Source organism: Candidatus Thermokryptus mobilis (assembly GCF_900070205.1).
Classification (GTDB): domain Bacteria; phylum Bacteroidota; class Ignavibacteria; order Kryptoniales; family Kryptoniaceae; genus Kryptonium; species Kryptonium mobile.
This window is the reverse complement of the sequence record NZ_FAOO01000008.1, coordinates 21,982-126,056: the sequence shown is the minus strand read 5'-3', so window position 1 is coordinate 126,056 and position 104,075 is coordinate 21,982. Positions and strand designations below refer to the sequence as shown.

Annotated in this window: 91 protein-coding genes and 2 tRNA genes; 40 read left to right on the top strand and 53 right to left on the bottom strand. The window is 38.7% G+C overall.

Annotated elements, in window-relative coordinates; all coding sequences use genetic code 11:
- The 25 genes from FKZ43_RS06760 to FKZ43_RS06640 all read right to left on the bottom strand — a co-directional run.
- Window positions 1-1,107, bottom strand: a 1,107-nt coding sequence (locus tag FKZ43_RS06760) for a GumC family protein (RefSeq protein ID WP_140945116.1), incomplete at its 3' end; no start/stop codon positions are given.
- Between the two features lie 77 nt (window positions 1,108-1,184).
- Window positions 1,185-2,657: a DUF4159 domain-containing protein gene (locus FKZ43_RS06755; protein WP_140945115.1), complete on the bottom strand. Its 1,473-nt coding sequence runs from the start codon at window positions 2,655-2,657 to the stop codon at window positions 1,185-1,187.
- 12 nt (window positions 2,658-2,669) lie between these two features.
- A complete protein-coding gene (locus FKZ43_RS06750; protein ID WP_140945114.1) occupies window positions 2,670-3,509 on the bottom strand; it encodes a hypothetical protein in 840 nt (279 codons plus the stop codon).
- Window positions 3,510-3,537: 28 nt separating this feature from the next.
- Complete coding sequence (locus FKZ43_RS06745) at window positions 3,538-4,794, bottom strand: DUF4159 domain-containing protein (RefSeq protein WP_140945113.1); 1,257 nt, start codon at window positions 4,792-4,794, stop codon at window positions 3,538-3,540.
- Window positions 4,791-5,213 (bottom strand): ExbD/TolR family protein, encoded by a 423-nt coding sequence (locus tag FKZ43_RS06740; protein WP_140945112.1) that lies wholly within the window; start codon window positions 5,211-5,213, stop codon window positions 4,791-4,793. Before FKZ43_RS06740 ends, FKZ43_RS06745 begins: the two co-directional genes overlap by 4 nt.
- Window positions 5,214-5,221: 8 nt before the next feature.
- Window positions 5,222-6,085, bottom strand: coding sequence for a MotA/TolQ/ExbB proton channel family protein (locus tag FKZ43_RS06735; protein WP_140945111.1), 864 nt, complete (start codon window positions 6,083-6,085; stop codon window positions 5,222-5,224).
- A 19-nt stretch (window positions 6,086-6,104) separates the two neighbouring features.
- Complete coding sequence (locus tag FKZ43_RS06730; RefSeq protein WP_140945110.1) at window positions 6,105-9,260, bottom strand: tetratricopeptide repeat protein; 3,156 nt, start codon at window positions 9,258-9,260, stop codon at window positions 6,105-6,107.
- 19 nt (window positions 9,261-9,279) lie between these two features.
- Window positions 9,280-12,231 (bottom strand): hypothetical protein, encoded by a 2,952-nt coding sequence (locus FKZ43_RS06725; RefSeq protein WP_140945109.1) that lies wholly within the window; start codon window positions 12,229-12,231, stop codon window positions 9,280-9,282.
- Window positions 12,232-12,257: 26 nt separating this feature from the next.
- Window positions 12,258-13,172: a PorV/PorQ family protein gene (locus tag FKZ43_RS06720; RefSeq protein WP_140945108.1), complete on the bottom strand. Its 915-nt coding sequence runs from the start codon at window positions 13,170-13,172 to the stop codon at window positions 12,258-12,260.
- Window positions 13,173-13,196: 24 nt separating this feature from the next.
- Window positions 13,197-14,825 (bottom strand): discoidin domain-containing protein, encoded by a 1,629-nt coding sequence (locus FKZ43_RS06715; protein ID WP_140945107.1) that lies wholly within the window; start codon window positions 14,823-14,825, stop codon window positions 13,197-13,199.
- Window positions 14,826-14,954: 129 nt separating this feature from the next.
- On the bottom strand, window positions 14,955-15,650 hold the full coding sequence (trmB, locus tag FKZ43_RS06710; protein WP_140945106.1) for a tRNA (guanosine(46)-N7)-methyltransferase TrmB: 696 nt from the start codon (window positions 15,648-15,650) through the stop codon (window positions 14,955-14,957).
- An 11-nt stretch (window positions 15,651-15,661) separates the two neighbouring features.
- The gene (locus FKZ43_RS06705; RefSeq protein ID WP_320415052.1) at window positions 15,662-16,090 is read right to left on the bottom strand and encodes a DUF2231 domain-containing protein; all 429 of its coding nucleotides are present in this window, start codon (window positions 16,088-16,090) and stop codon (window positions 15,662-15,664) included.
- A 19-nt stretch (window positions 16,091-16,109) separates the two neighbouring features.
- Complete coding sequence (locus FKZ43_RS06700) at window positions 16,110-16,454, bottom strand: histidine triad nucleotide-binding protein (RefSeq protein WP_140945104.1); 345 nt, start codon at window positions 16,452-16,454, stop codon at window positions 16,110-16,112.
- A gap of 19 nt (window positions 16,455-16,473) precedes the next feature.
- A complete protein-coding gene (locus FKZ43_RS06695; protein ID WP_140945103.1) occupies window positions 16,474-17,352 on the bottom strand; it encodes a cell division protein FtsX in 879 nt (292 codons plus the stop codon).
- Complete coding sequence (gene pheA / locus FKZ43_RS06690) at window positions 17,349-18,179, bottom strand: prephenate dehydratase (protein WP_140945102.1); 831 nt, start codon at window positions 18,177-18,179, stop codon at window positions 17,349-17,351. Before pheA ends, FKZ43_RS06695 begins: the two co-directional genes overlap by 4 nt.
- Window positions 18,180-18,191: 12 nt before the next feature.
- Window positions 18,192-18,689, bottom strand: coding sequence for a hypothetical protein (locus FKZ43_RS06685; protein WP_140945101.1), 498 nt, complete (start codon window positions 18,687-18,689; stop codon window positions 18,192-18,194).
- A gap of 2 nt (window positions 18,690-18,691) precedes the next feature.
- Window positions 18,692-19,273, bottom strand: a complete 582-nt coding sequence (locus FKZ43_RS06680; protein ID WP_140945100.1) for a hypothetical protein — start codon at window positions 19,271-19,273, stop codon at window positions 18,692-18,694.
- A gap of 10 nt (window positions 19,274-19,283) precedes the next feature.
- The gene (gene nuoF, locus FKZ43_RS06675; protein ID WP_140945099.1) at window positions 19,284-20,549 is read right to left on the bottom strand and encodes an NADH-quinone oxidoreductase subunit NuoF; all 1,266 of its coding nucleotides are present in this window, start codon (window positions 20,547-20,549) and stop codon (window positions 19,284-19,286) included.
- Entirely contained in the window at window positions 20,549-21,025 is a 477-nt protein-coding gene (gene nuoE, locus FKZ43_RS06670) for an NADH-quinone oxidoreductase subunit NuoE (RefSeq protein ID WP_140945098.1), read from the bottom strand. Before nuoE ends, nuoF begins: the two co-directional genes overlap by 1 nt.
- A gap of 36 nt (window positions 21,026-21,061) precedes the next feature.
- Entirely contained in the window at window positions 21,062-22,300 is a 1,239-nt protein-coding gene (nuoD, locus tag FKZ43_RS06665; RefSeq protein ID WP_140945097.1) for an NADH dehydrogenase (quinone) subunit D, read from the bottom strand.
- Window positions 22,297-22,803, bottom strand: coding sequence for an NADH-quinone oxidoreductase subunit C (locus tag FKZ43_RS06660; protein ID WP_140945096.1), 507 nt, complete (start codon window positions 22,801-22,803; stop codon window positions 22,297-22,299). The genes nuoD and FKZ43_RS06660 overlap by 4 nt, the downstream gene beginning before the upstream one ends.
- Before the next feature lie 17 nt (window positions 22,804-22,820).
- Window positions 22,821-23,318 (bottom strand): NADH-quinone oxidoreductase subunit B, encoded by a 498-nt coding sequence (locus FKZ43_RS06655; RefSeq protein ID WP_140945095.1) that lies wholly within the window; start codon window positions 23,316-23,318, stop codon window positions 22,821-22,823.
- Window positions 23,309-23,665: an NADH-quinone oxidoreductase subunit A gene (locus FKZ43_RS06650; protein ID WP_140945094.1), complete on the bottom strand. Its 357-nt coding sequence runs from the start codon at window positions 23,663-23,665 to the stop codon at window positions 23,309-23,311. Before FKZ43_RS06650 ends, FKZ43_RS06655 begins: the two co-directional genes overlap by 10 nt.
- Window positions 23,666-23,764: 99 nt before the next feature.
- The gene (locus tag FKZ43_RS06645; protein WP_140945093.1) at window positions 23,765-25,795 is read right to left on the bottom strand and encodes an OPT family oligopeptide transporter; all 2,031 of its coding nucleotides are present in this window, start codon (window positions 25,793-25,795) and stop codon (window positions 23,765-23,767) included.
- Between the two features lie 40 nt (window positions 25,796-25,835).
- Window positions 25,836-27,398, bottom strand: a complete 1,563-nt coding sequence (locus tag FKZ43_RS06640) for a mucoidy inhibitor MuiA family protein (protein ID WP_181180293.1) — start codon at window positions 27,396-27,398, stop codon at window positions 25,836-25,838.
- 241 nt (window positions 27,399-27,639) lie between these two features.
- Here FKZ43_RS06640 and FKZ43_RS06635 point away from each other — a divergent pair, with 241 nt between their 5' ends.
- The 12 genes from FKZ43_RS06635 to porZ all read left to right on the top strand — a co-directional run bounded on the left by FKZ43_RS06635 (window position 27,640) and on the right by porZ (window position 42,863).
- Window positions 27,640-29,628 carry a cellulose biosynthesis cyclic di-GMP-binding regulatory protein BcsB gene (locus FKZ43_RS06635; protein ID WP_140945091.1) on the top strand — a complete coding sequence of 663 codons (1,989 nt, stop codon included), beginning with the start codon at window positions 27,640-27,642 and terminating at the stop codon, window positions 29,626-29,628.
- Complete coding sequence (locus FKZ43_RS06630) at window positions 29,628-31,490, top strand: glycosyltransferase family 2 protein (RefSeq protein ID WP_140945090.1); 1,863 nt, start codon at window positions 29,628-29,630, stop codon at window positions 31,488-31,490. The genes FKZ43_RS06635 and FKZ43_RS06630 overlap by 1 nt, the downstream gene beginning before the upstream one ends.
- Window positions 31,487-33,061: a hypothetical protein gene (locus FKZ43_RS06625; RefSeq protein WP_140945089.1), complete on the top strand. Its 1,575-nt coding sequence runs from the start codon at window positions 31,487-31,489 to the stop codon at window positions 33,059-33,061. Before FKZ43_RS06630 ends, FKZ43_RS06625 begins: the two co-directional genes overlap by 4 nt.
- Window positions 33,058-34,107 (top strand): HlyD family secretion protein, encoded by a 1,050-nt coding sequence (locus FKZ43_RS06620; protein WP_140945088.1) that lies wholly within the window; start codon window positions 33,058-33,060, stop codon window positions 34,105-34,107. Before FKZ43_RS06625 ends, FKZ43_RS06620 begins: the two co-directional genes overlap by 4 nt.
- On the top strand, window positions 34,094-34,288 hold the full coding sequence (locus FKZ43_RS06615) for a VTC domain-containing protein (RefSeq protein ID WP_140945087.1): 195 nt from the start codon (window positions 34,094-34,096) through the stop codon (window positions 34,286-34,288). The genes FKZ43_RS06620 and FKZ43_RS06615 overlap by 14 nt, the downstream gene beginning before the upstream one ends.
- Complete coding sequence (locus FKZ43_RS06610) at window positions 34,285-36,735, top strand: CotH kinase family protein (RefSeq protein WP_140945086.1); 2,451 nt, start codon at window positions 34,285-34,287, stop codon at window positions 36,733-36,735. Before FKZ43_RS06615 ends, FKZ43_RS06610 begins: the two co-directional genes overlap by 4 nt.
- Window positions 36,732-37,835, top strand: a complete 1,104-nt coding sequence (locus FKZ43_RS06605) for a hypothetical protein (RefSeq protein ID WP_140945085.1) — start codon at window positions 36,732-36,734, stop codon at window positions 37,833-37,835. Before FKZ43_RS06610 ends, FKZ43_RS06605 begins: the two co-directional genes overlap by 4 nt.
- Complete coding sequence (locus FKZ43_RS06600) at window positions 37,825-38,646, top strand: hypothetical protein (RefSeq protein WP_140945083.1); 822 nt, start codon at window positions 37,825-37,827, stop codon at window positions 38,644-38,646. The genes FKZ43_RS06605 and FKZ43_RS06600 overlap by 11 nt, the downstream gene beginning before the upstream one ends.
- 64 nt (window positions 38,647-38,710) lie before the next feature.
- On the top strand, window positions 38,711-39,394 hold the full coding sequence (locus tag FKZ43_RS06595; protein ID WP_140945081.1) for a Crp/Fnr family transcriptional regulator: 684 nt from the start codon (window positions 38,711-38,713) through the stop codon (window positions 39,392-39,394).
- Complete coding sequence (locus FKZ43_RS06590; protein WP_235894707.1) at window positions 39,391-40,212, top strand: PHP domain-containing protein; 822 nt, start codon at window positions 39,391-39,393, stop codon at window positions 40,210-40,212. The genes FKZ43_RS06595 and FKZ43_RS06590 overlap by 4 nt, the downstream gene beginning before the upstream one ends.
- Before the next feature lie 13 nt (window positions 40,213-40,225).
- A complete protein-coding gene (gene ribH, locus FKZ43_RS06585; RefSeq protein WP_140945080.1) occupies window positions 40,226-40,693 on the top strand; it encodes a 6,7-dimethyl-8-ribityllumazine synthase in 468 nt (155 codons plus the stop codon).
- A 4-nt stretch (window positions 40,694-40,697) separates the two neighbouring features.
- On the top strand, window positions 40,698-42,863 hold the full coding sequence (gene porZ / locus FKZ43_RS06580; RefSeq protein WP_140945078.1) for a type IX secretion system anionic LPS delivery protein PorZ: 2,166 nt from the start codon (window positions 40,698-40,700) through the stop codon (window positions 42,861-42,863).
- 1 nt (window position 42,864) lies between these two features.
- Here porZ and rho read toward each other — a convergent pair whose 3' ends face one another.
- The 5 genes from rho to FKZ43_RS06555 are packed head-to-tail and all read right to left on the bottom strand — an operon-like array spanning window position 42,865 to window position 48,955.
- Window positions 42,865-44,157 (bottom strand): transcription termination factor Rho, encoded by a 1,293-nt coding sequence (gene rho / locus FKZ43_RS06575; RefSeq protein WP_140945122.1) that lies wholly within the window; start codon window positions 44,155-44,157, stop codon window positions 42,865-42,867.
- Between the two features lie 32 nt (window positions 44,158-44,189).
- Window positions 44,190-45,503, bottom strand: coding sequence for a bifunctional folylpolyglutamate synthase/dihydrofolate synthase (locus FKZ43_RS06570; protein ID WP_140945077.1), 1,314 nt, complete (start codon window positions 45,501-45,503; stop codon window positions 44,190-44,192).
- Between the two features lie 23 nt (window positions 45,504-45,526).
- Window positions 45,527-46,459, bottom strand: coding sequence for a dihydroorotate dehydrogenase (locus tag FKZ43_RS06565; RefSeq protein WP_140945121.1), 933 nt, complete (start codon window positions 46,457-46,459; stop codon window positions 45,527-45,529).
- Window positions 46,459-47,220, bottom strand: coding sequence for a dihydroorotate dehydrogenase electron transfer subunit (locus tag FKZ43_RS06560; RefSeq protein ID WP_140945076.1), 762 nt, complete (start codon window positions 47,218-47,220; stop codon window positions 46,459-46,461). The genes FKZ43_RS06565 and FKZ43_RS06560 overlap by 1 nt, the downstream gene beginning before the upstream one ends.
- A complete protein-coding gene (locus FKZ43_RS06555) occupies window positions 47,210-48,955 on the bottom strand; it encodes a tetratricopeptide repeat protein (RefSeq protein WP_181180292.1) in 1,746 nt (581 codons plus the stop codon). The genes FKZ43_RS06560 and FKZ43_RS06555 overlap by 11 nt, the downstream gene beginning before the upstream one ends.
- A gap of 214 nt (window positions 48,956-49,169) precedes the next feature.
- Between FKZ43_RS06555 and gap the strand changes: the two genes are divergently transcribed.
- From gap to FKZ43_RS06485, 14 genes are all read left to right on the top strand, one after another.
- Entirely contained in the window at window positions 49,170-50,183 is a 1,014-nt protein-coding gene (gene gap, locus FKZ43_RS06550; RefSeq protein ID WP_140945074.1) for a type I glyceraldehyde-3-phosphate dehydrogenase, read from the top strand.
- 58 nt (window positions 50,184-50,241) lie between these two features.
- Window positions 50,242-50,973, top strand: a complete 732-nt coding sequence (locus FKZ43_RS06545; protein WP_140945073.1) for a hypothetical protein — start codon at window positions 50,242-50,244, stop codon at window positions 50,971-50,973.
- Between the two features lie 4 nt (window positions 50,974-50,977).
- A complete protein-coding gene (locus FKZ43_RS06540) occupies window positions 50,978-52,168 on the top strand; it encodes a phosphoglycerate kinase (protein WP_140945072.1) in 1,191 nt (396 codons plus the stop codon).
- 114 nt (window positions 52,169-52,282) lie between these two features.
- Window positions 52,283-53,119 (top strand): rhomboid family protein, encoded by an 837-nt coding sequence (locus FKZ43_RS06535; protein ID WP_140945071.1) that lies wholly within the window; start codon window positions 52,283-52,285, stop codon window positions 53,117-53,119.
- Window positions 53,120-53,142: 23 nt separating this feature from the next.
- Complete coding sequence (ispG, locus tag FKZ43_RS06530) at window positions 53,143-54,207, top strand: flavodoxin-dependent (E)-4-hydroxy-3-methylbut-2-enyl-diphosphate synthase (RefSeq protein WP_140945120.1); 1,065 nt, start codon at window positions 53,143-53,145, stop codon at window positions 54,205-54,207.
- Window positions 54,208-54,232: 25 nt separating this feature from the next.
- Window positions 54,233-56,200 carry a 2-oxoacid:acceptor oxidoreductase family protein gene (locus FKZ43_RS06525; protein ID WP_140945070.1) on the top strand — a complete coding sequence of 656 codons (1,968 nt, stop codon included), beginning with the start codon at window positions 54,233-54,235 and terminating at the stop codon, window positions 56,198-56,200.
- 19 nt (window positions 56,201-56,219) lie between these two features.
- Window positions 56,220-57,815 carry a thiamine pyrophosphate-dependent enzyme gene (locus FKZ43_RS06520; protein ID WP_140945069.1) on the top strand — a complete coding sequence of 532 codons (1,596 nt, stop codon included), beginning with the start codon at window positions 56,220-56,222 and terminating at the stop codon, window positions 57,813-57,815.
- 72 nt (window positions 57,816-57,887) lie between these two features.
- Window positions 57,888-59,609 (top strand): sensor domain-containing diguanylate cyclase, encoded by a 1,722-nt coding sequence (locus tag FKZ43_RS06515; RefSeq protein ID WP_140945068.1) that lies wholly within the window; start codon window positions 57,888-57,890, stop codon window positions 59,607-59,609.
- A gap of 23 nt (window positions 59,610-59,632) precedes the next feature.
- Window positions 59,633-59,836 carry a hypothetical protein gene (locus FKZ43_RS06510; RefSeq protein ID WP_140945067.1) on the top strand — a complete coding sequence of 68 codons (204 nt, stop codon included), beginning with the start codon at window positions 59,633-59,635 and terminating at the stop codon, window positions 59,834-59,836.
- Between the two features lie 61 nt (window positions 59,837-59,897).
- The gene (locus FKZ43_RS06505) at window positions 59,898-60,170 is read left to right on the top strand and encodes a EutN/CcmL family microcompartment protein (protein WP_140945066.1); all 273 of its coding nucleotides are present in this window, start codon (window positions 59,898-59,900) and stop codon (window positions 60,168-60,170) included.
- Window positions 60,171-60,190: 20 nt separating this feature from the next.
- Complete coding sequence (locus tag FKZ43_RS06500; protein WP_140945065.1) at window positions 60,191-60,457, top strand: EutN/CcmL family microcompartment protein; 267 nt, start codon at window positions 60,191-60,193, stop codon at window positions 60,455-60,457.
- 37 nt (window positions 60,458-60,494) lie between these two features.
- A complete protein-coding gene (locus FKZ43_RS06495) occupies window positions 60,495-61,352 on the top strand; it encodes a sigma-70 family RNA polymerase sigma factor (RefSeq protein WP_140945064.1) in 858 nt (285 codons plus the stop codon).
- Window positions 61,353-61,404: 52 nt separating this feature from the next.
- Window positions 61,405-61,890 (top strand): C40 family peptidase, encoded by a 486-nt coding sequence (locus FKZ43_RS06490; RefSeq protein ID WP_140945063.1) that lies wholly within the window; start codon window positions 61,405-61,407, stop codon window positions 61,888-61,890.
- Window positions 61,877-62,680 (top strand): ABC transporter ATP-binding protein, encoded by an 804-nt coding sequence (locus FKZ43_RS06485; protein ID WP_140945062.1) that lies wholly within the window; start codon window positions 61,877-61,879, stop codon window positions 62,678-62,680. The genes FKZ43_RS06490 and FKZ43_RS06485 overlap by 14 nt, the downstream gene beginning before the upstream one ends.
- Before the next feature lie 2 nt (window positions 62,681-62,682).
- Here FKZ43_RS06485 and FKZ43_RS06480 read toward each other — a convergent pair whose 3' ends face one another.
- The 9 genes from FKZ43_RS06480 to acnA all read right to left on the bottom strand — a co-directional run bounded on the left by FKZ43_RS06480 (window position 62,683) and on the right by acnA (window position 74,532).
- Window positions 62,683-63,465 carry a biotin--[acetyl-CoA-carboxylase] ligase gene (locus FKZ43_RS06480; protein ID WP_140945061.1) on the bottom strand — a complete coding sequence of 261 codons (783 nt, stop codon included), beginning with the start codon at window positions 63,463-63,465 and terminating at the stop codon, window positions 62,683-62,685.
- Between the two features lie 11 nt (window positions 63,466-63,476).
- Complete coding sequence (locus FKZ43_RS06475) at window positions 63,477-65,645, bottom strand: CHASE2 domain-containing protein (protein ID WP_140945060.1); 2,169 nt, start codon at window positions 65,643-65,645, stop codon at window positions 63,477-63,479.
- Window positions 65,646-65,710: 65 nt separating this feature from the next.
- Window positions 65,711-68,266 carry a tetratricopeptide repeat protein gene (locus tag FKZ43_RS06470; RefSeq protein ID WP_140945059.1) on the bottom strand — a complete coding sequence of 852 codons (2,556 nt, stop codon included), beginning with the start codon at window positions 68,264-68,266 and terminating at the stop codon, window positions 65,711-65,713.
- Window positions 68,267-68,396: 130 nt separating this feature from the next.
- Window positions 68,397-68,795, bottom strand: a complete 399-nt coding sequence (locus tag FKZ43_RS06465) for a Fur family transcriptional regulator (RefSeq protein ID WP_140945058.1) — start codon at window positions 68,793-68,795, stop codon at window positions 68,397-68,399.
- 22 nt (window positions 68,796-68,817) lie between these two features.
- Entirely contained in the window at window positions 68,818-69,408 is a 591-nt protein-coding gene (locus FKZ43_RS06460) for a DUF3501 family protein (RefSeq protein WP_140945057.1), read from the bottom strand.
- Between the two features lie 70 nt (window positions 69,409-69,478).
- On the bottom strand, window positions 69,479-69,952 hold the full coding sequence (locus tag FKZ43_RS06455) for a Dps family protein (protein ID WP_140945056.1): 474 nt from the start codon (window positions 69,950-69,952) through the stop codon (window positions 69,479-69,481).
- Between the two features lie 23 nt (window positions 69,953-69,975).
- Window positions 69,976-71,250, bottom strand: a complete 1,275-nt coding sequence (locus tag FKZ43_RS06450; protein ID WP_140945055.1) for an anaerobic glycerol-3-phosphate dehydrogenase subunit C — start codon at window positions 71,248-71,250, stop codon at window positions 69,976-69,978.
- A 68-nt stretch (window positions 71,251-71,318) separates the two neighbouring features.
- Window positions 71,319-71,759 (bottom strand): rubrerythrin family protein, encoded by a 441-nt coding sequence (locus tag FKZ43_RS06445; RefSeq protein ID WP_140945054.1) that lies wholly within the window; start codon window positions 71,757-71,759, stop codon window positions 71,319-71,321.
- Window positions 71,760-71,862: 103 nt separating this feature from the next.
- Window positions 71,863-74,532 (bottom strand): aconitate hydratase AcnA, encoded by a 2,670-nt coding sequence (acnA, locus tag FKZ43_RS06440; RefSeq protein ID WP_140945053.1) that lies wholly within the window; start codon window positions 74,530-74,532, stop codon window positions 71,863-71,865.
- 135 nt (window positions 74,533-74,667) lie between these two features.
- Between acnA and FKZ43_RS06435 the strand changes: the two genes are divergently transcribed.
- On the top strand, window positions 74,668-76,227 hold the full coding sequence (locus FKZ43_RS06435; RefSeq protein ID WP_140945052.1) for a M20/M25/M40 family metallo-hydrolase: 1,560 nt from the start codon (window positions 74,668-74,670) through the stop codon (window positions 76,225-76,227).
- Between the two features lie 20 nt (window positions 76,228-76,247).
- Window positions 76,248-77,087, top strand: a complete 840-nt coding sequence (locus tag FKZ43_RS06430; RefSeq protein WP_140945051.1) for a hypothetical protein — start codon at window positions 76,248-76,250, stop codon at window positions 77,085-77,087.
- On the opposite strand, the gene FKZ43_RS06425 is transcribed toward FKZ43_RS06430, so the two are convergent.
- Together FKZ43_RS06425 and FKZ43_RS06420 are read right to left on the bottom strand one after the other, a co-directional pair.
- Window positions 77,070-77,843: a glycerophosphodiester phosphodiesterase gene (locus FKZ43_RS06425; RefSeq protein WP_140945050.1), complete on the bottom strand. Its 774-nt coding sequence runs from the start codon at window positions 77,841-77,843 to the stop codon at window positions 77,070-77,072. The genes FKZ43_RS06430 and FKZ43_RS06425 overlap by 18 nt on opposite strands.
- Window positions 77,840-79,015: a class I SAM-dependent rRNA methyltransferase gene (locus tag FKZ43_RS06420; protein ID WP_140945049.1), complete on the bottom strand. Its 1,176-nt coding sequence runs from the start codon at window positions 79,013-79,015 to the stop codon at window positions 77,840-77,842. The genes FKZ43_RS06425 and FKZ43_RS06420 overlap by 4 nt, the downstream gene beginning before the upstream one ends.
- Window positions 79,016-79,061: 46 nt before the next feature.
- Here FKZ43_RS06420 and FKZ43_RS06415 point away from each other — a divergent pair.
- Window positions 79,062-79,135, top strand: a tRNA-Pro gene (locus FKZ43_RS06415).
- A gap of 7 nt (window positions 79,136-79,142) precedes the next feature.
- On the opposite strand, the gene FKZ43_RS06410 is transcribed toward FKZ43_RS06415, so the two are convergent.
- Entirely contained in the window at window positions 79,143-79,556 is a 414-nt protein-coding gene (locus FKZ43_RS06410; RefSeq protein ID WP_140945048.1) for a DoxX family protein, read from the bottom strand.
- 121 nt (window positions 79,557-79,677) lie between these two features.
- Here FKZ43_RS06410 and FKZ43_RS06405 point away from each other — a divergent pair, with 121 nt between their 5' ends.
- From FKZ43_RS06405 to FKZ43_RS06370, 8 genes are all read left to right on the top strand, one after another.
- Window positions 79,678-80,628, top strand: coding sequence for a tetratricopeptide repeat protein (locus FKZ43_RS06405; RefSeq protein WP_140945047.1), 951 nt, complete (start codon window positions 79,678-79,680; stop codon window positions 80,626-80,628).
- Window positions 80,625-81,209 carry a hypothetical protein gene (locus tag FKZ43_RS06400; RefSeq protein ID WP_140945046.1) on the top strand — a complete coding sequence of 195 codons (585 nt, stop codon included), beginning with the start codon at window positions 80,625-80,627 and terminating at the stop codon, window positions 81,207-81,209. The genes FKZ43_RS06405 and FKZ43_RS06400 overlap by 4 nt, the downstream gene beginning before the upstream one ends.
- Before the next feature lie 82 nt (window positions 81,210-81,291).
- On the top strand, window positions 81,292-82,851 hold the full coding sequence (gene gpmI, locus FKZ43_RS06395) for a 2,3-bisphosphoglycerate-independent phosphoglycerate mutase (protein ID WP_140945045.1): 1,560 nt from the start codon (window positions 81,292-81,294) through the stop codon (window positions 82,849-82,851).
- A 36-nt stretch (window positions 82,852-82,887) separates the two neighbouring features.
- The gene (locus FKZ43_RS06390; RefSeq protein WP_140945044.1) at window positions 82,888-83,109 is read left to right on the top strand and encodes a hypothetical protein; all 222 of its coding nucleotides are present in this window, start codon (window positions 82,888-82,890) and stop codon (window positions 83,107-83,109) included.
- Between the two features lie 76 nt (window positions 83,110-83,185).
- The gene (gene aroA, locus FKZ43_RS06385) at window positions 83,186-84,469 is read left to right on the top strand and encodes a 3-phosphoshikimate 1-carboxyvinyltransferase (RefSeq protein ID WP_140945043.1); all 1,284 of its coding nucleotides are present in this window, start codon (window positions 83,186-83,188) and stop codon (window positions 84,467-84,469) included.
- Between the two features lie 43 nt (window positions 84,470-84,512).
- Window positions 84,513-85,622, top strand: a complete 1,110-nt coding sequence (locus tag FKZ43_RS06380) for an ABC transporter ATP-binding protein (RefSeq protein WP_140945042.1) — start codon at window positions 84,513-84,515, stop codon at window positions 85,620-85,622.
- Window position 85,623: 1 nt separating this feature from the next.
- A complete protein-coding gene (locus FKZ43_RS06375; protein WP_140945041.1) occupies window positions 85,624-86,139 on the top strand; it encodes a hypothetical protein in 516 nt (171 codons plus the stop codon).
- A 54-nt stretch (window positions 86,140-86,193) separates the two neighbouring features.
- Window positions 86,194-86,523 carry a metal-sulfur cluster assembly factor gene (locus tag FKZ43_RS06370; RefSeq protein ID WP_140945040.1) on the top strand — a complete coding sequence of 110 codons (330 nt, stop codon included), beginning with the start codon at window positions 86,194-86,196 and terminating at the stop codon, window positions 86,521-86,523.
- Between the two features lie 6 nt (window positions 86,524-86,529).
- On the opposite strand, the gene FKZ43_RS06365 is transcribed toward FKZ43_RS06370, so the two are convergent.
- Window positions 86,530-86,603, bottom strand: a tRNA-Arg gene (locus FKZ43_RS06365).
- Between the two features lie 110 nt (window positions 86,604-86,713).
- Between FKZ43_RS06365 and FKZ43_RS06360 the strand changes: the two genes are divergently transcribed.
- Genes FKZ43_RS06360 through FKZ43_RS06350 form a run of 3 tightly spaced genes read left to right on the top strand, consistent with a single transcriptional unit; the run spans window position 86,714 to window position 90,059 of the window.
- Window positions 86,714-89,179, top strand: a complete 2,466-nt coding sequence (locus FKZ43_RS06360; RefSeq protein WP_140945039.1) for a heavy metal translocating P-type ATPase — start codon at window positions 86,714-86,716, stop codon at window positions 89,177-89,179.
- A 7-nt stretch (window positions 89,180-89,186) separates the two neighbouring features.
- Entirely contained in the window at window positions 89,187-89,393 is a 207-nt protein-coding gene (locus FKZ43_RS06355) for a heavy-metal-associated domain-containing protein (RefSeq protein WP_140945038.1), read from the top strand.
- Window positions 89,394-89,414: 21 nt separating this feature from the next.
- On the top strand, window positions 89,415-90,059 hold the full coding sequence (locus FKZ43_RS06350; RefSeq protein WP_140945037.1) for an MgtC/SapB family protein: 645 nt from the start codon (window positions 89,415-89,417) through the stop codon (window positions 90,057-90,059).
- On the opposite strand, the gene FKZ43_RS06345 is transcribed toward FKZ43_RS06350, so the two are convergent.
- The 10 genes from FKZ43_RS06345 to FKZ43_RS06300 form a co-directional block, all read right to left on the bottom strand.
- Window positions 90,052-91,050 carry a glycosylasparaginase gene (locus tag FKZ43_RS06345; protein WP_140945036.1) on the bottom strand — a complete coding sequence of 333 codons (999 nt, stop codon included), beginning with the start codon at window positions 91,048-91,050 and terminating at the stop codon, window positions 90,052-90,054. The two genes, FKZ43_RS06350 and FKZ43_RS06345, sit on opposite strands and share 8 nt — an antisense overlap.
- Before the next feature lie 26 nt (window positions 91,051-91,076).
- Complete coding sequence (locus tag FKZ43_RS06340; RefSeq protein WP_140945035.1) at window positions 91,077-91,805, bottom strand: endonuclease III domain-containing protein; 729 nt, start codon at window positions 91,803-91,805, stop codon at window positions 91,077-91,079.
- Complete coding sequence (gene lolB1, locus FKZ43_RS06335) at window positions 91,789-92,481, bottom strand: lipoprotein insertase outer membrane protein LolB1 (protein ID WP_140945034.1); 693 nt, start codon at window positions 92,479-92,481, stop codon at window positions 91,789-91,791. Before lolB1 ends, FKZ43_RS06340 begins: the two co-directional genes overlap by 17 nt.
- Window positions 92,468-94,192, bottom strand: a complete 1,725-nt coding sequence (locus FKZ43_RS06330; RefSeq protein WP_140945033.1) for a tetratricopeptide repeat protein — start codon at window positions 94,190-94,192, stop codon at window positions 92,468-92,470. Before FKZ43_RS06330 ends, lolB1 begins: the two co-directional genes overlap by 14 nt.
- A gap of 30 nt (window positions 94,193-94,222) precedes the next feature.
- Window positions 94,223-94,993 (bottom strand): SAM hydrolase/SAM-dependent halogenase family protein, encoded by a 771-nt coding sequence (locus FKZ43_RS06325; protein WP_140945032.1) that lies wholly within the window; start codon window positions 94,991-94,993, stop codon window positions 94,223-94,225.
- Window positions 94,994-95,078: 85 nt separating this feature from the next.
- On the bottom strand, window positions 95,079-98,252 hold the full coding sequence (locus FKZ43_RS06320) for a TonB-dependent receptor (RefSeq protein ID WP_140945031.1): 3,174 nt from the start codon (window positions 98,250-98,252) through the stop codon (window positions 95,079-95,081).
- A gap of 112 nt (window positions 98,253-98,364) precedes the next feature.
- On the bottom strand, window positions 98,365-99,882 hold the full coding sequence (locus FKZ43_RS06315) for an NADH-quinone oxidoreductase subunit N (RefSeq protein WP_140945030.1): 1,518 nt from the start codon (window positions 99,880-99,882) through the stop codon (window positions 98,365-98,367).
- A 24-nt stretch (window positions 99,883-99,906) separates the two neighbouring features.
- Window positions 99,907-101,511: a complex I subunit 4 family protein gene (locus FKZ43_RS06310; RefSeq protein WP_235894706.1), complete on the bottom strand. Its 1,605-nt coding sequence runs from the start codon at window positions 101,509-101,511 to the stop codon at window positions 99,907-99,909.
- Window positions 101,512-101,544: 33 nt separating this feature from the next.
- Entirely contained in the window at window positions 101,545-103,638 is a 2,094-nt protein-coding gene (nuoL, locus tag FKZ43_RS06305; protein ID WP_140945029.1) for an NADH-quinone oxidoreductase subunit L, read from the bottom strand.
- An 18-nt stretch (window positions 103,639-103,656) separates the two neighbouring features.
- A complete protein-coding gene (locus FKZ43_RS06300) occupies window positions 103,657-103,995 on the bottom strand; it encodes a nucleotidyltransferase domain-containing protein (RefSeq protein WP_219916510.1) in 339 nt (112 codons plus the stop codon).
- Between the last annotated feature and the right edge of the window lie 80 nt (window positions 103,996-104,075).

Genomic DNA, 104,075 nt, shown 5'->3' with positions numbered 1-104,075 from the left:
TGCTGAAGCGAAAACCGAGACAACGATCAATGTCCTAAATGGTCTTGCTTTTTTCTCCGGCGGAACTGCGCGATCAAGAACCTGAACCACAGGGACATCCCTTTGCTCCTCTATCTTCGCCTGCTCATAAAGTGGAAGGATGAACTCAAGAAGCTTGCTCTGAATCTCATAGTCCCGATACAATCTAAGGTATTGAAGACCAAGTTCTGGCACATCCTTGAACGGAACAAACAAACTCATCTCATCTTTTATCTTATCGTTTCCCTCCTTCATCTGATTGAGACGTTTTCTCATCTCTTCAATTTGAATTTTTGCAAGCTTCACCTCCGGCGCATCCTCGCCGAGTTGTCGGCGTAAAATCCCAAGCTTTACCTCCTCGGCTATTATCTGAGCCTCAAGCTCAGCTGCAGCTGTAACAGCTGCCTTCGTTTGCTCGGGCAAGTAATAAATTCCATACTTCTGCTGAAACTTCTTTAAAGTATCCTCTGCCGACTTTAAATCCGCAAGATTCTGAAGATACCTGCGCTCAATCAAAAGCCTTCTGTTCCTCGCCTCTTCAGTGTTAAGCCTTATGTTTATCTCATTTAAAACCTCAACGAAATAATTCGCCATATCAGCTGCTCGCTTTTTATCTTCATCATAAACATTTATCACGAGAACCCCATTTTCATCAATTTCAAAATCCGTATTACCCCGAAGCTTCTTTATCGCCTTCTCCATTGAGGAATCTTTTATATCATAAACCTTGATAAGGTTAAACCTTTCAACAACTTTTTCCATTGCGGTTCTGCTGTTAAGTATAGCTAGATAAGTAAAAAGTGGCGGTTGATTCCCACCAAGCCCCCTTAAAAACGGTGCAAATTCACGAATTGATTGAGTTATGACCCCACCAAGCCCACCAAAAATATCGCTCCTTTGCGGAGCTATCACAGTTGCAGTTGCCTTATACTGGACAGGAAGAAGAAGTGCAACGATAACAGCAACAAATGTCAAAACGAAAACATTTATAAGTATAAACTTGCGCCACTTGTAAATCACATAGAAATAATCCCACACCCCAACTTCAACCGGCTTTCCATCGGTCCTCTCAACTGGGTTCTCACTCATTTGAAAAAGATTTCTTTTTTTAGAAAAGCGAACATAATTTTTAAAAAAATAACAAATTAAACCGATAAATCAAAGCATCACTTCATCGCAACTTGCCGAGAGGACAAAGCATAAAGCAAAATGTTGGAAAAGAGTTGAAGTTGAGCTGTATTATCAATGCTGGGGTTGTCAAACTTACTTAAAATTCTCATATAACCTTTGCTTGAAAATACAACAACAAGACGCCTCTGCCAAAATAATCCTTCAAGAAATGTATATTTCTCCTCCCTTTCAAACTCTTTCACTTCAACTATATCATCAGCCCCAAGCGGCAGTTCCTTTATCTTAGCCCATATTGAATAAATTGGATGCGTTTGAAAAATTTTTTCAATGTAACTATCTTCAAGCCGTGACTTAATCTTATCAAGTAGGTCTCTTGCGCCCATGTTAAATTGACTTGACCTTGAATGGCTTAAGTCATCAATTAAAATTATCCCACCGTTTTTTATACAAGCCACAAAGTTATCAATTGCAATCGGAGAAAATTGAGGTTTAACAACACCACCGCCTATAATAACAAGGTCAGCGTCTGCAATTGACTTTGATTCCGGTTTGCCAGTTTCAATTGAAATTTTCAAGCCCTCTTTTTTATTTAAAAATTCAGCCAAATTTTTCAAACCCGCTTCAATTATATCTTCACCATCGCCACCATATCTAACCTGGAAAATTTTTATCTCTTTCTCCTTTAAACTTTTAAAATCAACTCTACTCTCAGCCAAGGCTATCACTTTTGTAGTATCTTTAGGAGTGCGTATAACTGGCACACGTTTAAAGTAAAAATTTATATCAATGAAATCACTTGGGACATTGTTTTCATCATAGCCGACGATGAAATCCTTTAAAATCACTTTAACTCTTTTCACCCCCTCAGATAAAGGGTCAAAAACGATTAATCCCTCACGGCTATCTCCCTTGTAAAGAGGTCGCCCGTAAGTTAACATCGTTCTCCTTGCTATCCCCATCCTCGCCTCAAAGACCTCGTCATCAATCCCAGATGAACCCTTTCTCGCACGATAATACTCCTCCAAACTATGAAACTTGCTCGTCTTAGCATCAAGCCCGTAAGCGATAAACCTGTCCCCTCTATCACTTAACAAAATCGCATTTTCAGGATCAAAGTTAATTTTTGGGGCAGTGTAATTATAAATTGAAACCTTAAAAACAGTGAAACGATTTGGGGTATAACCAAGCTCCGGGTCAACCCAATCACCGTAAGTATATGGATTCGTTGAATAAATTCCCCCCTTTGACTCTTCTGGAAACTCAAAATTATTGAGTTGATAATCGCTCATATACTTTATCTCAACCTTGAAAGAACCCCTATTGTAAACTATCGTCATTGAATCCTTACCTATTTGATAACTTGTGTCACCGATTGACACAATCATATCTAAATCCGGGACAATTTCGTATTCAACCTTTTCGGGAGGGAATAGAAGAAAACGATAAACGCTATCACAACCGCTCAAGGTGAAAAAAGCAATTGCAACGAGAAAAAATTTTTTCAGCATTTTCAAACAGATTTAATTTTCGTTTACAAATTCAAATTTAAAATCAATTGCCTTGACCTTCGCATTTTCCTGATAGATTGAAACTTCTGGGATCACAAGGAGTAACCACCTAACCTTCTCAGTCGGCTTTTTAAACACAATCAAACCTCGTCTTATAACCCCAGGATAGATTTTCTCATCCCTAAGCAAAATATCCCGCAATAGCTTTTTGTTAAGTTCAATTCTTCTTTGGCTCGTCAAAAGATGTCCAGCCCAAAAGGGATCATAAATCGTATACGGGGTTATATATCTCATCGGATAAGGCACTGTCTCAGCCTGAATTATATCGTCAATTTCAAGTGACCTATATTGATTCCTTTTATCGTCAAGTAAAACAGCCGATGATGGCTTTATCTCAATTTTATCGGAGCGCAAATTTTCAATCACGACATCAAAGACAATGTAAGGTATCTTTCCGAAGTCATCTTCAAATGGACTTGGAACATTTCTAGGGGCTATTGGATTACCAAAGGCGTCATAGTAATTTCCATACTCTTGGAGGTGGATATATTCGTTATATGCCGAAAGTATTTCAGCGTTGTCATCTTGAGCGTAATTTATGTATTCATCCTTTAAAATTTTCTCAAAGTCCTTTTTGTCATAAGATTTCCCAGCGCTTATTCTTCTTATTTCCGCTGGGGTAAGGATTTTAACACCAATTTTGATGCTATCCTTCAAGACAACCGCAAGTGTTTCTTTGACAGTTAAAGTTTGCACCTTTGGAGTTGGGCTTTCCTCATGATATTCACTTAAAAAATAGGCACATCCCGAAAGGAGAAAGAAAATTAAGGGGAGAAAAAATTTAAATCGCATTCTTTAACACCTCCAAAACTTAAAAATTTTATTGTTGCATTACAACTTTTTCTTTATTTTTCGCAACTATACCACCGGGTTGATTCATCGCAAATATCAATATATTCAACCCAAGCTGTAATTGTCTTGCGTTGTCAAGTGGCGGTGTTGCATACGGCCAATCACCCCACGCCTGGGTATAACCCTTATTTGATAAGACAACCGCAAGACGTCCACCAAGCCAAATCCCTTCAAGATAGTTATAAACCTCCCGCGCAGGTCTTCTTGAATCAACCCTTGCGAGGTCATCACCAGCTGGCGGACCATCAAAGTCCTTCCAAATGTGATAGATGGGATGATTGTTCGGTATCCTCTCCCAGACAGCATCATAGCCAAGGGCATCTTGAATTAATTGCTTAACAGACCTCGTGAAAGGACCATAAGCTGATGCAAGACCATCGTCAATGAAAAGAAACCCACCCGAGCGTAGATATTTTGCGAGATTTTCAACTTCGTTTTTCGTATAAATGACCTCTCCATCATAGCCCATCATTATTAGAATTGGGACATCCATTATATTTTTTGAGTCAAGACGAATTGAACCCATAAGATTAAGTTGAAGATTTGGAAGAACTTCCATTGCATACCTTTGAAGATTTTGCAATGCAGCCGGTCTGTAATTCCACATCGGTTCACCGTTTGGAGCCGATTTACTGCTTCTATACTCAACTTGATAAACATTTAAAAAGCCACGCCAATCCTCTTTACTTCTTCCACGCTCAAGCCAACCTTCAAATCTGTCCATAAAATTTGTATAGCTGATTAATTCCTCCTGCAAACTTTTCACACTCTTGCTGGCATACCGCGTGTTAATCACATCATAACTTAAGCTCGGTCCAGTTAACATCGCCGGTGGTGAATAAGTCCTTTCAACATATTCACCAGGTCTTGCAAGCGAAGCAAGAGATGTGCCACTGTGGGTCACCGCTGTTGTCATTGAACGTGCTGCAAACCTAGGTTTTTGTGGTGTTGTAAACCTTTGGAGAACTCGTTCAACCACAGTCGGCATCTTCCTAAACTCAATGCTCTTGGTCAAACGAGGCGGTCTTTGAATAAATTTTACCGTTGTCGGTGGTCTTTTGACCTCCTTCTTCTCGGGAAGCTTTATATTCATAACCACTGGCAAGCTGTGAACCAAAAAAGCTATTAAAAGAAATTTCAACAAAGATTTCCTATTGTCATATATAAAGCGAGCGATCTTGTCGCTTAAATCAACGCCAGGTATTTTATAGTTTCTTCCGTTCATTTCACTTGAACTTCCTCTTCCTCTTTTTCAGTTGCTATAGCAAGCTGGTCAATCCCACAAAGCTTTGCTATATCCATAACCTTGACCACGACCCCGTGGAGCGTTTTCTTATCCGCCTTTATTATCAAAACCTTGCTACCAAAAATTTCCTTATCTTTGAGCATCTCCTCCTGCAAATTATCAAATGTCACACGCCTTCCATTTAAATCCATCTCACCACTTGAGGAAATAACTATCGTGAGGTCTTTCTCTGGAGGAGCATCAGAAGAAGCAGCGCTCGGCAAATCAACCTTCAAACCGCTTTGAACAGCAAAAACAGTTGTCACCATAAAAAATATCAAGAGTTGAAAAACGCAATCAATCATAGGTGTCAAGTTGATGTCAACCGAATAATCGCCATTTCCTTTTTTCTTCCTCATGGCTCGCTTCACTCTTTTTTCTCTTTAAAATATCCCCGAACTTCTTCTTCAATTGCCTTTGCCTCTTCATCTGAGATGTCAAGTTCAATTCTTTTCCTTCTCAAATATTCAAGTTCCTCTTCACTCAAGTTCCCGTTCCTGTAAACTGATCTCAAAATTGATTTATACGTTTCAATTCTGCCGTGTTCACGAAGGAGAGTGTTTATAAAATGATTTTCAAATGGTGCAAGCCGACTTGTGATTTTTTCCGCTCTTCTCTTCAAGAAACTATACCCAAGAACCGATGGGATTGCAACCGTTAAACCAGCAGCTGTTGTCAGAAGCGCCACCGATATTCCGTGCGCCACAACCGCCGGGTCCCCACGCCCTCCCTTAGCAAGCTCATCAAAAGACATTATCATCCCAACAATGGTCCCGAAAAGACCAAGCAAAGTAGCTACATTAGCAATCGTGCTTACAATCGGCAAAAACTCCTCAAGATATTCAGATGTCGAATCAACCGCTGTGTCAATTAGCTCCTGACGCATATCATTAATTGAACGATTTTCTTGAAGAAGGAATTCATATCTTTTTAAAACCGAAAGAAAAACAAACGAAAGAATAGAACTTCTCTCCTCAAAATACTTAACAAGCGATTCAAGATTTTTGTTTTCTTTCAAAATCCCCTCAATCTTCTCAAGCTCGCTCGCTATCTTTTTATCCCCAGGGACACGCAGATACCTGTAAATCCTCTCTATGATTATCCCCATTGAAATCACCGAAAATATGAAGAGTGGAACCATTATGTAAGGTCCACCCTTGATTATAATGTCAACAAGCCAGTTGTCCCAAAGCCATGACCACCACGACTTTTGCTCAATTAAAGCAATCATAATCCAAACCAAATTTATTTTAAAAATTAAAATTGCTCTTTATCCATTCAAGATGTTCCTTTGCGAAAATAACAGCCGAACGAGCATTGTCATCGTTTGAATTCGCGTAATCGCGAATTATCTCCTCATACATCTTAGCTGCTCTTCGCCAATCACCAAGCTGCTCATAAGAGGCTGCGATATTGACACGACAACCAACAACTATATCCGAGTCGGGATACTTCTGCCATATCTTCGTCAACTCCTCAATCGCCTTTCTATAATCCTTGTTGTCAAAGTATTTCATCGCCTCTTGATACTCAGCATAAATGTTTATAAGTTTCAAGTCCTTTATAAGTTGCTTTGCTTCTTCAACCTTTCCATGGTTTGGATACATTGAAATGAATTCCTCATACGCTTGCTGCGCTTTTTGATAATCCTTTGAATTATAGTAATAGTCACCGATTGTGAAAAGAGCTATTGGTGCATGCTCACTTTTCGGATAACGCTTCACAACCTGTTTAAAAATTTCAACCATTTGCTCGGGTTTTTGAAGCTCGTAATAACACCAACCCTCACTATAAAGAGCAAGCGGGGCAAGTTCACTTGAAGGGAAAATTCTATAAACATTTCTATACTCACGGATCGCATCTTCATACTTGCCCATGTTGTAAAACGACTCACCAATGTTAAAATATGCCTCGGGTGTTAATTCATCTCGCGGAAACTCACGGACAAAACGTCTGAAAAGATTTATCGCCTTTTCCCAATAACCGAGCCAAAAGTTTGAATAAGCCAAGAAGAATAAAGCATTTTTATAATTTTCCGCCCTCGGATAAATTTTGGTAAACTTGTCAAAAATTTCAATTGCATAATCATATTCCCCATTATCATAGTAAACTGCTCCAACCGAGTAAAAGACATCTTGTATAAATTTTGAGTTTGGGAATTTTTCACCAGCTTTTGATAAAACGCTAACTGCTTTCTCAAACTCACCAAGTTGGCGATGCGAATTCGCAAGCACGTAAATAGCCCTTGATATAGTGACCTCATCTGCGACATCACTTTGAAAGACATCACTTGCAAATTTAACGGCATTTTTATAGTCCTTTGCCTCAAAATATGCCTCAGCAAGAAGAGCAATATATTTAACCTTCTCAATCGGCTCCGGCGCCTCGCCGACCAACTTTGAGACAAGATTTATGCCCTTCTCAATTTGACCCGACTTAACATAAGATATAGCAAGCTTCTCATTCACTTGTGGTAAGAGCGAAGTTAAATCCAGACCAAACCTTTTACTCGCCAAGCAAAGCTCAAAGTCCCTTATCGCTTCCTGATACTTTTCCATCTGATAATAAAGTGAACCCCTCGCATAAACCGACTGAAGTTTCAAAAGTTCATTCGCCCTCATATCATCAATTATCAAACTTAACTCTTCAATCGCCTCCTTAAATTTCCCTTGTCCGATATAAATATCCGCAAGCGAAAAATGAACTTCCGGGACAAAATAAATGCTGTCCTTTAAACCCTCAGCCGTCTTTAAAATATCCTTTATAAATCTTTCGCCCTCGGCAAATTTGCCTTGAATACTGAACGACTTTGAAACTTTGATAAACGCTGGCAGGTAAAACCCTGAACCAGGTGAAATGTTTTGAAAAACATTCAACAAACTATCATATTTTTGCGAATCAAAATAAACAAGCAAGATGTAATAATAAACCTCATTCTTGTCCAGTCCCTGTGGGTTTTCAGAAAGAATTTGATTTAATTGCGATAACGCATCATCATATTTTTTCATCTCATAATAAGTCCGACCAAGTTGAACACGAGCAGGGGCATATTGAGGTGTATTTTTATACTTTGAAGCTATCTCATTAAAAGCATCCTCAGCTTTTAAATACTCACCGAGCGCAAGATGAGAAATCCCCTTAAAGAAAAGCATATCAGGTATATAACTTGAACCAGGAAACTTCACAAGAAACGAATCACATTCAGCAACTGTCTCTTTATATTTCTTTGCATTGTAAAGACAAATCACCTTTGAATAAATCGCATCCTCAACTGGGAAATCAATCAAAAACGCCACCTCGCTATACGCCTTGATGTAAAAATCATATTCATCAGCTGCCTTGTCGTATTTGAGCGAGTCCTGATATGTTTTAGCGATCAAATATTGCATCTTTGCCTGAATTTGCTTGTTCTCAAAATTTCTATCAATTGCCTCCTTATAAATGGCTATTCCCTCACTCAACCCTTTCTTTTCAAGTGCATATTGAGCCATTTTGATATAAGCCGTCTCAATCAAACTTGGCAAGAGTGAATAGTTAGCTATAACATTTCTATAAGACCTCATCGCTTCATCATACTTATCCATCTGCTTATAACAATCAGCAATCCTCAAACTTGCCTTTGCAACTATTTCAAGTTGCGTTTCCTCCCCCTCCCTGCCCGTCATCGCTTCAAAAACCTTTCTCTCCCTAACAACCTTTAGCTCAATTTTCTCAAACTCCTCCTTCTTAAATCTCTCCGGTTTGAATCTCTCAACTACGCTCTTGAACCATTCAACCGCCTCATCATATTCCCCCATCTCAAAATAGTTCTGACCAACTTGATACATTGAATGTGGAATAAGTTCATTACCTTGAAACTTTTCAATCAATGTTTTGAAATAAAAATTTGAGCTATCAAGCAACTTCAATTCTCTAAAAGCCCAACCAATGGTGTAATATGCTTTTGGAACTCGCTCGTCATTTGGAAATTTTTCTATAAGTTTTTTAGCAACAGCTATCGCTTCCTCAAATTTCCCCTCTTCATATCTTAGATCAGCAATTTGATAATATGCCAAACCAGAAAGCCACGGGGAATCAGCGCGCTGTTCTGCTACAATTTTAAAGTTATCAACAGCTTCATCATTTCTTTTCAATTTCCTCAAAGCGTTCGCTTTCTGAAAATAAGCTGCGGTTTTAACGCTCACAATTAAATCCCCATTGAAAAGAGCCACCTTAACACTGTCCTCATCCAAAAGCTTGCTCTCTGTGTTTATGATGTAATCATACTGTTTTATCGCCTTCTTATAATCACCAGATGCGTAAAAATTTTGCCCCGAGATGAACGCCTTTTGAAGCTCCAAAGGCGTTGGGACAAAATTAGCAATTATTGAAGCTGTCAATGTCACAATTATGATTATCTTCCACATCTTGCTTCACCTCCGAAAATTAGAAACCAGCTATAACTGTGAAAAAGATAGCCGATTCATCTCTGCTAAATTTCTCTTCGCCTGGTTTTACAAATTTTCGCTTCGTGAATTTATAACCGAAATCAACAACAATTGAATAACCTTTATACGAACTTTGATTCGTAAGCGAAAACGCTATCGTCCCTCTGTTTTCACTCCCAGTTCCATCTTTCAAATTCCTTATCCTGTAAGCTAACGCATCGGGAAGCCCGATTATCGTCAATCCCTGAAGCCCAAAATTGAAAACCGTTCTATCTGTTAATTTATATCCAATCCTGAAAATAGGAATCGTCTCCTGTGTGTGCTGGTTTATGATCGTAATTCTACGCAAACCGCCTCCAATATCAACATAACCAAGCTTTGTTTCCTTGACCGTTCTGACCTTGAATTGAGGCTTCACCTCAAGACGACCCCCGAGAAACTTCATCGTATAATCAATTTTGTGAACAAGCCCAAGGAGAGTAATGCGACCTTCAAGCTGATCACCCGTATATTTTGCCTCTGGCAAAAGCGCTTTGGTTGCATCCCCAAGGGGATATTGAAAGTTTAGCTCAAAACGAACCTTGTTTTCTATGTTTAAATTTGGAATTTGCGTATACCTTGTCTCAAAGTAAAGATTATGAACAAAGCTATTGCGATAATTTAACGGGTCTTCCGTAAAAACGGGAAATGGGCTCGTTATAGTGATCACACCTTTATACCTGTAAACCGGATTTCCAATATCATCCCTGACTCTCTTCATAACATAATACAAAAGTAAAGAACCAAGCCGAGGGTTAAAAGTTGTGTAAAATGTCCTCAAATAAACCACATTGTTAATGCCACCTCTTGCAAGTGCGTTCTCTTTTATCAAACCAACTTGCACTGACCAATTCCTCGTCAAATTTATTTTTGTAAATGCATGGTATCCATTTATATCTGGCTCGTATGGATAATCTGGATAAATATCATTTTCCTGCTCGTCAATGACACCATTATTATTCCAATCATCACCATAGTCAAAAACAGGCGGATCACTATAATAAGTCAAAAAGTCCTCCTGAAAATCGGGAATCCCATTCGCATTTTGATCATCGTCGGGAATCCCATCGTTGTTCCTGTCCTTGCCCGGGAATATCCCGGCATCAGGTCTTCTTATAATGCTTGTTAATCCGATCAATTCATTTGCATTTTGTCTATAACCGAGCAAAAATGGGTCTGGTGTTGGATTTAAAATGTCTGAGTTTTCAAAGGTTGGGTTCGGCGTCGCATTGTAGAAATAAAACCCATCTTCCCATCTGTCCCTGTCATCATTATCATCAACGAGCGAAAAGTAAGCACCACCTGGAATAAAAGCTCTATCACTTGAGACATCATACGCAGTAACTCCATAAACATCTGGCGCAAGATAAGCATAACCTGAACCCGTCCACTGCATATAATAGCTATTTTCAAGCGAATAAACATTTAAAGCAGTCGTATAAACCGGCTCAATTTTATATCTTTCAAATCCAAATGTCAAGCGCCCAACCTTCTTTGACGCTTTTATGTAAAAAGCATTCCCTGTTTGAGTAAACCAGGGACCTCTTCCGACTGGATACTTTGACCATTCCAAACTTTGAGCGAATTCGCCCTCAATGCTAAACCCCTTCCAATTAAATTTAAAATTCAAACTATAAACGCTCATACCCGTCGTGAGAGCATAATTAAACCTCACAACTTGCTTGTTTGAAGCATCTTTTACGTTCCCCTCAGCTCTTTTTATCAACCTGAAAAATGTAGGTGTTCCGACAGCGATTGAATCAGCATGTGAGATTAACCTCACGCTCTGACTCCAATCATCAAGGCGATTCACAAAATCATGAGCTGCTTCTATCTTAAAATCATTTGCAACTATAATTTCAAACTCAACCGACTCAACCCCGAAAGGTATAATGTATGCGTAAGTTATATTCCCATCGCTTGGAATTTGCTCTGGATAAACAGGCAAAGCTGATAAAAGCGACCTCAATTTATAACCAGGACCTCCCTGTATAGGTGTGTAAGCGGTATAACTTAATGTATCAGCACCAGCAACCCAAATAGTCCTGTCTATGCTAAAATTCCTTAAAACATAAAACTGAAGCGGAGCTCCAAGAACGGTTTCTTGAGGATTTGGCACCTTACCGTTTATATTTTTCGTTGAAACCCTCTTCCCATTTATTTTTACAACTGGCTCAGCATAAATAATTGGACCAGAACCATCGCGAGGCGAATCATCGCTTATACGGACGAAAATTATCCTCGGTGCTCCATTTGCTGGAACACCTTTAAACGGAACGTCGCGAGCGTTAACATCCATCCTACGGGTGTGTTGATTGACATATGTCATCCCAACAGTTAAAACATCACCTATATCCGTCTCAAAGTGACCACCGAAAAGATACTGAGCCCAATTTCTTGTCCTCTGAACACCATCAATTAAAAGTGGCGCGTCAAACCTGAAACGAACCGGGTCACTCACCCTTGAAGCTATAAATGTCCCACGATATTTAGTCGTCGCCCCGTCCCATCTTATCCCGTTAAACCTTGCCTTGTCAAAGGTAAGAGATGTGAACTTCGTCCTTATAGCATCACCTATCATTAAGCGAGTTTGAAAATCACTGTAATTATCGCTCGCTATTACAAGATTTTGAAAATACTGATAATAAAATCTTGATTTCGTCAAACTGCTAAAACCACCAAGCTCTTGCCCGATAAACTGCCTTTGATTTTCAAGCAACTCAAAAATTAAACTCCCATCAATCAAAAAGTTCCCAAAATTATCATAAAATCTCTTTCGCAGGAATGATATGCTGTAATTTTCGTAGTTTCTGCCCGAATAATTCAAATAACTTTCTTTATCCCTGGCTATGAACTGTGAAAACGCATCCTCAAACGAAATCACCAAAATAAGAATTATTAACTTTCTCACTGACATTTTCCCACAGTTATGATTTTTTAGAAATTAAATTCAATGCTGAACTTATGGCTTGCACCTGCATCTGGAATTTCAAACTGATACACATAAGCATAATCAATACTGAATTTCCAATACCTTAGCCCAATCCCCGGATTTAAACTTCCCTGGGATGTGCCTTTAACATCAAAACCACCAGAGCTTCGCAACAGCAATTCAAACTTTTTATCAAAGAAGTTAGAGGTAAACGCAAGAATTTCAAGACCTGCTTCAACTTTAAAGTTGTTTTCCGATCTTGAGAAACCAAGACCCACAAGATAGTTGTAATTTCTTGAAACATAAACGATAGCTCCTGCAAACTCAATCGGCAGTTTCGCATCATCCGATTTATTTACAGATATGCTCGGTCGGGTAATATTCTTCACGGAGAAACCAAATCTTATATCTGAACCCTTGATGAAGTCACTTAAATTTAAAATCACCCCCGCATCAAATGTGAAACCGAAATATGAATAACCTGACTCCCCTGGAGGTGCCGAGGCGGACCACCTCAAGAACTTAACATCCCCACCCCAATAAAAAGATTTTAAAATTTTCCCAGAGAAGGAAAGAACAAACTGATTTTCACTCCATAAACCCGCTTTGAAATATGTAATCCCAGCTCCAAAATCAAAAAAGGAAAACACCGGGATAACAGAGCTCAAAGTCACATATTGAAGATTTTCTCCCTCAACAAACGGATATAACCTTGAATAAGTTGATGCAAAGCCAAAACCTCTCAATTGAGCAATCCCAGCTGGGTTGTAAAAAATCGCGTATGGGTTATCCGCAACAGCAATGTAAGGAATCCCAAGCGAGACAGCTCTTGCCCCATGTCCTAGGTCTTTGAAAGCGCCCGAAAAAGATAAGTTCAAACTCAAAATTCCTAAAAAAGCCACAAAGATAAATCTTCTCATTGAGATACCTAAACAAATTATTTTTCAATAAACCACAGTTACTGTCTTGAAAATTGATTCAACTTTATCGGAACCAATCGCAACCCTCAGAAGATAAACACCAGGTCTTACAACTCTGCCAGATTCATCTCTACCGTCCCAAAAGAAAGAGCTTGAAGATATGTAAGCGAACGCTTTACTTGGACCATCAAATATCGTCTTGATAAGTTTGCCGGTCAAGTCAAAGACTTGAATTTTCAAATTCCTTTCAACATTTAAATTAGCAAGGAAAAAACTTATTTGCACTTTGTCATTTAATCCATCTCCATTTGGCGAAAATGGATTTGGGCTAACTTGCAAATCAACGATCAATCTCTCTGGAACATCGCTTGTCAAAACCGTCTTAACATCTGTAAATTGTGGGTTATCTGGTGTGAGCTTGCTTATGAAAATAGCTTGAAATTGATTTACATCAAGATAAAGCGTCAAACTTAACTTGACGATAACCCTTGCGCTTGTCTTAATAGTTTGTGGGAAAGCTATCTTAACATTATAACCGGTGGTAACAACTGAATAAGCCACAGAACTGCCATTTACTTGAACTGCTTCAACACTTGCTGGCGACGGAGTAAACATCAAAAGCGTATCAACACCAAGGGAGTTATCATCAATTTGAATGTCAAAAATTAGTGAGATCTCCGAACGCTTGAGAATCTGTACAACTTTTGGTTCAATATCAACAGAGATATTTCTTGCGACGGGCTTTTTATCGTAAAAAATTAAGAGATTCTTCAAAACTGGCGTTTCAGTCGTTGAAGTTGATAAATTCGCTTTAAACTGTATATATCGCTTTGGTTCCGAAACATTCAAAACAGATGGCTTTTCAATTTCCTCCGACCATTGTCCCCAAGAGTCATCCACCTTTGCTGAAGAACCAGTTCTAAACTGAAACTTCACTGAAGTTCCCTCAGGCAAATCCGCTTCCCAGGATGCCCAACCCCAGTTAACATCCTGACCAACATCAATAACCTGAGACACATAACTTCCGGAAGGCAAATAACCAACACCATAAACCTCTATCTCAGAGATGACCGTTGAACTAAATCTATCAATGGCATCAAAACTTACCTTGACATATCTTGCAAGTATTGGGTCAAATATATCAATTGTTTTCACATCTTGATTATCCACCTTTTGGACAATTCTTGTCAATTGCAGTGAATCCATCCCAACATAAATCGTATAAGCCCTTGGTCTCAATGACATGTTCCCTCCAAATGTCACAATGGCAACCTTGTTTATCCTACGCATAGCCATTAGGTCAATCATAATATAACTTCCATCTCCCCCGGGTTTTATCTGACAAAATGTCCGCGGGTCTCCATCAATTACTTTCATCGGATTTCCTGTTGTTGTATCAAGTGTCCCGGTTGAAGTCAAAGGCGCCCCTGTTCCATAATAAGTTATCGTTGCTCTTCTACCCTTAGCGAGGTTTTCAAGTTCGCTTGTCTTTAAAATGACATAACCATTTGAATTCTCAACACTAACCCCGTTGCTTAGCGTGCTGTCATAAACAAACCTGAAATTTGAAACAACTACTGAGTCCCTTAAAGATTGTGAAACCAACAAGGGCGGAAATATGAGGGAGAGGAAAACGATCAACAAAGCTCTCATAAATTTTTCGGCGTAGATGTTTTTTATTCTTCAGGTTCTAATTTACCGAAATTCATCTTATTAAGTCAAGGAATTCAAAGGGATTACCTCAAAATTTCAAAAAATTTTACCCCACACTGGCGAAGGGATTTATTTTATGTTGCGCAGGACTTTCTCAAGCCCCTTTGAATAAACCAAAAACCAAAGGTTTTCCTCCGTCAAATATTCGTTTATATCAAAAACACACGGATGATAAATTTTCCTGAACTTCATGTAATAAATTTCCTTCCCCTGACTTCTCCACTTCTGCTCATACTTTGTCGGATAAGTTCCCGGGTTTTCAAGTATAAATCCCTCTGGATATTCGCTTATGAACGAGCCAGAATCAAGCATTGACTCAACGACAAAATCCCTAAATTCGGGGTGATCGGTAGCAATTGAAACAACACCTCCATCTTTAAGTCGCTTCGCAAGAAGACGGTTAAAACAAACCTTAAGCATCCTCCTTTTCTTGTGCCTTTTCTTAAACCAAGGGTCTGGGAAATTGAAATAAATTTGATCAAAAGTCCTATCGGGAAACAAAATCAGAAGCAAAAGTTTTGCATCGCCGACGAACAATCTCACATTTTCAAGCCCTGCTTTTATAATTTTCTTCTCCGCTTTCCTTGCGAAAAAATTCACAAGTTCAATTCCGACAAAATTTTTCTCCTTATGATCGCTTGCAACCTGCACCAAAAAAAGCCCGTTCCCAAAACCAATTTCAAGTTCAACTTCTGAATCCCTCCCGAAAATTGAATTTAAATCCAAAGGATAATCACTTCCGCGCCAATCAATAATAAAACCCATTTTCAACCCGTTCAACTTTGTTTTAACACTACGCCAAATTTGAAAACAAGTTCAGCGCCCGAGTAAGCTGTTTTGAAGATAAAAAATAAACCGACAAGATAAAGGAAAAACAAAACAAAAACCAAAAACGATGAGGTTTTCTGACTCCTCAAAAAAACATAAAGCTTCAGCATAAATACAATCCCGAAGACAAACAAAGAATAAGTCGCGCTTTCTTGATGCTCTGTCAAGACCTTAAACCCTTCATCTGAAAGTTTCAACCTTTGCGATTCAATGTTTCCCGACTGAACTGCAAAAATTGAAGACAGGACGACAATTGAAATAAAAAGTAAAGTGGTATTTTTAAACTTCCCTTTTGTGAGAAAATCAAGGACTTCAAAGATAAATGCAATTACCGAAATAGCAATGGGAAAATGGACCAGCATCGGGTGCAGGTTCATACGCTGAGCAATTTTGTTATCAACCGGGTGGCCACATCATTATCCTTCCGCCCAGCAAGTGAAGATGGACATGGTAAATGCTTTGACCCGATTCACGGTTGCAGTTAAAAACAAGCCTAAAGCCACGATTATGAATGTTAAACTTCTTCGCGATCTCATTCGCAACAAGAATTAAACGACCTACAAGTTCGGCATCCTCTGGCTTCAAATCAAGAAGCGTTGGATAATGCTTCCTCGGGACAACAAGGATGTGAATAGGAGCTTGCGGGTTTATATCGTGAAAAGCAACCAACTCATCGTCCTCATAAACGAAATCAGCCGGCATCTTGCCCGAAATTATCTCACAGAAAATACACTCCTTCATTTTCAACTCGCCTTTGTTTTTACGAAATTATCTTATCGGTTATGAATTTTCTCGCCGAAATCCAACTACCAATAAAACCAAGAAGACAACCGAAAAATATCAAGATAGGATAAAATAAATTAGGCATTGAAACATTACTTAACACATCGTCAGGTAAATTTGGGATTAAAATCTCAACTATCAAATATATCACACCAGCTGAAAAAAGCGCCCCTATAAAGCCCTGTAATAAACCCTGGATTAGAAAAGGCGAAACAATAAAGCCACGCGTCGCCCCGACAAGTTGCATCGTCTTTATAAGTTTTCTCTTGGCATAGATTGTCAATCTTATCGTATTTATGACGAGAAGAACGGAGATTAAACTCAGCAAAAAACCACTAACCAAGAAAGTCCTTGAGAATAATTCAAATCTTCGCTCAAGCACACCAAGCAAAGCCCTTCTATACCTTATGTCTTCAATTTCATCTATTCGCTTTAACTTCGTAATCACTTCTTTAACACCGCGCAAGTTTCTGTATTTTTCTTTCAACTTAATCTTGAAAGACGCTGGAAGCGGATTAAAATCAAGGATATTGAATATGTTTTCTCCGAACTCCCTTTCAAAAATTTTCACCGCCTCTTCCTTTGAAACATAATAAACATCTTCAACCTCCTGAAACGATGAAATAACCCTTTTAAGCGAGTCAACCTCCGAATTTGAAAGTCCATCCTTTAAAAATGCCTCAACCTCAATTTTCTCCTTAATTGACATGATGAGTTTATTGACATTATACCCAATCATTGCGAAAAGACCAAGAGCAAGCAATGTGACAAAAATTACGAAAATAGATGCAAAGGAGGACAACTTTGATTTCCTAAAACCCGAAATCGCCTCACCAAATATATACCTAAACCTCATCCTACTTCCCTCCCCTTTTCATATGTGCCGAGAAATTTGTAGTAATCCGTCAATCTTTTCAACTCCCTTATCGCATCGGAACAAACTTCGTCTTCAATGCTTCCTTCAAAATCAAGATAAAACATATAACGCCACGGTTGCCCTATTATCGGTCTTGACTCAATTTTCAAGAGATTTATATCCCTTTGTGCAAATACACCAAGCGCTCTATAAAGTGCGCCCGGTATATTTTTCGTGGTGAATATAATTGATGTCTTCGGATTTTCCCTGGCGATAATTTTTTTCCTTGACAAAATTAAGAACCTGGTGAAATTTTTCTCGTGATTTTCAATTCCAGCTTTTAAAATTTTCAAACCGTAAAATTTCCTCGCCTGTTTTCCAGCAATTGCAGCCCCATCCATAATTTTCTTCTCTTTTATCATCTTCGCAGAGCCAGCTGTGTCATATGTCGGGATAATTTCAACCTCGCTCAAGCTTTTCAAAAATTTTTCACACTGTGCAAGTGCCTGTGGATGGGAATAAATCTTTTTAACATCCTTTAAATTCACGCCATAATTTGCAAGCAGATAATGTCTTATCCTCAACTTGACCTCACCGACTATGAAAACATTATACTTTTGGAGAAGGTCGTAATTTTGATGTATGCTTCCGTAAAGGGAGTTCTCAATCGGGATCACACCGAAATCAACGACACCTTTCTTAACACTTTTAAAAACATCTTCAAATGTGTTAAACGCAACTGGTTCCATCCTTTCATCAAAGAATGCAAGCCCTGCTTGTTCACTAAAGGCACCTCTTTCTCCCTGAAATGCCACTTTAAACTTCACCTTAAATCCCCATCAATAATTTGACTCATCACGCCAAAAAACTATCAACCAAGGTTGACTCGGGCTACTTCTTTGTAATATGAAATTGGCTCTCCCATCAATTCTAATTATGTCCGCAGGATTGAAAGTTATAGTGAGATTGAAACCACGCACCACATTTCTATAGACCGAGTCGCCCATATCAACCACGATGTTGTTCCATATCAAGTCAAGATTTTGCGCATTTCTAAAAAGTCCATAAGTAGCTCTCATCTCGTCAATTTTACCCCACGAAACATCCTGACCCTTATCATAATCTCTATAAACGAAGACAAAATTTTCATCAAGCAATCTGCTATAAACGGCGGTATCTTTAAAAGTATAAGCATATCTAAAGTTTTGAAAAACACCTTCAATTGTCCTCTGATCACCGAGCAATTCTGAACCTTCTGCGCTTGTGTCAAGACCAGGGGCAAAAGGATTAACACAAGAGACGAAAATAAACAAAGGCAAAAAGATAAAAAAGCGCATTCTCAATAGCTAAACTTTGCTTTTAAATCGCTCCAACTAAATTCACTTTGAGTTTTAACATCAATCCACCTGTAAATTGACCAGTTGCCGTTTCTATCGGGCGCAAGATAAAATTGAAGTTCGCCTTTTGCGCTCTGAGGTATGTCCTTAACACTGTGTTGAAAACTTACAAGATATTTAGCATAATAAATCGCTGAATCAACGCCCAAACTTTGGAAATTACCCGACAAAATTAATTCAGAGATTCCACCTGCTGGCACATTCGCCTTGATATTATTGAAATAATTCCGCTCGCTTGCTAAATCCCAACCCCTGAAAATTTCAGGATATTGAACTTGAGCTTCCTGCGTCGGGACAAATACAAATCTTCTGCTTGAAAAGTTAGAATCAACAAAACAACGGATATAGTTTTCAGTATTTCTATCAAAAATAGCGTTACGCAAATTTTCAAGAACTATATCAGCAGTTACTGGTTGTCTCCAATTTGAACGCTCGGAAACCTCCGTTGGAAGTTCTGGCTCGCGAACTTTAAATAGTCCGCAGGAAACGAAAAAAAGATGGAAAAAACTCAAAATTTTTAACACCTTCACCAATTCACTTTTCAACCAAGACGGTTGACTTGAATTTTATATACCTTTCAAAGTCCTCTCTAAACCTTTGGACGCCAAATTTTATCGGCCAAGCTGCAGCATCCCCAAGGGCACAAATCGTATTACCTTCAATGTTATTTGCAACGCTCACAAGAAGATCAAGGTCCTCAGGCCTGCCCTCACCTTTTACAATTCTATCAAGTATCTTAAACATCCATCCAGTCCCCTCCCTACAAGGTGTACATTGTCCGCAGGATTCATGCCAATAAAATTTCGCAATCCTCCACAAAACTTTAACCATATCGGTATCCTCATCCATAACCACAACACCACCAGTTCCAATCATTGAACCAGCATTTCTCAGACCATCAAAATCCATCGTCACCCCTTCAATTTGATCGCCTCTCAAGGCTGGGGTTGACGAGCCACCTGGGATAACCGCTTTAATTTTTTTATTATCCCTGACTCCACCCGCATACTTATAAATCAAATCCGTTAAGAGAACCCCAGTTGGGAGTTCATAAATTCCGGGTTTATTCACATGACCGCTTACGCCAAAAAGTATCGTCCCTGGGTGCTTTGGGGCACCGATTTTTGAATACCATTCACCACCTTTCTCAATTATGACAGGGACATTTGCAAGCGTTTCAACATTGTTTATCGTCGTCGGATAACCCCACAAACCATATTGAGCCGGGAACGGTGGCTTAACCCTTGGATACCCCCTCTTTCCTTCTATTGACTCCATCAAAGCGGATTCCTCACCACAAATATATGCACCAGCCCCACGATGAATGTAAATGTCAACATTGAAACCAGAACCAAGTATATTTTCCCCTATATAACCCCTCTCATACGCCTCGTCAATCGCCGTCTGAAGAATTCGCATCCACTTAACATATTCACCGCGAATATAAACATAGATGGTTTGTGCACCTATTGCATAGGCTGCGATAAGAGCTCCCTCAATCAATTGATGCGGATTCTTTTCAATTATCGCTCTATCTTTAAAAGTTCCTGGTTCACCCTCATCAGCATTTACAATCAGATATTTCGGGCGAGAATCCTTAGGCATAAAACTCCATTTCATACCTGTCGGGAAAGCTGCTCCGCCTCTCCCCCTTAAACCTGACTTCTTAACCTCCTCTGTAACCTCATCCGGCTTCATACCGAGAGCTTTCCTCAAAGCGGAATACCCACCATTTGCTTCATATACCTCAATTTTATGAAGATTAGGTATATCCTTTAAAATTAATTTTATCTGCTCCATCACTTACCATCCCGACTTAGTTGTTCAATAAGTTTATCTATCTTTTCTCTTGTCATGTTCTCGTAATAATCGTCGTTGACTTGAATAACAGGTGCTGTCCCACACGAACCAAGACACTCAACCTCAGAAAGTGTGAACTTCATATCAGGCGTCGTCTGCCCAACCTTAATGTTAAGTTTTCTTTGAATATGTTCAAGGTTTTCATAAGCACCGTTAAGCATGCAACTTATATTCGTGCAAACTTGAAGATGATATTTCCCGACCGGTTTTTTATTATACATCGTATAAAATGTCACAACCCCATAAATATGACTATAAGGCAAACCTAAAAGTTCAGCCACATATCGCATAACATCCTCAGAAATCCAACCAAATTGTTCCTGCGCAATCCAAAGAACCGGCAAAAGTGCTGCTTGCGCCGTGGGGTATCTTTTTTTAATCTCTTCAACTTTCTTTAAATTTTCTTCCGTGAACATCTCCACTGAAATAATTTATTTTTAACTTGAAAAATTTCATTTATCCGCCTCACCCATAACCGGATCAATGCTCCCAATTATTGCTACAAGGTCAGCTATCATGTGACCTTTCAACATTATCGGCAAAGCTTGAATATTTGTAAATGATGGCGATCTAACCTTCAAACGCCATGGGAAACCCGTTCCATCACTTACAATGTAAAAACCAAGCTCCCCTTTCGGATTCTCAACCGCATGATAAACCTCACCGACAGGCGGAGTCCCACCAAAGTTCGTCAAAATAAAATCGTGAATTAATTCCTCCATTTTCGTATAAACGAGTTCCTTCTTCGGTAAAGTCGCTTTCGGCTCATCCGCTTTAAATGGACCAGATGGCAACTTCTCAATGCACTGCCTTACAATTTTTACACTTTCTTTCATCTCGCCAAGACGAACATAATAACGCGCAAGACAATCACCCTCTTCATAAACAGGTATATCAAAATCAAGCTCATTATAAACAAGATACGGCTCATCCTTTCTCAAATCCCTCGGAACACCACAAGCTCTGAGATTTGGTCCGCTTAAACCAATATCAATCGCCTGTTCTTTCGTTATAACCCCGATACCATCAGTTCGCTCAATGAAAATTCTGTTTTTGTTCAAAAGTTTCTCGCATTGCTCAAGCTCCTTCGGGAAGTTGTCTATGAATTCCTTTATTGAGTGAATTGCTTCATCCGTTATATCTTGTGCAACTCCTCCGATACGAGCATAACTTGTTGTAAATCTAACACCTGTGACAAGATCAAAAATGCTTAAAATTTTCTCCCTTTCCCTGAAACACCACATAAAAACAGTCAAAGCTCCAACATCCATCGCAAAAGTCCCAAGCCAAACAAGGTGAGACGAAATCCTTGAAAGCTCACTTAAAATAACACGGATATATTGCGCTCTTCTCGGCGCTTCAATTCCGAAAAGCTTTTCAACGGCAAGCATATATGCGATGTTATTCGCCGGTGGAGCAAGGTAGTCCATCCTATCTGTATGTGGCAAAAATTCAAGAAAAGTCATATTCTCAGCGATTTTTTCCTTCCCGCGATGCAAATAACCAAGTTCGGGAACAGCATCAACTATATATTCACCATCAAGCTTTAAAACAAGTCTCAAAACACCATGCGTAGCTGGATGCTGAGGACCGACATTTAAAATCATCTCCGTCCCCAACGGATCAAACTCTGCCTCTATATTTCTTTTCCCAAGCGATTCAATTATTTTTTCCATTCTTTCCTCACTCATCTCACATCCCGCTTTATTTTTTCCTGTCCTGGTAGTGGAATTGAACCCGGAATTCCTTGCAATGGAAAATCCTTACGCAAAGGATAATACTCAAAATCCTCCGGCATATAAATCCGCCGTAAGTCAGGATGTCCGGAAAATTTTATACCGAACATATCAAACGTCTCGCGCTCATGCCAATTAGCAGCAGACCAAACAGATGTAACCGACGGAACAACTAAATCTGGTTCATCAACGAAAACTTTTAACCTCAATCTGAATTTATTTTTAAGCGACCAAATGTTGTAAACAACCGCAAACCTATCCTTCTCCCTATAATAATCAACCCCACATATATCAACGAGATAATCAAACGAAAGTTCAGGGTCATCTCTCAAAAACTTGCACACATCAACAATTTTTTCCTTTTTGACTACTATGGTTAATTCATTTCTGAATTCACTAACCTCAACGATGTCATCTTTAAATGTGCTGTTAAGTTTTTCAATTACCTTTTCCTTCATCGCAGGTCAAATTTTATTTAAATGTAAATTGGGTCTCTTTTCGGTGGAACGCCTTTCTTGATCAACTCCTGAATTTTAAGAAGACCATTTATCAAGTTTTCAGGTCTTGGCGGGCAACCCGATACATAAACATCAACGGGGAGAAATTGATCTATACCTTGAACGACAGCATAGGACCTATACATTCCGCCAGTTGAAGTGCATACACCCATTGCAATCACCCATTTGGGATCAGGCATCTGATCATAAATTTTTCTTACAACGCGAGCCATTTTATAAGTCACAGTCCCAGCAACTATTAAAAGGTCTGATTGCCTTGGTGAAAACCTCAAAAATTCAGAACCAAATCTTGCAACATCAAACTTTGGCGCAGCAAAAGCCATCATCTCAATTGCACAACATGAAATTCCAAGTGGCATTGGCCAGAGCGAATTTCTTTGAGCCCATCTTATAAATTCGCTTAACTTCGTCGTTAAAAATCCCTGCTCCTCTATGTTAAATGTATTTATTCCCATCGCAAAGCTCCTTTTTTTATTATGTAAATGTAGCCAACGAGAAGAACAGCTATAAAAAGAAACATCTCTACATAACCTAACACGCCAAGTTTATCAAAAGTTACAGCCCAGGGGTATAAGAAGACCACTTCAATATCAAAGATGATAAATAACATCGCAATAAGGTAAAACTTAACCGAAAACCTATCCCTTGCTGTTCTGATTGGCTCCATACCACTTTCATAAGTGGAAAGCTTCTCGGGGGTGGGTCTTTTCGGTCCGAGAAATCTGTTAGATAAAACCATCAAAGTTGAAAACACTAAAGCAAAAAACATAAGGATGAAAATCGGAAGATATTCGCTTAACATTTTCAAGCATGTGCTTTGTTTAAAAATGTTGTAGTAAATTTAAAAAAGCATCTCAAAAAATCAAAAAGGCGCGTCCGAAGACGCGCCCAGCTAAAAAAATTACCTCTTCACGACAACACGAGAGGCATAACGGATAGGGGTGACGATCAAAATTAAAGCTATCAAGAGGATAACGACTAAACCTATAAGATAGGATGGTGTCGGCGTTATAGGCGTTATCTTAATTTCATAAAAAGCTAAACCAGCAAAAATAAGCCCCATCAATGCCTCGCCAGCTATCAAACCTGATGCAAGAAGTGTCCCATTATTTTCAAGCTCAGACATCTGTTCTTGTGTGAAACCTCTTCTCTTAGCAATCAAATCGGCAATCCCTCTTATCAATCCTCCAACGAAAATTGCCGATGTCGTCTCAAATGGCAGATACATTCCAACGCAGACTAGCATCGGGCTTCTAACTTGTAGAAGTATCAACCCGAAAGCCATAAGCATTCCAACGATGATAAGTGGCCAAGCCATTTCCCCACCGACAATTCCTTTTGAAAGCATCGCCATTAAGCTCGCCTGCGGAGCTGGTAACGCCTTTCCTCCAAAACCTGTACCTCCAGCTTTTATATCTCCCTGATGCAAAATAAAAAGCGGGAAGTAGAGAGCAAATGAAGCAACCAAAGCTCCAATTATTTCACCGACTTGCATCTTCCAAGGTGTACCACCAAGTATATGTCCAACTTTTAAATCCTGAAACATATCGCCCGCAACAGCTGCAGCAACACATATCACAGCAGCAACTCCCAAAACCGCAGCAATCCCTGAAACTCCTTTCACACCCAGAACAACCATCAAAAGAGCAGCAACTATCAAAGTTGAAAGTGTAAGTCCACTGATCGGATTATTACTTGAGCCGATAATACCAACAAGATAACCAGACACAGCTGCAAAGAAAAATCCAGCAATTAACATAACGATTGTCGCCGTGATTGAAGCATTGAACATACCACTGAAATAATAATAAAGCGCAAAAGTGAACAAGGCGAAAATTAACAACAAAGGAAGTATCCACTTCAAGTTCAAATCCTGATCAATCCTACTCACAGCGGATGACTCGCCAGCTGTAGCTTTCTTCAAATCCGTGATTGAACGTTTTAACCCAACAGCTAAACTATTTCTCATCCTATAGAGCGTATAAATTGCACTCAAAAGCATTCCACCTATCGCGATCGGACGAACTATAAACTTCCAAATGGCGTAGGCAAGCTCAATCCATGATGCTTTTTGAACCCCCTCCTGAATAACAAGTGGTTCAAGTTGAGGTCCAAGGAAATACACCAATAATGGAACGAAAAGACCCCAAGCGAGAAGCCCACCACTAAAGTTAAGTGCAGCAAGTCGCGGTCCAATTATAAAACCAACACCTATATAAGCAGGGCTCACGGCCGGAGCTGTCAAAACCGTTCCTCCACCACCAACTGAAACACTTGTTATCTCCTGACCCCTGCCACTTAACAGCCTAATGCCTGTCTTCGCAAAAATTGTGACCCTTTCCCAACTTGTAGCAAAGAAATTAAACTTGCCCAATGTCTGAATCAACGCACCGATACCCATAGCGCCAAACAAATACTTCGCTCCACTCCCACCAGCTTGACCCGCCTTGTGAATCTCTGACGCAGCTACTGACTCCGGAAACGGTAACTCCGGGTCCTCAACAAGAACCCTTCTCAACAATGTGACGAAAAGAACTCCAATAACTCCACCGATTGCCATAATGAAGGATGATTCCCAATATCTTTGCGGTGAATCAAACTCCTGCCATACACCAGCGATCAAAAAAGCAGGTATCGTAAAAATTGCCCCAGCAGCAACAGCTTCACCTACTGAGCCAACAGTTCTGGCGAAATTTTCCTCAAGTATCGTCCCTCTAAACAATCTCAAAAATGCCATGCTTATAACAGCCGCAGGATAAGTCGCCGCTATCGTCATTCCCGCTTTCAAACCAAGATACGCATTCGCTGCCCCTAAAACAACCGACATCACAAGCCCAAGAACAAGGGCACGAATTGTAAATTCCCTCATCGTCTGCTCAGGTGGAACAAGCGGTTTGTACTTTAATCCAGAACCACCTTTAATTTCAGCCATTTTGACCTCTCTTTTGTTTGAGATTTACATTTTCTATGATTCATTCAAGACCAACAACTTTTAAATCCTTTGGAAACTCAACATAGAACTTAACACTCAAAATTTTCTTACCGCCTACCGGCAAATTAAAACGCCATCTTATTATCCCATCATCCCCAATTTCTGCCTCCACACTCTTAGGTGACTCAAGAACAACTTTTATCTTTTCATTCCTTGAAATTGGAAAATTATCCACAATCTCAATCATAATTTCACCCTTCTTCCCATTTTGCACCTCTATCTCATAATCATAAGAAATTTTAACATTTCTCCCAACGATCCCCGTGTATTCAGTGAATTTCCTCTTTAACTTTCTATCAACACTTACCGCTTCATCAACCCCAAACGAAACACTAAAGCTATCTTCGGGTAAAATTTTATCAAACGACGAACTTGAAACATACTTCCCATCAATAAAAATCCATACTTTCCCCGGCAGGATCGGAAAAGTAAAATTATTTCTCAACCCAGCTCGCAAATATGCATACCTTGAAAGTTTGGGAACAGCGTAGTAAACAAACGGAACTGACTCTGAAAAGGAAGCAATGTAAACCCTATGCGGTTGACCATCCGAAGGAATTTTAAACTTCTGTCTAAGCTTGAAACTGAAAGAAGTCGGCTCAACCTCCACCTCTGGCGCAGGGAATTCTTCAACAGGTGCTTTTTCCCCTTCTACAGCAAGCTCTCTTTGTTTCAAAAACGGCTTAATTGGACGTGGCTGATAAACATCCACAACCCATTGCGATATTTCAGGCGGTGTCCCCAAAATTGAAACCCTTGCCGTTGAAATTTCAATCTCAACATCTGAATCCCAATCCTCACCTGTTAATTGTCTCACAAATGCAAAAAAATTAAAATCAACCTTGCTATCTAAAGAGCTCGCCCTAATTTCGTATCCAGGAACCCAACCAGTCCCACCAACAAGATAAGAAACTTTCAAGCCGATCTGCTCCTCACGCTCTGACATCAAATAAATCTCAATCGTTTTGCTCCTTTCTTTAAGAGAAGATAACCTGTTCAACTCCTCCTCAACCTTCTTCTTCTCTTCGTTCAGTTTTTCAATCTCACCTTGAAGTTCTATTCTCCCCTTGATATTTTCGGCAAGCATTCTCTCATAAAACTTAAAATATGACTCAACTTCTTGAATCGTAAACCTTTGTCCCGGTGGCGATAACTTCTTCAACTGCTCAATCTTTCCTGTGATAACTTCAACTTCGCCCCCTTTTTCAGATAACAACTTATTTAAACTATCTAACTTCACTCTCAATTTTTTAACCTTTTCCACCTCCGCCCCTTCAAGAAATGTCTCAACCACCTTAACATCAAGTATTTTTACCCCCGTACCCTTGGCGATCTCAACTTGAACTGAAGCATCAACAAGCATCGGCGTTAATTTAAAAATCTTTACTATATTTTCCCCCCGCCTAACTTTAAAGCTTGAAACCTTTGTAATAAACCCTTGATCAGGATAAACAATAACAGAAGAAATTTTAAATTTAGGAACAATTTCCTCACCGTTGACAAACAGAATCGGTAAGAAAATCAACAGGAAAAATTTTCGCATCATTAATCTGGCTTGATTTACTAAACTATCCAAAATATAAAAACAGAACGCTAAATTTTCAAGCACTCTAACCCCTTTTTCAATAATTGGAAAGGGAAAAGAATCCTCAAAATTAATTAATGCAAGATTAAAATCCTTTAATGGACATGTTTAGCCATTGATTTTTAAACATTTTTTTTATTTTTGAAAAAAGGTGGTTTCAAACAAACTTCGCTCTTCGGAAAACATAAAAATTTTGAGAATGAAAAAACCTCTGCTTTTACTTTTAAATCTCCTAATCTTGAATTTTTCTTTAGCAGAGTTAATAACATTTTCAGAATTTGGTTATGACGATTTCACACTTTATGGTCCGACTCCCTCTGCAACTTACTTTTTAAAAATTGGAACTGATATTGACTCATCAAGAAGTTACATCGTTCTTAAAATTGAATCGTCCCCGATTTTAAATTTAAGCCAATCATTCCTAACAATTTACATTTGGGATAAACCAGCGACGAGTTTTAGGATTTCAAAAGCCGAAAATGAAATCATAGTTCCACTTAAAAAGTTTGAGCTTGGTTTTTCCGAGTATCTTAAAATTGACATAAGAGCATCACTTTACATAAGTGAGGACAGATGCAGGGACATCCAAACTGGCGGGCTGTGGCTGAAAATTTTAAAAAGTTCGTTCATCAACATTGAGCATATCCCTCGCAAAAAGAACGAATTTAAAATTTATTCTTTTATTTCAAATCTCACAGACGGGTTATATTTTGCTTTCCCATCTTCACTTTCAAATACCGAAATTGAGGGACTCATCTGGGTTTACTCTTTCATAAGAAAGATCACAGGGATAAAAACGATTAATTTCGCTACATTTGAAACCTTACCCAATAAGGCGCAATTTATAGCCATCTCAACATTTGAAAAAATCCCAGACGAATATAAATCCATACAAGGTAAATTTCTAAAAACAGATGGGCTACTTTATCTTTATCATAACAGAGGTTTAATCATAACCGGCTTAAGTGAAGAGGGTTTGCGAAAGGCAATTCAAACCTTTTTAAACACCGACATATTGAAAACATCATTTAATTCTTTCCTTCTCATAAGAGAAGCAAAACCATTAGAACAATCACCTACACCGATACCGCCATTCAAGGTTTCCTTCAAAGAACTTGGATTTTCAACAGGTAAAGTTGAAGGCATCGGTTCTTTAAGAAGCAATTTCTCTTTTACGCTTTCAAAACTTGGTTTCTCACCGGATAAAATTAATGTTAATATCCTTGCTACATACTCACCGGTTTATGAAAAAACCGGAAGGGCTTATATGAATGTGTATTTTAACGGTCTTTTAATTGACAGTAAAAAACTTGGGGAAGAGGGAAAAATCATTTATACCTTCTCAATAAATAGATTTTCACTCCTTAAATTGAACACACTTTCCATAGAGTTTATTTTCTATCCAAGCACAGAGGACTGCCACAACAAAATTTCAAACTTTTTCTATGCGATCAACGATTTGGATTCATACATTGAGGTGAAGGACATTTATAGACCGAATGAACTTGACCTTTTATTCTTTCCGGAGATGTTTACGACAGGGGAGACAATCTGTGCGATAAGCAAAAATATGAGCGTTCAAAAATTAAAAGCACTTGCCCAAATAATCCACCTTGTGAATTCAGAAGTTAAAAATTTTAATTTCTTCCCAAAAATAATTACCACCTCTGATGTCACAGATGATATCCTAAAAAACTACAACTTAATAGCGGTTGTTGAGCCCAGCGACGACATATTCAACAAATTCAGCAATGTCATCATCAAACCTAAAAACGATTTCAAAATAATTAGCGCATCAACAAAGAAAACCCTATATGCCCTATATGATACATCTTCAATTGGTGTTTGTCAGGTTTTTTATAGCGATGCTTCAAGACCAGTTCTTATTTTAACAGGCATCGGGAAAAATAGCGACCCCCTTATTTTAAAAATCACCGATGCGATTGAGAGAAGGTTCATAACTATAGAAGGAAATGTTGGCATCATTGACTGGACAGATAAGGTGCACTTCTTCAAAGTTGAATCTGGACTTTTGAAAGTAAATTATCCTGGCGAAAAAACATTTCTTGACTATTTTAACCAGTATAAGGTGTTTTTGATAATTTTTGTTTGGTTTTTATTCTTATCGCTTCTGACATACATATTTTTCAGAGGGCAAAAACATGCATCTAAGGTAACACAGCGGTGATGCTTCCAGAAATCGGCAGATATTCCGTTCGTGAAATTTTAATTGAGAGGGGAATTTTAAGCGAAAGGGAGATGGATGAAATTAAAAAGTTCAAAAACGAAACCGGCTGGTCATTTGCAAAAATATGCCTTACATTTGGTTTCGTAAGTAGGAAGAAATGGACTGAAGCGGTTGAGGGACTTGGATACAAAATCGTTGATATAAAAAAAGAAAGGGTTGACCCGAAAATCATTTCCTACCTTAATATGCTTGTTATGGAGCAATATCTTGGGGTGCCACTGAGAAAAGAAAACGGAAAAGTTATCGTTGCGATGTGTGACCCCACGGATATTGAATTTATAGAAATGGCAAAAAGAATTTTCAAGACGGAAGTTGATATAATTTTCGCAATTGATGTTGATATTGTTTGGGTTTTGCATAAATACCTTGGACCCCCATTCTGCCGAATAGCAATTTATAATCTGCTTTGGAATGACCCGGATAGGTCGGCTGTTTTAACATTCACACCGAGACAAATAGCAATTATACTTGTAATTATAACCGCCTACCTTGCCTATTTCTCCTTTAATCCTACTGATGCAATTATTCTAATCAACATAATAATTGGACTACTCTATCTGTTAACGATACTTTTTAAATTTACATTGACAATTGTCGGCGCAAGATATGAACTCCATGAAACCGTAACCGAAGAAGAATTAAAAAAACTTACTGATGAAGAACTTCCTATATACACAGTCCTTCTCCCGGTTTATAAAGAACCAAAGGTGATAAAAAAACTTGTTGAAAACATTTCACGGCTTGACTATCCGAAATTTAAACTTGATGTCAAACTTCTACTTGAGGAGGATGACTTTGAAACGATAAATGCTATAAGAGAAATTGACCTCCCAACGGTATTTGAACCCCTTGTTGTCCCATATGGGGAGCCAAAAACGAAACCAAAGGCGTGCGATTACGGTCTGCTCTTTGCAAGGGGCGAATATCTCACGATATATGACGCTGAGGATATACCAGAGGTTGATCAACTCAAAAAAGCTATCATACTTTTTCAGAAATTACCTGATGAATACATCTGCATCCAATGCGCTCTTAACTATTACAACGCTGAAGAAAATCTACTGACAAGGATGTTTACACTTGAATATTCATATTGGTTTGATTATATGCTTCCTGGACTTGACCGCCTCGGGCTACCGATTCCGCTTGGTGGGACGAGTAATCATTTCAAAAAAGATAAACTTGAAGAACTTGCCGGCTGGGACCCATTTAATGTCACCGAAGACGCAGACCTCGGTTTAAGAGCTTACGCCAAGGGCTATAAAGTTGCAATACTTACCTCCACGACTTACGAAGAAGCAAACAAAGCGATAAAAAACTGGATAAGACAACGCTCACGCTGGATCAAGGGCTATATGCAAAGCTATCTCGTCCATATGAGACATCCAATTGAGTTCATAAAAAAATCTGGATTAAAAGGATTTCTCGGACTTCAACTCTTCATTGGCGGAACACCTTTTACATTTCTTGCAAACCCAATACTTTGGATCGTTTTCATAATCTGGCTTTTGACAAAATCTGAAATAATAAAAGAATTTTTCCCCGATTGGGTTATGTATGTTTCAATCTTCAATCTCTTATTTGGAAATGGAATCGTGATTTATATGAATATGATGTCCGTCTTCAGGCGAAAATTATACACACTCTTACCTTTCGCACTTCTAAATCCATTATACTGGATACTCCATTCAATTGCAGCTTATAAAGCACTTTGGCAGTTGATTTCTAATCCCTTTTACTGGGAAAAAACAGAACACGGGATAAGTGAGTTTTTAAAAACAGAACATCACAAACCGAGATGAAATATATTAAGCTCGTAATCTTGGGATTGCTTACTTTCTACTTTTATCTGTTAATTGGGCTTTTAGCTTCATCAAATGGATATAAACACCCTGAGGGCATTTTCTTGATAGAGAAAGGTTTACTCGCACTTAAAGGAAATCCACCACGCCTTGAAAACACAGGGTTAATTTATCCGCCTTTGCCGTTTTATGCAATTTTCCCATTTATTCCATTTGCACCTCTTGCGTCACCATTTCTAGCTTCATCACTTGGAATGTCTGCTTTTGTAATCTTTATCACATATCGCCTTCTCAAAAAGCAACATAAACCAATACTATTTGTCTTGCTATTCCTATCACTTACTTTGAACCCTCTTTTGCTTTACGCTGGCTCATCAGGAAGTAGCATCCATCTATATTTAACCTCCATTGTTGCATTTTATACTTTAATCTTTGAATACTACTCAAAACCGATAAGCTTTTACCTTGCCCTTTCCGGGGTTTTGCTTGGTTTAATAGTTTTGATAAGGTATGAGATAATTTTCATACTCCCAACGCTTTTTTTCGCAACGGTACTCTTATCAATTGAAACAACCATTGGGCGCGAGGTAAAATTTTCTGAATTTTTCAAACTCATAAAAGAACTCCCAGCTTATAGAAAAACATTTTTCCGAAAAACCTTTGCAATTTACCTTATGCTATTTGTCCCTCCGACATTGGCATTTGTGTCTTGGGTTTATCTCAACTGGATTTTCACATCAAACCCCTTTAACTTCCTTGAGAGCCCCTACGCATATTTTAGGACATTGAAAACATATGCGCTACTTAACCCATATCTACTTGAACTGAAATCAAATATATTCAAGGACTTCATTGAGGTAGCAAAAAATATACTTCTACTTTCACCGATGTTTTTTTATATCCTCTTTATTTTTAGGAAGAAGCCGTTTTATACCTTCGCTTTGCTTGCCCCCGCTTTCGGATTGATAATCTCATCATATTTCGGGCTATCCATGATGACAATTGATTTCTTTGCATCCTTTATCTTAATCTCATTTATCGGATTGATGTACGCAATCTCTGAGGGCTTGGTTAAAAAACACAACTTGGCGATAACTGTTTATATAATTTTACTCGCTTTCTCAATCTACACTGGCTTCAAAAAACTTTACAATTCAATCTATCCAGAGGAAAATTTATTCATCAAAGCACTCATTGAAGGAAAAACCAACGAAACATTCAAAGAAGACATTGAATGCGCCCAATTCTTGAAGCAAGTAGCTAAACCAGATGAAACAATTATAATAGATGATTCAAACGGTTATCCTGTCGTCGCATTTTATGGAGATCCGAAAAACTTCATACTTCCGTATCAATATGAATTTTACTCCGTAGTTCAAACTCCCGAGGTTTATGCCGATTATATAGTTGTCTATAACCCAGATAGATTTGAGGGCGCACGCGATATAATAAATGTAAAAAATGGAAATATATTTCATAAAGGCAAAGAAGGACTTGAACTCATCTTCAGCTCCGAGAAGTGGAGGGTCTTTAAATCACAAGGTAAATTTAAAATATTTGTGAAAGGATGAATCCAAAGTCAACGGTGCTTTTACTTATCTTAATTTTTGCAGTTATAATTTTTTTACCCGTTGAGTTTGAAAGCACGCTTAAGTTTACAGGTAGGTTATACCCTGTCAGGGAGTGGATTTTATCAAGAGGTGCGGACGGGGAACTTATAGCAAGCTTGCATGATTACAAAAATGGTGCTTTAAAATCCTATAGCGTCTCTCAGGTTATAAGAGGAGATTTTGCTAAGTTCAATTTAAACGCTATTCCAGATATAGTTAAAGCCGGGGATACGATAGGAATTTTTTATTCAAGCGAAATTGAATATCAGCTCGCACGACTTAGAGGTCTTCTTGATGTTGAGGTTGCAACACTTGAACTTTACCTTTCCGGTGAGAAATCAGCGGTGGTGCAAGAAGCTCTTAAACGCTATGAACAGGCAAAGGAACAAGCGGAATCACAGAGAAAAATTTTTGAAAGGGCAAAAATTCTTTATGAAAAAAATTTGATCTCCCTTCAAGAATTTGAAATAGCTCAAACGATGCTTAAGGTCTATGAAACAAATGTAGAAATAGCAAAAGCACAGCTTGAAAATGTTTCAACTGGAGCAAAGGAAGAGCAGGTAAAAGTAATTAAAGCAAACATAAGAATGCTCCAAAAGGAAATAGAAATGCTTGAAAAAAGGTTGAGAGATTTTGTTATAATCTCACCGATATCAGGCGTAGTAAATAGAACGCTATCACGGGACACGATCATAACTATTGCTGATACATCTGAGCTGGTGTTTATATTTCCAATAGATTTAAGCGATATGCCGAAGATAAAACTGGGACAAAAAGTGAAAGTTGTAGAAGACCCAACGCTTAATGGTGAGGTTGAAAAAATTTCGGAAAGTGTTAAATTTATAAACGGTCATCAAGTTATTTTCTGCACGGCGGTTTTCAAAAATGGGAAAACGCTTTTAAAACCAGGGACAATGATTACCTGTTCAGTTTCGCTTGGGAAAATGAAACTGAGGGAAATGATAACAAACTTTTTAAAGTCGGCTTTTAAAAATGCCAAGATTTGAATACAAATACCTTGCTAAAATTGATGATATTGATTTGATCAGGGAATATACTTTGAATTTTTCTGAGCCCGATATACATATGGAAAAAGATTGCTTACCTGAATACACAGTCAGAAGCATTTATTTTGATACATCTAAATTTGACCTTTATAATGACAAAGTTGAGGGACTTGAGAGATGAGGGAAAAAATCGTTTGGGATTTATACAAACGATTTGGCACCGTAACGCCAGAAACATACTATGTGAATATATACATCAACGATAAAAATTACGGGCTTTATCTTTTCATTGAGAGGATAAATAAGACATTTGAACTTATGCCGGAAAAATATGGTTTCAACCGTGGCGGGACCATGTATCAACCCTATGATGCAACACATTGTGGAGACCTTTTCATCCCAACAGATACCACGGATTATTACAGATGTTATGAGAAACAATTTCCAGCCGATAGCAATTATTCTGATTTAATTCAATTGATAAATCAAATTAACACAACACCAACCGAAAACTTTCACATCCTCGTTGACAGTTTATTTTACGGTGATTGCGTCACAGATTGGTTAGTTCTCAATGCGCTCACAAGTAGCGGAGACACATATAACAAGAATTATTACCTTTACCATGACTCTGTTTTAAACAAATGGCTTATCATACCGTGGGATTATGATTTAACATTTGGGAGAAATGGTGATTTCAATCTTCCATATCCGCTTGACCTTTTAAATGATAACTTCACATATTGGTATCCACCAAATACTACAGGACCGGATAATGCGCTGAAGTCAAAATTTTTCCAAAACCCAATTTTGCGTGCAAGGTTTAACCAAAAGATTGATTCTCTCTTGCGCTATGAATTTACCGAAGCAAAGATGTATCCTTATATTGACTCATTGAAAAATTTGATAAAAGAGTATGTTTATAAAGATGAATTCAAATGGGGGACAAATCAGGAATTTGAGGAACAAGTTGAGGCGTTGAAATATTTCATCACCGCAAGAAAATTTTACCTTTACAAATGGCTTTCAAATTACTGGCCTGGTGAGGAAAACCGTGCTACTTTGAAAATCACTCAAACAGATACAGTTTATCATTTCGTTGATAAAATCGGACGACTTCTCGCAAGCGTTTGGTTATATGAAGCAATTGGACTTGATAGCTTGACTGTTGAAGTTTTTCCCGATAGCACCGCTCCAGCACTTCCAAGTTATGTTTTGCCTGATAAATTTGTCAGCAGATTTTATAAAATCACACCACACCCGCAGAACGCACGATTTAAATTAAAATTAAGGGTTGAATATCTTCAAGAATTTTTAAGCAGGACAGAAGTTGGGTCTGGGATTGCTGACGAGCGATTCCTTAAACTTCACTACTTTGATGGATATTCCTGGCGTGAGCTTGACACAAAAGTAAATGCCTATGCAAATACTTTGACCGTTGACTCACTTACCGAAAAAGAAATAACAGGCACAATTTTATGTGCCTTTCTTCCACAAGAATATAAACAGATATGGAATAAAGTTGACTTTAAGACCTGGAATAAACTCCACAAAGTAAGATTTTTTGATGATAAAGTCGGTTACATAATTGGAGAGACAAGTTCAATCTATATGACAACCGATGCCGGTAATTCATGGCGGTTATTTTCAATGGGAAAACAAATTCCTTTCAAAGATATCGCGTTTTCTGACTCAAGCGTTTTTGTCGTCGGTTATCAGGGTTTGCTTTATAAATCAAAGGTTGCTGATACGATATGGGTCCAGATTCCATTTGTAACAAATAACTTGACAAGGATTGAATTCTTCAACCGCTCAAAATACGGCGTTATACTTACTGCGGATTCAGGAATATATTTCACACGAGATGCCGGCAACTCATGGATACATCTAACCCTTGACGGAAATGATATAGCGATGTTTGACACTAACTCGTTCTACCTTGCGCGCAACGGCTCAATTTTATCTGTAACTGGATCTGATACAGCGTCAATTTTAATTGCCCCTGTAAATTTTAATCTGATCAGGCGTGAAAATATATCAGGAAAAATTTTACTATCGGGCGATGGAAAAGTTTATGCTGGGAATATATTAAACTGGTTTGAAAGCAACCTTGGCGTGGGAATAAAAGATGCGAAGTTCATTGACAGCTTGCGCATCTTTATAGCTGGAGAATCGGGGCGAATCTTTTATTCAAAGGATGGTGGTAAAACTTGGCATCTTCAACCGATCGGTTCTACACTTGATATATACTCAATTGATTTCATTGATAGCTTGCAGGGTTGGGCTACTGGAATCTCCGGGCTTGTCCTTTCAACTAAATCCGGTGGAATAACATTGATACAGGAGGACAAATCCAACATCCCGAAGAAATTCGTGCTTCATCAAAATTATCCAAACCCATTTAACAGCACAACTGTGATTTCATTTGAAATCCCAAATCCTGGCTGGGTTGCAGTTGAAATTTACGATGTCCTCGGACGAAAAGTTAAAACATTATACTCAGGTCATACCGAACCCGGACAATATCAGCTTCACTTTGACGCAAAGGATATCGCAAGCGGAGTTTACTTTTATGTGCTCAGAGCTGAAAAAACATTAATAGCAAAGAAAATGGTCCTGATAAAGTGAGGAAAATTTTAACCTTGTTTCCTATTGTGTTTATTTTATCTTGCAGTGGCTTGATTTATAGAGTTGACCCCGAAAAGATTGGAAAATATGAAAATAAAATCCAAGGGACTTTTCACGAAAAACTTTTAAATGGATTGCCTTCAAGAGCCGATGGCTTTTGCTATGCCATTGACCTCGCAGAAATAATGCAATCAGCAGTTGAAATTGGGGACTCAATTCTTTTCTCAAAAGCTTACGAAGCGATTAAAAAACATTATATCATAAGAGATACCTGGATTGACTCAGCTATCGTATGGAGATATAAAAAAGATTCTGAAATTGATGCATCGGGCACAGCTGAGACGATTCATTGTGCGTTTGCGATTTACCTTGCCTATAAAAAATGGGGCGTTGAAGAGTATAAAAAGGTGAGTTACTCCCTTGCAAAAGCTTACATTAAACACGGTTATATGCCCGAGCCGGATAAATTTCTCGTTAAGAATTACTTCAACTATGGAACAAGAACACTTTCAGAAAACACCTATCTTATAAATCAACGCCCCGACTTTTTATATCTCATAGGCAAGGAAAACAAGGATGACGATATGATTGAAAAATCAAGAATGATGTATAATGCGATAATTGGTGGATATGTTAAAAATGGTTTTTTCAATTCGCTTTATGATATTGGAGTTAAAACTATAATCCCAAGTTCAAATGGTTATTACTCGCCGAATGGCATTTTCCCATTAATTTCATCAATAGATATATCTCTTTCAATAATTGAATTTAACCCCAAACCCGCCCGAGAGATACTTGATTTCTTTTATGAAAACTTTGGTCGCTGGAGCGATTTTTACATCTTAATGGATGGAAAATTTAAATCACAAACAAAATCAAATTTCGTTTCTGTTGCAGTTTATTCAAGAATCATTGAACTTTTCTTGAAGCTTGGTAAATCCAAGAAATATAACGACATGGTCAAGTATATCCTGAATGATTTAATTCCCGAAAAAATTGATGCTATGATAAATTTAACCGAAAGAAATGTTGACTCGTTTTATTTTGAACTTTCAATTACGTTAAGAACACTGCACCGGGCGCGTGAATATGGATTATAAAATTTTAAAATATCTTGCTCTCTTTTTCATCTTTTCAGAAATCTCCTTTTCAGGTGCTTGGACGAGAAAAGGTGGCAAGATTTTCTTTGTCCCGTATTATTATTTCTATCATGCAGAGAAATACTATGATGTCAATTGGAAGAGTAGAAACCTTGACAACTATGGATATTTTGATTCAAATGGACTTGGCTTATATTTTGAATATGGGATAAGCGATAAATTAAATTTTATCGGCAACACAGCGATCTTAATACTTAACAGGTGGATTGATTCTTCAAATTATAAAACTAACAAAGGGGCTGGTGACCTTGAGATCGGTTTAAAATTTAAAGTTTTTGAATCTGGCATCGTCTTAAGCTTCCAAACCACAGGCATTATTCCTCTCTATTCAACTGAAAGAGAACCTTTAATCGGCTTCGGACAGTATGCAGTGGATACGAGAATTTTAATTGCCGGTGGTTTTAAGCCGTTCGGTATTGATTCATACTTTAATTTTGAGTTTGGCTTAAGAAAATTTCTGAGGCAGGTTGCAGATCAAGTAAGATTTCAAATTTTATACGGTGCAAATTTAAGCGGTAGATGGCAAGGTATAGTTCAGCTTGATGGTGTAAATTCAATCGGCACTGGAAGTTTTGCGACAAGATTCAATCCATCAATTGAGACAGATTTTGTTGAAGGAAAGCTCAGCATTTCATTTGCACATAGGTTCACATACAAAGCGTGGATTCAAGGCGGATTTTTTTATGATATATACGGCAAAAGAATTGGGGTCGGACGCGGTTTTTTCATAGCATACTGGATTGAAATTTAAAACCATCTCTTGCATTTAATCATTTCAAGAGTTATATTTTCAAAAAATAATTTCATCCTTGCCTATGGGTAATGATATAAACTTTCTCCGCAATGTCTCAATTTTTGAGGAACTCCCCGAGCGAGACCTTGAAAAGATCGCAAAGCTTGGGACGAGGAAAAAGTTTTCAAAGGGAAATATAATTTTGATGGAGGACGAAATCGGTAGTGCTTTGTTTATAATCATCAACGGAAAGGTAAAGGTTTCAAGATTAGATGAAACGGGAAGAGAAGCTGTGCTTTCAATACTTGGTCCAGGAGAGGTCTTCGGAGAAATGTCCCTACTTGATGGGATGAAAAGATCCGCAACATGTTCTGCTCTTACTGATACGGAAGTTTTAATAATTTATAGGGATGACTTTTTAAATCTTTTACATAAGTATCCGCAAATATCCATCTCACTTTTGAAGGAATTGGCTCAAAGGTTGAGGAAAGCAAATATGCAAATTAAAAGTTTATCACTGAAAGATGCCGAAGGTCGCGTCGGTTGCGTTTTAATTTTATTAGCCGATGAGCTTGGGAAAATGTACAAAGGTCAAGTGATAGTTGAAGAAATCCCGACACAGCAGGACCTTGCAAATATGGCTGGAACATCAAGGGAAACCGTTTCAAGGGTTATGACAAAATTTGAAAAACAGGGACTGATAAAAGTTGAAGGAAGGAAACTTATAATTCTTGAGTATGAAAAAATGAAGCAAATGTTTAAGTGAAAGTTGACCTGCACCTACATACATATTTTTCGGATGGGATATATTCCCCAGCGCAAGTTGTGATGAAAGCAAAGGAAAGCGGTTTGGATATAATAAGCATTGCCGACCACGACACGACAGAGGGACTTGATGAAGCAATTGAAGTTGGAAAGGAACTTGGGATTGAGGTCATCCCTGGAATTGAATTAAGCTCAAGCATAAACGGAACAGACATACACATACTTGGCTACTTTATAGATTGGCACGATGAGGTTTTTCAAACTCATTTAAGAGTTTTCCGCGAACTTAGAGTCCAAAGGGCTAAAAGAATAGTTGAGAAGTTAAATGCACTTGACATCCCGCTTGAATTTGAGAGTGTAATTGAGATCGCAAAAAACTCCTCTATAAGTAGGGTTCATATAGCGAGTGCTCTTGTAAAATACGGTTTCGTCAATGATTTTTACGAGGCGTTCAACAAATATCTTGGTGTTGGTTGCCCAGCTTATGAAAAAAACATTGACCTTTCTCCAAGGAAAGCGATAAGATTAATTTCAGAGGTTGGGGGATTGTCATTTATCGCTCACCCCGGAAAATATATAAGCGAAGTTGACCTTGCGACATTGATAGAACTTGGAATTGACGGCATAGAGGTGATACATCCCTCACATAATGATGAACTTGTGAATTATTATCGTTCAATAGCGGATGAATACTTCCTGCTTGAAAGTGGTGGATCGGATTTCCATGGTGGATTGAGAAATGATGAAAATTGCCTTGGGAAATACACAGTTCCATATAAATTTGTTGAGACGATGAAAAAAAGGTTGAATTTAAAATAAAATGTCAAAAACGATGCCAACCTTTGAAGGCAAGCTCATAGCAAAGGGGTTAAAATTTGGGATCGTTGTAAGCAGATTTAATGAACTTGTCACATCAAAACTTCTTGATGGAGCGCTTGATTGCCTCAAAAGACACGACGCCGAAGAAAAAGACATTGACATTTTCTTTTGCCCTGGTTCATTTGAAATACCTCTTGTTGCGAAAAAAATCGCTTTGACAGGTAAATACGATGCTTTAATCTGCCTTGGTGCTGTCATACGAGGTGAGACCCCGCACTTTGATTACATCGCAAACGAGGTATCAAAAGGCATAGCACAAGTTCAACTTGAAACGGGAACCCCGATTGCCTTCGGGATTTTGACAACAGACGATGTTGAGCAAGCACTTAACAGAGCAGGGATAAAAAGCGGGAACAAGGGTTGGGACGCTGCATTGACCGCAATTGAAATGGCAAACCTCCTAAAGCAAATCAAAAAATAACCCTATGAAAAAAGCCGTCCTTATAACCTTGCTTCTAATCTCACAATCATTTGCTCAAATCGGGAAATGGGAAAATTACACCGATATGAAAAATGTAAGAAAAATTAGTCCGACCGATAAAGCAATCTTCGCCGGAACAGAGGGTGGGATTTTCATCTTTTATCCTGACTTAAACAAATTTGAAAAAATTTTGAAAGTTGACGGTCTTTTTGATGTTGATGTGAAGGTTCTCACAACTGATAAAAACCACATATTCATCGGATTTCAAAACGGCGTAATTGATATATTAACTCAATCAGGTCATAGCTATAAAGTCAATCGCGTTTTTGACATAGTAAATTCACCTGAAACGGACAAAGGGATAAATTTTCTCAAAGTTTATGGAGATACATTGTTCATAGGGACGAACTTCGGGCTTTTAACCTACCGCATTTCAAAATTGGAATTCATTGACACTTACAGGAAAATTTTCCCCGATGTTGAAAGGGTTCAGGTCCTTGACATTGAGGTTAAAGATGATACAATCTATATAGCCACTTCCGAGGGAATAGCGAGAGGATATAGATTTAATCCGGCGCTTGTCTCACCTTTTGGATGGAATATCTGGCGAAAAGTTGGTGGATTTAAAAGTATAAGCGTTTCAAAAGGCGAAATTTACACCGGGGCTCAAGATGGGATGTTCCGCCTTCAAGGAGAAAGTTTTGTTAAAGTTTTTTCCTCACCCGTTGATAAAATTCTAAATGTCGGCGACTCAATTTTAATCATAAGCGGAAAATCAATACACTCATTTAAAAATGGCAATGTCAATTTTATTTCGGAAGCGAAAGATATAATCAACGATGTTTCCATCTGGCGCGGTAAAATAATCGCTGGTGTCAGATCAAGTGGCGTTGGAATCCTTGAAAATGGGCAATGGAGCTTTCATTATCCCGAAGGTCCAAATGGAAGTCAATTTTCAAGCATGGCTGTTGATAACAAAGGCAATTTATGGGCTGCTTCATCAAAATTTTTGGGGAGAGGATTTTATAAATTTGATGGGAAAAAATGGAAGAACTTCTCAAAGGAAACTTTCCCGAATATGTCAGACGATTGTTACAGGGTGAGGATCGGGGAAAAATACATCTGGATTGGGACTTGGGGTGGTGGTTTAATAAGAGTTGATGAAAATGACTCCTTGAAAATTTTCTCAAAACAAGATGGTTTCATGGGCGTCGTTGAAGATACAAATTTCGTCGTCATAACCGACATCGCAGAACAAGGCAATTACACCTGGATTTTAAATTACAAGGCGAGAAATTTGATAATTCTTTACCTGATGCGAAATGACTCTTTGCTTACTTCTTTCAGGAACGGCTTCAAGCCGAGTGATTTTTATAATATACAGATTGAATTGGATGAAAAAGGTAAAAAGTGGATTGTAACTGAACACGGATATATCTTGGTTTTTGACGATAATGGAACTCCGCTGGATAAAAGTGATGATAAATGGTTTAACATCTCAACGGCACATGGCTTAAACGGGAACCCGACGGTTATAAGATTTGACAATCGCGGTGACCTCTGGGTTGGAACCGCTTATGGACTTAACATAATCACAAATATAGACGATCCGCTTAAACCTGGAAGTATAAGGAAAATTTTTTCGCTTCGTGATTTTTACATAAATGACATTGCTGTTGACGGAGTGAACAATAAATGGATTGCTACAAAAAACGGCGTCTTCGTCCTCACACCTGACGGGACAAGCGTCATCGCACAATATGATGCGACAAATTCACCACTTCTAAGCGATGATGTCAAATCAATAGCAATTGACTTAAACAACGGCGTTATCTACTTTGGAACGGATAAAGGTTTAACAAGTTTGAGGACTGCATTCGCTAAGCCAGTTGATGAATTTAAGACGATAAATTTTTATCCAAATCCATTTCGTCCCAAAGAGGATTTAAATGTAATCATTGATGGCTTGGTTTCAAATTCAACGATAAAGATATTTACGATAAGTGGGGACCTTGTCAGAACATTATCAACTCCCGGGGGAAGAATAACATCTTGGGACGGCAAAGATGAAAAAGGACAATATGTCCCCACTGGAATTTATCTCATAGTCGCTTACAACGAAGATGGAACAAAAGTTGGGATTGGAAAATTAGCCGTTTTGAGAGATTAAATCAACTGCTCATTGACTTCAAAAATTCCTTATTATTCCTTGTCCCTTTCATATGTTCAAGTAAGAATTCCATCGCTTCAACTGGGGACATCTCGCTTAAAATCTTCCTCAAAATCCAAACACGATTGAGTTCTTCTGGCTCAAGAAGAAGTTCTTCCTTCCTTGTTCCTGTTTTATTGATGTCAATTGCTGGGAATATCCTTCTGTCGGCAAGTTCTCTTGTCAAAACAACTTCCATATTACCCGTTCCCTTGAACTCTTCAAATATAACCTCATCCATTCTGCTTCCCGTTTCAATCAAAGCGGTTGCTATGATGGTCAAGCTGCCCGCTTCTTCAGTATCACGAGCTGCGCCGAAGAATTTTTTCGGTTTTATCAATGCACTTGCATCAATACCACCCGAGAGAATTCTACCACTGTGTGGCGTCACGAGGTTGCTTGCCCTTGCAAGACGGGTCAAACTGTCAAGAAGTATAACTACATCTTTGCCCGACTCAACGAGTCGCTTCGCTTTTTCAAGGACCATATCAGCAACCTGCATATGCCTTTCTGGCGGTTCATCAAAAGTTGAGCTTATTACCTCAACATCTGGTCCAACAGAGCGCTCCATATCCGTGACCTCTTCCGGGCGCTCATCAATGAGAAGAACTATCAATTTCACCTCCGGGTGATTCCTCATTATGCTGTTTGCCATCTTTTGAAGCAATACTGTTTTTCCCGCTTTTGGTGGCGACACAATCAAACCACGCTGACCTTTGCCAATTGGAGCGAAAAGATCAAGTATTCTCATTGAATATTCTCCAGGGACCGTCTCAAGGCGGATTCTTTTCGTCGGATAAAGCGGTGTGAGATTTTCAAATAGGATTCTCTCCCTGGCTTTTTCTGGAGCAAGACCGTTAACTGTATCAATTCTCAAAAGAGCATAAAATCTTTCCCCTTCTTTCGGCGGGCGGACTTGACCAGCCACAGTGTCCCCAGTTTTCAAATTGAATTTCTTGATCTGCGACGGCGACACATAAATATCATCCGGCGAAGGAAGATAGCTATAATTTGCAGACCTTAAGAAACCATATCCATCAGGCAAAATTTCAAGAACCCCCTTGCCAAAGATAACTCCGTTTTGCTCCTCGCCCTCCTCAGCTTCTCCAGTCGTCACCCTCTGCTCTTGCATCTTCTCAAGAATCTTCATTATAAGCTCCTGTTTTTTCAAATCACTATAACCTGTGACGCCGAGCTCCTTTGCAATTTTTTGAAGCTCAGCAACCTTCTTGGACTGCAATTCTGCAATGTCCATTACCATTTTTGATGCGCCTCCAAAATTTTGTTTTAAATTAAAATTTCAATTTTTCTCCTCTCAATGTGTGCGATCACCTCACCAACAAGATAATGAGAACCGGTCACCAAAATTAAATCGTCCTCCCCTGCTTCACCAAGGATAAAATCATACGCCCTGTCAGAATCAGGAATCGCAATCGCTTCAACATTATTTCGCTTAAAAATTTCAGCGATTGTTTTACAGTTAAGCGCACGACCAATTTTCGGTTGTGTCGCAACGGCAAAATCAGCAACCTCAGAAAGTTTCTTTATCATCTTTTCATATTCTTTGTCCTTCATTACACCGAACAAAACAAGTGTCCTTTTTCGTTTGAAATTTCCAAGTTCCGAGACGAGTTGACATATCGCTGGATAGTTATGAGCGACATCAGCTACAACTTTTGGCTTTTCCTTTAAAATTTCAAAACGACCCCTTAATCCCGAAAATCTAACCACATTTAAAAGCCCATCATAAACGAAATCGCTTCTGAACTTAGCTAATCCAAGCTCACAGAGTTTTTCATAAACTAAAATTGAAAGCGCCGAATTTCTCAGCTGAAAGCTCCCGCCAACCCCTGTGACAAGATCACTATAAAAATTTTTCTGTGTATTCAAATCAAATTTTATACTTTTTTCCTCAATCCCCTTCAATCTAAATTTAGCAACTTCATCCAAAACTACAAGCTCGGAGTTTTTCTCATCAGCAACTTTCTTAATCACACCAAGAGCCCTTTCATCTTCACATCCTGTAACACAGGGGATTCCCTTTTTTATTATCCCCGCTTTCTCAAGAGATATCTGCTCAATCGTTTCCCCAAGAACATCCATATGGTCAAATGAAACAGTAGTAATCACAGAAACAGCGGGTTTAATTACATTTGTTGAATCAAGTCGCCCGCCAAGCCCAACCTCTACAACGGCGAAATCAACTTTCTCATCGGCAAAATACTTAAATGCAATCGCCGTCGTTACCTCAAAAAAGGTAGCTTTTAAAAGATCTATTTCATCGCGCAAAATCTCAACATATTCAACAACTCTTTCCCTTGATATCGGTGCGCCATTGATGCGTATCCTCTCCGTGAAATCAACAAGATGCGGTGATGTGTAAAGACCAACTTTGTAACCAGATGAACTTAAAATTGACGCTATAAAAGATGATGCTGAACCTTTACCGTTTGTCCCAGCAATGTGAATTGAGGTGAACTTTTCTTCCGGGTTCTGCAGTAATTTAAGCAATCTTTCAATATTATGCAAACCAAGTTTTATCCCAAAGCGCTGAAGCGAATAAAGATAATTTATCACCTCAAGATATTTCCGATGCTCCATTTGTATTTCTCCCGAATGAGGTTTTATTTGATGTGTTCCTGCGCTTGTTCAATGACGATTGAACCGATCAAATCGTTTATATCAGAAATTTTATTTTCCTCGCAATATGAAATTATCCCGTTTAAAATTTGTATTGAAGCCGTAGGGTCAACGAAATTTGCCGTGCCAACTTGAATAGCTTTTGCACCCGCAATTAAAAATTCAACCGCATCCATCCAGTTCATTATCCCACCGATCCCAATTATCGGTATATCAACATTTTGAAAGACCTCAAAAACCTTCGCAATTGCTATCGGTTTTATCGCCGGACCTGAAAGCCCACCGGTTATCGTTGAAAGCTTCGGTTTTCTCGTCTTTATATCAATAGCCATTCCAACAACAGTATTTATAAGCGATACAGCATCAGCTCCTTCATCCTTGCAAACCTTTGCGATTTCGGAAATCTTTGTAACATTTGGCGTCAACTTTATGATCAATGTTTTATCAGTTGCCTTTCTCACTGAGTTTACAATTTTTGCCGTCATCTCACGGCTTGTCCCAAACTCAAGTCCTCCCTCTTTAACATTTGGACAAGATATGTTAATCTCATAAGCGTCAACTCCACCAGCGTCTTCAATTCTTTTTATGACCTCGCAATAATCTTCAATCCTTTTACCAGCCACATTGACAATTATAGCGGTTTTGAAATTCCTCAAAATGGGAAGTTTCTCAGCTATGAACCTATCAACGCCGATATTTGCAAGACCGATTGAGTTAAGCATACCGCAAGGTGTCTCAACAATCCTCGGCGGTGGATTTCCAGCCCTTGGTTTAAGCGTAAGCGACTTCGTAACTATACCACCGAGCTGACCGACATCAAAAAGCTCAATAAGTTCATCACCATAACCAAATGTCCCAGATGCAACGAGAACTGGATTTTTCAATTTTAAATTTCCTATATCAACTTGCATCTTGATCATATCAAAATCTCCCTTACATTGAAAACGGGTCCATCTTTACATGCAAGCTTATAACTAAAGTCCCTCGTCGTTACAACACAACCTTGGCATAAGCCCGTGCCACAAGCCATTGCTGTTTCAACTGAAACTTCACATTTCAAATTATACTCGTCACAAAGTTTAACAAGGGATTTCAACATCGGGGTTGGACCGCAACCGAAAATTTTAATTTTTGACGAATCCAAATTCAATATGTTTAACTTGACAAGTTCAACAACGGTTCCTTTAAAGCCAGCAGAGCCGTCATCGGTCGCAACATTTACATTTTCAAGTCCATCAGAGATGACTTGCTCTTTTGTCCTTGCACCGACATAAGAAACTATCCTTTTGCCCTTTTCCTTCAAAATTTTCACAAGGAAAGGGAAAGGTGCAACCCCAAGCCCTCCAGCAACAATTAAAGCCACATCAAAATCATCATCAACTTCAAACCCTCTCCCAAGTGGTCCAAACAAATCAACTTCATCGCCTTGCTCTAACTCTGCCAAAATTTTCGTTCCCTTGCCAGCAATGTTAAAAATTAACTTAATGTATTCACCATCAGCATCGCAAATGCTGAAAGGTCTTCTCAACAGCGGATCAAAATAATCTGAAACTTTCACATTTACAAATTGCCCCGGTTTTGAAATGCTTGCAATTTCAGGAGCATAAAGCGTCAACCTGAAAATTCCATCTGTTAGGTGTTCTTTTAACTTTACAGTTGAAACAAGTTTAATTATCATCTATTCGCTTTCTCCTCCTATCCCTTATTTTCATTTCATCCTCAAGTTCGCTTTCAAATTCCTTCTGCTTTGGCTTGACCTCGGGTGTGATCTGAGGTTGTTTCGGCTTTTCCTCTTGTTTATCAGGATTGACCTTCACGCTAACTATCTTGGCATATTCGGTGTTCGGGAAGCTATCAAGTATCTTTGTATAATACTCAATCGCTTTTGAATAATTTTTCAATTTGTATTCATTGATCCACCCAATAGCAAAAAACGCTCTCGCTTTCAAATTCGCATCAACGCTTTGATTATAAACTCTCAAAAAAAGGTCAATCGCTCCCTGCGGGTTTGTGTCAATCATAGAACAAGCGATATTGTAAAGTTTCTCTAAAGTGTCCTTCTCCACATCGTCTTTCACTCCAAGTATTTTCATCGCCTGCTTTGCATACTGCGTTTCTGGAAATTTCCTGATAAGTTCAGCGTAAATTTCCCTGGCTTTTTGGCTGTCTATCGGTTCATAAATCATCCCAAAAAGATAATATGCACGAGCGGAAGCCGATGAATTCGGGTGATTTTTAATTACATCATTTAAATAATGGATCGCTGAATCCAAGCGCCCAAATGACATATAGAAAAGCCACGCAAGTGAATACTTCGCATCAGAAACCTGTTCCTCGGATAAACTATCAGCTCGCGATATCGTTGAGATGTATTTGAAATAGTTATTGTATTGTTCAACCTTCCTCTGTGCAATTTTTGAAACATCACTTTGTGGATTTTCAAGTCGCGCTTTGTCAAAGAAAAACTTCGCTGAATCGTAATTCCCAATCCTTTCCTCATACAAACGCCCAAGCTCAAAATATCCATACGCCGATTCTTCCGTTCTCTTATAAGTTGTGTCAAGGTAAAGATATGTCTGAATTGCCTTGTCAATTTTTCCAGCGTGATTGTATGTCCGAGCAAGTTCAAGGTAAATTCTCCTTGCGTAGTCAGCATCAAAATTTTGCTCCAAAAGATCGTTTAAAGCCCTTAAGGCAATATCATATTCACCAAGTTCTCGCTTTTGAATTGAATATTTTATAAGCGCCCATACTTTAAGGTTTTGTCTTTTCGTGACCTTTGCGGATTCATAATAAAATTTAGCACTTTCTTCTCTGTCTTTTAACTCGCTTATTTCCCCAAGGTAAAATAAAATTTCAGCTTTGTCTTCACCTTTCGCATTGTTTAGCGCGAGTTTTAAGTAATTAATTGCGCTGTCAACCTCGCCAAGCTTAAATTTTGCAACCGCATAAATTTTATAAAGCTTCCCCAAATTCTTTCTCTTTTCTGGATTCGCCTTGGTTTGAAATGACACCACAGCATCAGCATACTTTTTCTCCTTTACAAGCGTCAACATAAGATAATAAAGCGCCTCATTGTAAAGATCACTTCTTGGGAAATTGGAAATCAACTCTGCAAACTTTCTCTCAGCAGCAAGGTAATTATCCTGATAAAGATATGACTTTCCAATTATCAAGAGAGCATCATCTGCTATTGATGTGTTAATATAATACTGCAAAATTTTTGAGCACTTTTTTATAACATCGTCAAGTTTGTTTTTTTCATTTGGCGGTATTTTTATTTCATCATCATTTTTTTCAATCGTTAAAAATTTCTCCGCCTTTTGCCTCCCCTGCACGACCTCTTCAACTTGCGCGAATATCTCCTTAGCGTTATAATAGGTGTTAAAATAAGCATTAAACTCGTTAAACACGCTCTTCCAAACGGAACATCCGAAAATTGGGATTAATACGATGAACAGGGAAATTTTTTTAAAGTTGCGGTTCAATGTCTCGCATTAAAATTGATTTTGCTTGAATAAATTTAAAACAATTGGCTTCAAATTGCAAAAATTTTAGTTGCTTTTTAAGTCATCCCTGCATAAATTTAACTTGTGATTTTTCAAAAATAAAATTTGAGGTTTAAAAATGGCGGTAAGAGTTGCGATTAACGGATTTGGCAGAATCGGGCGACTTGTTTTCAGGGCAGCTGTTCAAAATAATGTTGACGGTCTTGAATTTGTTGCCATAAACGATATCACAGATACGAGAACGCTTGCGCACCTCTTAAAATATGACTCAATTCACCGTCGTTTTCCTGGAACCGTTGAATACACCGATAACGAATTGATCGTGAATGGTAAGCGAATCAAGGTTTTTGCCATCAAAGACCCAACGCAATTACCTTGGAAGGACCTTGGTGTTGATATCGTGATTGAATCAACGGGTCTTTTCACTAAGAAAGCCGACGCTGAGAAACACCTCCAAGCGGGTGCGAAAAAAGTCATAATAACTGCGCCAGCAGATGGGGTTGAAAAGACAATCGTGCTCGGGGTAAACGATAATATCTTAACACCAGATGACACCATTGTCTCAAACGCTTCTTGCACAACGAACTGTTTAGCTCCGATGGTTAAGGTCCTCCACGATAACTTTAAAATCAGAAAGGGTTTGATGACGACAGTTCATGCCTACACGAACGATCAAAGAGTTCTTGACCTTCCACATAAGGACTTAAGAAGAGCAAGAGCTGCTGGAATGTCAATCATTCCGACTACAACCGGTGCAGCTAAAGCTGTTGGGAAAGTTATCCCTGAGCTAAATGGAAAACTTCACGGTTTTGCTCTTAGAGTTCCGGTGCCAGATGGATCAGTCACCGATTTTGTAGCTGAACTTGACAGGAATGTAACGGTTGAAGAGGTCAACAAAGCTTTTAAAGAGGCAAGCGAAACTTATTTAAAGGGGATACTTGAATATACTGAGGATGAAATCGTCTCAAGCGATATAATTGGTAATCCGCACTCTTGTATTTTTGATGCTAAATCAACAATGGTGATGGGTGGAAACCTCGTCAAAGTCATCGGCTGGTATGATAACGAGTGGGGATATTCCTGCAGAGTTGTTGATCTGACCAAAAAAATTGCAAGCATGATGGGTGATTGAGAAAAGAAGCGGTGGCGAAAGCCACCGCAATTTTTTATAAAGTAAAGGGGCAAATGTGATGATTTTTTTAATCTTGCTTTTAAGCGCCAATATCTTATTGGTACAAAATGCGAATGAAATAATTAAAAAAGCTATCGCAAAAGTTGAAGAGAACGATAAAAAAATTGAAAACGCAACGGGCGAATTCAAACTCAAAGTTACATTTAACTATAACCTAACAGTTAAAAAGGCAACCTATGAATTCCTTTACGATGTCAAATTTGAAAATGGAACGATAAAAGAGAGAAAACTCACATCAATCCCACCAAACGCTGACTCTTCAAGCCTGCGAATTGCAAAACAAATTGAAAAAGTCAGAGCAGATGAAAATTTAAAGATAAAAAACCTTATCTTCCCATTCTTAAGATCAGCCTCCAACAACTCCAGCAATACCAAGATAAGTTATAAAACAAGCGGTGTTGAAAAACTTTATGGTCACGATTGTGAAGTCGTAAAGGTTGAATACAAAATCAACAGCGACACATTAAACGCAGAAGGAATAGGGAAAATTTGGATTGATAATTCAAGCTTTGTGCCTTTGAAATGCGAATACGAAATTAACTATAAATCAAAACGTTTCGGCAAGATACAAAATAAACAATTCCTTGACATAAATTCGTTTGATGACACCCTTATACTGTCAAGAAATGAAACACAGGTCTTCCCCAAAGTGCTTTTCATAAAGTTCGGGACTATAAAAATCGTTTACGAGGTGACTGACTTCAAACTTAAAAATAAATCGGGGGAATAAGCCCATGAAAAAAATCACAATTGACGACCTAAACCTAAAAGGCAAAAGGGTTCTCGTTAGAGTTGATTTTAATGTCCCGATTGAGAATGGGAAGGTCGCCGATGACACGAGAATAAGGGAATCACTCCCAACGATAAGAAAAATAATTGAAAGTGGCGGAAAGGCGATTTTAATAAGCCACCTTGGTCGACCGAAGGGATTTGACGAAAAATACAGCTTAAAACCAATCGCAGAACATTTATCAAAACTACTTGGGATAAGCGTTAAGTTCACCCCGGATTGCATTGGTGAAGAAGTAAGGAAAATGGTTTCTGAACTGAAAGAAGGTGAAGTTCTATTGCTTGAAAATGTGAGATTCCATCCTGAGGAAGAAAAAAACGATGAAAACTTCGCCAAAGAGCTCGCTTCAATAGCCGATGTTTATATAAACGATGCTTTTGGAAGCGCTCATCGTGCCCATGCATCAACAGAGGGGGTTGCGAGATTTGTCAAGGAAACAGCCATCGGTTACCTGATGAAAAAAGAAATTGAATATCTATCAAAAGCACTCACAAACCCAGAAAAACCTTATGTAGCAATACTTGGTGGTGCAAAGGTATCAGATAAAATTCAAGTGATAAAAAATTTAATGGATAAAGTTGATGCCTTTTTGATCGGTGGAGGAATGGCAAATACATTTTTGAAAGCGAAAGGTTATGAAGTCGGCAAATCTCTTGTTGAAAATGATAAAATTGAACTCGCAAAAGAAATTCTAAGTGAAGCAGAGAAAAGAAATATAAAATTCATCTTGCCTGTGGATTGTGTGATAGCAAGCGAATTCTCAAATAACGCAAACTTTGAAATAACATCGGTTGACAAAGTTAAACCCGATTGGATGATACTTGATATAGGACCCAAAACGATTGAGACATTTAAAGATGTTTTAAAGGATGCAAAAACAGTTGTTTGGAACGGACCGATGGGCGTCTTTGAATTTGATAATTTCGCTAAAGGAACATTTGAAATAGCTAAAGTCCTTGCCGAGATAACAAGCAAAGGAGCAGTGACGATTGTAGGCGGTGGTGATTCCGCCTCAGCAATTTCAAAAGCGGGACTGTCGGATAAAGTTTCTCATGTCTCAACGGGTGGAGGCGCTTCACTTGAATTCCTTGAAGGAAAAGAGTTGCCCGGAATTTCAGCGATAAAAGACAAGTGAAAATCCTTTACATATTAGAAATCCCTCAGGGCGGTTTCTAAACCGCCCTTTTATTTTTAATTTAGCAAATGCTGTTGTATATTTTAACAAGTGCAAAAAAGAAAAAAACAGAAAATGAGCTATAGGTATTATAGACCAAGCTTTTTTCATGGATTTAGATTTTTCCCATCCGCTATCAAATACTTCATAATTATAAATGTCATTGTCTACCTGTTCCTTATTTTTTTTGGTTTGAACTTTAAAATCTCCGGCGTCCCACTTTACATTTACATTTATAAATACTTCGCTCTAAATCCAATTGGAGATGGATTTAAAATTTGGCAATTGATAACATATATGTTCATCCACGATCCGAAAGGAATATTTCACATTCTTTTCAATATGCTCATGCTTTGGATGTTCGGAACCGAAGTGGAAAACCTTTGGGGAACAAGAAGATTCTTGGTCTATTACTCAACAGCTGGAATTGGCGCTGGAATAACTCACCTTATCATCGCTCCTTTATTTGACCAAATTGGACCTGTTGTTGGGGCCTCTGGCGCAATTTATGGCATAATGACAGCATTTGCTATTATGTTCCCTGATAGGATGATCTTTTTATACTTCTTAATCCCGATACCTGCAAGGATTTTCGTTGCGATACTTGTTTTCTTTGACCTCATAATGGGAATTTTTGGAAGCGATGGAATAGCTCACTTTGCACATCTTGGTGGGGCTGTTGTTGGATTTATTTACATCAAACTTATGTATTCGGGCTTTGATCTTTCTGAACTTTTGGCTAAGTTTAAACTTCCTAAAAAGCAAAAGAAGAAATATCTTCTCGTTGACGATGAGATAATAACACAAGAACAAATTGACGAAATACTTGACAAAATAAACCAATACGGGTATGAAAGTTTAACTGAGCGAGAGAAAAAAATTCTCTATGAAGCAAGCAAAAAGTTGCGTTAAAACAAAGAAGATACCTTTTTATGATAAATAGACGAAAATCAAGAAAAATTTACGTTGGAAGTATTCCCATCGGCGGCGATGCTCCGATTTCGGTTCAATCAATGACTAAAACGAAAACGGAAGATGTCAAAGCAACGCTGAAACAAATCTATCAACTTGCTGAAGCCGGATGTGATATAGTTCGTGTTGCTGTCCCAAACAAAGAATCGGCCGATGCACTCCCCGAAATTGTAAAGGGTTCGCCAATACCAGTCGTTGCAGATATACATTTCAATCATATCTTTGCGCTAAAGGCAATTGAGGCTGGCGTTGCAAAGGTAAGAATTAACCCTGGAAACATCGGTTCAAAAGAAAGGATAAAACAAGTATTAAAAGCTGCGAAAGAACGAGGCATACCGATAAGAATTGGAGTTAATTCCGGCTCACTTGAAAAGGACCTGCTTGAAAAATATGGTTATCCAACAGCAGAAGCTCTGTTTGAAAGCGCAATGCGACATGTTGAGATATGTGAAGAATTCGGCTTTTCCGACATCGTAATATCTGTTAAATCTACGGATGTGAGGTTGATGATAGAAGCATATAGATTAATTGCAAGCAAAACCGACTACCCTCTTCATCTCGGTGTGACGGAGGCAGGACCATTTTTCACAGGGACGATAAAATCAGCTGTCGGCATCGGGACATTACTTGCTGAAGGAATTGGAGACACGATAAGAGTTTCTCTAACGGATGACCCTGTGAAGGAAGTTGAAGTTGGAAGGGAAATCCTCCGTTCGCTTGGGCTTGCATCAAGAAATGTTGAAATAATAGCTTGTCCAACATGTGGACGACTTGAGGTTAACCTGTTCAAAATCGTAAATGAACTTCAAGAAAAACTTAACAAGGTGAAAAAGCCAGTAAAAGTTGCAATCCTAGGTTGTGTCGTCAATGGTCCAGGAGAGGCAAGTGAGGCAGATATAGGCGTTGCTTGTGGAAAGGGAGTTGGAATTCTATACAGAAATGGCGAAGTGATAAGAAGAGTTAAAGAGGAAGAAATAGTTCAAGCGGTGGTTGAAGAAGTTGAGAAGTTCAATCCAAATGGAAGATAATCAAAAACTAAAACTGATGAAGAAAATGAAAGAGAATAATTTCCCGTTCCCGGGGATACCAACGACATCAGATGGAGCCGGAGCTGTCGTCTGGGTTGAGACACATATAAGCCAAGGTGCTTGTGCTTATCCGATAACCTCATCTACAACTATGGGACAGGGATTTCAAGCTGAGGTCGCAAATGGAAAGAGAAATCTCTGGGGCGATAAACTATTTTTCTTTGAACCGGAGTCGGAACATAGCTCCGCCTCCGTCTGCGAAGGATTTGCTGCAGCAGGCGGTAGAATTACAAATTTCACCTCTGGACAGGGACTCATCTTAATGAAAGAAGTTCTTTACACAATTGCAGGCAAAAGGTTACCTATCGTTTTTCACATTGGAGCGAGGGCTTTAACCTCGCATTCTCTAAATGTTCACGCTGGGCATGACGATGTCATGGGAGTTGCCGATTGCGGTTGGGGGATAATTTTTGCAAGAAATGTCCAAGAAGTCGCAGATTTAACACTTATAGCTCACCGAGCAGCTGAAAATTCCGATACTCCATTTTTAATGGTTCAAGATGGTTTCCTTACAACACACACAATTGAAAATGTCCTTCTCCCAGAACCAGAACTTATGAAACAATTTATTGACGATCCCAACAAGAAACTCAAAAACCTGATGAACCCATACTTTCCGCTTATGTCCGGGGTCGTCCAAAATCAAGACAGCTACATGAAAGGTAAAATAGCCCAAAGATACTACTACGACAAGGTTCCAGAAGCACTGAAAGAAGCAATGGAGACATTCTATAAATTAACTGGAAGAAGATATAATTTCATAGATCCGTATAAAGTTGAAGATGCGGAATATGTCATCGTTGGAATGGGCTCATTTATGGAAACAGCTATGGCAACGGTTGATTATTTGAGGGAAGTTGAAGGATTGAAAGTTGGAGCTTTAACTGTTACAGTTTTTGCCCCCTTCCCTGGGAAAGAAATCGTTGAAGCCCTTAAACATGTCAAAGCATTTGCAGTCCTTGAAAGAATGGATAACCCACTAGCCCAATCAAATCCTCTTACGATGTCAATTAAAGCTTCTTTTGCGGATGCTTTCATCGGTTCAAAAGGTTATCCTAAGATTGACAGGATACCGAGAATTTTCTCCGGAGCCGGTGGACTTGGAAGCAGAGATGTAAGACCAGGGGACTTCATCGCAATTTTCAAAAATATGATGAGAAACGACGGGAAAGAGAAAGAATTTTTTGTCGTAGGAATCAAACATGAACTTGCCCTTGAAAGAGAATATGATCCAGATGTTAGACCAAGAGGTGCTTTCTCAATGCGTGGTCATTCAGTTGGCGGATATGGCTCTGTGACGACTAACAAAGTCATAGCTACAATGCTTGAGGATATCTTCAAGCTTCAAGTTCAAGCTTATCCAAAATATGGCTCTGAAAAGAAAGGGCTACCAACGACATATTATCTAACGGTTGCGAAAGAAAAAATAAGGACACATTGTGAACTCACGCATGTTGAATTCGTCCCTGTAAATGATGTAAACGCATTCAATAATGGAAATCCACTTGCCGGGTTAAGTGAGGGTGGAACACTTTTCATCCAAAGCGATAAAACAAACCCAGAAGATGTCTGGACTGATATACCTTCATACGCAAAGAAGATAATAAAAGATAGAAAGATAAAAGTTTATTACCTTGACACGGTGAAAATTGCCCGCGAGGTTGCTCCAACACCAGACCTTGAACAAAGGATGCAAGGAATAGTTCTGCTTGGTATTTTCCTAAGGGTCACACCTTTCAGAGAAAACTATAATTTAAGTGAAGAAGAACTTTTCAAGGGAGTTGAAAAATCAATAAGAAAATATTTCGGAAGACGCGGTGAAAATGTCGTCAAAGCAAATCTTGAAGCTGTAAAGCGCGGTTACTATGAAGTCATGCAAATCCCAAGCGAATTAATTGAAGCAACTGAAGTAAAAGCTGAATTTGAATTTTAAACAAAACTTGGAGAGAAAAATGGAAGAGAAAAAAAATTATTTTGATACAGAAAATCTTGAGGAAATTTACAAGGACATCATAGATATTGGATACTTCAACGAGCAAGTCGTTGGTGCATATAACAATGGAACTGCTGAAGAAGAATTACCCGCTGATATTTACACCGCACGGAGCATCATCCCAGCTGGAACAGGTGCTTTACGTGATTTTAGCTATATCGCCCCAGAAATTCCGCTCTTTAACTCTGATAATTGCGTTGGCTGTATGGAATGTGTGACCGAATGTCCAGACACGGCAATACTTGGAAAGGTCATTCCAGAGTCAAAGCTTGAGGAGGAACTAAATAAAATCCAAGACCCCGTAAAACGCGAACATTTAAGAAGACAATTTGCTAAGACGACGAAATATTATGATGTTCCGAAGCGAAAAGGAATTGAGCCGGGGCTTTTCATGATAGCAATTGACCCCACTAAATGCAAAGGTTGCGCTGAATGTGTCTTTGCTTGCGGTGATCACAACGCTTTGCAAATGGTTAAAAAGACAAGGGAAAATTTAAAGACATATAAAGAAACATTTGAATTTTACACGAAACTTCCGGAAACGCCCAAAGAATATATCCAGGACAAAGTCCTCGCAGATATGATGCTTGCTGGTAAATCACTGCTCTATGTCGGAGGGGCTGGCTCTTGTATGGGCTGTGGCGAAGCAACCGCAATAAGAATGATGCTTGCTGCAACTGGTTTTGTATATGGCCCAGAAAATATAGGCATTGTTGCAGCAACCGGTTGTAACACGGTTTATTCTTCAACTTATCCATATAACCCCTTTAGAGTTCCGTGGATAAATTCACTTTTTGAAAATGCCCCAGCAGTTGCAATTGGAATAAGGGCAAGATGGGACCAAATGGGTTGGCAACACAAGAGATTGTGGGTCATCGGCGGTGACGGAGCAATGTATGACATCGGCTTTCAATCGCTTTCAAGAATGCTCGCCTCAGGAATGGACATAAAAGTTTTAGTCCTTGATACCCAAGTTTACTCAAACACAGGCGGTCAATCATCAACATCAAGTTATTTAGGACAAGACACAAAACTTTCAGCTTACGGTAAGGAAATAAAAGGCAAATCAGAGCGTAGAAAGGAACTCGCTCAAATTATAATGATGCATCCTGATGTTTTTGTAGCCCAAACAACAGCTGCACACATAAACCACTTTTATAGGTCAATTATTTCAGCCAATGAATACCCGGGACCAGCTGTCGTTATAGTTTATACCACTTGTCAACCTGAACACGGCGTTGGCGATGATATGGCAATGCATCAAGCACGCCTTGCGGTTGAGTCAAGAGCATTTCCTCTTTTGATTTATGACCCAAGAAAAGGTGAAACAATAAAAGAACGTCTCAGTCTGCAGGGTAATCCAGCCGTAAAAGAGGATTGGTATGTTCACCCGAAAACCGGCGAGGTTATTGATTTTATCTACTTTGCGAGGACCGAGGGAAGATTTGCCAAACACTTTGATAAAGATGGTAACCCCGATGAGGTCTTGCTCAAAGCTCAAGAAGATCGTCTTAAAAATTGGCGACTTCTACAGGAACTTGCAGGATTGAGATAGAAACTAACTTGATTTTTTGAAACAATGTTATTAATTTTCAAACAAATTTTCTTTCATTCACATTGAACGAGAATGCCCAAAGAGGAGAAAAATCCTGCAAGTTTCATTGCTGCGGTTGCTTTCTTTCTTATGCTTTTATTTTTGATCGTCGTGATTGACAATAAAACCTTGCGCTTTGTTCTCGCGGCTACTTTACTTGGTTCATTATTCGTCTTGCTGTTAATTTTTTTAAACAAGAGAAAAAAAGCAACCGAACTTTCAAATTTGAACGTGAAAACATTCAAAACAAGCACACAACGCGAAGAAGGTTTCATAATAAAAAAACAGGAACAAACTACAGCAACACCAACGGAAAAACTAAATCCAAGAGATGAATTTAAAACGCTATTAAGACAAGTTCTCACGATAATTAAAAATCAAATTTTCTCCGATTCAGTTGCTTTCTATTGGGCAAATGAGGACAAACGACAAATGGTCCTTGAGGAGGGCATAACTGAACTTGGCTATAATTTTGTGAAAAGATATAACTGGGACGATGATGTTTTAACGGATGTAGCAATAACTGGCAACCCCAAAATTCTCGGGGATATACTTGCCGAAAAAGATGTGATAAAATATCAAAGTCCAAGCGTCGGTGTAAAATCACTGCTTGTTTATCCAGTAACATACAGAAACAAAGTCATCGGCGTCATTTTAGTTGATTCAAAACAAACCCAAACCTTTAGCGAAGACGATTTAAAAAATATCGCACTATTTGCGGATTTGATTTCAAACCTGATAGAAAATTACACTACGAAATTTGACCTTTTCTACAGTGACAAGGTTCTTGAAGTTATAAGCGATTCTAATTTGACGAATGTAGAACAAATTTTAAACAAAGTTCAAAATTTCGCCATTAAAATACTTGACTGTGTAGCGTTTGGGGCTGTGCTTCAAGAGGATGAAAAATGGGTTGTAAAAATTGGGCAATCAAAAATTGGGAAATATATTGATGTTGGGACACCCATTGACCTAACTGGGTCTATCGTTGGTGAAGTTATCACAACTGGACGAGCAAAAATAATTCCGTCCACAAGAACTGTGGGTAAAGTAGTAAGATTTACTGAAAATGAAAAAATAAATTTAGAATCGTCAATCGCTGTAATTCCGATAAACCACGGCTTCAAGTGTTATGGCGCCATGATTTTTGAACACTCAAAGCCGAACTTTTTCGCCTCTCACTCCGATTTACAAAAACTTGAGGCACTTACAAAAATAACAGGTGTAATACTTGAAAACGAAAATTTAAACGAACTTATTGAAAATTATTTCATCTATGATGAAGCGACACTTCTTATGCGTAAAAACTATTTTCTGTTGCGACTTGATGCCGAAGTAGAAAGAAAACTAAAACACGGTGGTTTCCTCTCACTCGTACTTTTTAGCGTTGATAACCTTGACTACATAAGAAAGACCTATGGTGGCGAGGCAACCTACTTAATTCTTCCTGAGATAAGTAACATAGTTAGGGAGAGGATAAACAAGTTTGATTTAGCCGGGAAACTTGATGAAAATTTAATAGGTGTAGCTCTTGTAGAAATGGATGCAACTGATGCACAACTTTGGGCGGAAAAGTTGAGAAGGAGTATATCAAACCATGAGATAAGATTTGAAGATAAAAGTTTTAGCGTAACCATTACAGTTGGCGTTTCCCCCTGGGACGGCGATAGAAATGCAGAGGAATTCTTTTTAAGAGTAATGAACGGCTTTTTAAAAGTAAAGCAATCAGCCGAAAACATAGTTAAAGTTTTCTAAAATAAACTTAAAAAGGTAGAGAGATGGCAAAGAAAGTAGCTTCATTTGCTGACAAAGTAGCAAAGGATGCCAAAAAAGTCATTGAGGCATGTCCAAAGTGCGGGGCACCGCTTCTTACAGCTAAACTTGTCGTTTCAAGAAAAGATGACACCAAAAATTCATGGAGATTTAATACGAAATCGGTGAAAGTATGCAAATGCAACGAGAAGGAAGTTTATGCAATGTAAGGAACATTTTAAAAAATTTTAAAGTTAATTTATCAGTGAGCAATAAAGTTAAAGGTACGGGATGATATTAGGCAAAGTTGTTGGGACTGTCTGGGCGACTAAAAAGGACGAGAACTTGACAGGTTTAAAATTTCAAATTGTAAAGCATGTTGACCTTGATTATAAAGTTAAGGACAGCTTTTTAATAGCGGTTGATAGTGTTGGAGCTGGCGTTGGGGAGATCGTCCTTGTCGCCACGGGCAGTTCCGCACGACTTACCACTGTGACCAAGAATAAACCCGTTGACGCTGTTATAATGGCAATAGTTGATAAGATTGATGTTGTATCGGATTAAAAAATTAAAATAGCAAAGAAGTGTTCATCGCAAAGGTGATCGGAACTGTTTGGGCTACGATAAAAGATAAAAATTTGAACGGGTTTAAAATTCAAATAATTCAACCGCTAAATTCAAAGCAAGAAAAGATTGGAAATCCAATTATAGCTGTTGATACTATTGGGGCTGGTCCAGGAGAATTAGTCATGTATATAACCGCTCGTGAGGCAGTTATACCAATGGGTGTTAAAGAAGCTCCCGTTGATGCTTCAATTGTAGGAATAATCGAAAAAATTGACCTTGTATAAATAGAAACAAAAAAGAAAAGAGGTGAGTCGCAAAGCTATGGTGAGAATCACGAAAACCATAACAAATCGCGAAAGTATTTCAATTGATAAGTATCTTCAGGAAATAGGTAAGTATGAACTTCTTACGCCAGAGGAGGAAATTGAACTTGCAAGAAGAGCTAAACAAGGGGACGAGAAAGCACTTGAAAGGTTGATTCAAGCAAATCTTCGTTTTGTCGTCAGCGTAGCAAAACAATATCAAAACCAAGGTCTCCCACTTGGAGACCTTATAAACGAGGGTAATCTTGGACTGATAAAAGCTGCGAAAAGATTTGATGAAACGAGGGGATTTAAATTTATCTCTTATGCTGTCTGGTGGATAAGACAATCAATACTTCAAGCACTGGCTGAACAATCAAGGATCGTTCGTTTGCCTCTCAATAGAGTTGGCGCTTTGAATAAGATAGGGAAAAAACTCAGCCAACTTGAACAGGAATTTGAAAGGGAACCCAGCACTAATGAACTCGCTGAAGAACTTGACATGAGCGTGTATGAGGTTGCCGATACTTTGAAAATTTCAGGAAAACATATCTCCATGGACGCTCCCTTCGTACAAGGAGAGGATAACAAACTCCTTGACATAATGCCTAATGAAAATGACCCAATGCCCGACCATGAATTGATGAGAGAATCCCTTAGAAAAGAAATTGAAGAAGCGCTCAGCACGCTTGATCAAAGGGAAAGGGAAGTTGTTAAGCTTTACTTCGGGATCGGATATGAACATCCACTCACACTTGAAGAGATCGGTGAAAAATTCAAACTTACAAGAGAAAGGGTTAGACAGATTAAGGAAAAAGCCATCCGAAAGCTTAGACATCACTCCAGAAGCAAAGCCCTTAGAGCATATCTTGGTTAATTTGCCCCGACCGCCCATTTGGTCGGGTCTTTTTAAAAAAATTTGCCCTAAAGTGAGAGCGATAATTTTTCTATGTTTGTTTCTCATCTCATGTTTACCCGCAGTAAGATATTCAAACATCACCGAAAAAAGAATTCCAAAGGAAGCAAAACCATCCGATCTCAAAAAAGCTATTATCAACGAGGTCAAAAACCACATCGGCACACTATATAAAAAAGGCAGCGACGGAATAAAAGGAATGGATTGTTCATACTTCACGATGATTGTCTTCAAAAACGCAATTGGTTTGAACTTACCGAGGACGACATCTGAACAGTTTAAACTTGGAAGTTTAATAACCGATTACGACTCGCTTGAGGTTGGTGACCTTTTATTTTTCAACACGACCGGGGAAATAGCTTCACATGTTGGAATTTACATAGGCGACGGACTTTTCGCACACGCAAGCGTAAGTGAAGGCGTTACAATTTCTTCAATCAACAATCCATATTACCGCAAGAGATTCAACGGCGCTAAAAGAATAATTGAATCAAAGTAAATTGCTTTTAAGGGTTAAAAATCTCGCTGTACATTTCACAACCGATGGCAAAATTATAAAAGCAGTTGACGGGATCTCATTTGAAATAGATGAAGGTGAAACCGTCGCTTTTGTGGGGGAATCTGGAAGTGGCAAAAGCGTAACAGCTTTATCCATCGTTCGGCTCATTGATCCGCCTGGTAAAATCGTAAATGGCGAAATCCTATGGAAAGACGAGATTGACCTTTTGAAAGTTGATGAAGACACAATGAGAAAAATCAGAGGGCGTGAAATAAGCATAATTTTCCAAGATGTTTCAAACTCGTTAAACCCCGTCCTCTCGGTTGGACAACAAGTAGCTGAGGTCTTCACATCTCACTTTATGATGAACAAAAAAGAAGCGCGCGAAAGGGTTTTTGAATTATTTGAAAAAATCGGAATAAAGGAGCCGGGAAAAATTTTTGATCTTTACCCACATCAACTTTCGGGTGGATTAAAACAAAGGATTTTAATAGCGATTGCTTTTGCACTTAAACCGAAGCTTGTCATCGCCGACGAGCCAACATCATCGGTTGACGCTCTAACCCAATATCAAATCCTTGAACTTTTCAATTCACTCCAAAAGGAATATAAAACATCTATTTTACTCATAACGCATAACTTTGGCATCGTAACAAAAATATCAAAAAGAGTTTATGTCATGCACAAAGGCAAAATCGTTGAAAGTGGTGATACCTCAGCTGTCCTATCAAAACCATCGCATCCATATACAATAAAACTAATTGAATCAGCCAAATTTTTATCGCTTTGACCTCACTTGACAATGGTCACTTCCCCCGAAGATAAACTGATCGTGGATTCCCCGACTTTGAGCTGAAGGAATCCTTTGGAATCAACATCAACAGCAGTTCCATTTATCGTCTTACCTGCGTGTATAAGTGTAATTTCCTTGCCGAGCATTGAACATTTCTCTTTCCACTTTTTCATAATTTCAGTGAAATCATGGGTTTGATTGACTTTTAGATAATTTGACTCAAGCGAGCGCAAAATTTCTTGAAGGAGAGCAACTCTGTCATAATACTTTCCTGTCTCAATTAAAAGTGAAGTCGCATAATTTTTAATTTCCTTTGGGAACCCCTCTTGATTTACATTGACACCGATTCCAAGTATAACAAAATCGCCTTTATCAGCGGTTATTGATGCTTCCATAAGTATTCCAGAAACTTTTTTTCCGTTTATCAAAAGGTCGTTTGGCCATTTCGTGTTAACTTTAACATTTGCGATTTTCTCAATTGCTTCAGCCACGGAAACAGCACTTAAAAATGAAATCAAACCAAACTTTTCAAGCGGTATTGAAGGTCGGATTATAATTGACATCAAGATATTTTTCCCCGGCTCTGAAGTCCAAACCCGCCCAAATCTACCTCTCCCTTTTGACTGATAATCAGCTATAACAATTGTTCCCTCGGGTTCATCTCTTTCAGCAAGTGATTTGGCATAGTCCATTGTGGATTTTATACTTTTAAAAGAAATTATTCTCCTTCCGAAAATCGTCGTCCCAAGATTTGATGTTATGTGCTCTTCCGTTAGTTCCATTTGATCAAATTTCACTTGGTTTGCATTACGAAAACACCGCTCCAATCTTCAGGTGGTGGGACCTCTTTGAAATATAAACATCGCTGAATATATAACTTACAAGTATAATCGTCCGGATAAATCTCAAGCGCCCTTGAAAATAGTTCAATCGCCCTATCCCACTCCCTCTCACGGTAAAGCTTCAACGCCTCGCGATAAACTTCAATAAACTCATTTATCCAACTTGGTAATGTATTGTTAACAAGACCTATAAGTTCATAAACCTTAACAGGTTCAGTTTTACCCTTGACAACAAGAAGGTCAAGTTCCCTCACGACGACTTTATCTTTAACTTTCTCATAGGTTGATTCGCCTATCATTATACTTGTCCCATATTCTTTATTTGCACCCTCAAGCCGAGATGCAAGATTCACATCATCCCCTATCACAGTGTAATTGAATTTAACCTTTGAACCCATGTTTCCGACTATGACTCTTCCAGTGTTTATACCGATTCGCATTTTTATTTCAGGTCTACCGAGCTTTCTCCACCTTTCACGAAGTTCTTTTAATTTCTCCTGCATTTCAATTGCCGTGACACAAGCGTTGTATGCATGGTTTTCGTCCGGGATCGGGGCGCCCCAAAAGGCCATAATCGCATCACCTATGTACTTATCAATAGTTCCCTTGTTCTTAAAAATTATAAGCGAAAGTTCATCAAGAAGTTCGTTCAATAAAGTTACAAGTTCATGTGGTGTCAATTTCTCGCTCATAGTTGTAAAACCCTGAATATCGCTGAACAAAATCGTCAATTCTCTCTCCTCCCCACCCAAAGCCATAAGCTCTGGATTTTCAATCAATTTATCAACAACCGAAGCATCAACATACTTTTCAAACATACTTCTTATCTGCTGCTTTTGCTTGTTCTCCCTTATCGTCAAATAGCTCACCGAAGAAATATAGCAAATTAAAATGCTAAGCGTTGGCTCAGCATTGTAAAACCATCTTAAAAGTTGCGTGAAAGATAAAAACGAAAAAGCAAAATATCCAACGAGTATCGCCACCGTTAAAATCAAACTATTGTGAAACCTCGTTATGAAGCCAGAAATGCCAACTATCATCGTTAATACAATCATAATGAGAAGCTGAACCCGCCAACTAACCGGACGGATAAAATTTTGAGATACAATGGTGTTAAAAACATTCGCATGTATATAAACATTCGGGGATTTTTCAGAGAAGGGATTTGGTCCAAGGTCCCCAAGCGAGCGAGCAGTTGGTCCTATGATGACGACCGCATTTTTAAATTGCGATAAAAATTCCTTGTCTCCATTTATCCCCGCCTCAATAACCTTATAAAGTGAAACTTGCCTAAAAATTGTGTCGGGTCCAGCATAGTTGACAAAAAGTTCCGACTTTAAGCTTGTCGGTATTTGAAGCCCATCAAAAGAAAAAACAATCTCGTTTCTCTTTTTTATTATCTTCACATTTTTATAATCAATTCCGAGATATTCAAATGCGAGCACAGCTCCAAGAGAGGGATAAATCCTGCCGGCATATTCAACAAACAACGGGACACGACGCTGTACCCCATCAAAAGGGTCGGGCAAAATTGCAACATGCCCAATTCCCAAGCAAGCATCAACAAGCTCATCAAATGACTTACCAGCAAATGTGACAGAACGATGGAAATATCTCTTCATTTGTGGCTGGATTGGAACGCCCCATTTACTCACTTTATAATGAACGAGGCTATCTATATAAAAGTCAAGCTCTTCATCGGAAATCCCACTTGGACGATAAGGTCCAACAGCAAGGTAAACATTTGAATATTCAGTTGAATACACAAGCAATTTATTTAACGCTTCTTCGCTTTGCTTGTTGAGAAAAAGGTCTATACCTATTGCCTTTGCACCGGCTTCAGTCATGTAGTATATCGCTTGGGCTGTAATGTTGTGGGGAATTGGGTAGCCGAAATCTATAAGTTCCCTTTCGTCAATCTTGACGATTATTAAATTTGGATTTGGAAGCACAGCGCCACGCCATTTAAACATAACATCAAGTGATTTATATTCAAGCGCTTTGAAGAAGCCTCCAAATATATCCGTCTTAAACAAGAGGAAAGCAAGCAAAATTGAAACTGTAGCAAACAACATACCGAATGGTACATACCTAATCCTCTTTCGCTGAAAAAATTTCATCACGAGCGGAAAATTTAATTTATCAAGCAGAGATAATTTAATCTTACCGATCAAAAACTCAAAATTTAGAACTTCCAGTAAAGCAGCGATTTAACCGTCTGCAATTGTGTTGGGTCAGCCCCTCTCCTACCTCCAAACACAAAGACATTCTGTCCCTTTTCAAAAATTTCCTCTTTTTTGTATTCCTTCCCTTTCTTTGACTGTTGAGTTGATACCTTTGAAGCTTCTTCAATTAATTTCTTCAACTCCTCCTTTGAAACTTGCTTCTTTGAAACATCTTTCTTTTCAGCTGCTACACCCTCAAACTCCCGCAATATATCTTCAATTCCAAGCACCTCGTATGCTTCTTCTGGTGTTTTAAATTTAGATATCGCCAGCTCAAAAAATTCCTGTGCCGTTTCGGGTTCATCGTTCAAATAAAAGAGAAGACCAGCGTTAAGATAAACGCCCCCATCGTTGGGGTCAAGTTCAATGCTTTTCTTGTAAAATTCAAACGCCTTTGAGGGTTCATTTTTCAAAAAGTAAATATTACCAAGGGAATTATATGTAACAGCGCCAGAAAATTTTGAGACATACTTTTCAGCATCATCATACCTATCAAACAAAACAAGTATCTTTGCAATTTTATTAATTGAAACCTCATCCCCTTTGCTTCCAAGCGTATTGATCATTTCTGTTAATGTCTGCCTGTAACTTTCCTTGAACATATCTAAATCCTTTAATACACTTGACGAGACAAGCGAAATATCCGGTTTTGTCTGTGGTCCTGGGAGTCCTTCAACATCAACAGGTGGAAAAACTTTCCAGCCCCGATGAACATCAATTATATAGATATTTCCCGATTTAAAAATTATGCCTTCCTTAACTTCCAATGCTCCAATCTTATCTAAACCACCAAGCTTATAATACTCCTCTGCCCCTGTCTTCCAAGCCGTTGTGAAGGATTCATTTATCAAAGTCGTCTCTATTGGCAACCAAACACTGCCATCATAAATTATGTAATCACCAGGATTAAAACTCACAAGATAAGCGTTCTTCTTTGGAACACCTGTATCAAAAATCAAAAATATGTGATCAGATGTAAGTATAAAAGCTGTTCTAATTCCAACGCTTTCAAGAAGAGAGGCAAGCAAAATAGCGTGGTCATCGCAGTCACCAGTTTTATAATAAAGCAACTCCCTTGGGAAATAAACATTGTCAAGAATTTCTCCACCTGCGACTTTCCAAGGGTCGGAAACATATTTTATCCCGTATGTGCGAACAGCATTATAAATGACAATTGCATTGATTACATTCCTTGGAAGGTTTGTCTCGGGAAGTTTCACCGAGCCAAGAACAACTCTTGCAAATTCCTTGACGACCCCATCATTTGGTGTGACAAAAGAACAAACCGATTCAGGAATCCTCCATGAAATAGAATTTCTATTATAAATCGTCACTGGCTTTGACAAACTTCTCTCTTCAACTTTGCCACCAGATGTGTAGGTAACTTTTGCCTGTGCTTGTGCGATTACATTTTCATTCAACTTCAACAACGATTTAATGTCAAAAGTGACTGGAACAGTTATTTGCTCTTTTGAATTCGGCTTAATCACCGAAACAACTTTCTCACTTGGCACTTTCATATAATCTGGGATCAAAATTGAAATTTTAACATTGCGAATCTCCCTATTCGTTGGATTTTCAACCGTCAATTGACCGATCGGATTATAAGCATAAAAACTATATTGGGATGGGAAAATCGGCGGAATTGAAAAATCAACTATATCAAGTATCCCCTCGGTTGCCGTTGACTTTGCTTCCCTTTCCATCTCCGGCGGGCTTAAGGTCACCCGCCTCGGCGTCAATTTCACAATTTTAAGCTCTCCATAATTTGCCAGCTCACGCCTGAGCTGCTCTTCACTGGAAATAATAGCATCAAAGACAAGGACATTTGTGTCAAAAAACTTATATTTTAACGCCTTAACAGATGAAATCGCATCTTTTAACTTTGATTCAAGCGCAAGCGCCTTACTCGGGGAAATTCCATAAACTGCTATTTCAATTTTCCTCGCTTGCTCCTCCTCTTTCATTCTCTCCTTTAACTTACTTATAACATTTTTAGTAACTTTTGAAGCTAAACTTTTAAACAATGCATTCACCGCTCCCTTTTTATCTTGACCAAATCTCCTATCACTCGCTGTAACTGAACCTATCAATTCACCTGTTTCAGCATAAATAATTTTAATGTCAACCTGTCCTGTGTATTTATGCTGTTTTACATCGTAAAACTCCGTTTCCCCACCGTATTCAGCTTGTGCATATCCAAGAATTATAATCTCAGCGCCAAAACGGTTTGAATATTCCCTTGCTTTTTCAGGATTTCCCTCGGACGCTTCAAGCTCTTTTGCCCTCAGATTTTCAAACATATGATAATCAATAACCTTAAACCCCTCTTTCAAAAGTTCGTTTTCAATGCTAACAGCTATAGCCCGTGTCCCAACGAAACTTCCATCAACATACTCATCCACTACGACCATGACATCTGGTTGCGTCATCCTTTTGATCGCCTTTTCAGCATCTTGTGAAAAAACAGATGCTGAAAGAATAGCGCTTAAAATGAAACCTAAAAATCCCTTCATGGCGTACCTCCAAAATTTTTAATTTGAAATCCAAGGAAATTTTAAAAATTTTCCCCAAAATATCAACCCAGGAATCAAAAATTGTGCTTTAAATCAAAATAAAAAAGCGACCCGAAATCGGGTCGCTTAACTATTGCAGGTCCTTAGCCTGACATTTATCACAAAGCCCGAAGATGTCAACCTTGACAAATTTCACTTTAAAGTTTCGTCCAACCAAAAGCTCATCAATGTTCAAATTCCCACCTCGTGAAGGCAAGTCATAAACCGAATTACAACCGACACAAACAAAGTGATGATGCGGTTCAAGATTAGCATCGTATCTGGCGCTTGCAGAACCTTGAATTACAACTTCACGAATCAATCCCTCATCCCTTAACAAATTCAAATTTCTATACACAGTCCCAAGACTTATATTCGGAATCACCTTCTTCACCTCCATATATATCCAATCAGCTGTGGGATGAATATTCGTATCCCGAAGGATACGAAGTATCGCTTCCCTTTGTTTACTCCCTCTACGATTAGCCATTTTAAATTACTCCACTAAAATTTTAATCTGAGTCAAAATCCTTTATCAATTCCTGCCTCATTTCATTGCTCATAACCGCTTCCGCCTTGTAATTTTGATGATCTATGACCACTTTGACATCATTTCTAAAGTCCTTAAAGTCATTTATCTGTTCGGGCGTAAATTTGAACTTAATAAAATGAACAGCGCTTATCCTATCTTCTTTGCTATGCCCCTCCTCAAACTGAGCATAAATTTTATGTTTATCCCCAATCTGCAAATACACATGATTACCTCGGTCAAGCCCTATAAAACTATCAAGGACTGGACGGAGTAGCTTCGGATCGTCAACCTCTATAAACAATGTAGCGCTTAACTCATCTTTTTCAGGTATAAGCTGATTATATGTCTCAACCTCAAATTTTATCTCGTCGTCATCCACCATTCTCTCTGCCCTCATCATCTCTTGGATCTGAAAAAGAACCGTGTCGTGATTTTCAAACACAAGCGTAACTCTATCACCGACGGAGATTCTGCGTCTTTTTTTCAACTCAATTATATACTTCCTGAAATCATCTCTGATCTTCTCATACTCATATATGTTTTTCACTTCCGTAAGTTCAACTTTTCTCATCTTAACTCCGAAGTTTAATTTTAAAATTTAACAAAAGAAGGGAAGGGATTTGATCCCCTCCCCTAAAATATCACGAAAGAAAAGACCTTAACATCCAAGCCGTCTTCTCATGTTTTTCCATAAGCTCGGTAAGAAAATCAGCAGTACCAAGGTCTTTGTATTCATCACCCACCTTAACAATATCCTCTCTCAAAGTTCTTATAACTGCTTCATAATCATTCAAAAGGTTCTCAATCATCTTCCTTGCGTCGGGATATTCCCCAGGATGCTCTTTCAATCTCGTCAATTGCAAAAATTCACTCAAAGTTGCAACTGACCACCCACCAAGTGACCGTATTCTCTCAGCTATGTCATCAATGTGTTCATTCAGCTCTTCATAAATTGACTGAAAGAATTTGTGAAGTTCATTAAATTGTGGACCTACGACATTCCAGTGATAATTTCTCGCTTTTGTATAGAGGACATATTCATCAGCGAGCAAGGTGCTTAAAATTTTAATTACTCCTTCAAGATTTTTTTCACTTATTCCGATATTCGGCTTCATAACTACCTCCATAGATTTTTTTGTTATTTTTCCTCATTTAAACCATATGCGTTGTAAAGAATTTGTATTGGATGTAAACCCTTCTTTCCAGTTCCTTTTTCAATCTGCAATTGTGCTAACAAGCAATCAGAACAAACCGATGAACCGGAATCATCTTGATTAACCTTATCAAAAATTGGCTTCCCAACACGCATTGACATCTCAAAAAATTCCTTCTTCATACTCCAAGTTCCGTCGTGACCAGAGCATCTCTGAATCATTTCAACCTCTGTTCCAGGTATCAACTCAAGTAAATCCCTTGACTTGTAACCTATATTCTGTGCTTTCAGATGACAGGGTAAATGATAAATAATCTTCCCTTGTGGGTTCTTAAAGTCGGTCTTTAACTTTCCTTCTCGGTGAATTTTCATCAAATACTCAGAAATATCATAGGTATGTTGAGAAACCAATTTTGCATTTTCATCATCCGGCAGCAACATCGGATATTCCTGCTTCAACATATAACTGCAAGTTGGCGCTGGAACAACGACATCAAAACCTTGTTTTACGAAATTCACAAGCGACTTAACATTAAAAGTTGCACTCTTTATCGCTGAATTAATATCACCGCCATCAAGAAAAGGCATACCGCAACATTTTTGCTCTGGAACTACAACATCAATATTATTATGTTCTAAAACTTTAACAATCGCTTTTCCAAGTTCGGGTTCATTGTAATTAACGGTGCAAGTGTAAAAGAGAACAACTTTCTTTGTTCCTTTCTCTTCCTTTCCATTTTGCTTTGAATATCTCTTAAACCACCTTTCAAATGTTTCGCTATGATATTCAGGTAAATTCCTCTCCCTGTGGATACCAAGTATCTTTTCCATTAAAATTCTGCTAACTTTTAATCTGTTCGCAAGATTGATCAAACCCGCAAATTTACTCCCAAGTTTCCCTATCAAATCTGCTTGCCCAAGAATTTTATCACGCAATGGAATCCCTTCTTTCTTCGCTTTCACAGCTTTTGCCCTTAACATCAACCTCGGGAAATCAAGCTCGTAGTGATGCGGTGGTGTATACGGACACTTAGGGAAACAAAGTTTACAATCATAACAAAGTTCAACGACTTTGAAATAATCCTCTTTTGTTAAATCATCAAGATTGTCGGTTTCATCAATCTTTTTAAATAAAAACTCAAATGACGGACAAAGATTGTAACAAAGACGACAACCATTACAGATATCAAAAATTCTATGCATCTCCTTTAAAAGTGCTTCTTCATCCCAAAACTTGGGGTCTTTTAAATCAAAGACCATGAGCTTTCCCAGATTTAATTTTTAAAAATAAAAAAGCGGGGCGAGGCAATGCCCCGCACTTTTAAAAATTACTTGCTACCACCAGTCAAGCTTTCAAGCGCCTTTTGGAATCTACCAGCATGGGATTTCTCAGCTCTGGCGAGTGTTTCAAACCACTCAGCGATATCATCAAATCCTTCCTCCCGTGCTGTCTTCGCAAACCCAGGATACATCTCCGTATATTCATATGTTTCGCCTGCTATGGCAGATTTAAGATTTGAAATTGTATCACCGACTGGCTCGCCTGTCACCGGATCCCCAGCACCATACTGCCTTAAAAAGTCAAAATGCCCAAAAGCGTGTCCGGTCTCACCCTCTGCCGTGTCTCTAAAGACACCTGCAATATCGGGATACCCCTCAATGTCTGCTTGTCTTGCAAAATAAAGATAACGCCTGTTCGCTTGGGATTCACCGGCAAATCCAGCCTTCAAATTCTCAAGCGTCTTTGTTCCAGCAAGTGATTTTGCCATGGCTTTACTCCAAATTTTGTTTTTAAATGATAATTATTACTATTTGCAATTGTAATATACACTTTTAAAATCAATTTGTCAAGTTTAAAAAGATTAGAATTTTCTAATCCTTGATCAACTTTCTCAAGACAGTTTGCATTATTCCACCATTGATATAGTATTCAACCTCAACCGGTGTATCAAGACGGGCAATGACTTCAAAAGTTTTTGATTGTCCATCTTTGGATCTAGCTGTAACCTTCAAAATTTTACGTGGATATAAACCTTCAGCTATGCCCTCTATCGTGTATTCTTCAAAGCCTGTTAATCCAAGCGTTTCTCTATTTTCCCCTTCTTTAAATTGAAGTGGTAGGACACCCATTCCTACAAGATTGCTTCGGTGTATCCTTTCAAAGCTTTCAGCAAGGACAGCTTTAACGCCAAGTAAATATGTTCCTTTCGCTGCCCAATCGCGCGAGCTACCTGTTCCATATTCTTTCCCCGCAATCACAATGAGAGGACGGTTTTCTTTCTTATATTTCATTGCTGCATCATAGATAAACATTTTCTCGCCGGTTGGGATGTATATCGTCCACCCACCTTCAACTTCGGGGGTCATAAGGTTCTTAATTCTTACATTTCCAAATGTACCGCGCATCATAACCTCGTGAGCTCCTCTTCTTGCGCCGAATGTGTTAAATTCAGATTTCGGGACACCACGCTCAATCAGATACTTGCCAGCGGGACTATTCTCTGAAATTGAACCAGCGGGTGAAATATGGTCGGTCGTGATTGAGTCCCCAAATACAGCGAGGCAGTAAGCGTTGACTATATCGCTTGGTGGTTGAGGTTCAAGCGTCAGATTCTCAAAAAATGGTGGGTTTTGTATATAAGTTGAATTTATGTCCCATTCAAAAAGCTCGCTATCTTTTACATTTATTTCCTTCCAATATTCTGTTCCATCAAAAATATCGGCATATTTCTTCTTGAATAATTTCGGCTCAAGGACCTTTTCAATTGTTTCCTTTATCTCTTCTTGACTTGGCCAGATATCTTTCAAATAAACAGGATTTCCATTCGGGTCATATCCGATTGGCTCGGTGTTAAAATCAATGTCAATTCTACCAGCTATAGCGTAAGCAACCACAAGGATTGGAGATGCAAGGTAATTCGCCTTAACAAGTGGATGGATTCGTGCTTCAAAATTTCTGTTGCCACTTAAAACAGCGCAGACGATAAGATTATTTTCAGAGATCGCCTTTGAAATTGGCTCTGGTAGTGGTCCGCTGTTGCCAATGCAAGTTGTGCAGCCATAACCGACAAGATGAAAACCAAGCGATTCAAGGTATGGCATAAGACCAGCTTTTTGCAAGTATTCAGTAACGACCCGTGACCCGGGGGCTAAGCTTGTTTTAACATAGGGCTTAACTGTTAATCCCTTTTCAATCGCTTTTTTCGCAAGTAAACCGGCACCTATCAAAATAGTCGGATTAGAAGTGTTTGTGCAGGAAGTTATAGCTGCTATAGCAATTGATCCATGGGTAAGTTCAACCTTATTACCACGATAAAAAATCTCAACAGATTTTCTCGGCTCACTATCAACCTTGTAATTCTCCTTCAATACTTTTTCAAAATGAACTTTTATATCCTTCAGCAAAACTTTATCCTGCGGACGGCTTGGTCCTGCAAGCGTCGGCTCTATCTGGCTCATATCAATTTCAACCACATCGGTATATTCAGGTATTGGTGAATCCTCATACCTGAAGAGGAATTGCTCCTTGGCATAAACCTCAACAATTTTTGCTAAATTTTCCCTGCCGGTTAGCTTAAGATATTTCAGTGTTTCATCATCAATTGGGAAAAACCCACAAGTTGCTCCATATTCAGGAGCCATATTCGCAATCGTTGCTCTATCAGCGGCTGACAATTTTGACACCCCAGGTCCAAAGAACTCAACGAATTTTTCAACGACGCCTTTCTTTCGCAAAACATTCGTAACGGTCAAAACAAGATCAGTTGCGGTTGCTCCCTCGGGTAATTCCCCAGTTAACTTCACACCTATGACTTCAGGGACTGTGATATAATATGGTTGTCCGAGCATTACTGCCTCAGCTTCAATTCCACCAACACCCCATCCGAGAACACCGATGCCGTTTATCATAGTCGTATGGGAGTCGGTGCCGACAAGCGTATCTGGAAAAGCAAAACCATCTTCAACCCTTACGACACTTGAAAGATATTCAAGATTTACTTGATGGATTATCCCTGTGCCAGGGGGAACAACCCTGAAATTCTTGAACGATTTCTGAGCCCACTTCAAAAGCACATACCTTTCTCTGTTAAGTTCAAACTCCCTTTTTACATTCCAATCAAAAGCATAAGATGTGCCAAAATATTCAACTTGAACTGAGTGATCAATGACAAGGTCAACTGGTTTAAGCGGGTTTATAATTTTAGGGTCTTTCCCAAGTTTCTTAACAGCATCTCTCATTGAAGCAAGGTCAACGACGCAAGGAACACCTGTAAAATCCTGAAGCAAAACCCTTGCAGGCATATAAGGAATTTCTTTTAACTCCGGTTTCGGCTTCCACCCAGCTACAGTTTTAACATCCTCCTCTGTGACGAGATAATTATCGCAATTTCTGACCATGTTTTCAAGCAGTATTCTTATCGTATAAGGGAGTTTTGAAAGATTGACAAGCCCTTGCTGTTCAAGCCAGGTAAGATTGAAAATTTTCAATTTCCTTCTACCGATGTTTATCGTGCTTATTGATTCTTTAAATGGGTGTGTCATAGCGGTATAGGTTTACGTTTGTTTTTGTTTTCGTTGATAAGTTAATCAAAACCTCAAAAAAATTCAAAGTTTCGGGCAAAGGGACTTGCTTTGCGACATCAATTTTTTTACCTTTAAACAAAAAAGTCAAGTGATATGAGAAGGTTTTTAATTTTAATTCTTCCTGTTTTGTTTCTGTCCTGTGCAGTCACAAAAGATGGGTTCAAAAGCGGGCTTGAATTAATCACTGCCGAAAACATCGCACAAAATATATCTTTTCTTGCATCCGACTCTTTAAAAGGGAGAAACACACCAAGCCCTGAACTTGATATCGCTGGAAATTTCATAGCCGAGAGGTTTAAGCAATATGGATTAAAACCGGTAAACGGAAGTTATTTCCAAAGGGTTGAGTTCGTAAGAATTGACCTTGCTGAGCAGAACGCTTTAATTTTGTCAAAAAATGGGGAACAGATAGTTTTTAAACTTGGTGAGGATTTCATCCCGTTTAACTTCGCAGATGGTGAAATTGAGGCAGAAGTCATATTCGCAGGTTACGGGATTACAGCGAAGGAATACGGCTATGACGATTACGAGGGAATAGATGTAAAAGATAAAATAGTTGTTGTGTTAAGGGATGAACCACAGGAAAGCGACACAACAAGTGTATTTAATGGGAAAAATCCCACAAGATATTCATTCCCGAGATATAAAGCTCAAAACGCTTTTGAACACGGTGCAGTTGGAGTTATAATCATCCCGGATCCGCTTAATCATTCAATTTTAAAGCCGAGGGGTTATGTTTGGCCCAAACTTTACAAAAATTTGCCCCGCGCTTCTTTGCCGATTCAACTGTCATATCAACTCAGCAAAATGCCACCTTCAATTGAAGCTGGGGAAAACTTCATAAAAGCACTATTCGGTGATATACAGGTCTTGAAAGATATACAGAGATCAATTGATGAAACGCTGAAACCAAAATCGTTTAAATTTGAAAATGTAAAAATTAAAATGAAGATAAGTTTCGCAAAGGAAAAGGTCTATGCAAATAATGTCGTTGGCTTAATTGAAGGCGAAGATGAGAAGTTAAAAGATGAGGTTATCATCATAGGGGCACACTATGACCATGTTGGTTATACTACGGGGACAATGGGAAAAGATAGCATTTACAACGGCGCTGATGACAACGCTTCTGGAACAGTTGGAATGATTGAGGTTGCTAAGGCATTTGCTTTGAATAAGAAGAAACCGAAAAGAAGCCTTCTTTTCATCGCTTTCTGCGGTGAAGAAAAGGGATTGCTTGGCTCAAGATATTATGTTGACAACCCGCTTTTCCCAATTGAAAAAACGGTTGCGATGATAAATCTTGATATGATTGGGAGGAATTCAATTGATAGCTTAATCTTGATCGGTTGGAGTTACAGCGAAGATATGAAAAGGATCGCAGAAGAAGAAAATCAAAAAATCGGATTTAAGTTTTCATATGATGGAGAAAGGGACTTTCCAAGAAGTGACCAAGCAAACTTCGCAAGAAAAGGCATCCCTGTCATCTTTTTCCACTCAGGTGAACATGAAGATTATCACAAGGTATCAGACGAAGTCAGCAAAATTAACTTCGCAAAAATTGAAAAGGTTGCGAAACTTTGTTATTTGGTCGCATATAGAATTGCAAATTCAGATTTCAAGCCGAAATTAAACGAAGACAAACTCGCAAATTAAAACAAAATGGAAATTTAAAGATGAGGAAACCATCAATATTTTCGCTTGTCCTATTTATCCTTGTTGAATTTGGATTTTCACAAGGTGTTTCTTTGCGTTTTCAGCCGGAGCCGGGGCAAACATTCAATTATTTGCTTCTATCTGAGACAACGGTGATACAATCAGCAATGGGAATGGAACAGGTTGTTTTCTCAAAGACAGAATCAAAATTCAAGTATCTCATCCAAAATGTCTCTCCAAATGGAAATGTTGAAATGATAATCTCCATTGACACGATAAAGACAAGCATTAAAACACAGATGCCACCGATGGATACAACGTTTTCCTTCCCAATCGCTTTCAAATTTAAACAAGTTCATGATAAATACGGGAAACCCTTGAATTACGAAATCATTGAGGGAGGTGAAGTTCAAATCCCGATGGGCGGTGGAACAAGGAGAATTGATAAGCGAAATTATACATTCTCGCTCGTATTTCCGCAAGACAAATTAACGCCAGGCAAATCCTGGTCGTTCTCATATTCTGATACATCAACTGCCGAAGAGGGCAAAACGATTGTCAAGACAAATGGGGAATATACTTTTGAAGGCATTGAAGAGAAACTCGGTTTAGAATGTGCAAGGTTAAAACTTGACGCAAACCTTTCACTAAGTGGGAGTGGGACTATTCAAGGGATGAATTATGGGCTTGAAGGCGAAGGGAAAAACAAGGGCACTGTATGGGTTGAAGTTAAAAGCGGGGTAATAGTTTATTCGGAAATGGACACCGAAATGGATATAGCGATGGGAATATCAGGTCAGGTTGAGATGACGATGCCGATGACTCAAAAAGTTAAGTCAACTTTAAGTTTGATTAAATGAGTTTAAAATTCGCCTCGTTAATTTGACATCGTCAGTTATTATGCCGTCAACGCCGATTTCAAGCATTTTCAAGATGTGATTGGGGCTGTTAACAGTGTAGACAAATATCTTAAACCCAGCGTTGTGAAGCTTTTCAACGAGTTTGGGTGTTGTGAATTTGTAATTATGTATCAGAACATTCGCACCGAGATTTAAAAGGGTTCTGACGGGGTTAAAATAAATTGGATAATGATAAAGAAATCCCGTTGGGATTTCGTCTGTGAGTTTTCTGACATTTTTCAAAACCCTTGGATCAAAAGAGCTGATCAAGACATTATCAGCGATTTCATTCTCATAAATCACAGCTAGTACTTTCTCGGTAAGCTTATCTTTGATGCTTGCGCTTTTAATTTCAATGTTGATTGGGATTTTCCCACCGACAGCGTCAAAAACCTCCTTAAGGGTGGGGATTTTTTCACCGATATACTTATGGTCAAACCAACTCCCTGCGTCAAGTTCGCGGAGAACCCAAAGGTAAAAGTTTTTGACCCTTCCAGTCCCATTTGTCGTTCTATCAACTTTTGAGTCATGGATTATAACAGGCGTACCGTCTTTTGTGATTCTGACATCAAGTTCAATCATATCTGCTTTAAAACGAACCGCGAGTTTAAAAGCTGAAATTGTATTTTCGGGAGCGATTTTTGAATAACCACGATGAGCGATAACGAGAGATGATTTCGTTTTGAAGAAACTTCTGAAAACCTCTTCGGATTTCATTTTAGAACCTCAAGATAAATTGTTTTCAAGTACAATGTCTCTGGCATTTGCAAAATCCAGGGATGGTCTTCGGGTTGAAAAGTTATATCAATAACCCTTAATCTCTTTCCGAGGTCATTTGCGGAAAATCTTATCGCTTCCTGAAGAAGGTCAAGCGAGATATGATATGCACACGATGATATAACAAGTTTAGCCCCGGGGTCAAGCATTTTCAAAGCATTGAGGGCGAGTTTATAAAAAGCCCATTTAACGCTTTCAGCTCCTTTTTTCGTCTTCGTCATCGCTGGTGGGTCAATTATCACAAGGTCAAACTTTTCACCTGAATTAGCCATCTCTTCAATTGTTTCAAATGCATCAGCGGTTAGGAATTTAACTCTATTTGAGACATTGTTTAATTTTGCATTTTCCCTCGCAAGGTCAGTGGCACTTCTATCGGAGTCAATCCCTATAACCATGGCTCCAGCGCTTGCGCAATAAATGCTGAAAGCCCCTGAATAACAAAAAAGGTCAAGAACTTTATCACCTTTATTTATCAACCCTTGAACTTTTTTCCTATTATCTCGCTGATCAAGATAAAACCCTGTCTTCTGACCGTAGTGCAGATCAACTAAAAACTTCAAACCATTTTCCTCAATTTCAACATATCTTGGAACATGTCCATAAAGTTCTCCAGAAGTAATTTCAAGCCCCTCCTCTTTTCTTGACTCCATATCGCTTCTTTCGTAAATTCCTGAGGTTTTCACAATATCGGTGAGAATTGAAACTATTTCGTGTTTGAAATTCTCAATTCCAGCTATGCGTGTTTGAAGTACGAGATAACCCCCAAACTTATCAACTATCAATCCGGGTAAGAAATCAGCTTCAGCGTGGATGAGGCGAACGGCGTTTGACTTTATTTTAAGTTTTTTTCTCCTTTCAATTGCATCCTTAATCCTTCGCTTGAAAAAATCGGAATTTATTTTCTCATCTTCAAGCGTCAGCATTCGTGCAACTATGTGCGATTTTGGGTTGAGAAAAGCTCTGCCGAGGAACTCTCCGGAGGAGCTTTTCACATCAACTATTTGTGCTGGTTTGTTTTTTAATTGTTCAAGGTTTTCAATTTCGTCTTTGAAGACCCAGAGGTAGAAATTTTTTATTTTCTTTTCTTTTCCTTTTTTTAGCAGAATTTCCATAAAGTTGATTTTTTGAGGTTAGTTTGATATATTTGTGTTTGAAAAGCGGGGCGTAGCGCAGATGGTTAGCGCGCTTGCCTTGGGAGCAAGAGGTCCCCGGTTCGAGTCCGGGCGCCCCGACAAAACTTCAGATTTTTCCCCTCCTTATGAAATTATCAAGGGAAATTCCCTCACCACTTTTAAATAGATAGACAAGCGATATCAAGAAATACAAAAGTGCAAGCTCATATTTAGTGTTATTAACGAGATTACTATAAACTGCAACAGCCATATTTATAGCGATAAATGCGGATACATATCTTGTGAAAAGTCCCACAGCGAGAAGCAAACCACCGACAAATTCAGCTAAAGCTGAAAGAGAAGCGAAAACAACCGGGGCTGGGAAACCAAGATTTGCAACAGTTTGAATGAAGCGCCATTCCTTATCTCCAAAGAAGAAACCAAGCGCACCGTTAACTTTCCCAAGACCGTGAAAAAGCGCAAGCATTAAACCAGTAGCAAACCGAAGCAACGATAGAGCTATTGAAGAAATCCTCGCCATTTTTAACTCCTTTTTAAATAAAAATAAAACTTTCACGCCTAATTTTCAACAGAGCGCTTCTTGACTTTTACCATATACTTTTTTATCTTAAAGCAAGTCAAACAAAAAGGATTTCCCAGCCATGAAGGTGCTGAATTATTTATTAATTCTTATCGCGGGGATTTGGTTAATTTTATCAATCCAAGGGTGTGCATCAACAGCTGAACAAGAAGACATCTACGGGGAAGTTGTTAAGGAAACAACGGGAGAAATTGATACAACTGAATTATCAACATTATCTGAGGAAAATGAATCTTTGAAAAAGCAGGTTTCAAATCTACAAAGTCAAGTTGCAAAGCTTCAAAGCGAAAAAAGTGAGCTTGAGAAAAAGGTTGCTTCACTTCAAGAGACAAACGATCAGCTGACAGCAAAGATATCTGACCTTGGTTTGCAGCTTGAATACGAGAAACAAAGAAGTCGTGAACTTTCAGCAAAAATTGCACAATATGAATCAACGCCACAAGCCGAGCCACAATTTGCGGTTGAACTGGCAAAAAGAGATAGCGAGATAGTTGAATACAAAAAACGAATCCGCGATCTGGAGGCGAAAATCGCGGAACTTGAAGTAAAGTTATCAACCAAACCACCAACAACGGTTGCCGGGGAAGTAAAAGGCGAGGTAAAACTTCCCGAAATAATCCCAGAGCCAACGATCAAGATGACAGAGAAAGAATTTAGAAGTTATTACAACAAGGGTTTGAGCAGTTTCAGAAATAGAAACTATAAAAACGCAATCGCATACTTTGACACACTTTTGAAAAGCGACCTTCAGGCAAACTTAAAAATAAATGTGATCTATTGGCTTGGTGAAAGTTACTTCGCATTGAAACAATATGACAAAGCAATTGAATATTTTAATTATGTGGCTCAAACGAAGTCAACAAAAACACCCGATGCTCTGTATATGCTTGGGCGTTGTTATGCTGCTCTTGGAAAGATAAAAGAAGCAAAGGAGTACATGAATCGCGTACTCAAAGAATACCCAAGAAGCCCAGTTGCAAAAAAAGCGAAAGATAGATTGGAAAGGCTATGAAATTTAAATCGTTTCTCCTGTTTGTAATTACAATCCTGTTGACCTCCTGTCAAAAAGAACAACAAAGTGAAATTCTACCTTACATAAACTTAACTGTTGAAGGTAAAGCAATTAAGATGGACTCCGTTATCGCTGTTTATGATGATTCTGCTGGGGTTATGAGCTTAATAGGTGCAAAATATAGCGGTGTGGAGCTTTCAAACTTGATAGCTATTGGCTTTAAATTTTCAACCGGGGTTCAAGCCCCAAAGACATATGACGCCTCAAAAATACCAATTGAAATGATGGCAATTTACAGAGATTCCTCTGGAATTTATTCTACCGCCAAACTTGACTCGCTCAATAATCCTGATACACCAATTGGGCTTGGAATTTTAAACTTAACCTCGCATAACCTTCAACTTCATACCATAGCTGGAAATTTTGATCTGAGACCCAAAATTATAAATCCTCAAACTTGGGAACCAGGAACGAAAACCATTCAAATTAACGGTTCATTCCAATCATTTTATGTCTTTCTTGCAAGGGGTGGAACTCCGCCAGTGCCTATGAAAATTGCCCCAAAGATAACCATCCACTGAATTGGGGCAAAATCAGTTGAAATTATGTGTAAAACTTTTTATATTTCAATTTGAAGGAGTTTTAAAACAAAAAATTGTTAAAATGCGCAAAGTTATTCTCATCGTTCTTGATGGATTTGGAATTCGTGATGAAAATGTCCCTATACAAGCGGATGCCATAGCACTTGCAAAAAAACCAAATTTTGACTTCCTTTATGCAAATTACCCTTGGGTTCCAATTCATGCCTCTGGAGAATATGTTGGATTGCCAGATGGACAGATGGGGAACTCCGAGGTCGGACACTTAAATATCGGAGCTGGAAGAATTGTTTATCAAGACATAGTTAGAATAAGCAAGTCAATAAAAAATGGTGATTTTTTCAAAAACGATGTATTGCTTGGAGCTATTGAAAATGTAAAACGGAACAACGGATCTCTTCATCTTGTTGGACTTTTATCCGATGGTGGAGTTCATAGCCATATTGAACACCTTTATGCTCTGCTTGAGCTTGCAAAGATGAACGATGTTGAAAGGGTATATGTACATGCGCTTCTTGATGGGAGGGACACACCACCATCAAGTGCTATTGAATATGTGAGGCAATTTGAAGCAAAAGCTAAAGAAATTGGGGTTGGAAAAATCGCCGTCGTCGGCGGTAGATATTATGGAATGGATAGGGACAATCGTTGGGAAAGAACTGAAAAATATTACAGGGCGATGACGGAAGCCCAGGGTGAAAAATTTAAAAGCGCTGAGGAAGGAATTTTAAAATCTTATGAAAAAGGCGTAACAGATGAATTTGTCGTTCCGTTCATAGTTGTTGATGAAAACGGCAACCCGATCGGACAAGTTAAAGATGGCGATTCTATTATATTTTTCAACTTTAGAGCTGACAGAGCAAGACAATTGACAAGGGCTTTCATCAGCAATGACTTTGACAAGTTTCAGCGAAGAAAACTTGATGTTTATTTCGTCACGATGACTGAATATGATGACGATTTTGATGTTCCAATTGCGTTCAAGCCAGTTTATTTAACTAACACGCTTGGTGAAGTTATTTCAAAACAAGGTTTGAAACAATTACGAATCGCCGAGACGGAAAAATACGCTCATGTGACTTATTTTTTCAGTGGTGGGCGTGAAGACCCATTTGAAGGTGAAGATAGAGTTTTGATACCCTCGCCAAAAGTAGCTACATACGATTTGAAGCCGGAGATGAGCGCATTTGAAGTAACTGACAGAGTTGTTGAAGAAATAAATAAGCGCAAATATGATTTAATTGTGCTCAATTTTGCAAATCCCGATATGGTTGGACATACGGGTATAATTCCAGCTGCTGTTAAGGCGATAGAAGCGGTTGACACATGCATTGGGCGAATTTACAAAGCTGTAAAGGAAAATGGCTATGTTATGATAATTACCGCTGACCACGGGAACGCCGAAAAAATGATTGACCCTGAAACAGGTGAACCGCATACAGCTCATACAACAAGTCAAGTCCCATTTATACTTGTCATGGACGATTATCGTGGTGAATTGAAGAAAGACGGGAAACTTGGCGATATAGCACCGACGATATTGACAATTATGGGAATTTCTATTCCACCGGAGATGGACGGTGAGATTTTATTACTTGAGAAAGTGCCTTACGCAGTTAAATGAAAAATTTAATCAAAATTAAAACCGGAGGGAGCAAATATGGCAAAAGCGAAGAAGTCAGCCAAGAAGCCAGCAAAGAAGGCGCCAGCAGCGAAGGCAGGCGGTGTTTCAAAAAATTATGTTGATACGAAATTTAAATCCCTACAGGAGAAAATTGACGAACTTGTAAAAAGGGTTGAGGAGCTTGAAGCGAAGGTTGGCGCCGAGAAAAGGGAATCTGTTGAAGAGACAACGGCTTCAGAGGGTTCGCCCGAAGCTTAACGGGCAAAGTTTATCAGCGGGGTTGCCTCAAAGTGCAACCCCTTTTTTATTTTAGAAAAGAACCCTTTTATAGACGATGAAAATCACGAAAGTAAATAAAATCAAAGGGATAGTATATCCTCCTGGTGACAAATCAATTTCACATAGGGTTGCTTTAATTTCTGCCTTGTCAGATGGGGAAAATACGATTGAAAATTTCCTCTTCGCAGGTGACACAAATAAAACGCTTGAGTGCCTCCAAAAACTTGGCGTTGAAATTGAAATCGGGGAAAAATTGAAAATAAAGGGTAAAGGAATTAAAAAGCTTTCCCCGCCACATTCAATTCTTGACGCTGGGAATTCTGGGACGACGATTCGTCTTCTCGCCGGGATACTCGCCGGTCAAAAATTTGACTCTGAAATAACAGGGGATGATTCTTTAAGAAAAAGACCTATGCGGAGGATCGTTAAACCACTTCAAATGATGGAAGCAAAAATTGAGCCCACGGAAGAAGGAACCGCTCCTTTGAAAATTTATGGCGTTGACAGTTTAAATCCAATTGAATATGAACCCGAAATCCCAAGCGCTCAAGTTAAGTCATGTCTAATTTTCGCAGGTTTACATGCGGATGGAAAGACTAAAATAATTGAAAGGATTCCAACACGAGATCACACTGAGCGTTTGCTCGGCTTAAAGGCTCATTTTGAAAACGGTAAAAAAATCATTGAAGTTGAAGGTGGCAAAAGAATTGAACCAGCTAATTATATCATTCCAAACGATATCTCTTCAGCAGCGTTTTTCATAGTTGCTGGAGTGATAATCCCAAATTCAAACATCAGGATAAAAAATGTGACCTTGAACCCAACGAGGACAGCTTTCATTGAAATTCTTAGACAAATGGGCGCAGACATTGAAACAGAAAATGTAAAAGAAGTCATGGGCGAACCGATAGGTGATGTAATCGTTAAATCAAAGAAAGAAGTCAATTTGAAAAACTTAACACTCTCAGGCGATGTAATACCCGGTGTAATAGATGAGATTCCGATACTTTCAATTGCAGGTGCTATCGGCGAAGGTAAATTTGAAGTCAGAGATGCTTCAGAGCTCAGAAAAAAGGAAAGCGATAGGATTAAAGCAATTGTTGAAAACCTCAGAGCGATGGGTCTTGATGTTGAAGAATATGAAGATGGCTTTGCGTTTGAAGGCAAGAACAAATTAAAAGGTGCGCTTATAAAAACATTTAACGACCATAGGATAGCTATGGCTTTTTCAATCGCCGGGTTAATAGCTGAAGGCGAGACAGTGATTGACAATCCGGACTGCGTTAAAATTTCATTCCCGAACTTTTTTAAAATTTTGTCAAGCGTGGTAAATTTTTAATTGAGGAGTTCAAAACTTAAAAATAGAGTGGAGGTGGATTTAAATGGCGGAGGTTCGGCTTGAAAATGTGAGCAAAATCTACCCGAATAATGTTGTCGCCGTAAAGAATGCAACTTTTGAAGTAAAAGATGGTGAATTTATGGTCTTGCTTGGTCCCTCAGGTTGCGGGAAAACGACAACTTTGAGAATGATAGCTGGTCTTGAAGAAGTTACAAGTGGATTTATCTATATTGATAATAAAATTGTTAATGATGTTCCTCCAAAGGATAGAGATATCGCAATGGTTTTCCAAAATTACGCACTCTATCCGCATATGACTGTCTACGAGAACATGGCGTTTGGCTTAAAACTCAGAAAGTATCCGAAAAGCGAGATTGACAAAAGGGTTAAAGAAGCAGCAAAAATACTTGGGATTGAGCATCTGCTTGATAGAAAGCCAAAGGAGCTCTCAGGCGGTCAAAGACAGCGGGTTGCTGTTGGAAGAGCCATAGTCAGGAATCCAAAGGTTTTTTTATTTGATGAGCCGTTGAGTAATCTTGACGCAAAGTTTAGAGTTCAAATGAGAACCGAAATTTCAAAACTCCATCGGAAACTTGGCGCTACGATGATTTATGTCACGCACGATCAGATAGAGGCGATGACTATGGGGGACAGAATCGTTGTGATGAAAGATGGAATCATACAGCAAATAGACACACCATTAAATCTTTACAACTTTCCTAAAAATAAATTTGTCGCCGGTTTCATAGGAAGCCCGTCAATGAACTTCATTGAAGGTGAAATTGTTTTAGAAGATGGTTTAAAATTTATTGAGAGTGACGGTGGAATTAAACTTTCAATCCCAGAGGAATATCAAGACAAATTGAAAAATTATATTGGAAAGCGTGTGATATTTGGTATAAGACCAGAACATATTTATGATCCGATTTATACACAGATACAAAATGGTGAGAGGATAAAAATTTTAGTTGATGTCGTTGAGCCGATGGGGAATGAGATTTACATTTACTTTGCCACTACAACAGCACAATGTGTTGCGAGAGTCCCAGCTCATGAGGAGCCTGAAGTTGGAGCTTTAAAGGAACTTGTAATTGATATGAGGAAGGCGCACTTTTTTGATAAGGAAACCGAAGAATCAATTTTGTACGATTGAAATGTTAAGCAGAAAGTTAGTTAAAATAATTGATGATATCATCTCAAATGATGATGAAGTTCTCGTCCCAGCGCGAAAAGTTTATCTTATCATAAAATACAAACATCCGAATGTCCCACTACCATCATTTCCAGAGTTTGTTAACTTAATTAAGCGAAGCCGAAAATTTGAACTTATTGATACTGGCGAAACAACCCTTTATGATTTGCCTGAAAGCATAGAGAAACTCCTTATGGAAGTTGAAATTTATGGAACGGGTCCGAGGATAAAACTTCGGTCAGTTAAATTAACACCAAAATTAATGCGTCGTTCTTTTTTAAGAAGTTATGAACGTATGAGAGCCGGCATAGATAGATTGCTTTCAAAGATCAGCGCTGACTCCGATTTCCCATCTGATGAGATAAACAAGTTGATTTCATCATTTGCGGAGTTGAGGGAGCAGATAAATAAAACCATCCAAATGCTTGAGAAGCTTGAAATTTACGAATCCCATTCGGGAAAAAGGAAAAAGAGGTGATTTCTAAAAGTTTGAACAAAGTGTTATATTAAAAGAAAAAAGGTAAGCAAAGCCATGGTGACAGAAGAACAGGTATATGAAGCTCTTAGGGAATGCTATGACCCCGAGATTCCGATAAACATCGTTGATTTAGGGCTTGTTTATGAGGTCAAAATAATTGATGATTGGGTAGGTGTTAAGATGACATTGACTGCTCCGGGGTGTCCTGCTCATACATTTATAAGTCAGCAAGTTCGTGAGCGACTTCTTCAAATCCCTGGAGTTAAGGATGCCGATGTTGTAATCGTCTGGGAACCGCGTTGGAATCCAAGCATGATGTCTGAGAAGGCAAGGATGCAACTTTTCGGTGACCTTGGGTTATCATCTGGGGAGGAAGAGCAATAAAATTAGCACGCCCGGAGGGACTCGAACCCCCAACCTTCTGGTCCGTAGCCAGACGCTCTATCCAGTTGAGCTACGGGCGCTTTTTCGGTATATAATATAAAGAATAAAACTGACTTTTTCAAGGCGTTCTTGAATTTTTACAACGCAAAGGTTATATTTGAAGTGTGAAAATTAATTTAAGCCAAAAGGCATGAGCGAAAGGGAGAGGGAAATAGAGAAATTAAACATCACAAAGGTATTAAAGATTGAGATTCCGATTGTTGGTATGACCTGCGCAAGTTGTGTGCTGAAGGTTCAAAACAATCTCCAAAAGCTTCCCGGGGTAAAAAATGCAGTTGTAAATCTGGTCACAGAAAAAGCAACGATTGAATTTGAATCGGATAAAACGCTAAATCTTAAAGATGTGATAAAGTCCGTAAGGTCAATCGGATATGATGTTGCGATTCAAAAAATAACCATACCTATTGAAGGATTGGCATCGGCATCTGCTTCAATAGTTGAAAATTCAATATCAAAGTTAGACGGTGTTGTAAGTGTAAATATCAATCCAGCCACTGAGAATTTAACCGTTGAATTTGTCTCAACTTTAATTTCGGTTGATAATATAAAAAGCGAGATTGAAAAGTTCGGCTTTAAAGTTCCGCATCTTGCCGAGGAAGATGTTGAACTTTACGAGGAAATAATCAAAAAGCGTGAATATGAAGACCTGAAAAAGCGATTCATCTTTAGCTCTATCTTGACTTCTTTAATTCTACTTGACATGTTATCACATTTTTTCCATCATTTTGGTGATAGAACTGTTGTAAATTACATTCTTTTCCTATTGACCACGCCTGTGATGTTTTACGGTGGGGGAAAATTTTTCAGGAGTTTTCTTGCGGGAATTCGCCACTTGTCTGTTGATATGAACACTTTAATTGCGATTGGAACCGGTTCTGCGTATTTATATAGCGTCGTTGCGACTTTCATCCCAAGCGTTTTCACTTCAATAGGTAGAACACCGGATGTTTACTATGAGACCTCCGCTGTCATAATAACTTTGATTTTGCTTGGGCGTCTTCTTGAAACGAGGGCAAGGGCTCAAACCGCAACCGCGATCAAGAAGCTCTCATCTCTGCAACCGAAAACAGCAACACTTGTAAAAGATGGCGAAGAAATAACTGTTCAGGTTAAAGATATAAAACCAGGCGACATCGTTTTAGTTAAACCAGGTGAAAGAATCCCTGTTGATGGAGTTATAATAGAGGGATATGCCTCGGTTGATGAATCTGTCATAACAGGTGAAAGCATGCCCGTTGAGAAAAAACCCGGGGATATTGTGATAGGGTCAACGCTAAATAAGGCGGGAAGTTTCAAGTTCAGGGTGACAAATGTCGGAAAGGATACAGTTTTTTCAAAAATAATTCAGCTTGTTAAGGATTCACTTGCAAGTAAACCACCGATTCAGAAACTTGCTGACAAGGTGGCATCTGTCTTCGTTCCGATAGTAATCTCAATTGCGACTTTATCTTTCATCGTTTGGTATCTTCTTGGTTATGGATTTACTTTTGCGTTGATGAATTTTATTGCGACTTTAATTGTTGCTTGTCCCTGTGCCCTTGGGCTTGCCACACCAACTGCGATCGTTGTAGCAGCTGGTAAATCAGCTGAGATGGGGATTTTAATTAAAAACGGCACATCTCTTGAGGTCGCAAACAAAGTTAATCTTGTGGTTTTTGATAAAACCGGGACGATAACATACGGAAAACCAGAGGTCACTGATATAATAAAACTTGGAAATTTAACTGAGGATGAAATACTTCGCCTTTCGGCATCCGTTGAAAGGAACTCCGAACATCCACTTGGTGAAGCAATTGTCAGATATGCCAGGCTCAGAAACCTAAAATTGTCTGAACCTAAAAACTTTTTCTCAATCCCTGGTCAAGGTGTTTTCGCAAATGTTGATTCATTTGAGGTTGCTGTCGGGAACTTAACATTTATGTTAAACCTTGGGATAGATATGAAAAAATTTGAAAACACAATTGACATTTTAAGTAACGAAGGTAAAACTCCTGTTTTTGTTGCGGTTGATAGAAAGGTTGTCGGTCTAATAGCAATTGCTGACACGATCAAATATGATGCTAAAGAAACGATATCAAAGCTGAAAAAACTTGGGATAGATGTTGCACTTCTAACTGGTGATAATTACAAGACGGCAAGGGCGATAGCAAATAAAATTGGTGTTGATAAGGTTTTCGCCGAGGTTTTGCCAGAACAGAAATCTGAAAAGATAGATGAGCTTAAAAAATCCGGTTACATTGTTGCCATGGTTGGGGATGGGATTAACGATGCCCCCGCACTTGCAAAATCGGATGTTGCGATAGCAATTGGTTCTGGGACGGAAGTTGCATCAGCAACTGCAGACATTATTCTTTTGAAAGATGATATAAAGGGCGTCCTACAAGTGATAAAAATTTCTTCAAAAACATATAAAATCATAAAACAAAACCTTTTCTGGGCTTTCTTCTACAACATAATACTTATACCGATAGCCGCTGGCATACTTTATCCCTTTACTGGTCTTCTTCTCAAACCGGTGTTAGCATCTCTTTCAATGTCCTTTAGTTCAGTTCTTGTGGTTACAAACTCGCTTAGAATTAAAAAAATAAAAATTTGAGGTAAAAATGAATCGGTTAACACTCACGGTTGAAGGCATGACCTGTCATCATTGTGAGATGACGGTAGAAAATGCGGTGAAGCAGTTGAAAAATGTTCTATCAGCGAAGGCAGATCATCAAAATAAAACCCTTGAAATTGTATACACGGGCGAGCTTAAAATTGAAGATGTCAAACAGAAAGTTGAAGAGGCTGGATATAGAGTTTTAGGGTAAAAACCATACTTGTGGAATTTTATGGGTGAGGCATTTCATCTTGATCTTTTAAAATTTTTCCTCGCAGTTTTATTTGGCGGACTAATTGGGCTTGAAAGAGAACTTAAAGGAAAACCAGCTGGCTTTAGAACGAACATTTTGATTTGTCTTGGTTCAGCTCTTTATACGATACTATCTATGAAAATTTCATCTGATCCGGGAAGAATTGCTGCTCAAGTTGTAACTGGGATAGGATTTATAGGCGCTGGGACAATCATACAATCAAAAGGGACAATAGCTGGATTAACAACGGCAGCGACCATATTCGTGGTCGCTGCTATCGGTATTGCTATTGGTGCAAACCAATTGTTACTTGCTACTATCTTTACATTCATTGTGCTTTTAGTTTTAACTATATTGGCAAACATTGAGAAATCACTTCTTGGCAAATGTCATTTCACGCGGATACAACTTGAAATCTACGACGATAAAGGGAAAGGAAGAGCCGAACTGATTGAAATTTTATCCGAGCACGAGATCAGACCAAGCCAGTATCAACTGAACGAGGAAAATGGGATTTTGAAGATAAGCCTTTCATATTGCGACAAGCATCCAGCTCATCATCGCTTTTTAACAGAACTTTTAAGAATCCCATATATAAAAGAGATAAAAACAGGGATTATATAAGATTTGGCGCATCAAGGAATTGATTCTTGCCATCTTTATAGAGAGCATACTGGAATCCTTTTCTAAGCCCCATTGCTCCAATTTCTCCCTTCAAATTTACAGCTATAAACGCAACTTGGAAATTCGGGTCTTTGTCAATCCACTTTTTGTTAACTTTTAGAACCCTTTTCAATGTCTCTTCAACTGCCTTTTGCGGGTGCATCCCGTTTCTCATATATTCAACTACGAGAAAACTTCCGCATGTTCTTATAACCGCTTCGCCTACCCCAGTTGAACCTGCTGCGCCAACCTCACCATCAACATAAAGTCCAGCGCCAATTATTGGAGAATCACCAACTCTGCCGTGGATTTTCCAAGCTAGACCACTTGTTGTGACAGCTCCAGCTACTCTTCCCTGTCCGTCAAGTGCAAGCATTGCGATTGTGTCGTGATTTTCCTCAGGTGAGAGCCAGTTATCGTTTTGGCTTATATTTCTTTTCCATTCAAGCCATCTTTTCCTTGCTTCATCAGTTAAAAGGTCAACCTCGGGGAAGCCTATCATTTTAGCGAACCTATCAGCGCCATCACCCACTATGAAAACATGCTTTGTTAATTCCATAACTTTCCTTGCGACCGAAACGGGATTTTTACATTTCTGAACAAAGGCAACTGCTCCAGCGTTAAATTGCCAATCCATTATGCAAGCATCAAGCGTAACATGCCCACATTCATCCGGAAGCCCTCCATATCCTACGCTCATCACCCTCGGGTCATCCTCAGCTGTTCTCACACCGAGTTCAACTGCATCAAGCGCCGTTCCACCTTCAGATAAAACCTTAATCCCCATCTCATTTGCTGCTATACCCTGCCTCCAAGTTGAAATTAAAACTGGACGACTTTGAGATTCTGCCTTTGATGTTTCAACAAACGGAAAAAATTTCATCCTTTTGAAAACTAAAGTTCCTAATCCGAAAAGAATTGAATTTTTTAGAAATTCTCTCCGCCCAACCATTTTTTTCTCCTTTTTTGTTTTTATGCTTAAATTTCATCAAGCAAAATAAACTCCCCTTTCTTAGTCAGTTTAAGTCCCAAACCCTTGCTTTTGTCTTTAAAAAATTTCTTATCCCTAAATTTACAAATGCTGTAAATTGGACAAACTCCACACAAAGGGTTTCTCGCGCGACATATCAAACGCCCGAACTTTATAAGTCCTGTGTGAAGCACATATGCTGAACCAGAAGGAATTAAATTTTTAACCTTGTGAAATGTTTCATCTGGCGTTTTAGTTTTAACGACACCAACCCTATTAAGAATTCTATGTATGTGGGTGTCAACAGGAAAAACATCCTTATTGAAACCAAAAAGTAAAACACAACTTGCTGTCTTCAAACCTACACCTTTAAATGTCGTCAAAAACTTAATTCCCTCTTCAACCGAAATTTTAGAAAGAAAAGATAGGTCAAGACGCCCAACTTTCTCCTTCAACTCAGTAAGCAACTTTTTTATCCTGACCGCTTTTTGATGCGCAAGTCCCCCAATTTTAATAGCTTCCTCTATTTGCTTAACATCAGCATTAATGATATCCTCAAATCGTGGAAACCTCGTCTTCAAATTTTCAAAAGCCTTTGCACTGTTCAAATCGTTTGTGTTTTGAGAAAGTATCGTAGCGATTAAAATATCAAGCGGATCGATCTTTTTATCCTTCCTTGAACTGAAAAATTTCTCAATAGCTTGAGCAATCTTTCTCATCTTAACTTTTTCTCTCATTCACCCGTATCAATTTTATTTCCGAAAAAGTCAGATGAAGTGCTCGCCCAGAATCGTCATAAATCTTCACAACCCTTGGCAAAGTCACACCACCAAGATCAATGAATTTTGAATATCTAACCTCAAAAAGCACAAACCCATCCTTTGATAGAATATAACTTTCAAGCTCAAGTTCATCATTGAACTTAAAAATTTTCTCATATTCGTCCTCTCTTGTGTAAATTATAAAATCCTCGCTGTTCTCAATTTCGCCAACATTTGGGCATGCAAGAAATAGATTTACAAGTTCTCCTGTTGAAAGATTTAAACCCACAAATCTTTTCATGTAATCCCCAACATTGCCATAAAGCATCCTATCGTTAAACCTGTCGTTTAACTCAAATCCATCGCCATAAACTTTTATCTCTCCGATATTTATCCCAAAGATTGTTTTAACTTTCATAAAGAGCGTATCAGGTCTTTTTATCTCAAGTTCAAAGTTTGCAGAATTTGAATGCTCTTGTAATTCAATTGTGATTTTCCCAGCAGCGGTCAAATTTTTTATACCCTCATTTCTTGAACGAATCTTTGTCAAGGCGATTTCAACGCTTGGCTCAATCATGACCTTTTTCGTAGGGGCACAAGATGAAAGTAAAACGGCAAGTAAAATTAGAGTGACTTTTTTAAATTTTGCCACCTTTAATTTTTTCCTTTAATTTTTCGTTTGATGGGTTCTTTTCAAGCGCTTTTTTCCAGTATTCAATTGCTTTGTCAATGTTTCCAAGTTTGAAATAAACATCGCCAAGATGCTCAATCACAACCGGACTTCCACCTTTTTCAACCGCCATTTGGATATAGTATTTGGCTTTTTCGTAGTCGCCAAGTTTAAAATAAATCCAACCAATTGTATCAAGGTAAGCGGGATTTTCCGGTTCTTGTTCAATTGCCTTTTTCGCCATTTCAAGCGCAAGTTCAAGTTTTTCACCACGTTCAGCGAGTGTGTAACTGTAATTATTCAAAATGAGATGATTATTTGGGCTTATCTTCAAGCCAAGTTCGTGGAGCGAATCTGATTTTACGGTTAATCCTATCGCATCGTATACAAGGGCAAGCGTGCTTATGACATCAATGTTTTTTGGATCAAGTGAAAGCGCCTTCTCAAGTGGTGTTACAGCCTCGTTATTCCTGTCAAGCCGATGATAACCCAAACCAAGAAGAAAATTAAGTATGAAATCGTCGGGGAATTTATCAATCCCCTTATTCATCCACTCTATTAATTCCTCAAACCTTCCCATATCATAAAGCGCGATTCCAATGCCACGCCATGCTTCAACCGTTTGAGAGTTCAAAAGAACAACTTTTTTAAATTCTTCAAATGAAGTTTCAGCATCTTTTTTATCCGATGCGATTATACCAAGAAACCAATGCGCTCTCCAATCATTTGGGTGTGCCTGTGAAATCTTTTTGAAAATCCCTTCAGCGATTTCAATATAAGATGAATCTTTGCTTGCGTTTCTGAGCAAGCTCTCACCGACTTGCAACTTTATATCTATCCCAGCTGAATCATCAGCGATAATTTCATTTAAAATCTCAATTGCCCTCCCCTTCTCCTTTAAATCAAGCAACACCTCAGCATATCTCAATTTTGCGAAAAGGTCAGAGGGTCTCATTTCAACAAGTTCAGATAAAATTGATTTCGCTTTCCCAATTTCTCCAGCATTTATATATGTTTCGGCAGTTAACTTTCTGAGATCATAATTTGATGGGTCAATTTCAATCATCATTTCAAGAGCTTGAGCTGATTCGGAAAATTTTCCAAGGCGGAATGAAATCTCAGCTATCCTTTGAAGGGTATTCCATTCTGGACCATAATTTTTAATGATTTTATTGTAAAGTTCAAGTGAACGAAGTGGTTTGTCATTCTCATAAAGGTGAGCTAAATTAAAGAGAGCGTTATAATTTAAAGAGTCAATTTTGAGAATTTTTTCAAATTCCCCTATTGCTTTTTTAACCTCAAATGTTTCAACATAAATGTCCGCAAGCGTCTCACGGTATGTTATGTTAAGTGAATCAAGCCGAATCGCTTCAAGCGCCATCTGAACCGCAAGCGAATGCTTGCCTATCTTTTGATATGCCCTCGCAATGGCATTATATATACCTGGGCTTTGCTGATACCTTAAGGCATCTTGGTATTCAAGTATAGCACTGGCATAATCCCCCTTAAGTTCATAAACTTGCCCCGCAATGAAATGCTCTATCGCTTTATCTATATTTTCAACTTGTCTGTATTTTAACTCTTTAACTTCTGCTGTTTTAATCCCATCCGTGGTGGACTTTTTTGAGGAAACACAAGCGAAAAAGGACAACGATAAAAACAGGGAAACAATAATTAAACTGAAGCGTGACATTACGCAAATTAACTTTTTTAAAAATATAACTCATATCTTCTTAACTTTCAAAAAAACTTTCTCACCATAATCTGCTTTTGTCAGTTCCTTTGCGTTACCATTTCTAACTCCTATTTCAAGAAGACCGCTACTGTCAATCAAGGCAAGAAGTTGCCCTGATTTGACATCAGCATAAGTTTTTGAAATTTTTTCAATGATATACTCTTTTATTTTCACTTCCCCATCAATATCAGCGGTTGGTTTTATGTTAGTTATCAAATTCCCAAATCTGTCTATATAAATGACCTCACCAATGTAATCGCCAGGGGTTGATGCCTCAACGAATATACCTTCAGGTTTTCTAAAACTTGCCTCCTCTCCAAGTTCACCTAAATCAACACCTCGCGAAATATACGCCGCAACAGGCGCAAAGATATCCCTACCGTGAAATGTGGTGCTGATATTTTCAAGGAAATAACTTTTATTCTCAACATAAACGGATTTCAAAACTTCAACCTCACTCAAAACGAAATCCAAAATCCCATTGTCTGGAGCTATGAAAATATGTTCCTTTGTCTGAACAGCGATGATTTTCCTATCGCTTCCAACAGTTGGATCAACGACGCAGACAAAAATTGTTCCCTTTGGGAAGAATCTATAAGCGTTCCATAATATAAATCCTGCTTCCTTAACATTTTGGGGCGCAACCTCATGCGATAAATCAACAACATTGACATTTGGATTAATCTTCAAAATAACTCCTTTCATCACACCGACAAACCAATCCCTATTACCGAAATCTGTAAGTAAAGCGATCAACATAATCTTCACCCGTTTATTTTATACAAAAAAGGGGAGCGGAAACCAAAATTTCCACTCCCCCTAAATATGCGACAAAAATTAAGCTTTAAAAGGTATATCTAATCCCGATCTGTGCTTGCCATCTTGAAGCAAGGTCAAGTGGAAGCTCAGGTCTTGGCGGATTCGTCCACCTGAACCTCGGTTGTCCAGTTGCTGGATCAAGGCTATGGAAAACGAGCAAGAAAGCTCTTTGGAATGTAACACCTTTAACAATTCCCCAGTCCTTGTTGAGAAGATTGAGAAGGTTCAAAACATCAAATGTAATTTCAAGCTTTTGCCCTCTTATTGAGGGTATCTCAAGCGCAAATCTTGCATCAACTTGATGTGACCATGGACCACGAGCAGCCATTCTTTCGGCTATCTTGCCCTTGTTCTTGCTCAAGTAAGGATCGTTATCTATAAATGCAAACAACTGATCATAAGCGACATCTTCTTTCGGTAGTGGATTGCCTGCTGAGTTAACAAGTATGATGTCATTTTTATCTTTTGGAATATAAACGAGGTCATTTTCAGACTGACCATCTCCATTCACATCGCCGCTATAGACCCAAGAATATGGTTGACCTGAAAGCCCATTATAGAAGATTCCAACTGAAGCTGAAATTCCACGGAAAATTTCCCGCTTATACGAGAGAATCGCAAGGATTCTATGTCTATAATCAAATGATGAATATGAAAGCGTTGGGTTGTTGGGGTCAACAGCGTGATTGAATCTCCATTGTGAAAACGCCTGCGAGGATGTTCCACTGTTCATATCCTTTGAAACGCCGTAGGTGTAAGCAAACTTCGCATAAATCCCATCCGGAGAAACAGGTCTTTCAAGTTGGAAGGTTAAATTATAGCTGTAACCTTGATTTGTGTTCGTAAGAAGTATAACATTTGTGAAAGTTGGATTATACTTTTGCACAGTCCAACGACGTGTTGAGTAGTCCCAAGTCCCGTAAATCGGTCTTCCGTCCGAGAGATAACCCTGCGGGATCAAGTTTATATCTTTGTAGAGAATATCATTTATTGTCTTTGAATATTGACCTTCAACGGTTGCGACCCAGCCAAGCGGTAGTATTCTATCAACCCCAAAGCTTGCCCTCAAAATCTGCGGAAGCTTATAATCAGGAGCGGTCACATTAATTTCAGTTGTCTGAATCGGTGTTCCACCCCTTGGAGGATTATACGGGTCAGGAACAAAATCTGGAACATCTGCACCCCTTAAGAGCAGTCTTCCAAATTCAACTCCAGTATTTGAATACTGATTTGAAATCCAAACATATGGAACTCTTCCCGTAAATACGCCAATCCCACCACGTAACTGCGTTGTCTTATCGCCGAACAGGTCCCAGTTTATTCCGAATCTTGGACCCCACATAAATTGGGCTTTTGGAACCTTATCGGTTGAGATGTCATAACCAAGGGGTTTAAATGTTGAATCAACTTTTGGATTATATGCTGGCTTATCAGGGAAAGTCGGCACATCTAATCTCAAACCAAATGTTAACTTTAATCCTGGCCTAATAGACCATTCATCCTGAACATAAACACCATACTGAATTGCTTTCCATTCAGCTTTTGGTTGCGGATTCCCCTCAATTTTGGAATAACTGAGCTCATACTGCGCTGCTTTTCTCCCAGCAAGAAAATCAGCAAGTGAGTTCCAGTGATACGCACCGAAGAAATCACGAATGAAGAGGTTGCTGAAGGAGAATATCTCGTTATGCGTTCCAACTGTTATAGTATGAGCACCCATAAAGAAAGTCAAGTTATCGGTAATTTCAATTACCCTTTGCCTTAAATCATTAGCCATCCTAAACTTTTCAGAACCAGCTGCAAGATTATATGTTCTTCCTTGCGAGTCATATGTTCTAACGGAAACATACGGAAACGGCTGACCGTAATAAAGCGGATTATCATGAATATCAGTATAACCAACGATAAGTTCATTAGCTGCTCTGCTACCCAAAACACTCGTCAATTGAAGAACGGTTGAATTAGTCGTGTTTTGAGTTTTATATCTCGTGTTTTCAGCATAAATCGTTGCTATTTGTGGTGATGGGATACCCGATGTTGCTGGAGCGTTATCATCAAAAGCATCAAGATAGCTGTGCCTTAATGTTAACCTGTGTGACTGAGTTATATTGAAGTCAAATCTAATGAAAATCTTATTGCTATGTCTTAAAAAGTTAAAGCTTTCAAATGACCCCGTTTCATACCCATATCTTGTCTTCAAAGCTTCTCTAAATAAACGAACGCTATCAGGCGAAACAGTAAATATATTCGTTCCAATCGTTGATGCTCCAAGCGTTCTTATTAAAGGTGACTTGTATCTTGTCAACTCACCATTGATGAAGAAGAAGAGACGGTTCTTTAAAATCGGACCGCCGATGCGGAAACCGGTTTGATAGTCGGTAAAGTCCGGATATTTTCTTCTAAGTGTATCAGGGCTTCTTCCGATGAAGTTTTGGTTTCTGCCATAGTAGAACAATGCTCCTGAAAATCTGTTCGTCCCGCTTCTCGTAATGACATTAACGCCAGCCCCAGTAAACCCACTTTGACGAACATCATATGGAGCAATGACGATTTGAAATTCCTCAACCGCTTCCAAGCTTATAGGCGTGACATTTGATTGCCCAGCTGGAGCCCCGGTTCCACCAAGCCCAAACAAATCGTTAAAGTTAGTTCCGTCAATCTGGATGTTGTTATAACGGTTGTTTCTCCCAGCTGCACTATAACCGATAAAATACGGTGAAATTTTGTAATAATCTTGGAAACTTCTTGAAATCGTCGGCAAAACATCAATTTGTTGCCTCAAGACATTTGTTGATGGACCTGTTCTTGCTGCACCTATGACCCCAGTTCTTTCACCAATAACTGTTACCTCACCGAGTTGAACTGGTTGCTCAGCGAGTTTAAAATTCAAAACCATATCTTGACCGAGTGTCAAATAAATATCCGAAACCTTTTGCTGAGCATAACCAACATACGACACGGTGACAGTATAAGGACCACCAACCCTTAAATTAACGAGGTTATACCTGCCGTCAACCCTCGCGATTGTTCCATAGACGGTTCCGCTCGGTTCATGAACAGCGACGATATTTGCTCCAGGAAGTGGCTCCCCGTCTTGAGTTGTGACAATTCCACTTATGCTCGCAGTTGTAACACCTTGAGAAAAAAGAAGGGAAGGAATGAAAAGAACTGAAATTAAAAGTAGAAATACTTGCCTCATCTCTGCACCTCGTTATTTTGTTTTGATTTAGCGAACCTTCGTTCGCTAATAAAATTTAAAAAAGTAACTTTAAAATTTCAATGAAGAAAAAGTTAAAAATTCATTAAAGTTCTCACCTCAAACCGAACATTGCAACTGATGCTTGCGCAAGGTCAACTATCGGTCCAAAATAAACCCCAAATAAAAGCGTCGGGACAACAAGGACAAGTAAAACAACAACTTGCGCTGGCGAAAGTTTAATTTCACCTTTATCAACCTCCAGATCACGAAGGAACATATTTCTCACAACCCGAACATAGTAATAAAGCGACACGACACTATTTAAAACACCAACGACAGCAAGCCAAATAACTTTAGCATTTATTAAGGCAGAGAAAAGATAAAGTTTCCCGATAAAACCAAATGTTGGGGGTATTCCAGTGAGTGAAACAAGAAAAATTGTAAAAACAACTCCGATAAGTGGTGAGCGATATCCAAGTCCTTTATAAACTTCTATATCTTCACTTCCTGTTTTGTCAGCTACAAGCATAACGCAATAAAAAGCACCAAGGTTCATAAGAAGATATGCAAGGAAATAAATCAACATTGCAGAAATACCAAGGTTCTGGAAGACGACAACTCCCATAAGTATATATCCAGCGTGAGCTATGCTTGAATATGCTAGCATTCTTTTCAAATTGTTCTGCCATATCGCAATTATGTTTCCAACCGTCATAGTTAAAGCCGAAAGAACAGCAATTATCTGAGACCATGGCAACCCCTGAAGTAAAACCCACGTTCCTTCAACTCCCGCAAGAACGGTTCTATCAATGAAACTTGCTTTCAAAAATCTCACAAACATTGCAAAGCCAGCTGCCTTTGAAGACACGGACAGAAAAGCGGTCACAGTTATTGGAGCACCTTCATAAACATCTGGCGTCCAATAATGAAATGGAACTGCGGAAATTTTATATCCAAAACCAGCAAGTATCAAAAGAAAAGCAATCAACAAAACAACAGGACTATATCCCCCAGAAAGAAGCGATGCATTTATAGAATAAACATTTAACTCACCACTTAATCCATAAATCAGCGAAATACCATAGATCATCAAACCAGATGACAAAGCACCGTATATGACATATTTCATTGACGCCTCACTTGACCGCTCAGATTCCTTGATATAACCTGCAAGTATGTATGAGCTTATGCTGACAAGTTCAAGCGAAAGATACATCATGAGAAGATTAACAGAACCAGCCATTAAAAAAGCTCCAAGTGTTAGGGTCAAAATAAAGAAGTAATATTCCCCAAGGCGTCTCCTTGCCGATGTTTCTTTTAATTCAAGTGATTGCATTGAAAAAATTATCACTACAAAAGCCGAAAGTATGAAGATAAACTTAAAAAAGGTTGAATATGGATCAACGACAAACATCCCGCGGAAAATTTGATAGCTTCCGCCATACTGCTTAATTGTAAAGTAAGCTGTCGCAACCAAACCGAGAATTGAAACATAAGCTCCAATGTTTCTGAACTTTCTCCCAAAAATCAAATCAGTGATAATTACGATAGCAAGTGTAATTGTTAAGGTCAGCTCAGGTAAAAAATTTTTTAATGATTGTGCCAATTCTATGTTGAACTGTTCAACCATTTTCAGCCACCAAAATTTTTATTTTCAAGGTAAAATTCCAAGCTGTGATCCCATCTGTCCCATTTCGGATACAAACCCAACAAGATGATTCACAGAGGCATTCATAACTGAGATCAAAGGCATCGGATAAACACCAAGAAATATAACTATCACCGCAAGCGGGACAAGAGTCACAAGCTCTCTTGCGTTGATGTCTGGAAGATTTTTCCATCTCTCCGGAATTTGACCAAAGAAGAGACGCTGTGTAGTCCAGAGTATATATCCAGCTGTCAAAATAACACCAGTTGCGGAAAAGATTGTAATCCATTTATATGTTTGAAAAGCTCCAAGGAAAACAAACGCCTCACTTATAAAACCACTTAAACCTGGAAGACCAAGTGCAGCGAAGAAAGCAATTATTACGATTCCAAAATACTTTGGCATCTGATTTGCTAATCCACCAAATTCATTAAGTCCTCTCGTATGAGCCCTATCATAGAGAACCCCAACGATCAAAAACAACATAGCTGTTATCGTCCCGTGGTTAAACATCTGCATTATCGCCCCTGTGACTGCCTGAGTGTTAAGCGCTGACATTCCAAGCACAACATAACCCATATGGCTTATACTTGAATAAGCGATCAACTTTTTAAAGTCCTCCTGTGCCATTGCAGCCAAAGCTCCGTAAACGATATTTATAAAACCAAGCAAAGCCATAGGCAAAGCATATTTCAACATCCCATCTGGGAAAATTGGAAAACTTATCCTCAACATCCCATAGGTTCCCATCTTCAAGAGAATCCCAGCAAGGATGACGCTGATTGGCGTTGGTGCTTCAACATGTGCATCAGGAAGCCAAGTATGGAACGGGAAAATCGGAACCTTTATCGCAAACCCGATAAACAAAGCAATATAAGCTATGTATCTCCAAGTTGTGTGCATGCCAGAAAAGATTGAACCTGGCTCATAATTTTTCGGGTCCATCATAGCAAGCATATTGAAAGTATGGATTCTCTCCCCAGTGACTGTGTCAATGATGCTTGTGCTGAAATATAAACCTATCATAACAAGAAGCATCAAAACAGAACCAAGCAAAGTATAAATGAAAAACTTTATTGCCGCGTATTCCCTTCTTGGACCGCCCCATATCCCTATGAGAAAATACATCGGAAGTAACATAACCTCCCAAAAGATATAAAACAGGAAGAAATCAAGCGCTACAAAGACACCCATCATCCCAGTGTCAAGCAAAAGGTAAAGTGCATAATATCCCTTCGTCTTCGGCAATTCCCAAGAGGCGATTGCTCCGATAAATGAAATCAAAGCGGTTAAAAAAACCATCGGCATACTCAAACCATCAACTCCAAGAAAATACTCTATCACTATCCTACCAAACCAAGCAACACCACTGACATCAATCCAACGATATTTCTCAACGAATTGAAATCCCTCAAGCGTATTTATCCCAGCAAGGTCATAACGGTAATTAAGCAACATAATAACAGCAAGGACAAGCTGAATTCCTGTGGCTATGACAGCTATCCATTTTATCAAATTTTCCCTTCCCTTCGGAATCGCAAGGACAATTACCATTGCAACAACGGGTAGAAAGACAATCCAAGTTAAAATTCCAATGCCAAGTATCTGCATTTATCTTACTGAATTTTTTGTTTTTAAAACTTTTTACCCGATAAAGATATAAAACAGAATTATGACGGCGAAAACAACATAAACTATGTATGTTTGAACTTTTCCGTTCTGCAAGAACCTGACAACATAACCAAAAAATCCAGTCACATAAGCCATAAGATTCACAAGCCCATCAATTATGTTCCAGTCAAATTTCCCGATAGCAAATGACCAAAGTTTAGTCAAATATGCCGAACCATCAACAATTCCATCTATAACTTTTAAATCAAACCATCTTGCAAATTTTGAAATCCCAAGTGTAGCAAGGACAAATGTATTTGCATAGAGCTCGTCAAAATACCACTTATTTTTAAGGAAGGTATAAACTGGTTTTATCGTATTGGCGACTTTTTCAGCGCTTATCTTACCCCATTGATAGGTTAAAAACGCAAACAATATACCAAGCCCAGCCATTGAAAGAGAAAGCAACATCGCGGGGATGTGCGCCTCGTGAAGAGCATGCTCATATTCTGTGAGCACAGCGCCCTTTTCAAGTTTTTCCGGCAAATTGAAAGTAAATTGCTGTTGCGCTGGAACAACACTTTTGGGTTTATGTATAAACTTTTCAACCCAAGTTGAGCTTGCATCAAAGGGATTTAAACCGAAAACAAACCACAAAGATAGAAAAGCAAGTATCAAAAGCGGAATTGTCATAACTTTTGGTGATTCATGTATATGCTCAAACGCATCTTTCCTTTTCGGCTCCCCGTGGAATGTCAAAATCAACAATCTAAACATATAAAACGCTGTCAATCCAGCAACGAAAAATCCAATTAAAGGTATAAGCACATGCCCTGACAATTTACCGAATGCAAGAGCTCCAGCAAGTATTGAATCCTTACTTAGAAATCCCGATGTCAATGGGATACCCGAAATCGCAAGTGTGTAAATTAGAAAAGTATAATAGGTTATCGGCATTTTCTTTTTCAATCCACCCATATTTCTGATGTCCTGTGGGTCGGTGTGATGGTCGTGAACTTTGTGCAAGGCGTGATGCATCGCGTGGATGACCGAGCCAGAGCCAAGGAACAATCCAGCTTTAAAAGCAGCGTGAGTCACAAGATGGAAAAACCCCGCTACATAAGCTCCAGAACCAAGCGACATAGTCATATAACCAAGTTGTGAAATAGTTGAATAAGCGAGGACTTTCTTGATATCGGTTTGAGTTATCGCTATCGTTGCTGAAATGAAAGCGGTTATAGCTCCAATATATGCTATAAATGTTAAGGCATCAGCTGTCATCATAGCGTAAGTTCTTGCCGTAAGATAAACACCCGCAGCAACCATCGTCGCAGCGTGAATTAAAGCGCTAACGGGTGTTGGTCCCTCCATAGCGTCTGGAAGCCAAACGTGGAGTGGAAATTGAGCCGATTTACCAATAGCACCACAAAAAACAAGAATCCCAGCTGCGGTAAGCAATCCACCAGACAATTTCCCTTGTTCAATCCCAGCAAACACCTCACCAAAGTTAAATGTCTTTAAGCTCAACCAAATTATCATTATACCAACGAAAAACCCGAAGTCCCCAACCCTATTCACGATAAAGGCTTTCTTTGCTGCATCCGAAGCCGATTTCTTCTCATACCAATGCCCGATCAAAAGATAGGATGAAACCCCAACGAGCTCCCAAAAAACATACATCGTGAAGAAATTATTCGTCAAAACAATCCCAAGCATTGAAAATGTGAAAAAGCCAAGATAAGCAAAATATCTTGAATATCTGATGTCATCTTTCATATAGCCGATTGAGAAGATATGCACCAAAGAGCTTATAACAGTCACAACTACAAGCATGGTTGCAGACAAATTATCAATCAAAATTCCAAGAGTTATCTTCATCTCCCCCCAATTATTCACAAATCCAAAGTTCACCCACTCAAATTTCCATTCAATTGGATCAGGAAAATTTAAAATTTTATTGAAGAAGACGATAAATGACAAGACAAGAGAACCAAGGACAAGCCCAGTTTCAATGATATCACCTTGTCTTGGGAGTCGTTTCCGTCCGAAGAAAATTAAAAGGATAAAACCAACGAGAGGTAAAATCAGAGCAAGAAGTGAAAGAAAAACAAGTGTATCTTGAGACATACCTTCTCAAATTTATTTTTATTTTGAAATTTCAACTGCTTCTTTTAAAACTTCCTCTATGAATAAGTTTTTCTGTGCAATCATTTCATTAATTTCATCTTTGGTGTAAACAAAAATGTTCAAATCAAAAGGAACCCCTTTAAAAAAGTCAACAAACAAATCTCTCCTTTCAACAAAAGGCAAATCACATTTTTCAAGAACCACCAGAATGTCAAGGTCGCTATCTGGTGTATAATTGCCCCTTGCAAATGAACCAAAAAGATAAATTTTCAAAACAGAGCTAATTTTATTTTTTATCTCCACCGATATTTCTCTCAAAGTTTGAATAAGTTCGTCATAGTTTACCGATAGTATCACGACACCATTCAACGATTTCTCTTGCAGAATCATATGCCTGTTGCGCTAATTTTAGGTCAAAAAATTCATACGGACTTCCC

Excerpts from the sequence above, each read along its gene's own strand:
- FKZ43_RS06755 (WP_140945115.1), bottom strand. The coding sequence starts at position 2,657 with ATGCTGAAAAAATTTTTTCTCGTTGCAATTGCTTTTTTCACCTTGAGC.
- FKZ43_RS06750 (WP_140945114.1), bottom strand. The coding sequence starts at position 3,509 with ATGCGATTTAAATTTTTTCTCCCCTTAATTTTCTTTCTCCTTTCGGGA.
- FKZ43_RS06745 (WP_140945113.1), bottom strand. The coding sequence starts at position 4,794 with ATGAACGGAAGAAACTATAAAATACCTGGCGTTGATTTAAGCGACAAG.
- FKZ43_RS06740 (WP_140945112.1), bottom strand. The coding sequence starts at position 5,213 with ATGAGGAAGAAAAAAGGAAATGGCGATTATTCGGTTGACATCAACTTG.
- FKZ43_RS06735 (WP_140945111.1), bottom strand. The coding sequence starts at position 6,085 with ATGATTGCTTTAATTGAGCAAAAGTCGTGGTGGTCATGGCTTTGGGAC.
- FKZ43_RS06730 (WP_140945110.1), bottom strand. The coding sequence starts at position 9,260 with ATGTGGAAGATAATCATAATTGTGACATTGACAGCTTCAATAATTGCT.
- FKZ43_RS06720 (WP_140945108.1), bottom strand. The coding sequence starts at position 13,172 with ATGAGAAGATTTATCTTTGTGGCTTTTTTAGGAATTTTGAGTTTGAAC.
- FKZ43_RS06715 (WP_140945107.1), bottom strand. The coding sequence starts at position 14,825 with ATGAGAGCTTTGTTGATCGTTTTCCTCTCCCTCATATTTCCGCCCTTG.
- trmB (WP_140945106.1), bottom strand. The coding sequence starts at position 15,650 with ATGGGTTTTATTATTGATTGGCGCGGAAGTGATTATCCTTTGGATTTA.
- FKZ43_RS06705 (WP_320415052.1), bottom strand. The coding sequence starts at position 16,090 with ATGAACCTGCACCCGATGCTGGTCCATTTTCCCATTGCTATTTCGGTA.
- FKZ43_RS06700 (WP_140945104.1), bottom strand. The coding sequence starts at position 16,454 with ATGAAGGAGTGTATTTTCTGTGAGATAATTTCGGGCAAGATGCCGGCT.
- FKZ43_RS06695 (WP_140945103.1), bottom strand. The coding sequence starts at position 17,352 with ATGAGGTTTAGGTATATATTTGGTGAGGCGATTTCGGGTTTTAGGAAA.
- FKZ43_RS06685 (WP_140945101.1), bottom strand. The coding sequence starts at position 18,689 with ATGCGCTTTTTTATCTTTTTGCCTTTGTTTATTTTCGTCTCTTGTGTT.
- nuoF (WP_140945099.1), bottom strand. The coding sequence starts at position 20,549 with ATGGAGCAGATAAAATTAATTTTAAAGGATATACCTAATCTTCATAAA.
- nuoE (WP_140945098.1), bottom strand. The coding sequence starts at position 21,025 with ATGTTCACGGAAGAAAATTTAAAGAAAGTTGAAGAGATTAAAAAAAGA.
- nuoD (WP_140945097.1), bottom strand. The coding sequence starts at position 22,300 with ATGAGTGAGGAAAGAATGGAAAAAATAATTGAATCGCTTGGGAAAAGA.
- FKZ43_RS06660 (WP_140945096.1), bottom strand. The coding sequence starts at position 22,803 with ATGAAGGAAAAGGTAATTGAAAAACTTAACAGCACATTTAAAGATGAC.
- FKZ43_RS06655 (WP_140945095.1), bottom strand. The coding sequence starts at position 23,318 with ATGGGAATAAATACATTTAACATAGAGGAGCAGGGATTTTTAACGACG.
- FKZ43_RS06650 (WP_140945094.1), bottom strand. The coding sequence starts at position 23,665 with ATGTTAAGCGAATATCTTCCGATTTTCATCCTTATGTTTTTTGCTTTA.
- FKZ43_RS06645 (WP_140945093.1), bottom strand. The coding sequence starts at position 25,795 with ATGGCTGAAATTAAAGGTGGTTCTGGATTAAAGTACAAACCGCTTGTT.
- FKZ43_RS06640 (WP_181180293.1), bottom strand. The coding sequence starts at position 27,398 with ATGCGAAAATTTTTCCTGTTGATTTTCTTACCGATTCTGTTTGTCAAC.
- FKZ43_RS06635 (WP_140945091.1), top strand. The coding sequence starts at position 27,640 with ATGAAAAAACCTCTGCTTTTACTTTTAAATCTCCTAATCTTGAATTTT.
- FKZ43_RS06630 (WP_140945090.1), top strand. The coding sequence starts at position 29,628 with ATGCTTCCAGAAATCGGCAGATATTCCGTTCGTGAAATTTTAATTGAG.
- FKZ43_RS06625 (WP_140945089.1), top strand. The coding sequence starts at position 31,487 with ATGAAATATATTAAGCTCGTAATCTTGGGATTGCTTACTTTCTACTTT.
- FKZ43_RS06620 (WP_140945088.1), top strand. The coding sequence starts at position 33,058 with ATGAATCCAAAGTCAACGGTGCTTTTACTTATCTTAATTTTTGCAGTT.
- FKZ43_RS06615 (WP_140945087.1), top strand. The coding sequence starts at position 34,094 with ATGCCAAGATTTGAATACAAATACCTTGCTAAAATTGATGATATTGAT.
- FKZ43_RS06610 (WP_140945086.1), top strand. The coding sequence starts at position 34,285 with ATGAGGGAAAAAATCGTTTGGGATTTATACAAACGATTTGGCACCGTA.
- FKZ43_RS06600 (WP_140945083.1), top strand. The coding sequence starts at position 37,825 with ATGGATTATAAAATTTTAAAATATCTTGCTCTCTTTTTCATCTTTTCA.
- FKZ43_RS06595 (WP_140945081.1), top strand. The coding sequence starts at position 38,711 with ATGGGTAATGATATAAACTTTCTCCGCAATGTCTCAATTTTTGAGGAA.
- ribH (WP_140945080.1), top strand. The coding sequence starts at position 40,226 with ATGCCAACCTTTGAAGGCAAGCTCATAGCAAAGGGGTTAAAATTTGGG.
- porZ (WP_140945078.1), top strand. The coding sequence starts at position 40,698 with ATGAAAAAAGCCGTCCTTATAACCTTGCTTCTAATCTCACAATCATTT.
- rho (WP_140945122.1), bottom strand. The coding sequence starts at position 44,157 with ATGGACATTGCAGAATTGCAGTCCAAGAAGGTTGCTGAGCTTCAAAAA.
- FKZ43_RS06570 (WP_140945077.1), bottom strand. The coding sequence starts at position 45,503 with ATGGAGCATCGGAAATATCTTGAGGTGATAAATTATCTTTATTCGCTT.
- FKZ43_RS06560 (WP_140945076.1), bottom strand. The coding sequence starts at position 47,220 with ATGATAATTAAACTTGTTTCAACTGTAAAGTTAAAAGAACACCTAACA.
- gap (WP_140945074.1), top strand. The coding sequence starts at position 49,170 with ATGGCGGTAAGAGTTGCGATTAACGGATTTGGCAGAATCGGGCGACTT.
- FKZ43_RS06545 (WP_140945073.1), top strand. The coding sequence starts at position 50,242 with ATGATTTTTTTAATCTTGCTTTTAAGCGCCAATATCTTATTGGTACAA.
- FKZ43_RS06540 (WP_140945072.1), top strand. The coding sequence starts at position 50,978 with ATGAAAAAAATCACAATTGACGACCTAAACCTAAAAGGCAAAAGGGTT.
- FKZ43_RS06535 (WP_140945071.1), top strand. The coding sequence starts at position 52,283 with ATGAGCTATAGGTATTATAGACCAAGCTTTTTTCATGGATTTAGATTT.
- FKZ43_RS06525 (WP_140945070.1), top strand. The coding sequence starts at position 54,233 with ATGAAAGAGAATAATTTCCCGTTCCCGGGGATACCAACGACATCAGAT.
- FKZ43_RS06520 (WP_140945069.1), top strand. The coding sequence starts at position 56,220 with ATGGAAGAGAAAAAAAATTATTTTGATACAGAAAATCTTGAGGAAATT.
- FKZ43_RS06515 (WP_140945068.1), top strand. The coding sequence starts at position 57,888 with ATGCCCAAAGAGGAGAAAAATCCTGCAAGTTTCATTGCTGCGGTTGCT.
- FKZ43_RS06510 (WP_140945067.1), top strand. The coding sequence starts at position 59,633 with ATGGCAAAGAAAGTAGCTTCATTTGCTGACAAAGTAGCAAAGGATGCC.
- FKZ43_RS06505 (WP_140945066.1), top strand. The coding sequence starts at position 59,898 with ATGATATTAGGCAAAGTTGTTGGGACTGTCTGGGCGACTAAAAAGGAC.
- FKZ43_RS06495 (WP_140945064.1), top strand. The coding sequence starts at position 60,495 with ATGGTGAGAATCACGAAAACCATAACAAATCGCGAAAGTATTTCAATT.
- FKZ43_RS06480 (WP_140945061.1), bottom strand. The coding sequence starts at position 63,465 with ATGGAACTAACGGAAGAGCACATAACATCAAATCTTGGGACGACGATT.
- FKZ43_RS06475 (WP_140945060.1), bottom strand. The coding sequence starts at position 65,645 with ATGAAATTTTTTCAGCGAAAGAGGATTAGGTATGTACCATTCGGTATG.
- FKZ43_RS06470 (WP_140945059.1), bottom strand. The coding sequence starts at position 68,266 with ATGAAGGGATTTTTAGGTTTCATTTTAAGCGCTATTCTTTCAGCATCT.
- FKZ43_RS06465 (WP_140945058.1), bottom strand. The coding sequence starts at position 68,795 with ATGGCTAATCGTAGAGGGAGTAAACAAAGGGAAGCGATACTTCGTATC.
- FKZ43_RS06460 (WP_140945057.1), bottom strand. The coding sequence starts at position 69,408 with ATGAGAAAAGTTGAACTTACGGAAGTGAAAAACATATATGAGTATGAG.
- FKZ43_RS06455 (WP_140945056.1), bottom strand. The coding sequence starts at position 69,952 with ATGAAGCCGAATATCGGAATAAGTGAAAAAAATCTTGAAGGAGTAATT.
- FKZ43_RS06450 (WP_140945055.1), bottom strand. The coding sequence starts at position 71,250 with ATGGTCTTTGATTTAAAAGACCCCAAGTTTTGGGATGAAGAAGCACTT.
- FKZ43_RS06445 (WP_140945054.1), bottom strand. The coding sequence starts at position 71,759 with ATGGCAAAATCACTTGCTGGAACAAAGACGCTTGAGAATTTGAAGGCT.
- acnA (WP_140945053.1), bottom strand. The coding sequence starts at position 74,532 with ATGACACACCCATTTAAAGAATCAATAAGCACGATAAACATCGGTAGA.
- FKZ43_RS06435 (WP_140945052.1), top strand. The coding sequence starts at position 74,668 with ATGAGAAGGTTTTTAATTTTAATTCTTCCTGTTTTGTTTCTGTCCTGT.
- FKZ43_RS06430 (WP_140945051.1), top strand. The coding sequence starts at position 76,248 with ATGAGGAAACCATCAATATTTTCGCTTGTCCTATTTATCCTTGTTGAA.
- FKZ43_RS06425 (WP_140945050.1), bottom strand. The coding sequence starts at position 77,843 with ATGAAATCCGAAGAGGTTTTCAGAAGTTTCTTCAAAACGAAATCATCT.
- FKZ43_RS06420 (WP_140945049.1), bottom strand. The coding sequence starts at position 79,015 with ATGGAAATTCTGCTAAAAAAAGGAAAAGAAAAGAAAATAAAAAATTTC.
- FKZ43_RS06410 (WP_140945048.1), bottom strand. The coding sequence starts at position 79,556 with ATGGCGAGGATTTCTTCAATAGCTCTATCGTTGCTTCGGTTTGCTACT.
- FKZ43_RS06405 (WP_140945047.1), top strand. The coding sequence starts at position 79,678 with ATGAAGGTGCTGAATTATTTATTAATTCTTATCGCGGGGATTTGGTTA.
- FKZ43_RS06400 (WP_140945046.1), top strand. The coding sequence starts at position 80,625 with ATGAAATTTAAATCGTTTCTCCTGTTTGTAATTACAATCCTGTTGACC.
- gpmI (WP_140945045.1), top strand. The coding sequence starts at position 81,292 with ATGCGCAAAGTTATTCTCATCGTTCTTGATGGATTTGGAATTCGTGAT.
- FKZ43_RS06390 (WP_140945044.1), top strand. The coding sequence starts at position 82,888 with ATGGCAAAAGCGAAGAAGTCAGCCAAGAAGCCAGCAAAGAAGGCGCCA.
- aroA (WP_140945043.1), top strand. The coding sequence starts at position 83,186 with ATGAAAATCACGAAAGTAAATAAAATCAAAGGGATAGTATATCCTCCT.
- FKZ43_RS06380 (WP_140945042.1), top strand. The coding sequence starts at position 84,513 with ATGGCGGAGGTTCGGCTTGAAAATGTGAGCAAAATCTACCCGAATAAT.
- FKZ43_RS06375 (WP_140945041.1), top strand. The coding sequence starts at position 85,624 with ATGTTAAGCAGAAAGTTAGTTAAAATAATTGATGATATCATCTCAAAT.
- FKZ43_RS06370 (WP_140945040.1), top strand. The coding sequence starts at position 86,194 with ATGGTGACAGAAGAACAGGTATATGAAGCTCTTAGGGAATGCTATGAC.
- FKZ43_RS06360 (WP_140945039.1), top strand. The coding sequence starts at position 86,714 with ATGAGCGAAAGGGAGAGGGAAATAGAGAAATTAAACATCACAAAGGTA.
- FKZ43_RS06355 (WP_140945038.1), top strand. The coding sequence starts at position 89,187 with ATGAATCGGTTAACACTCACGGTTGAAGGCATGACCTGTCATCATTGT.
- FKZ43_RS06350 (WP_140945037.1), top strand. The coding sequence starts at position 89,415 with ATGGGTGAGGCATTTCATCTTGATCTTTTAAAATTTTTCCTCGCAGTT.
- FKZ43_RS06345 (WP_140945036.1), bottom strand. The coding sequence starts at position 91,050 with ATGGTTGGGCGGAGAGAATTTCTAAAAAATTCAATTCTTTTCGGATTA.
- FKZ43_RS06340 (WP_140945035.1), bottom strand. The coding sequence starts at position 91,805 with ATGAGAGAAAAAGTTAAGATGAGAAAGATTGCTCAAGCTATTGAGAAA.
- FKZ43_RS06330 (WP_140945033.1), bottom strand. The coding sequence starts at position 94,192 with ATGTCACGCTTCAGTTTAATTATTGTTTCCCTGTTTTTATCGTTGTCC.
- FKZ43_RS06325 (WP_140945032.1), bottom strand. The coding sequence starts at position 94,993 with ATGTTGATCGCTTTACTTACAGATTTCGGTAATAGGGATTGGTTTGTC.
- FKZ43_RS06320 (WP_140945031.1), bottom strand. The coding sequence starts at position 98,252 with ATGAGGCAAGTATTTCTACTTTTAATTTCAGTTCTTTTCATTCCTTCC.
- FKZ43_RS06315 (WP_140945030.1), bottom strand. The coding sequence starts at position 99,882 with ATGGTTGAACAGTTCAACATAGAATTGGCACAATCATTAAAAAATTTT.
- FKZ43_RS06310 (WP_235894706.1), bottom strand. The coding sequence starts at position 101,511 with ATGCAGATACTTGGCATTGGAATTTTAACTTGGATTGTCTTTCTACCC.
- nuoL (WP_140945029.1), bottom strand. The coding sequence starts at position 103,638 with ATGTCTCAAGATACACTTGTTTTTCTTTCACTTCTTGCTCTGATTTTA.